This window comes from Taklimakanibacter deserti, assembly GCA_003574785.1.
In genome coordinates this window covers 1-114,268 of record QORU01000008.1, presented here as the reverse complement: position 1 = coordinate 114,268, position 114,268 = coordinate 1, and the positions used below count along the sequence as shown (strand labels likewise).

The window sequence follows — 114,268 nt, the reverse complement described above, 5'->3', positions numbered from 1 at the left end:
ATTACCGCCTCGATGCGCTCCATCTCGGTGAGCCCTCGCCGCAGCGCACGCCGGTGCTCTATCAGGCAGGCTCGTCACCGGCGGGACGCAGCTTCGCCGCGCGCCATGCCGAATGCGTGTTCATCTCAGGCCCTTCCAAGAAGGTCATCGGCCAGCGCGTCGCGGCAATCCGCAAGCTCGCGGCAGAGAGCAGGCGCGACCCCCGCAGCATCCTGATCTTCGCGCTGATGACCATCGTCACCGCGAAGAGCGATGCCGATGCCCGCGCCAAGCTCGCCGACTATCGCCGCTATGCGAGCCCGGAGGGCGCGCTCACCTTGATGTCGGGCTGGACCGGCGTCGACTTCTCGCGTCTCGATCCCGACCAGATCGTCGAGCATGTCGAGAGCGAGGCCGGCCGCACGGCGCTCGAGAATGTGACGCGCGCCGATCCCGATCGCCGCTGGACGGTGCGCGAGGTCGCCGATCACGTCGCGATCGGCGGTATCGGGCCGCTGATCGTGGGCTCGCCCGAGCGTGTCTCAGATGAGCTCGAGGCCTGGGTCGATGAGACCGACATAGACGGCTTCAATCTCGCTTTCGCTGTGCGGCCTGAAACCTTCGAGGACGTCGTCGATCTCATCGTTCCCGAATTGCAGCGCCGCCAGCGCTACAAGCGCGATTATGAACCAGGCACGTTGCGCGAAAAGCTGTTCGGCCGGGGTCGGCCGCGCCTCACCGACGGCCATCCGGCGGCCCAATACCGATGGACCTGAGATCGGGAGACGATCGGATACAGGGAAAATACAGGGTATTCGGCCTTTTTTGCGGCCCGCTCAACGAAATGAGCGCCAGATCAATCGGTTAGTATTTTCCGACGATATTAGGAGCAGGGAATTTCCTGTCCCAAACGCGTCAGATCCAGGAATGCAGCGGCGGGTTGACGCCGTTCAGATAATACTGCCCGATGGCGTTGTATTTCCAGCGCACCGGATCATGCAGCGTGTGGGTCCGCGCGTCGCGCCAGATGCGGTCGAGATTGTGCTTGCCCAAGGTCGAGCGCGTGCCCGCCAGCTCGAAGAGCTTGTTGGCGGCGAGGATGGCGATCTCGGTGGTGAGCACCTTGGCCTCGGCGACGGCGATCTTAGCCTTGGCGATCGTCTCGTCATTCGTGCCCGCCAAAGTCGCGTCGAGCTCGCGGCCGGCGCGCTCGAGCAAGGCCTCGGCCGCATGCAGGCGGATCTTGAGATCGCCGATCTCAGCGATGGTGTAGGGATCGTCGGAAGCCTTGTCCTGGCCGCTGTCGATCCAGGGCCTCGCCTGATGGCGGACGAAGTCGATCGTGGCGTCGATGGCGCCACGGGCAATGCCGGCATCGATCGCGGCATGGATGAGCTGGCTCTGGGGACCTACCGCGCTTTGCCGCTCATAGACGATATGAGCGGGAAGGAGCCGCGATACCGGGATCGTCACATGATCGAGGATCACGGTGCCGCTCGCCGTCGTCCTCTGGCCGAAGGCCGACCAGTCATTGAAGATCGCAAGGCCTTTGGCCTCGCGGTCGGCCACCGCGACGACGACATGGCCCGCCTCATCGATGGCGACGATCGGGACGAGATGCGCAAAGAGCGCGCCGGTCGAATAGAATTTACGGCCATTGACGACATAATCATCGCCCTGACGGACGATGCGCGTCTCGAAAGTCTCGACATTCTTGCCGTGGAATTCGGAGAAGGCGTTGCCGAGCCTCAGGCCCGACAGGATCAAGGCGAAAAGCTCGCGCTTCTGGGCCTCGCTCCCGGTCGAGCGGATGACATCGACGATCTCGAAATGGTTCTGCGGGATCTGGGCAATCGAAGGATCGGCCGCTGCCAGGATCGTGAAGACCCGGGCGACGGTCGCTTGCGAGACCTGGGCTCCGCCATAGGCCTTGGGGATAGTGATGCCCCAGAGGCCGCTTTGCGAGAAAAGGTCGAGCTCCTCGATGGGCAAGCGGCGCTCGCGATCGCGCTCCGCCGCCTCCGCGGCAAAGCGCGGCGCGAGCTGCCCGGCCACCGCGACGGCCTCCGCATCGCTCGCAATGACATGCGCCGGCGTTTCGGGACGCGGTGCCGCGGGCGCCGGTTCCCCGGCAAAGATCTGCACGGGCTTGGGAGGCTCAGGTGTGATGAGGGTCACGGGCATCATCGTTTTGCGGGCAGGGAATAGCCCCTGCCCGTCCATGGTTGATCAGAAGGCCGGATAAATCTGGCCCTGATAGCGGGTCTTGATGAAGTCGCGCGTCGCATCGCTGTTGAGCGCCTTGGCAAGGATGGCGATCTCCGGACGGTCCTTGTCCTCGGGGCGCGTCACCAGATATTCGCCCCAGATGTTCTTGCCGTCCTGGCCGCGCTCGATAAAGAGCGACTTGCTCACGTCGAGCTTGGCTTCGAGGACATAGTTGCCGTTGAGGGCCGCGAGATCGACTTGCGACAGAGCGCGCGGCAGCATGGCCGATTCGAGCTCGACGATCTTGAGCTGCTTCGGGTTGTCCACGATGTCCTTGGGCGTCGGCAGCGGGTCCTCCGGCGTCTCGAGCTCGGGCTTGCCGTTCAATTTGAGGAGGCCGACCTTCTGCAGCAGCAACAGGCCGCGCCCGCCATTCACCGGATCATTGGGGATCGCCACGGTGGCGCCTTCGGCGATCTGGTCGATGGCGGTGATCTTGGTCGAATAGGCGACGAAAGGCTCGACATGGACCGGCACAATCGGCACGAGATTGGTGCCCCGCGCCCGGTTATAGTCGTTGAGGAACGGGCGGTACTGGAAATAATTGGCGTCGAGCTCCTTGGAGACGAGCTGGACATTGGGCTGGATATAGTCGGAGAACACCTTGATATCGAGATCAAGCCCTTCCTTGGCGACGATCGGCTTCACGAATTCCAGGATCTCGGCATGGGGAATGGCGGTGGCGCCGACAATGAGCTTCTGCGCCGCCTGCAGCGACCCCACGCTCAGCACCAGCGCCGTCAGCAGTGCGGTCAGGGTTTTTACGAATTTCATGATGTCCTCATGGGTTGCGTTTGACTTCATTCATTTGTGGGAGAAATAGGCGACGAGCCGGTTGCCCGAAGCCTGCAGCACCTGCACCAGGAGGATGAGGATGACGACCGTCACCGCCATCACCTCCGTCTCGAAGCGCTGATAGCCATAGCGGATGGCGAGATCGCCAATGCCGCCGCCGCCAATGGCGCCCGCCATGGCGGTGTAATCGACGAGAACGATCGACGTGACGGTCACCGCCGCGATGAGGCCCGGCAGCGCCTCCGGCAGGAGCGCGCGGAACACGATCTGGACAGTCGAGCCGCCCATGGCCTGCGAGGCCTCGATGACACCGCGGTCGACCTCGCGCAATGCCGTCTCGACCAGGCGCGCGAAAAAGGGCGCCGTGCCGAAGACGAGCGGCGGGATCACGCCCCTGACGCCCAGCGACGTGCCGGTCAGCAGCACGGTCACCGGCATCAGCACGATCAGGAGAATGATGAAGGGCACCGAGCGCAGGATATTGAGGACGAAGGAAAGGACGGCGTAGACCGCCTTCTGCTCCAGCATCTGGTTGCGCCCGGTGAGGAACAGTAGAATGCCGAGCGGCAGGCCGAAGAGCACCGTGAAGCTCAAAGCGCCGCCCAGCATGGAAAGTGTCGCCACCCCCGCTGCGGCAATGTCGCCCCAATCGATGCTGTCGAGGAAACTCATCGTCTTTCACCCGTTGGCCGCGCGCGCGGCGATGCCGACCGGGCCGTCGCTCAGCTTCTCGGCCACGACGCCCGCCGCCTCGAGGCGGCTGATGGCGCCGAAGACGCTGCCGCCGACCAGGGAGACGGTCAGCTGCGCGAAAGGCGTCAGCCGGATATGGCCGATGCGCCCGGCCAGGATGCTGTAATCGATGCCGAATTCGCGCGCCGCGGCGCCGAGGATCGGCCGGTGCGCCGCTTCGCCCAGAAAGGTGAGGCGATAGACGGGACCAGGCGCATGAGCTAAATCGCGCGCGTTTTCTCCCGCTTCGCCATGCTCGGCCTCGCGCACCAGCCGCAAGGTCGCCTTATGGCGCGGATGCAGGAAGACATCGGCGACCTTGCCCCATTCGACCACGCGGCCCTGGTCGAGCACGGCAACACGGTCGCAGACCTCACGCACCACATCCATTTCATGCGTGATGAGGACGATGGTGATGCCGAGCTCGCGATTGATCTCGGCGAGAAGCTTCAAGACCGATTGCGTCGTCTCGGGATCGAGCGCGCTCGTCGCCTCGTCGCAGAGCAGTATCTGCGGCTTGCTCGCCAGCGCCCGGGCAATGCCGACGCGCTGCTTCTGGCCGCCGGAGAGCTGGCGCGGGTATTTTTGCGCATGGGCGCCGAGACCAACCCGCGCGATGAGCTCCCCGACCCTGGCCTCGATCTCGGCGCGGCTCAGAACGCCCGCAAGCTGCAACGGGAAAGCGATATTCTGGGCGACGGTCTTGGCGTTGAGCAGATTGAAGTGCTGGAACACCATGCCGATATCGCGACGCGGCGCCCTGAGCGGCGCTCCCGTGACGCCCCTAGTCGAGCGGCCATCGACACGGATCTCGCCCGCCGTCGGCTGCTCCAGAAGATTGATAAGCCGCACCAGCGTCGATTTGCCGGCACCCGATGAGCCGATGATCCCGAAGATCTCGCCCTTGACGATGTCGAGATCGATGCGATCGAGCGCCAGCACGTCGCGGCCGCCGACAGGGTAGCTCTTCGAGATGTTCTTGAGATTGATCATCACCCTACCCGACAGACCCGGCTCGTCCGCGCAACGCGAATGTCGCCGGCGGCCGGCCCAGTCATAGCGAGGGCGGTGGCGAAACAGGATTGAGCAATTTTGCCGGGGACGATTAGTTTTTGTGCAGCGTCCACTCGGGTCCGCAACTTTTGATTTACTCTTGTAAATCTCAATTTACATTTGTAAACTGGATAGTAAGAGCGGACAAAACGTCCGCAAAATCGAGACGAAATGGGAGGATGGATATGAAGAAGCTGTTTCTGGCCGCCGCCTGCTCGCTGGCACTTCTCGCCGCGGCAGCGGCTTTACCCACGCAAGCCAAGGCGGACTGGCTCGAGACCGCCGCCGCCCCCCTCAAGGGCACCGAGATCAGCGGTATCTTCCTCGACCGCCCCGGCTATCGCGCGATCATCAAGCTGCTGCCCGAATTCGAGAAGAAGACGGGCATCAAGGTCAAATATGAGACCGTGCCTTACGAGAACACGCGCGAGAAGGAAGTCCTCAATTTCACCTCGAGCGGCGATCTCACCATGGCGCTGGTCGATCTCGTGTGGATCGGCGAGTTCGCCGAGAACGGCTGGATCCTCCCGATCGAGGACTTCACCAAGGACGCCGCGATCACCGATCCCAATCTGAACCTCAAAGGCTTCTTCCCGCTGCTGCTCGATGCTTTCGGCTCGTGGGGCGGAAAAGTCTATGGATTGCCGTTCGACAATTATTCGGGCCTCCTGTTCTACAATTCCTGCAAGCTCAAGGAAGCGGGCTTCGACAAGCCGCCCGAGACCTGGGACGAGCTTCTCAAGACCTATGCGCCGAAACTCACCAATGCCGACAAGAAGGAATATGCCTTCGCGCTCCAGTCGCTGCGCGGCGAAACACAGTCGGCCGACAGCTTCATGCGCGTGCTCTGGCCCTTCGGCGGCTCGTTGCTCACCAAGGAGTTCAAGTCGAATCTGGGCAGCCCGGAGAGCCAGGCCGGCCTCAAATTCCGCCAGGAGCTGATGAAGTACATGCCGCCCGGCATCGTCAGCTTCGATCACGCCGAGGCCGTCAACGCGCTGGCGCAGAACCAGGTCGCGATGATCACCGAATGGTCGGCCTTCTACGGCACGCTCACCGATCCTGCCTCCTCCAAGCTCGGCGACTGCCTTGCCGTGGCGCCCGAGCCTGCGGGGCCGGCCGGCCGGCTGCCGGCGCTCGGCGGCTTCTCGCTTGCGGTCGCGGCCCAGGCCACGCCTGAGCAGCAGAAGGCGTCCTGGCTTTTCATCCAATGGGCGACGTCGGAAGAGATCTCGCGCGCCTATGTCGAGGCGGGCGGCGTGTCGGGCCGCATGGCCATCTATGAGCAGCCGGACATCAAGGCGAAATACAAATTCGTCGAGCCCATGGTCGCCTCCTGGCAGAAGGGCGTGCCGGAATTCCGCCCGCGCTTCCCGGCCTGGCCGGCAATATCCGAGATCATCGCCGAATTCGGCAGCAAGATGATGCTGGGCGAAGTCTCGACCGAGGACGGGGTCAAGGAAATCAGCACCCGCATGGAGCCCATCCTTGAAAAGGAAGGCTACTACGACGGCAAGAAGCCGCTGCTGCAATAATCGAGACGTGACGGCGCGCCCGCGACCGGGGGCGCGCTTCCATCCGGAGCGTTGAACGTGGCTGATCTGTATCAGGCAGCATTGGCGGAGATCGGCGACGTCTTCCAGCGCGTCGATGACGCCAATGTCGAGGCGGCGATCGCCATGATCGCCGAGGCCCGCCGCATCGCGATCCACGGCGTCGGCCGCGAGGGCCTCCAGATGAAGGGCCTTGCCATGCGGCTATTTCATCTGGGCCTCGATGTCGCGGTGGTCGGCGACATGACGACGCCCTATCTCGGCAAAGGCGGCCTGCTCATCGTCTCGGCCGGCCCCGGCTATTTCGCGACCATCGCCGGGCTCATGGGCGTCGCCCGCGAAGCGGGCGCCCGCGTCCTGCTCGTCACCGCCCAGCCCAAGGCCAGATGCGCCGAATTCGCCGATCTCGTGCTGCATCTGCCGGCCCAGACGATGGCGGACGACCGCTCCGGGCGCATCTCGGTATTGCCGATGGGATCGCTCTTCGAAGGCGCGCAATATATCCTGTTCGAGGCCATGATCCTCAGATTGCGCGACAGGTTGGGGGTAAGCCCAGAGAAGATGCGGGCCAACCACACCAATCTCGAATAATATGGCCGGGATGACGACAGCACGGCAGAAGCTCGATCCCGGCTACAGCCCATGGACGCCGTTGCGATTTCTTGCCCCGGCGGTCCTGGCGCTCCTCGCCATCGGCATCTATCCGACCCTCTTCGCCATCGTCACCTCCTTCCGTGAATATCAGCTGACCCGTCCGCGCAGCGGCTTTCCCTTCGTCGGCCTGGAAAACTACAAGACCATCCTGTTCGACAGCACGTTCCGCGATTCGCTCTTCCTGACCTTCAAGTTCTTCCTGTTCTCGATGCCCTGCCAGCTTGCCCTCGGCGTCGCCATCGCACTGCTGCTGCATCAGCCGGGCGCCGGCTTCCTCAGGTCGGTGGCGCGCGTGGCCCTGGTGGTGCCGCTCGCCACGACCTATGCCGTTGTCGGCCTCATCGGGCGGCTCATGTTCAATCGGGACTTCGGCGTCGCCAATGAGTTCCTATCATGGTTCGGCATTGCCGGCATCGACTGGCTGGGCTCGCCCATCGGCGCCTTCGCCGCCATCGTGATCATGGATGTGTGGCAGTGGACGCCGTTCTGCGCGCTGATCTTCCTTGCCGGTCTCTCGATGATACCGGTCGAGATCGAGGAGGCGGCACGGCTCGAGACCTCGAGCAAATGGCAGCTCCTCAAACGGGTGCAGGCGCCCTATCTCCTCCCGGGACTGACGGCGCTCCTGATCCTGCGCTCGGCCGATGTGCTCAAGCTGTTCGACATGGTCTTCGTCATGACCCGCGGCGGCCCGGGTGCGGCGACCGATCTCATCTCCGTCTATGTCCAGCGCGTCGGCTTCAAGGTCTTCGACATGGGCCTCGCCTCGGCACAGGCGGTCGTGCTCATGATCCTCGCCGTCATCCTGAGCCGGCTCTATATCCGCCTCATCTACAGGGAAATCGACGGATGACCGTGAAGCCGAGCCGCATCCTCCATGTCATGGGCCTCGTCGCGGTCATCCTGGTGACGCTCTTTCCCTTCTATTGGATGCTGTCGAGCAGCTTCAAGACGCAGACCGACCTCCTCGCCAGCCCGCCCTTGTGGTGGTTCACGCCGACCTTTACCAATTACCTCGAAGTCTACAATGACGGCATGCTGCTGGGTGCCGTCGGCAACTCGCTCATCGTCGCCATCTTCGCCACTCTCGTATCGGTGGCCCTCGGCACGCCCGCCGCCTTTGCCTTGGCGCGCTACGATTTCCGCGGCAAGTCGGACCTGTGGTTCTGGTTCATCTCCAACCGCATGATCACGCCGGTGGCGCTGGCGCTGCCCATCTATATCATTGCGCGGTCGCTCGGCCTGCTCGACAGCTATCTGGTGCTGGTGCTGGTCTACATCACCTTCAACCTGCCGATCGTCGTGTGGATCTGCACCGATCAATTCAGATCGATCCCGCCCGACATCGAGCAGGCGGCGCGCCTCGACGGTGCCAGCCAGTGGACGATCTTCCGGCGTATCTATCTGCCGCTCGGCATGCCGGGAGTCGCCGTGTCGGCGATCTTCAGCTTCATCTTTTCCTGGAACGAGCTGCTCTATGCGCTGGTGCTCATCAACAAGACCGAGCGCAAGACGGCCGCGGTCGTGGCGACGAACTACATGTCGGGCTATGAGCTGCCCTGGGGCAAGATCATGGCGACCGGCTCGATCATCGTGCTCCCGGTGATCATCTTCGCCATCATCGTTTCACGCCACATGGTGCGGGGCCTCACCATGGGCGCCACGAAATAGGACAGCACGCGGCAACCATGGCAAGCGACACACGCATCCAGGATCTCGATGATTATCTCGCCAATGCCGAGCCCGAGCACATAAGGGCGCGCGTCGCCTATCTCTATTTCGTCGCCGGCCAGACCCAGCAGGATATCGCCAACAGCCTGGGCATCACCCGGCTGCGCGTCAACAACATCGTCGGGCAGTGCCGCATCGACGGGACGGTGAATGTCGATGTACGCATCCCCATCGCCGAATGCGTGGCGATCGAGGAGCGCCTCAAGAAACGCTTCGGTCTCGCCTCGGCGACGGTGGTTCCCACCATCCAGGATGTCGACGTGCTGCAGCGCATGATCGGCGAGGCCGCCGGAGCCCTGCTCGACCGGTCGATCGCCAACGGCATGGGCCTCGGCGTCGGCTGGGGCCGCACTCTGAGCTGGGCCGTCAACCGGCTGACGCGCCGGCGCTATGCGGAAAGCTGGGTGGCGACGCTGATGGGCGGGCTCACGCGTGGCTCGGGCACCAATACCTTCGAGGTCGCCACGCATTTCGCCCAGGCGCTCGGTGCCGAGTGCTACTACCTCGCTGCACCGCTCTATTGCCCGAGCGTCGAAAGCCGCGACATGCTTCTTACCCATCATGGACTTGCCGACGTGATGCGCCGGGCCCGCAGCGTCGATATCGCGCTCGTCTCGAGCGGTGATTTCTCCAAACGCTCGCAGCTCGCCGTCACCCCGACCGTCAAGGAGAACCTCGCCGGATTGCGGAGGGCGGGCGCCATCGGCGACCTCCTCGGCTCGTTCATCACCGCCGAGGGAAAGCTCGCCGACCATCCCTTGAACGAGCGCGCCATGGCGCTCAACATCGCCGACCTTGCCCGGATCAAGACCTCCATCCTGGTGTCCGGCGGCGTCTACAAGTTCGACATCGTGCGCGCCGCCCTGATATCCGCGCGCGTGAACGGCATCGTCACCGACGAGGCCCTGGCGCGGGCCATCCTGGACAAATCATGAGGAAGAAGCGCGCCCGCATACCTTTAATCCGCACCGAAATTTTCAGAGTGAAGAGCATAAGATGGCGTTCCTGAGCCTGCAAAACGTGGTCAAGAATTTCGGCGTCCATGCGGCGGTGCGCGGGGTGAGCTTGACCGCCGAGGCATCGGAGTTCATTGTCTTCGTCGGGCCATCGGGTTGCGGCAAGTCTACGCTGCTCAGGATCATCGCCGGGCTCGAGGAGCTGAGCGCGGGGAACGTCTTCATCGAAGGCCGCGACGTGACCCATGTGGCGCCGGCCGAGCGTCAGGTCTCGATGGTGTTCCAGTCCTATGCGCTCTATCCGCATATGACGGTCTTCGACAACATGGCCTTTGGACTGGAGATGATCCGGACGCCGAAGCCCGAGATCGAGCGGCGGGTCAGGGAAACCGCGCAGATCCTGCAGATCGAGCCCCTCCTCGCGCGCAAGCCGCGACAACTCTCCGGCGGCCAGCGCCAGCGGGTCGCCATCGGGCGGGCGATCGTGCGCAAGCCCAAGCTCTTTCTGTTCGACGAGCCTTTGTCCAATCTCGATGCCGAGCTCAGGACGCAGATGCGCGTCGAAATCGCCAAGCTGCACCGCGAACTCGGCGTGACCATGGTCTATGTCACGCATGATCAGATCGAAGCCATGACGCTTGCCGACCGGATCGTCGTGCTGCGCGACGGACTCATCGAGCAGGTGGGCTCGCCCTCGGAGCTCTATGACACGCCCGCCAATGTCTTCGTCGCGGGCTTCATCGGTTCGCCGAAGATGAACTTCCTCAAGGCCGAGGTCGTCGCACTCGGTGCAAGCGAGATGACGCTTGCCGGCGCCGGCCTGATCGATGGCAAGATCAGCATGGCGCGGCCCGGGACAACCTCGCTCAAGCCCGGAGACAAGATCACCTTGGGCATAAGGCCGTCATCCTTCGTGTCCCATGACCCGACGGCGATCATCGAGATGAAAGTCGACGTCATGGAGAATCTGGGCGGCGACACCCAAATCTACGGCAAAACCAGCGCCGGCGATCCGATCGTCTGGCTGGCGCAGGGACGGCCGCGCTTGCAGGAGGGCAGCACCCTGCGCCTCGGCGCAAGCAAGATCTATCTCTTCGATCAGGCCGGCACGGCGCTTTGACGGTCGAGACCGGTGCTGCTTCTCGGCCCGCTGAGGCTCGCCAGGAACCGGCGCACCAGCGGGTTTTCGGCAGCACTCCTCTGGCTCACCGCGTAGAAGGTCGAATCATAGCTCAGGCTCGCGTCGCACAGGCGGCGCAGCTCGCCGCGCGCCACCCAGGAAGCCGCATAATGCGCCGGCAAATAGCCGATGAAACCGCCCGACAGAATGAGGATGAGCTGCGCCTCCATCATCTCGACCGTCGCATCGGCCTGGCGATGGCCGAGGCGCTTCAGATCCTGGCTGTGCAGATAGCCCCTGGCGACGATGGCATGGCGCGACAACTGGCGCTCGGCCACGGCATCGTCCTGGTCGAACAGCGGATGGCTTTTGGCGCAGTAGAGAGACTGCCGTTCGGGGCTGAGCGCCACATAAGAGAGATCGGAGCGCTTGGCGAGGCTCGGCACGATGATGACGTCGCGAGCGCCCGAAACGAGCTGCGCCTCGAGCTCCTCCGGCCCCGCGATCATGAAATCGATCAATATGGACGGCGCGCTGTGGCGGAAATCGCCGAGGATCTTGGCCAGACCGATCGCGCTATTGGTCGACAGCGCATCGACCACGCCGAGCTTCACCACGCGCTTGAGATTGAGCGATACGCCGCCGGCATTGTTGCAGAACCGGTCGACCGCCTCGAACAGGTCATGCGAGGCGTCATAGACGCTGCGCCCGGCTTCGGTGAGCGCGAAGCCGGCGCGGCCACGCCGGCACAGGCGCACGCCGAGACGGGCTTCGAGCTCGGCAAGGCTGGTCGATATGCGCGACTGGCTGAGATTGAGGACGAGCTGGGCGCCGGCGAGACCTCGCGCTTCCACGATGACGCGGAAGATGCGGATGAGCCTGAGGTCGACATCCATGAGCTGGCGCATCGATACTTCCGTTTTCCGAATGTAACCATCTTATCTTGCCTCTTTTCCGATGGTTTCGGAAGCCCATAAGATGACGGGAAAGAGAGGGCGGCCATTGATCCGGACGATCGCCCCGGCTTTCCACCAGATGGGAAAACGATCCAGGCGCGACACAGAGCGCGCCGGACAGGGAGGAAGACAATGACGAAGATTTTCAAGACGTTATTCATGTGCCTGGCCACCGCCGGGGCGCTTGCCGTATGGACCGGCGGCCCGGCCCAAGCCGCCGTCGGCAATCCGACCAAGGTCACCTGCATGTATCCGGTCTGGGTCGGCTTCGGGCCCGTCCACCTCGCCAATGAGCTTGGCTACTTCAAGGAAGAGGGCATCGAGGTCGAGGAGATCCTCGACGACGACATGCCGAATGCGATGGCCGCCATGGAGCGCGGCGATATCGACTGCTATTTGCGCACCGTGGGCGAATATCAGGGCCTCGGCCGGCGCAAGGAAACACAAGGCATCATCATCGGCACGATCGACCTGTCGACCGGCGGCGACGGCTGGGCGGCCGACCAGTCGATCAAGTCGGTCTGCGACCTCAAGGGCAAGTCCATCGCCGTCGAGCCGAACCTGCCGGCGCGCCTCATCATGCAGATGGCGCTGAAGAAGGAATGCAACCTTTCGATCAAGGACACGACGCTCGCCGATATCGCGGCCGCCGATGCGATCGGCATTTTCAGCGATCCCAAAGTGGCGGCGGTCGGCACCTATGAGCCGGTGCTGAGCCAGGTGGTCGCGGCGCACAAGGAGCGCGGCGCCCATGTCCTCGTCTCCTCCAAGGACCAGAAGGACCTGATCCTCGACATCATCATGGCGCATACCGGCGAGCTCAAGGCCAACCCGGACAAATATGTGAAATTCCTGCGCGCTGTCTATCGCGCCATCGATTACTTCAATGCCAATCAGGAGGCGGCGATCCCGATCATCGCCAAGCAGTTCTCGATCACCGCCGACGATTTCAAGGCGACGATGCCGAACTTCCGCTACACGCCGCTCGCCGAGGCCAAGGAGTTCATCGGCACTGTCGACAAGGAAGGCCGCGTCTATCCGATCTTCGAGGAGACGATGGACCTCAATCTCGAATTCGGCTCGTCCGATGTGAAGCTGATACCGCAGGATCACATCGACCGGTCGATCATCAACAAGCTGCAATAGTTTTAGGAATGGCCATTGGACCTGAACAGCATGGCCATGACGCGACCTGACGCCAAGGCGCGGGTGGACGAACACTCCGCCCCGCCGGCGCAGGCCGCCGATCATCGCAGCACGGCATGGCGGGACCTCTTCACCTTCCGTGCCGCGCCCCAGCCGCGGATCGAAACATGGCTCGGCATCGGGGCCTTTCTCCTGGTGCTCGTCATCTGGTCGGCGGTGGCGGAGCTCGGCCTCGTCCATCCGCAGATCCTGCCCTCGCCGCGCGCGGTGCTTTCGGCCTGGGCGCGGCTCTTCACCGAGGCCGGCTATATCGGCGATATCGGCATCAGCATCGGGCGCGTCTGGGCCGCCTTCCTTGCTTCCGCCGTCATCGCCATCCCGCTCGGCATATTGATGAGCGGCTATCGCGTCATCACCGCGCTCACCGAGCCGCTCATCGATTTCATCCGCTATCTGCCGGTGCCGGCGCTGGTGCCGCTGACCCTCATCTGGCTCGGCATCGGCGAGGGCTCGAAGATCACGCTTCTGTGGATCGGCACCTTCTTCCAGCTCATCCTGCTCATTGCCGATGATGCCAGGCGGGTGCCCAAGGAATTCATCGAGACCGGCCGCACGCTCGGCGCCTCCGACTCCGCTTTGATGAAGGATGTGCTGCTGCGCGCCATGCTGCCCAACATGGTCGACAGCTTGCGCATAACGCTCGGCTGGTGCTGGACCTATCTCCTCGTCGCCGAGATCGTCGCCTCGAGCTCCGGCATCGGCTATGAATTATGGACGGCGCGGCGCTATGGCAAGACGCCCGAGGTCTTCGCCGGCATCCTCACCATCGGCATCATCGGCCTCGCCTCCGACCAGGCGATCCGCATGCTGCACCGGCGCTGGTTCCGGTATCTGCAATGAGCGCGCCGATGTCCGAGCGAAGCTTCATCCGCATCGAGAACGTCGCCAAGCAGTTCGCGACGCCTGATGGCGGCATCATCCCGGTGGTCGAGCCCTTGTCGATCGACATCAAGGAAGGCGAGTTCGTCGTCTTTGTCGGCCCCTCGGGCTGCGGCAAGACCACGGTCATGCGCATGGTCGGCGGCCTTGAGACGCCGAGCGCCGGTGAAATCCATCTCAAGGGCAAGCGCGTCGAAGGGCCGAGCCGCGACAAGGGCATGGTGTTCCAGTCCTATTCGTCCTTCCCCTGGCTCACCGTGCTCGGCAATATCCGCTTCGGGCTCAGATATCGAGACGACGTCTCGGCCGCGGAGAAGGAGCGCATCGCCCGGCATTATCTCGATCTCGTCGGCCTCACCCCCTTCGCCGACTACACGATCAACCGCATATCGGGCGGCATGCGCCAGCGCGTGGCGATCGCCCGCACGCTCGCCGCCAATCCGCTGGTGCTGTTGATGGACGAGCCCTTCGGCGCGCTCGATGCTTTGAGCCGCGAGCGCCTGCAGATCCAGCTCATGGATCTGAGACGCGCGGAGCGCAAGACCGTCATCTTCGTCACCCATGATGTCGATGAGGCGGTGCTGCTCGCCGACCGCATCATCGTCTTCTCGGCGCGGCCGGCGCGCGTCCTCGCCGATATACCGGTCGCCGCCACGCTGCCGGAAAAGCGCGGCCTCGACATTCTCGACATACCGGAATTCCGCAAGATCCGCCGCGAGGTGCTGGCGCTGATCCGCGATCAGGAAAAAGGATTGGAGGCTGCAGAATAATGGGGGCATTCGACTTCACGAAAAAGCGCGTCCTGGTCACGGGGGCGAGCCACGGTATCGGTTATGCGGTGGCGGAGGGTTTCGTCCGCGCGGGCGCTGAGGTTGCTATCCTGTCGAGCACGGCCGACATCAAGGAAGCGGCGGCGAAGCTCTCGGCCGAGAGCGGCCGAAAGATCAAAGGCCTCATTTGCGACATCACCGACCGGGCCCAGGTGCGCGAGCAGGTCGGCTCGCTCGGCGCCCTCGACGTGCTCGTCAACAATGCCGGGCTCGAGAGACTGACCCCCATGCATGAGGAAGGCGATGAGGTCGAGCGCCTCTTCGCCAGGATCATCGAGATCAATCTCATCGGCACTTATTATGTGACGCGCCAGGCCCTCACACGGATGCCCGAGGGCTCGAACATCATCATCACCGCTTCGATCTGGGCGAAGAGTGCGGCAGCCGATTTCGCCGCCTATGTCACGTCCAAGCACGGCAATCTGGGCTTCATGCGCGTCCTCGCCAAGGAATTGGGCCCGCGCCGGATCAGGGTCAATGCGGTGTGTCCCGGCTGGGTCAAGACGCGGGCGGCTTTGCGCTCGCTGACCGAGGTCTCGGCCCGTGCCCAGATCAGCGAGGACGAGATGCTCGATCAGATTCTCGCCGGGCAGGCTTTGCCCGGCCTCATGGAGCCCGAAGACGTGGCCAATCTCTATCTCTTCCTCGCTTCCGACCTCGCCTCCAACATCACCGGCCAAGCCGTCAATGTCGATCGCGGCGAGGTGATGGCATGACGGGAACTCTGGAAGGCAAACGTGCCGTCGTCACCGGCGGCGCCAGCGGCATCGGGCTCGCCATCGCTCAGGCTTTCGCCGCCGAAGGCGCCCATGTCACCATTGCCGATCGCGCCGCGGCCATGCCCGTGGATGTCGCCAATGAGGCCGAGGTGAGAAACTTCTTCGCAGACGTCGCACAGCAAGGCGGTGTCGACATCCTGGTCAATTGCGCCGGCATATTGATCGAGAAGCCTTTGCTCGAGACGAGCGTCGATGATTTCGACCGGCTGATGGGCGTCAATCTGAAAGGCGTGTTCCTTGTGGGCCGCGAGGCCTTGCGGCTCATGGTCGCGCAAAAGCGCGGTGGCCGCGTCATCAACATCGCCTCTGAGCTTGCCTATCTCGGCCGCGAGAACTGCTCGCTCTATTGCGCCTCGAAAGGCGGCGTCCTGTCGCTGACCCGCGCCTGGGCGCGCGAATTCGCGCCGCATATCCTGGTCAATTCGATCGCCCCGGGGCCGATCGACACGCCGATGCTGGGCATCGAGATGACCTCGCCCGAGACCCTGGCCAAGGAATCGCAGAACCCCCTGGGCCGCATCGGCCGGCCGGAAGAGATCGCCGCGGCGGCGCTCTTCCTCGCCGGGCCCGGCGGCACATTTATGACCGGCCAATGCGTCAGCCCCAATGGCGGCGCGGTAATGTTTTGAGGTAACAATGATGAACAAGAAAACCAGCAACGCCGAATTCCAGCCGCTCGATTCAGGCGTCGTGCCGCGTTTCGCGGGCTTTCCGACCTTCATGCGCCTGCCGATCGCGCAAGCCGACCAGGTCGATGTCGCCATCGTCGGCGTGCCCTTCGACGGCGGCACCACCAACCGCACCGGCGCCCGCCACGGGCCGCGCGAGATCCGCAACCAGTCGAGCCTGGTGCGCCGCGTCCATCATGTCACCGGCTTCTCGCCCTTCGACCGGTTCAAATGCGGCGATTGCGGCGATGCGCCGGTCAATCCTCTCGACCTCATGGCGAGCCTCGCCAGCATCGAGGAGTTCTTCGCGAAAATCCACAAAGCGCGTGCCCGGCCTTTGACGGCGGGCGGCGATCACCTCATCTCGCTGCCGATCCTGCGCGCGCTCGCCAAGAAGGGGCCGGTCGGACTCGTCCATTTCGATGCTCATTCCGACACCTATGACAGCTTCTTCGGCAACCGCTTCAATCACGGCACGCCCTTCCGCCGCGCCATCGAGGAGGGCCTGCTCGATCCCAAGCGCGTGATCCAGATCGGCATCAGGGGCGCCATTTCCGATTCCTCGAATTACGATTTCGCGCGCGATCAGGGCGTGCGTATCGTCTTCATCGAAGAGTTCGCCGAGCGCGGCCCGAAAGCGGTGATGGCGGAGGCGCGCCAGCTTGTCGGCGATCATCCGACCTATGTCTCCTTCGACATAGACGCGCTCGATCCCTCGATCGCGCCCGGGACCGGCACGCCGGAGATCGGCGGCATCACCACACGCGAGGCGCAGGCCATGGTGCGCATGCTGGACGGCATCGACATCATCGGCGCCGATCTCGTCGAGGTCTCGCCGCCGCTCGATCCGACGGGCGCCACGGCGCTGGCCGGCGCCACCATGATGTTCGAATTGCTCTGCGTGATGGCGAGCAGCCGCCGTTAGGTCTTCAAAGCATCGGCCCAGCTCGCGGCTTGCGCATGGGCCGGCAGCAGCAGCGACAGGTTCCGGTTCAGCGACAAGCTTGGCGCGAACGGCCTGACAAGCTTTCCGCATTCCAGCAAAGAGCGGACGAGCGGCAGATGACCCATCAGCACACCCTCACCCGCGAGCGCCGCATCGACACCCATGCTGTAGAGCGAATAGACGGGTCCCGATTCGGCAAGCGACAGAGAGCCATGAACGACTTCGAGCCAGCGGCTCCAATCGGCCCGCCACATTGAATCATGCAGCAAGGTTTGCCGGGAGAGGTCGTCGGGTGCTGCAAGCTCGGCCGCGATCGCCGGCGTGCAGACAGGCGCGATGACATCTTCCTCGATCGGCGTGACGGTTGCGCCATGCGGCGCCTCGCTTTGGCCGAGGAAGAAGACCGCGGCGTCGAACATTTCGCGCTCGAGATCGGGCGGGGATTCGATCGCGGTAACCGAGATCTGCGCTCCGCCCAAAGCCGCCTTGAGCCCCGCGAGGCGTGGCCTCAGCCATAGCTGCGCTACGGCCGGCGAGGCCGCCAGATGCAACGGCCGCGGGCCGGAAAGCTGGCGCAACGCCCGGGCGCACGCTGCCAGGTCATCGAGCGCGTCGGAAATCTGGAGAGCGATGCGCCGGCCATGCTCGGGCAAATGCACGCCTTGCGCGGTGCGCCGGAAAAGCTCGACACCCAGCCATTCCTCGAGCTTGCGGATCTGCTGGGCGACGGCGCCCGGCGTCACATTGAGCTCCTCGGCCGCGGCCGCAAAGCCGCCGAGGCGCGCCGCCGCCTCGAAGACGCGCAACGCCTTCAAGGGCGGCAGGGGCGGACGCGGCGGATTGACGGCCATGGCTTGAGACCTAGTTTTTCTATGCCTGGGTGGTGACGATAGCTGGTTTGCAGGCTTTGGCAATCGGCGCTCTATTTGCCTGGAAGGATCGATCGGGAGCACACGGATGACGAGCTTGGCGAGACGCGATTGGGTCGGGAACGCGGTGGAGGATTATGTCGGCGATCTCGCCCAATGGACCGAGGTCCAGGACGCGCAAGCCATCGAGGAACGCATCGCGGCGCTCACGGCGGAGAACAAGCGCATCCATGAGCGCCAATGCGTCAATCTCAATCCTGCCACCAACACGATGAATCCCAAGGCCGAGGCGCTCCTCGCCCAGGGCCTCGGCTCGCGCCCGTCGCTCGGCTATCCTTCGCAGAAATATGAGATGGGTCTCGAGGCCATCGAGAAGATCGAGATCATCGCGGCATCGCTTACGGCCGAGATCTTCAAGGCGCGCTTCGCCGAGATCAGGGTCGGCTCAGGCGCGCTTGCCAATCTCTATGCCTTCATGGCGACGACGAAGCCCGGCGATGCCGTCATCGTGCCACCGGCATCGATCGGCGGCCATGTGACCCATCATGGCGCGGGTGCTGCCGGCCTCTATGGTCTTTCCATCCATGAAGCACCCGTCGAGCCTGAGACCTACGCGATCGATATCGGCAAGCTCGCCGAGCTTGCGCGCCGGATCCGGCCGAAGCTCATCACGCTCGGCGGCAGCCTCAATCTCTTCCCCTGGGATGTGAAGAGCGTGCGGCGCATCGCGGATGAGGTCGGCGCTCGCATCCTGTTCGATGCCGCGCATCTTTGCGGCATGATCGCCGGCGGCGCCTGGTCCAATCCGCTCGAGGACGGGGCCGATCTCATGACCATGAGCACCTATAAGAGCCTGGGCGGTCCGGCCGGCGGGCTGGTGGTGACCAATGACGCCAAGCTCGCAGAAAGGCTCGACCATATCGCCTTTCCGGGCCTCACCGCGAATTTCGACGTGGCGAAGTCGGCGGCGCTCGCGGTGACGCTGCTCGACTGGCGCGAATTCGGCTCTGCCTATGCCGAGGCCATGGTGGATACCGCGCAAGCGTTGGCCGCGGCGCTCGCAGCGCTTGGCGTGCCGGTGTTCAAGACGCTGAACGGCTTCACCCGCTCGCATCAATTCGCCATCAGGGCGCGAGGCCTTGGCGGCGGCCAGGCGGTGTCGGCGAGATTGCGCGCGGCCAACATCCTCGCCTGCGGCATCGGCCTGCCGGAGGCTCAAGTCGATGGCGACATGAACGGCCTGCGTTTTGGGACACCGGAGATCGTGCGCTGGGGCATGGGGCCTCAGCACATGCCGGAGCTCGCCGGGCTGATCGCCGGGGCCCTCGCCGCCAATGATCCCTCTTCCCTTGCTTCGCGCGTGAGCCAATTCCGCCAGCGCTTCGACAAGCTGGCTTTTGTGCGGAGCTAGGGACGAAAGCGCTTCAGGATCAGCTCTTCCAGGAAGAGCTGCACTTTTCCGGGCGCGCTCTTGCCGCGCAGGAGATAGAAGCCGTGCTCGGGCAATGACGGGAAGCCGTCGCTCTCGCCCAGCATCTGCATGGCCTTGGTCACGCGCATGCGCTCGACGACGCCGACAGCGAGGCCGAATTCGATCGCCGCCTCGACGGCGGCCGAGCCCGAGCTCATCATCACGCAGCGCCAGGCACGGCCCTGCTTCGCCAAAACCTCGATCGCCGCCGCGCGATAGGGACAGCCATCGGCATGGAGCGCCAGGGGCACCGGCTCGCTCGACGCCGGCTTGAACCCGACGGCCCCGACCCAGACAAGCCGGCTCGGCAGGACCGGCACGAAGTCCTTCGCCTCGGCATCATCGCTTGGGGCCAGGATCAGGCCGAGATCGAGACTGCCTTTGCGGATCTCGTGGCGCAATTCGCCGCAAGAGGCGGTGATCACCTCGAGTTCGACGCGCGGATATTCGCCGCAAAAGAGATCGAGCACATCGCGCAGCAAGGCCCGCGCAAAATCCTCCGGCACGCCGAGCCGCAAGCGCTCGCTCTCGGCTGAGCCGTCGAAGCTCCTGACGATGCGGTCATGCGCTTCGAGGAGCTCCGCCGCCTTGATCAGGAGGCCGCGGCCCAAGGGCGTCAGGCTGACACCCTGGTTGTCGCGTTCGAAAACGCGTCCGCCCGCCATCTCCTCGAAGCGCCGCACATGGGCGCTGATCGCCGACGGACTCTTGTTCAAATGGAGCGACGCGGCGCGAAATTGGCCAAAGCGCGCAATGGCTTGGAAGGTGCGCAGGACCTCGATGTCGAGAACGCTCATAATACATTATTTTCGCATGACTAGTGCATATAATATCGTTTGCCCGCACTACCCTGCGCGGCAATAGTCCCGCCTGTCAAGTCAAGGCGAGGATAATTCATGACGATCAAGCCATTCGAGGTCCGCTGGCGTGAGGCGGCGGTCGACAAAATTCTCAAGAAGGTGCGCGACTATGAATTCCCCGACCATCTCGACGGCACGGGGTGGAAATTCGGCTGCGATGCCGACTATCTCCGGGAATTCCGCGACTACTGGCTCAACGACTATGATGCCGAGGCGGCCCAGGCCGAACTCAACCGCTTTCCGCAATTCTCGACCGAGATCGACGGCTTCACGCTCCATTTCAATCACATCGTCGGCGAGTCTTCAGGCAAGCGCCCGCTGCTCTTGAGCCATGGCTGGCCGATCTCGACTTACGAATTCTGGCAGGTCATCGAGAAGCTCAGCCATCCGAGCCGCTTCGGCGGCAAAGCCAGCGATGCCTTCGACCTCGTCATCCCGTCGATCCCGGGCTTCGGCTATTCGCAGAAGCCCAAGAGCCTGTTCAACCAGCGCCAGACGGGTGCCCTGTTCAACAAGCTCATGGCCGACGTGCTGGGCTATGACTCATATTTCGCGCAAGGCGGCGACTGGGGCGAGATCATCAATACCTTCATCGCCATCGACCATCCGCAACGTTTGCGGGCGTTGCATTTCACCACCTTCCTGGTGACGGCGCCCGGCCGGCTCGACAGCACCGAGGAGAAAAATTGGGCGGCCGAGCGCGACCGGCTCGAATATCCGCTCCATGCCTATAACCACCTGCAGGCGACGAAGCCGCAGAGCCTCGCCTGGGCGGTCGCAAAGGATCCGATGGCGCAGGCCTCATGGTTCATCGAGCGCTTCCACGACTGGGCCGATCTCAGGCACAGAAGCTTCGAAGAGGTTTACCCAAAGCATTTCCTCGTCACCAACATCATGACCTATCTGATGACGGAAACCTTCGCGAGCAGCGTGTGGTATGACGCGGCCTCAGCGGAAGCCGGTGTGCGCATGATGCAAAAGGGCCGGCGGGTGGAGACGCCGACGAGTTTCGCGCTCTTCCCGCAGCATTACCATACCTGGCCGCCGCGCTCCTTCGCCGAGAAGCTGTTCAATGTCGTGGGCTGGACGCCCATGGACCATGGCGGCCATTTCGCCGCGGTCGAGGCGCCGGACCTCTTCGTCAACCAACTGAGACGCTGGGCCAATGGCGTGCGCGCGGAGATGAGCGCAGCGCTGCCGCCCTTCTGAAGGGTTCGCCTATGCTGCGGGCGGGGTTTCGCAAGCTGCGCTGGCGCAAGAAGCAGCGCTGGCGCAGCAAGGCGAAGACGGCGGTGCCGGCCGGCAATGACCACAAGCCCGCGGCGACGCCAGGCGCTTCACCACATCGAGAAGGACATTGGCGCCCGCCACCAGATCCGTCTCGGGCGTGAATTCCTTGGGATTGTGGCTGATGCCGCCGATGCTCGGCACGAAAATCATGGCGGCGGGGGCGATGCGCGCGATCATCTGGGCATCGTGCCCGGCGCCCGAGGTCATGGCGCGCGCGCTCAAGCCCCGGGCATCGGCCGCGGATTCGATCTCGGCGACGAGCTTCGCATCGAAGGTGACCGGCGCGAAACGCGCCAGACGCTCGGCCGAGATCGCGACACCCTGCTCTTGCGCGATCTGCTTCAGATATTCCGCCAAGGCTTGTTCCTCCGCCGCGAGGCATTCCTCATTCGGATCGCGCAGATCGACGGTAAAGGTCGCCCGCGCCGGAATGACGTTGATGGCATTGGGCTCGAAGGCGATGGTGCCGACGGTCGCCACCGTTCCCGATGGCGAGGCCGAGGCGCGCTCGTGCAGGAAGGCGATGATGCGTGCCGCGGCATGGCCCGCATCATGGCGCAGCGCCATGGGTGTCGTGCCGGCATGGTTGGCGACACCTTCTATGGTGATGCGCTGCCAGGAAATGCCCTGCAGATTCTCGACCGCGCCAATAGCGAGACCTTCGCGCTCGAGCACCGGCCCCTGCTCGATATGGAGCTCGATATAGGCGTCAGGCTTGAGGAAGCCTGGTTCTTCAGCGCCGGCATAGCCAATGCGGGCAAGCTCCTCGCCGAGCACGCTGCCATCCGCACCCTTGACGGCCAGAGCCGCATCGGCCGCGAGCCCGCCCGAATAGACGAGCGAGCCCATCATGTCGGGCGCATAGCGTACGCCCTCCTCATTGGTGAAGGCCGCGATCACGATGGGCCGGCACGGCGTGAAACCCGCTTCCCGCAAGGTCTCGACGACTTCGAGACCGGCGAGCACGCCATAGCATCCATCATAGATGCCGGCATCGATCACCGTGTCGATATGGGAGCCGAGCATCAGCGGCGCAGCTTTGGGATCTGTCGCCTCGGTCCAAAGCGCGAAAATATTGCCGATGCGGTCGACCCTGACATCGAGACCTAAGGCCTTCGCCCACTGCACGAACTGGTCGCGGCCGAGCTTGTCGGCAGCGGAGGCCGCGAGCCTGGTGAGCTTGCCGTCGGCGCCGCGGCCGAGTTCGCCCAAAGCGCGCAAACGTGCCAGGAGGCGCTCGCCGTCGATCGACAGATTGCTCAACGGATCACCGGCAATTGCCGCGGCGCCCGCTTGGTGAGGAGCCGCGCCCCGTCCTTCGTCACCGCGATATTCTCCTCATGCACGATCATCTTGCCCGGCGCATATTCCATGCCGGGCTCGATGGTGAGCACCATGTTCTCGACAATGACCGTGCCGTCGCCCAGGCGGTGCGAGGGCGGCTCGGTGAGCTGCATGCCCAGACCATGGCCGAGCCTTCCGACATTGTTGCCGATGGCGCCCGCCTCTTCGATGATCTTCGCCATGGCGCGCCAGACATCGTCGGTCTTGGCACCCGGCACCGCCGCGGCGATGCCGGCCTCGGTCGCCTGCCACAGAGCCTCATGCACGCGATGGGCATCGTCGGATACTTTGCCCACGGCATAATTGCGGTCGAAATCGCAGAAATAGCCGTCGAAGGTCGAGCCCGTATCGATGAACAGGATGTCGCCTTCCGCGATCTTGCGGTCATGCGGGCCGCAGACGATCTGCGCCACGCCGCCCGGCCCCGCTATGGCCGGCATGAAGGGCGTCGCATCGGCGCCGCGCCGGGCGATGTCGATGCGCAATTTGCGCACCACCTCGCGCTCGCTTTCGCCGATCGCGATCTGGGACGGCAGCGCCTCGTAGGCGTCGCTGGCGAGCTGGCATATGTAATGGATGTGGTCGATCTCGGCCAAAGTCTTGACCATGCGGATTTCCCAGATCGCGGGCGATCCGTCCTCGATGGTGGATCCAAGGCCATCGCGCAGCTTGAGGAAGTCGACGACCGGCATGCGTAAGGCCATCTCGCGTCCGAGCTCGGCGCCGATGCGGCCGTGCTTGCGCTTGAGCCCGCCGATCGTCGAAGCGAGGAGCGACAGGCCGTCATCCTCAGGCCTGGGTGCGGGCCAGGTGCGGATGTCCTTGATCCAGGTCAGCGCCATTTCCGGCGCGCCGATCTCCGGAATCACCGCGATGGGGGCGCCCTCGCGCGGCACGACGATGAACCAGGGCCGTGTCGGGCTTTCCCAGAATTGCGAATCGAAGCCCGAGAAATAGCGGACATTGGGCGGCGCGGTGAGAAGGAGCGCATCGAAGCCTCGGGCGTCCATGATCGCTTGCGCCCGTTGCGTGCGGCGCTCGAATTCGGCAGGCGTGAAGCCGCGTTTCGGGATCTTCAGTTCAGTCGGCACCAGGATCGTCCTTTCGCGTGTCTATTGGGGAGCAATCCGATCTTGCCCGGCGAATCGCAGGGAAATTCAGCAAAATCCGGCGGAAAGCGCCAAAGATCGGCTCACACCGTCTCGAGGAACAGGATGAGGAGCGATGTGAGCCCGGCGGAGCGGTCGGCGAGCGCGCAGCGCGCCTTGTGGTAGCTGGTGCGGCCGCCCGCCTGGAAGCCGACCTGGAGCACCGGGATGCGCCGCGCATCATCGATCAGGCGCTGCTGGAGCTTGCGCATGGGCTCGCTCAGCGTGATGGCAAGGGCGCGCGATTTGTCGCCGGCGCCGCCGGTGCGCGGGGTGAGGATCGCGGTCGAGAAGGCCGGGTTGAAGGCCGCGATCTTGCGCTCATGCGTGATGATCACGACCGGGGTCGGGCAGGCGGCGATGAGAGCCAGCATGTCGAAGCGGGCCGGATGCATCTGCAGGAGGCTGGCATTCTTGCGCCAGCGGTCGAGGCAATAGCAGCGTAAAAGCGCGGTGCGGTTCCTGGCCGGCTCCTTGTCCCAGATGCGGTAGATGAGCTCCGACAGGCTGACCTTGTCTTCCCGGGCGAAATCCTTGAGCTGCGACCAGAAAACCGCTTCGAGCTTGACGGCCGAGCGGGCGCCGTCGCGCTGAATGATCTTCAGCGACGTTTCCGTCATGCCGAGATAGGGTTTGTCCAGGGGCGCCGTCCGTCTCAAGGAAACTACATATTATTGCATATAGCTGCTGCGAGCGGCGCCGGCAAGATTTTGACGTAGCGTAGCTAACCTTACCCGTTTTTCATGCAACCATATACTATTCTATGTCGAATTGTTTATTCCGGGTGAATGCCTCAACCACGGATTGCGGTACGCAGAGTAATTTTTCCGAGATAATAGCGTAAAGAAAGTCTTAACGGCTCGCGCCAAGCTTGGACGGCATTTACGGGAGTTTACGGATGGTTGACCGCGGCGATTTCGATCGTTCGAGCTACGAGTCGGATTCGGGTTCTGAAACGACCTATGTGGCGGAAAATACCGGGGCGGAAACCGCAACGGAATCACAAGCTCCCGCTGCTAACGTAAACGGTAATTCCCAGCAGAATTCGGCGACGACACCCCCGGCCAAGGGCAATGTCGAGGTCCAGGGCACCGGCAAGCCCGCGTCCAATTTCACCGTCGAGAAGGTGGACAGCTACGACACGACCCGCATCACGATCCAGCTCGAGGCCGGCAAGGGCAAGAAGATCGTGCTGCCGACCGATACCCAGATCGAGGCCATCCTGGTCAGCGGCGACGACCTCATCCTGCGCGAGGTGGACGGCTCGCTCATCGTCATCAAGGACGGGCTGAAGCATATCCAGACGCTGGTCATCGGCGATATCGAGATCCCGGCGGAAGCGCTGATCGCGAGCTTGGAGGCGGGAGGCGTCACGGTCCCGGCGGCGGGCGATGACAGCGGCGAGACGGCCAACACCGAATCCTCGGGCGGCAATTTCGGCTTCGGGCCGGGCGCGATCGGCGATCCCTTCGCCATCCGCGACCTCCTCGGCTTCACCGAATTCGACCGCCAGTTCCCCGAGCAGCGGGAGTTCTTGCCGTTCCACCGCGAGGATGAGGCGGCGGAGGAGCCTCCCCCGATCGACAACCTGCCCACGGGTGGATCGGCTGCGGCCGCGGTCGACGATGACGGCCTTCCGGACGGCAACGCAGCGGCCGATGCCGCCACCGACCTCGATGCCGATATCGGCGACAGCGGTGCGGGCCTCGGAGACGAGCGCGTGTTCGTGGGCACGCTGGGCGGCAGCGTCGGCGGCGACGGCGCGGGCGCGAACGGCTTCTCCTTTGCGGGTCTCGACGGCACGACCGGGACGGTCGGCCAGGAGACGGTGCTCTACAGCGTCGCCGGCAACATCCTGACGGCGACGGTGGCCCCTGGTACCGCGCGTGCCGGCACGGTGCTGTTCACGGTCGAGATCACCGACCCGGCGACGGGCGCCTATACGGTGACGCTGCGCGACAACATCCTGCATGAGCAAGGTCCGAACGCCGAGAACGACGCGACGGTCGTTCTCCCCTACACGATCACCGACGCGAACGGGTCACAGGCGGATGGCACGCTGACGATCACTCTTGATGACGATGTGCCCAGTGTCGAGATCGCGGAATCCGACGGCGGCTCGGACGGCGCCGACAGCGTTGCGGAGAATGGGCCGGACCTGACGGGTGCGATCACCATCACCGAGGGCGCCGACCAGGATGCGACGTTGACGGTGACGCTGCAGAGCGGAACGCTGAGCGTGCCGCTGACTTTCACCCTCGACGGCACGCCGGCGACCACCGCGGCGACGGTGACCCTGGGCGGCGATACGCTCGGCGTCCTGACGATAGCGACCGACGCCAATGGCGATGCGACATGGACCTTCAACCCGGCGCTCGATGTCGCCGGTCAACCGAGCTTCACCTTCACGGCGACGGTGACCGATACCGACGGCGACGTCGCCACCGACAACCACACCATCACCATCACCGACGGCGCCAACCCGCAGAATGCGACGGCGCAGAATGTGAGCCTCGACGAAGCTCATCTGAGCGACGGTTCCGACCCGACGCCGTTGGCCCTGACGCAGGTCGCGACGCTGAACTTCACCGCCGGTTCGGACACGCTGACGAACTTTGCCTTCACCGGCTTCGCCGGGCTGACCACCGACAGCGATACCAACACGGCAGGAGTGGAGATCTCCTGGTCGATGAACCCGGCCGGCACCGTCATCACCGGAACGGTCGACGGTCAGACGGCGATCACCCTGACGCTCGGCGGGGCGAGCTCGATCGCGCCGAACGGCAACGGCAATGTGACGGTCACCGTCGTGCTGGCGGATGAGTTCCACAACCTGTTCGGCGACGACGTCGCCACCAGCCTCAATCTCGGCTCGGTCACGGTGCAGGGCTCGGACGGCGACGACACCGTCACCGGGGTGGTCAATGTGACCGTCATCGACGATGTGCCCAGTGTCGAGATCGCGGAATCCGACGGCGGCTCGGACGGCGCCGACAGCGTTGCGGAGAATGGGCCGGACCTGACGGGTGCGATCACCATCACCGAGGGCGCCGACCAGGATGCGACGTTGACGGTGACGCTGCAGAGCGGAACGCTGAGCGTGCCGCTGACTTTCACCCTCGACGGCACGCCGGCGACCACCGCGGCGACGGTGACCCTGGGCGGCGATACGCTCGGCGTCCTGACGATAGCGACCGACGCCAATGGCGATGCGACATGGACCTTCAACCCGGCGCTCGATGTCGCCGGTCAACCGAGCTTCACCTTCACGGCGACGGTGACCGATACCGACGGCGACGTCGCCACCGACAACCACACCATCACCATCACCGACGGCGCCAACCCGCAGAATGCGACGGCGCAGAATGTGAGCCTCGACGAAGCTCATCTGAGCGACGGTTCCGACCCGACGCCGTTGGCCCTGACGCAGGTCGCGACGCTGAACTTCACCGCCGGTTCGGACACGCTGACGAACTTTGCCTTCACCGGCTTCGCCGGGCTGACCACCGACAGCGATACCAACACGGCAGGAGTGGAGATCTCCTGGTCGATGAACCCGGCCGGCACCGTCATCACCGGAACGGTCGACGGTCAGACGGCGATCACCCTGACGCTCGGCGGGGCGAGCTCGATCGCGCCGAACGGCAACGGCAATGTGACGGTCACCGTCGTGCTGGCGGATGAGTTCCACAACCTGTTCGGCGACGACGTCGCCACCAGCCTCAATCTCGGCTCGGTCACGGTGCAGGGCTCGGACGGCGACGACACCGTCACCGGGGTGGTCAATGTGACCGTCATCGACGATGTGCCGCAGGCCGTCGTCAATTTGGGAACGGGCTCAGTCATTCATGACGAGACGGCCGGCGTCGATGGCGACGCGAATGACCAGAGCGGAGCGGTGCCGGCGATGATCGCGGGCCTCGGCATCCTGATCGGCTGGGCCCAGAGCGCCGCGGCGGTCGTTACGACGACAGGAACGCAGTACGGCGCTGATGGGGCAGGGACGACAGTTTTGTCCCTCGGCACCACAGCCAATGCCGATTCAAACCTCGACTCGCTCGATGGGCACGATATCCTCCTGCTCAAGCAGGGCGATATCATTCTCGGCCTCGTCGACACCAATGACGACGATACGGTGACCTTGGGTGACCCGGTAGCCTTCGCCATCGCCATCGACGCGAACGGTAAGTTGAGCGTCGCGCAATATCTGGCGATCAAGCATCCAATCACCAGCAACCCGGATGATGCATTGTCCATAGCGGCCAGCGCCATTCAGGCGACCGTGACCGTGACCGACGGCGACGGAGATGTTTCCGCACAATCCGTCGATATCGGCAATTTCATCACTTTCCAGGATTCAGGTCCCTCGATCATCGCGCCGGAGAACGCCGCCCTGATCAACGCCGCCAGCTCGACCGGCGTGTTCGATCTCGACGTCGATGTCAATATCGATAACAATGTCGGCACCGACCAGCCTGGGACGATCGCCTTCGCCAATATCACAAACGGCCAGCAGGCTACCGGCACCATCAACGGCAACACGGTCAACCTGACTTCCGGCGGCCAGAATATCCAACTGTTCCTCAACAATCACGACGGCGATGCGGCGACACCCGGTCGACTGGAAGGATGGATCGGTGGCTTCGGTACCGGAACCAAGGTGTTCCAGGTGACGCTGCAACCGGACAACAGCCTCGCCTCGAGCACCGACACCTATCAGGTCGACGTGTTCGCGCAGATCGGCGCCACACAGACGACGACCGTGTCGAACTTTTCCGCACTTGGACAAAATACGCAACAGTTCAAGGCGCTCGACGTGGCGAACACAACGCAGGATCTACTGTTCTCCGGTTACCAACGGGCAGCCGATGGCAGCAGCAACGCGACGACCGGCTCATCAGTATCGGCGAGCACCGCCGGTATCGGCGTTGCAAACAATCAAATGGACGACGGAGACGCTCTCAGAATTGACTTCGTCAACACTGCGACTGTGGACTCAGGCAACAACAATTTCTACGATTATACAACACATTACAATGTCAATGACTTCCAGTTCGCCATCGTGAAGGTCACCGGCAGTCCGCCACCCGACTCTCAAGAGGTGTGGGTGCGCATTTACAGCGCTGACGACGACAATCCCGCAGGTACCAACACGGGCACACATGCGGCGCAGCTTGCCGACGACGGACAGCTCGCCACCATAACCGACATCAAGGTGAATGGTGTCAGCGTCAATCTCGCTTCACTCACCACCGACAACAATGGCGGATATCTGATTACTGGTCTCGATCTCAACGACACCGTTCAGGTGACCGCTTCAGGGACCGGCTACAACCGCATAGAGATGGAGAATGCGCGATCAATCACCGGCGATCCCGATCCATCGCTTGATGGAGATTCCTTCGACATCGGCGCCTTCGCTTTCGTATCGACCGTCACCAATGTCCCTTCGGTCGAAATGAGGTACGACCTCGCCCTGACCGATGCGGATGGCGACACAATACTCAGCCCGCTCTTCATCGATCTGTTGTCGTCGGGCGCGACCACGGTCGACAATTCCGCCTCGGGTTCTGGCGTAAACCAGACGGCGGGGCCGACCGTCCAGAACATCATCGGTTCGAACCATGTCGATCAACTTACAGGCAATGCCTCTGCCAATGTCCTTGCCGGCCTGGACGGAAACGACACACTCAACGGCGACGCCGGCAATGACCTGCTGATCGGCGGGCTGGGTGACGACATTCTCAACGGCGGCAACAATGACGACATCCTGCGCGGCGGCGCCGGCGCCAATACCCTCGATGGCGGCTCGGGAAGCGATAAGTTCTACTTCGACGCGAGCGCTTTCGATGCTGCGGACACGATCAACAACTATGTGATCGGCACGGACACGATCGACCTGACCGACCTGTTCACGGTCGATACGGCCGGTGGGCAGTCTCTGTCGAACTACGCTCAGATGACCGGCAACAACCTCGAGATCGATGTCGATGGCAACTCCAACGGACAGACCTGGACGACCGTCGCAGTTGTAACCGGCAACACATCGGCGACTGTGCTCTACGACAACAACTCTGATACAAGCGATCACACCGGAACGGCGAGCTGACCGCTCGCTACATCACGGCAATTCCCGCGCCCCGTCCTTCACCGGCGGGGCGCTTTTCTTGACCGGCGCAGGAAGACCGCCCGCTTGCGGCGCGTCCGCTGCGCCGGCTGCATCGGATACGCCGACCATGGCCGCCACCCGCTTCGCCTTCCTCCGCGGCTTCTCCGCGAGTTTCGCCCTGGCTGCGGCGGCCGCATCGTTGCCGCGCTCCTCCACCGCAATCGCATATTCGGCGCGGATCTTGCGGGTCGCGATGTTGATCCAGCGGCCCTCGCGGTTGATCGAAAAGACCGGCGCGTAATAGGCGACAGTGTCGTGCAGGAAAGGCCGCGCCTTCTGGTTGTCGAGTATGTAAAGGTTTTGGCCGAGCCGCACCGACAGCACCGCGTGGCCCAGCTTGCGGTGCAGGTCCTTGAGCACGACGATCCGCAAATCGCGCTCGGCGAAGCCCAAAGCCCGCAGGCTCTCATATTTGGCGATGGCATAGTCCTCGCAGTCGCCGCGCCCGCCCAGCGCCCGCGACGGGCTCGCCCAGACATCGGCACGGCCATAGATCATACTGTCATCGGCATAGCGGATATGGCCGTTCACATAGGCATTGACGGCGATGAGCCTGGCGAGCGGAGCAAGGGCCGACCATTGTTTTATGGCGCCGCGCCAGGCCTCGAGGTTCGAGGGGCAGCCCTTCCCGCCCAAATCGCAAGCTTCGTAGAGCGCCCGCTCGGCATCGACCTTGGCGGTGACCCGCTTCCATTCACCCAAGCCCTTCGCCGCATTGGTCGCGAATTCGAGCGACCCGAAGACGCCGAAGGGCAGCGTGTCCCTGGCCGGACGCGGCTGAACCTTGCGCTCGACAGCCGCCGGTGTCGCCGCATGGCCCAGGCTCAGAGTTGCGAGCATGAAACAGAGGCCGAAGCCGAAAGCGGCGACGAACTCCAGGAAACAGGGTAAACGGGAGAGCCGTGAGGGTGGTTGAGGAAGTGCGACCGCGCTTCGGAGAATTTTATCTTTCGGTGAGTGCTTCGGACCTGGCTTTGTTGATGGGCTTGAGCAGGTAGTCCAATACACTCTTTTTCCCCGTCAGAATGTCGACTGATGCGACCATTCCGGGGATAATAGGAAGGTCTCCTTCCTTTCCTTTTAATTGGCTCTGTAAAGTTTTAACGGTAACTATGTAATAGCTCTCGCGCGCCTGCTCATCGTAAATGCTGTCGGGCGATATGAGCTCGACCTCGCCCTCGAGCCCGCCATAGACGGAAAAGTCGTAGGCCGTGATCTTGACCACCGCCGGCTGGCGCGGATGCACGAAAGCGATGTCGCTCGGGCGGATCTTCGCCTCGACGAAGAGCGAATCCTCCAACGGCACGATCTCCATCAGCGTCTGCCCGGCCTGGACGACACCCCCCACCGTGTTGGTGTTGAGCTTGTTGACGATGCCCTCGACCGGCGATCTGATGTCGGCCCTGACCACGCGGTCCTTGGCGGCGCGCAAGGTCTCTTCGATGACGGTGAGCTCGGCCATGCCTTGCGAAAGCTCGGCTCTCGCATCCTGGCGGAATTTCTGCTCCTGCTCGTCGAACATGGCCTTGGCCTCGCGGATCGCGGCCTCGGTGCGCGACTTGGTCTCCTGCGCGGTCGCGATCTGTCCCGAGGTGTCGGCGATATCGCGGCGGATCTTGAGCACGTCGGTCTTGGCGACGATGCCGCGATCGGCAAGCGGCTTCTTGATCTTCATATCCTCCTCGGCGAGCTTCAGATTGTCGTTGAAGCGCTTGAGCGAGGCATTGACCTCGGACAATTCCAGCGTGCGCTGCTCGATCCTTTCCTGCAGGACGCGCAACTGCGTGTCGAGGCTCAAGCGGCGAGCGCGGAAGAGCTCGAGCTCATTGGCGATGATGTCGGGTGCCGCCTTGTGCAATTCGTCGGTGAACGGCGGCTCGACATCGAGGGCGCCTTCCGCCTCGTGGCGCAGCCGTGCCACCTGGCTCTGCAAAGCGAGCTGCTTCGCCCGCGATTCGCCGAGATTTGACGAGAAGCCGGTGTCGTCGATGCGCACCAGCACGGCGCCCTTGGCGACCCGGTCGCCGGCCCGGACCAGGATCTCCTTGACGATGCCGCCCTCGAGACTCTGGATGAGCTGCGTCTTGCTCGAGGGGATGACCTGGCCGAGACCCCGCGTCACCTCGTCGAGCTTGGCCCAGGATGCCCAGACCAGGGCGACCAGGAACATACCGGCAAAGACCAGAAGACTGACAACTGTCCCGCGCGGCGCGCCGCGCCTTGCGGCTGCGTCATATTCGGACAGGAAATCGAGATCGCCACGCCTGAGAGCATACATATGAAACGCCGTCGAAAAATTGGATCACTTTTTAATGAATTTACTCTGGTATTGTGCAGGAATTGTGCCGCTCCGTAAACTGGACTATACGTTGAGTAAGTACGGACAGTTTCGCTTAAGCCAGATGCCTAAAAATCCAGCGATGCGAAGGGGCGGCAGCCACGCATTATTCCAAGGAGGTCATCTCCTCAGCTACGGCTTGATCGCCTTGGTGCTCACCGCCTGCGCCATGCCCTCGCTCGAGACCGGCTCCAATCTGCTGACGGTACCGCCGCACAGCACCGAGCGCGCCGGCCAGACGGCGACGCCCGAATCCGCCATGGCGCTGCAGTCTTCCAGCGACCCAGCGGAAAGCAGCAATCCCGTTCTTCTCGGCGCCGTCTCACAAGATTCCCCTCAGATCGAGGGCAGCACAGTTCCGAGCGAGAAGATCCTCCAACCCATGCCGGCCGACGGCATCATGCGCGGCGAGTTCTGGGGAAGCAGCGTCGCCTTCGCCGATCGCGATGGCCTGGTCTGCGCCGGGCGGCTTGTCGGGCGTGCGGCGGAACTCGCCTCCGGCCTTTCCGTTCCCGTCAACTGCAGCGACGGCAGCGCTGGACGCGTCAAGGTCGTGTCATGGGCCTCACCTGATGAGGCCGAAGGCGTGTTCTTCTTCGGCGCTTCGGGCACATCACCCGTTCGTCTTATCAGATCCGCCAGCCTGCAATAATGAGATTAAGGAACAAAAGCACATTTCAGCCTTGTATTCAAGCAAGAGCGATGCTGTGGCCGGATTAACACTGTTTTTAATTAATTTTGGGTGAGATCAACTGGCTCTTGTCCGCAATCTCTACTGTGTTTAGAAATTATTAACCTACCGTAAATCTACGGCGGAGGGACGGGGACGGCGACTATGTTTCGATCGATGATGCTCGCGACTGCCAGCCTGGCGGCTTTTGTTGCCGGCGCGCAGTGCCTTTCTGCGATGTCCATGAAGGATGCCGTCGTCACGGCAGTTCATTCCAATCCTGAAATCGGGGAAGCTGTCGCCAACCGCGAAGGCATCGAATTCGAGCTCGAGCAGGGCCGCGGCCTCTACCGCCCGCGCATCGATCTCCAGGCCAGCGCCGGCGGCGAGATCGCCGACAACAGCAACACGCGCGAAAGTGGCGATACGGACCACCTCTTCTTCCGGCGCGAAGCCAGCGTCGTCGTGCGCCAGCTCCTGTTCGACGGCTTCGGCGTCGATGGCGAAGTCGAGTTCCAGGCCGCCCGCGTCGACAGCGCCTCGTTCAGGGTCAGGGAGCGCTCGGAATTCATCGCCCTCGCCGTCATCCGCGAATATCTCGAGATCCTGCGCGTCCACCGCATCCTCGGCTATGCGCGCGACAACCTCAAATATCACCAGTATGTCGCCGGCAACATCGCGAAGGGCACCTCGGGCGGCTCGCTCAGCGTCGCCGACCACCAGCAGGCGCAAGAGCGCGTGCTGGCCGCCAGGGCCCGCATCGTCGAGCTCGAGGAAGAGCTGAAGGCATCGGAAGCGACCTTCATCAAGCTCGTCGGCAGGCCGATCGGCAAGGCCGGCAATGTGATCAAGATCAGCGGCCGGCAGCACTCTTCGCTCACCGCCGCGCTCAGCACCGCGCGCAGCAATCACCCCTCCATCCGCTTCGCCAAGGCCGACATCGATGCGGCGCAAGCCCAGGTCAAGGTCGCCGAATCGAAGTTCTATCCGAAGCTGAGCCTCGAGGGCCGGGGGTCAGTGGGCGAGGATATCGGCGGCGAGCGCGGCGCCGACAACGACCTGCAAGGCAATGTTGTCATGGAGTGGAACATCTACAATGGCGGCATCGACACCGCCAACAAGCAGGAGCAGATCCGCCACGTCGATGAGGCCTTTCAGAAGCTCAGCCGCATCACGCGCGAAGTCGAGGAAGGGGTCAGGCTGTCCTGGGACCGCCGCCAGCAGCAGGCCAAGCGGCTCAAGGTGCTGCTGCAGGAACTCTCGGCGACCGATCAGCTCAGGTCATCCTATACCGAGCAGTTCAAGATCGGCGAGCGCTCGCTCCTCGACCTGCTCGACACGCAGAATACCCGCTTCAACCTGCAGACGGCGATCGCGACATCGGATGCCGCGGTGAAATTCGCCGAATACCGGCTCTTGGCTTCGACCGGCTCGCTCTTGCGTACGATCGGCGTGGCGCCGGTCGCGCAAGCGCGGCCCTATGCCCGCAGGGATGCCAACAGCCCCGAAACATTGCCGCCCGACGCCTATGAGCGGACCGAGCCGCGCCCGCCCAAGGAGTGAGAGCGGCGCGACCAGGCCATGCCGGGAGGCGAAAACGGCGAGGCTGGTTTGATGAGTGGATTTTGGCGCGATTCTTGAATGTTCGGCCGGAACAGGACGGTAGCCGGCAATGAAGCATGAATTTCCCCCCGATCAGTCGCTGACGGCGATCAACAGCGGCATTGGTACGGCGCATTCGCCCTTGACCATGGCATCGCTCGACCGGCTGGCATTCGACAACGACCCCCTGACCAAGGCGGTGCAAGCCCTCGTGTCGCTGCGCGGCCGCGCCGTGTCGGCCGACGTGCTCACCGCCGGCCTGCCTTTGGTCAATGGCCGGCTCACGCCGGAGCTGGCGCTCAGGGCGCTCGGCCGCATCGGCTTCTCGTCCAAGCTGATGCGGCGCAAGCTCGACGACCTGCCGCCGCTGCTCTTGCCCGTCATCCTGCTGATGGAGGATGACGACACCTGCATCCTCATCCGCCAGGACGAGCGGGCATGCCACATCTACGATCCCTTGACCGGCACCACCGCCCAGATCCCGCCCGACGAACTGGCCGAGAGCTATACCGGCTACGCCATCCTCGCCCGTGAATTCACCACGGTCGATGAAAACCTCGACACGCTGGCAAGCGAGGCCAATGAGCACTGGTTCTGGGGCGCGATCCGGAAACTGTGGAAGACCTATGTGCTGGTCGCTTTCGCCGCGGCTCTCATCAGCATCATCGCGCTCGCCTCGCCGCTCTTCGTGATGAATGTCTATGACCGGGTGCTGCCGAACAAGGCGATTCCCACCATGTGGGTGCTGGTGATCGGCATGGGGCTCGCCCTCCTCTTCGACCTGATCCTCAGGACATTGCGGGCCTGGCTCATCGATTCGACCGGCAGGCGGGCCGATGTGCTTCTCGCCAGCCGTATCTTCTCGCATGTCCTCTCCATCCAGATGAGCAGCAAGCCGCCGACCACCGGCAGCTTCGCCAGCCATCTGAGAGACTTCGAATCGGTGCGCGAATTCTTCACCTCGAACACGATCGCCACCTTGACCGACATGCTGTTCTTCGTCGTGTTCCTCCTGGTGATCCACCAGATCGGCGGTCCGATCGCCTATGTGCCGGCGGCGGCGGCCGTCATCATCATCGGCCTCGGCCTCGCCTTCCAGATCCCGCTGCGCCGGGCGGCGGAACGCAACGCGAATGAGGCGGCGCAGCGCCATTCCCTGCTGGTCGAAACCATCTCCGCCCTCGAGACGATCAAGGTCGTGCGCGCCGAAAGCCATCTGCAGGGCCTGTGGGAGAAACTCGTCGGCTCGACATCGCGGACAGTCGAGCGCGTGCGCCAGCTCACCTCGACGCTGACCCACATGACCTCGGCCATCCAGCAGATCGTCAGCATCGCGGTGATCATCGTCGGCGTCTATCTCTTCCAGGAAGGAGAGATATCGATGGGCGCCATCGTCGCTTCGGTGATGCTGGCCAGCCGTTGCGTGGCCCCGCTCGGCCAGTTCGCCATCGTGCTGGCGCGCTCGCAGCAGTCCTTCTCCTCGCTGAAGGCGCTCGACAAGATCATGCAGATGCCGAGCGAGCGGCCGGCGGGCAAGAACTTCCTCGCCCAGCCGATCACCAACTGCGTCATCCAGTTCCAGAACGTCGTCTTCGCCTATCCCAACTCGAACATACCGGCGATCAATGATTTCTCGCTGACCATCCGGCCCGGCGAGAAGGTCGGCATCATCGGCAAGATCGGCTCGGGCAAGACGACGATCGGCCGCCTCCTGGTCAAGCTCTATGAGCCGCAGAAAGGCAGCATCCTTATCGACGGAATCGACATGGGCCAGTATCACCCGCACCAGATCCGCCGCACCATCGGCCTTCTCGGCCAGGACGCCGAGCTCTTCCATGGCACTATCCGCAGCAACATCACCATGGGCAAGCCCGGCGCCGCGGACAGCGAGCTCGTCGCCGCGGCCCGGCTCGCCGGTATCGAGGAATTCGTCCGCCGTTACCCGGCAGGCTACGATACGATGGTCGGCGAGCGCGGCTCCGCTTTGTCGGGCGGCCAGCGCCAGGCCGTGGCCCTGGCGCGCGTCCTGATCGGCGATCCGCAAGTGATCTTCCTCGACGAGCCCTCGAGCGCCATGGATCTCGCCAGCGAACGGCAGCTGATCGAGCAGTTGCGCAAGGCGCTGCGTCCCGAGCAGACGGTGATCGTCTCGACGCACCGCTATTCGATGCTCGATCTCATCGACCGGCTGGTCGTCATCGCCAATGGCAAGGTCGCCGCCGACGGCCCCAAGGAGGACGTGCTGGAAGCGCTCCGCCAGCAGACGGGACAGGGCCGCGCCGCCATCACCCAGGTGCGCGGCAACAGCGCGCCGCCGCGCGTCGCCCTGGACAGAAGGAACCAGGACCAGCGCGGCTGAGAGCCCCTTACACGATGTCGAAATGCCAGACCTTGGCAATGATCCGCCAGGCGCCGTCGATATGGATGAGCGTCAGATCGTCGGTGAAGCGCTTGGGCAGATAGGCGTTCTTGAGCCTGGCATGGGCCGTGGTCGCACTCGCCTGGACGATGGAGACGATCTCGTCCCGGCGCTCATCCTTTCGCGCGGCCGGCGATGGCCGGCCCTTCACGATCTCCATATATTGCTCGAGGTCGAGCGCCACCAGAGCCCCGCCCGTCGCCGAGAACAATCGCGCCTCGGGGTGGAACACCTTCCGGAACAGCGCCACGTCGCCATGAAAGAGAGCGTCCAGATAGGACTGGACCACTGTGGTGAGATCGGTCTTCATCCTTGCCTCCGTCATCCCGCGGCCCGCGCATGCTCTTCATCGGCCAAGTCGAGGCCGTGATCGAGTGCCCGCAGCAATTCCTCGATCTCCCGGTCGGACGTCACCATGGGCGGACAAAGGAAGAGCGAGGTCTCTTCGCCGCTGGTGCCGATCATGACGCCCGCCTCCAAAGCGCGCGCCGCCACGCGCGATGCGATCGGCGGCTCGATGGTGTCGGCATACCAGTCGCGCCAGTCGGGGCCATGGAGCTCGATCGTCCAATGCAGCCCGAAGCCGTCGACCCGCGCCACGCTTGGATGCCTCTGGGCAATGGCGATGAGACCCTTCTCCAGCTTCTCTGCCATGACGCGCGAGCGGGCGAGGAGATCGTCGCGCTTGACGACGCGCAAATAGGCGCGGATGCAGGCCACCGCCACCGGATGGGCGCGGAAGGTGCTGTAGGTCTGCCAGCTCTTGTCCTTCAATTCATCGACCAGGTCCTGGGACAGGACAACCGCGCCCGCGGGCGATGCACCGCCCGCCAGGCATTTGCCGAGGGTCACCATGTCGGGCCGCTCCTTGCCGCCCTGAAAGGCGAACCAGCGGCCGCTGCGGCCGAGCCCCGTCACCACTTCATCGGCGATCCACAGAGAGCCCGCCTGGCGCGCCGCCTTGGCGACGAAGTCCTGATAGGCCGCGTCGTAGTAGATGCCGCCTTGCGTGTAGTCGATGAGCGTCGCCGCGGTGTCGGAGAGCGTCGCCTCGACGCGCTTCAGCCTTTCGGCCAGGGGCCGCTTGTCATCGATCACGCCATATTTGGCATTGAGCGGCGCCGGGATGACTCGCACCGGCACCGGATTGGGCACCGGGCGCGTGCCGCCGCCCTGGATGGCGAGGCCGCCATGCCAATGCGGCTGCACTGTCATCTGGCGCGCGAGACCCGCCATGCCGTGATAGGCGCGTTCGCGCGTGGCGAGCGCCGTCCGGCCGGTCATCGCCTGCGATAAGGTCAGAGCGAGGTCATTGGCCTCGCTGCCGGATAAGAAGAAGCGCACCGCGCCCACCCACTTGCCTTCGCCCGCGAAGGCAATGTCGATCAGATCGTCCGCCGCCTGCTCGCGCTCGGCCCAGAACCAGCCCTCATTGATGACCGGCGTCTCGGCCGCCTTGTGCAGGGCTTCGACCATGTCTGGATGGCGATGTCCCAACGGCCCGCCCGTGGTGCTGCCGTCGATCACCTTGCGCCCGTCATCGAGGATGAAGCGCACGCCCTCGCCGCCCACCACCTTGACCAAGGGCTCCTTGCCGGCATTGAGGCCCGTCTGAAGAAGTCTGCTCATTCCTTGTATCCTTTCACTCTTTCACGACGCCGCAGATGCGCATGATGAGGCGCATCCAGATGCTGCAGGTCTCGGTCAGATCGTCTATCCCGATGTGCTCGTCGGGCGTATGCGCCCATTTCTCATTGCCGGGGCCGAGGCCGACGGTCGGGATGCCGGCCTGGCACATGAAAGTGCCGTTGACGCCGAAGCGCCACGCGCCCGGCGCGTCTTCCGCGCCGATGGCTTCCTTGCGCGCCGCCAATGCCGCTTCGACCACGGGATTGCCGGGGGGCACATGCATCAACGGATAATGGGTGATGAGGCGGAAGTCGCAGGTGAAATCGGGCACGCTTTCCGCGACGCCCGCGATCAGGGCCCGCAGCTCGGCTTCGCAAGATTCCGCCGTCTCGCCCCTGACATAGCGGCGATCGACCCGCACGACGCAGCGGTCGGGCACGACGGCCGTGCCATTATCGGGACTGCTGCGCACCGAAATGACGGTGACCGTGGCCGGCCCGAGCAAGGGATCATCGCCAAGCCCCTCGGCATAGCGGCGCAAGGCATCGAGCAACGGCACCGCCTGATAGGCGGCATTGAGGCCGTTGGCCGGCTCCGAGGCATGCGAGGTGCGGCCATGCACTTCGAGCTCGCAATCGATCTTGCCGCGATGGCCGATATGGACGTGGCCGCGGGTCGATTCGGTGTTGAGACCGTAATCGGCGCGGATGCCGCGCTCGATGACCGAAACGACGCCGGTCGGTGAATCGACCTCCTCCGCCACATCGGCGACGAAGACGATATCGCCATTGAGCCGCAAGCCGGCGCGCTTGATGGCTGAGACCGCATAGGCGCTCGCCATGACATTGCATTTCATGTCGCAGGTGCCGCGGCCACGGATGGCGGGGCCCGTCTCGCCCCAGCGCGCCGCATCGACGATCTCGCCCGAATAGGGATCGACCATCTCGCCCGGCGGGACATGGTCGATATGGCCGTTGATCATCAGCGAGGGCCCATTGCCCGCCCCGCGCAAGCGTCCGATGACATTGCCGTTCCGGTCGATTTCGACCTCGTCGAAGCCGAGCTTGCGCAAATGCTCGGCACAGAGGTGCGCGACGGCCGCCTCCTCATAGGACAGGCTCGGCACACGGATGACCGCCTGGCAGGCGGCGATCATGCCCTCGACATCGAGCGCTCTGTCGACGCGCGCTCCGTAATCGCCATCGGTGGAGATATCCATCTTCATTCCTTCGGATTCGAAATGCGCGCCGCTTCGTTGCGCCGCCGGATCATCTCGGCGAAGAGCAGCAGGAGTAAGGACGCGAAGATGAGCAGGCTCGCCGCCGCCAGGATGGTCGGGCTCAATTGCTCGCGGATGCCGCTCCACATCTGGCGCGGCACGGTGCGCTGGTCGACGCTCGCCAGGAACATGACGACCACCACCTCATCGAGCGAGGTGATGAAGGCGAAAAGCCCGCCCGATATGACGCCGGGCGCGATGGCCGGCAGCGTCACCCGCCTGAAGGTCCGGACGGGCCCCGCCCCCAGGCTCGCCGCGGCGCGCACCAGGTTCCAGTCGAAGCCCGAGAGCGTGGCGAGCACGGTCGTCACGACGAAGGGCGCGCCCAGCATCGCATGCGCCAGAATGAGGCCGGTCAAGGTCTGGGCGAGGCCAATGGCGGTGAAGAAGAAATAGAGGGCCGCGGCGACGATGACGATCGGGATGATCATCGGCGACAAGAGGACGATCATCACGGAAGCCCTGAGGGCCGGCCTGAGCTTGGCCAGTCCCAAAGCCGCGAGCGTGCCGAGCGTCGTCGCGATGACGGTAGCGCCCAAAGCCACGAGAAGGCTGTTGCGGAAGGCCGTCGCCCATTGCGGATTGGTGAAGAGCTCGCGGTACCAGCGCCAGGAGAAAGCCTCGGGCGAAAGCGACAGCATCTCGCGCGTGAAGGTGAAATAGGCCTCCGCATTGAAAGAGAGCGGCACCACGATGACGAGCGGCAGGACGAGGAAGGCGAAGATCGCGAGGCAGAGGCCGGAAAAGATCACATGCCAGAGTTTTTCGAGCGGGCCCGCGGTAGGCGAGAGCGTCAGGAACATGGTCTCACCGCCCATCGCGCACGAAGCGCGTATAGATGACATAGACGATGCCGATGAGCAGCAGGAGGAGCGTGCTCAAGGCGGCGGCGAGACCCCAATTGAGCGACTGCTGCATGTGATAGGCGATGATGTTGCTGATGAGCTGGCCGTTCTGGCCGCCGACCAGCGCCGGGGTGATGAAATAGCCGGTGCACAATATGAAGACGAGGCTCGAGCCCGCGAAGATCCCCGGCACCGTCAACGGGAAATAGACGCGCCGGAAGGCGGTGAACGGGCTGGCGCCGAGCGAGGTCGCGGCGCGCACCAGATTGGGATTGACCGTCTTCATCACGCTGTAGAGCGGCAGGACGAAAAAAGGCAGGAGGATATGGGTGCCGACGACGATGGTCCCCGTCATATTGTACATGAGGGCGAGCCGGCCCGCCTCGTCGATCACGCCCAGAGCGGCGAGCGTGTCATTGACGACGCCCTGCTTCTGCAACAGCGCGATCCAGCTCGTGATGCGTACCAGGATCGAGGTCCAGAAGGGCAAAAGCACGATGATCATCAAGAGATTGGCGCGCCGCTCCGGCAGATGCGCCAGCAGATAGGCAATCGGATAAGCCAGCAGGAAGCAGATGAAGGCGGTGAGCGCGCTCACCCATAAGGTGCGGATGAAGAGATGGATATGCAGCCTCTGCCCTTCCGGCTTGGCGATGATCCCGCCATCGACGCCGCGAGTGAGATCGAGCGCGTTCAAATAGTAGTTGGCGGTATAAGGGCTGCCGGCATTGCGGATGGCGCCGAAGATCCGGGGCTCGCCCCAGCGTCTGTCGATGACGGCGAAGGTTTCCTTGGCGGTCGCGCCTGACGCAGCCTCGAGCTTGCGCGCCGTCGTCTGCAGCAAGCTGCGGGCGCCGGGAAAATCCTGGTTGAGCCTGGCGCCGATCGTGCCCAGGCTGGCTTTCTCCCGTGCGGTCTCGATATCCGCTTTCAGCGCCGCATAGGCCGCTTCGGGCGGCGCGCCATCGGCCGGTGTCCAAGCCTCGAGCTCGGAAAGCGTCCGCGGCAGACCCTCGGCGATCACCGGATTGTCGATGCTCTTGAAGAGGAGAAGCCCGACCGGGATCAGGAAGGCGAAGGCGATGAGGATGACGAGCGGCAGGATCAGCAAAGAGGCCTCAAGACCCTGGCGGCGTTCGACCTTGCGCGCGGCGGCCTCGAGATCGGCGGGGAGCGGGATTTCGCTCACGGCTTGATCGGCCATGGCGGGCCAGGGCGCCGTCATGTCAGGCGTCCATCCGGTCGAGCGCCAGGCAATCGGACGATGCCCAGCCGATCGCCACATGAGCGCCGACCGTAAGCTTGCCCGCCACGCCATTGGCGTTGGGCAGCTTGATGACGAAGGTCGAGGGACCGATGCCCTTCAAATGGGCGCGAATATGATCGCCATGATAGAGGACGGTCTCGACCTCGCCGTCGATCACGGTATCGACCTCGCCCTGTTTCGGCGACAGTTTCACCCGCTCGGGACGGATGGAGAGCGTCGTTGCCTCCTTCGGCGCCCTGATCCCGACCTTGCGCGCTCTGACCATGAGGCCGGCGGCGATCTCCACCAGGCATTCGTCATCGACGATCTTGTGCACCACGCCCGGCAGCCGGTTGTTCTCGCCGATGAAGCCCGCCACGAAGGAGTTGGCCGGGCTCTCATAGAGCTCCCTGGGCGCACAAATCTGCTGGATGATGCCGTCATTGAAGACCGCGACCCGGTCCGACATGGTCAGCGCTTCCGACTGGTCATGAGTGACATAGACGACGGTCACACCCAGCCTCTCATGGATCTGCTTGATCTCATATTGCATCTGCTCGCGCAGATTCTTGTCGAGCGCGCCCAGAGGCTCATCCATCAGGACGAGACGCGGCTCGAAGATGAGAGCGCGGGCGAGCGCCACGCGCTGCTGCTGGCCACCCGACAATTGCGCCGGCTTGCGCTCGGCAAAAGCTGCGAGGCGCACCATGGCGAGGGATTTCTCGACCCGGTCGCCGATCTCGTCGGTGCCGAGCTTCCTCACCTCGAGCGGAAAGCTCAGATTCTCCCTGACCGTCATATTGGGGAAGAGCGCGTAGTTCTGGAACACCATGCCGATGCCGCGCCGCTGCGGTGGCAGGCGGGTGACCGCCTCGCCCGCCAGCACGATCTCGCCCGCGGTCGGCGTCTCGAAGCCCGCCAGCATCATGAGCACGGTGGTCTTGCCGGAGCCTGAAGGCCCCAGCAAAGTAAGGAACTCGCCTTCCTTGACCTCGAGATCGAGCGACTTCACGACCAGTTGTTTGCCGTCATAGGTCTTCTGGATATTGCGGAGCGAGACGAGCGGATTCATGAGCGGGCAAAACTTGCTGAGCGGCGGTGAAGCCGCGGCAGGGCGCCCCGCCGCGGCATTTTCTCTTGTGTTGCGCATGATCTCTTCGGAAAACCGGCGCCCACTTTTCCGGATCATGCGCTATTGGGCGAGCCAGGCGTTGAAGCGCTCCTTGAGGTCATCGAGATTGTCGGACCAGAATTGCGCGTCGATGGCGGCGGCATTGCCCTGATTATCGGGGTTGGTCAGCATGAACTGCTTCATGTCGACGCCCGCGGTCGGATGCTTGCCGACGAGCCCGATCGCCGAGATGCGGACCGGCGCATAGCCGGCGCGGGTCGCAAGCTCGGCCTGGCGGCCAGGGTCGCTCGCGAATTTGATGAATTCCTCGGCTTCCTTCTTGTGCGGCGAGCCTTTGGGGATCATCCAGGTGTCGAGATCATAGAGCATGCCGTCATAGAGGATGCCGAAGGGCTTCTTGTCGTCGAGGATGGGGCCCACGAGGCGGGCCGCGAAGGAGACCGCCATGGTGACCTCGCCGTCGTTCAGGAGTTGCGGCGGCTGCGCGCCCGCTTCCCACCACACGACCTCGCTCTTGATGGTGTCGAGCTTCTTGAAGGCGCGATCGACACCTTCCGGCGTGGCGAGGACGCTGTAGACGTCCTTGGCGGGAACACCATCCGCCATCAGCGCGAATTCGAGAGTCGATTCCGGCCGCTTCGGCAAAGCGCGCTTGCCCGGATATTTTTGAAGGTCGAAGAAATCGGCGACGGAGCCCGGCCTGTCCTTCACCTTGCGCTCGTCATAGCCGATGACATAGCCCCAGACGACGCTGGCGACGCCGCAGTCGGTGATGCTGCCGGGGAGGAAATCGGCGGCGTTCTCCTGGGTGACGGCCGGATCGATCTTCTCGAGGAAGCCTTCCTCGCAGCCTTTCTTGGCAAAGGCCGAATCGCCGATCACCACGTCCCAGGTCACGTTCTTGGCGTCGACCTGGGCGCGGATCTGGCCGAGATTGCCGTTCCAGTCTTCCGATTTGACGGCGATGCCGGTCGTCTTGCTGAAGGGTTGGTAGAAAGAGTGGTTCTGCACCTCGGTATAGAGACCACCCCAGGACACCACCGTGACGCTGCCCTCGGCATGGGCCAAGCCTCCCAGCGCCATCAATCCCAGCGAGCCCAACAGCGCGCGCTTAAGCATTCTCATATCGCTCCTCCTGTTCGTCTGTGCCGTTTTCTGTTATTCCGATTTTCGGAATTATCTTTCGTTTTTTGATATTTTGGTCTAGAGACCGGCATATGTCAACCGCCTTCCACGGAAGGACGGTCCGGATCGGTCACTGAAGGGAGAGCTCAAGGAAGCTGTGGCGAGCCACACTTTTGGCGCGAAGAATGTTATGGCAGATGCTCAAGACTCAGGGATTCTCATCACGATGCCAGGCCAGGCCTCCACACCGCTCCAGCGCGCGGCGCGCATTCTCGAGATCATCGCCGCGGCGCCGGAAGGCCTGTCGCTGAGCGACGTCGCCGAACGTGTCGGCCTGCCCATGCCGTCGGCGCTCCGGCTGTTGCGCAACCTGGTCGATATCGGTTTCGTCGCCACCGAAGGACGGCGCGCGCGCTATCGCCTCGGCGGGCGCCTGCAGCGCATGTTCCAGATGAGCATCAGCACCGAGAGATTGCGCAGCATCTGCGAGCCCGAGATCCAGGCGCTCGCCGACCGTCTTGATCTCACCGCCTATCTCGCGCGCTATGCCGATGAGCGCGTCGATCTGTGCTGCGCATTCATGCCGCGCGAGCCGGCACGCACCTCGGTCCATCCCGGGCAGAATTTCCCGATCAACGCCACAGCGGTCGGGCGTATCCTCTTCGCGCATCAGCCGGACGATGTCATCGCCCGCGCCATCGCGCAGCCGATGCGGAAATTCCGGCCGCGCACGCCAACCAAGCCCGCCGATGTGCGCCGCGCCCTCACCGAAGCGCGCGCTCAAGGCTATGCGCTATGCGACGACGAGCTCGATGAGGCGACGCTTGCCGTCGCGGTGCCGATCGAAACAGGCGATGCCGGCGTCGTCTTCAGCCTGGGCCTCCTCGGCTTGCGCGATGCGTTTGTCGAAACACTGTCGATCGCCAATGCGGTGGCGCTGCTCAAGGAGATCGCGGGCCGGCTCGGGCCGCAGCTCGCGAGCCTCGGCAACGGTCGGGCCTGATTTTTCCATGTGAGCCTTTCGCGGATTGACAGAGCGCCTTCGCTCGTACATTTTATATTCCGGAATATAATTTCGATAATCGGAATAATGAAAGATCCCCAGTGAAGAACGATCCGCGTTTCCAGCCCTTCGACTCCGCCAAGACCCCACGCTTCGCCGATGTCGCCACCTTCCTGCGCACGCCGCGCCTGCCGATCAGCAACGAGATCGACATCGCCATTGCCGGCGTCCCTTTCGACATGGGGGTCAATTTCCGCTCCGGCGCCCGCCATGGCCCGGCCGCGGTGCGCGAGGCCTCGCGCATCATCCGCCAGATCCATCCGACCAGCGGCATCGCGCCCTTCCGCCTGTGCAATGTCGCCGATGTCGGCGATGCCACGGTGAATGCGCTCGATCCCACGGCAAGCATCGGCCTCATCGAGGCGTTTTTCCACGACATCCACAAGACCGGCGCGATCCCCATCGCCATTGGCGGTGACCACACCGTGCCCTTGCCGATCCTGCGCGTCATCGCGCGCGATAAACCGGTCGGCGTCGTCCATTTCGATTCGCATGCCGACACGCTCGACGAACTGCTCGGCACCAGGATCAACCACGCGACGACCTTCCGGCGCGCCGTCGAGGAAGGCCTCATCGATCCGAAGCGCGTGATCCAGATCGGCTTGCGCGGCAGCCGCTTCAGCGAGAACGATGTGCAATGGGGCGCCGATGCCGGCTTCCGCCTCATCACCATGGATGAATATGAGAAGATCGGACGCGATAACGTGGTCCGCGAGATCGACCGCGTCACCGGCAAGGGACCTACCTACATCACCTTCGACATAGACGGCCTCGATGCCGCCTATGCCATGGGCACCGGCGTGCCGGAAGTCGGCGGCTTCTCGGTGCGCGATGCGCAAGTCATGATCAGGAGCCTCGAAGGCAAGCATCTCGTCGGCGCCGACATCTGCGAGGTGGCGCCGGTCTTCGATCCGACCGGACAGACGGCGCTCAATGCCGCCAATCTCCTGTTCGAGATGCTGTGCGTCATCGCCGACAGCCGAGCCAAACGCAGTTGAGGAGGCAGACCCATGAGCGCCTTGGCATTGCTGCGTCCTCTGTTCGGCTATCAGGCCTGGGCCAATGAGGATCTGTTGGAGAAATTGAAGAGCCTCGACCCCAAATTGCACAAGCAGGAGTTGCATTCCGCCACCAGGCTGATCAATCATGCCTATGTGGTGGGCCGCATCTTCGCCGCGCATCTCACGGGCGCGCGGCACGCTTAGGCATCGAGCAACACGACGGAAACACCAGCTCTGCCGGAGCTCAGTGCCGCGGTTGCCGCATCGGATCGATGGTATGTCGATTATCTCGCACGTGTGTCCGCGGACGAGCTTTCCCAGTCCATTTCCTTCGGCTTCATCGACGGAGACCAAGGCGCCATGTCGCGGCAGGAAATGCTGATGCATGTCGCGACCCATGGCGGCTATCACCGCGGCGAGGTCGGCCGTATCCTGGCGCAGCTTTCGCTCGCACCGCCATGGGATACATTCGCCGTCTATCTGCATCAGAGCGAGCCATCGCGCCGGCTCCAGGCTTAGAGGCCCTAGAAAATCTTCCCCGGATTGAGGATGAGGTCGGGATCGAAGACCTGCTTGATGGCGCGCATCACATCGACGCCTCCTCCCATCTCGCGCCGCAAATGCGTCATCTTGCCGAGACCTATGCCATGCTCGCCGGTCGAGGTGCCCCCCATGGCCAAAGCGCGATCGATGAGCCGGTCATGCGCCGCCTCGGCGAGCGCGATTTCCCGGCTGTCGCCTGAATCGATCAGCATGCTCACATGAAAATTGCCGTCGCCAATATGGCCGACGATCGAGGCGATGAGGTCGATCGTGGCAAGGTCGGCACGCGTCTCGGCAATGCATCGGGCGATGCGGGAAATGGGCACGCAGACATCGGTGACGAGACTGCGGCTGCCGGGGCGCAGAAGCGTTTCCGCATGGGCGACCTCGTGACGCGCTTTCCACAGGCGGCTGCGGTCCTCGGGCGAGGCGGCCCAGACCGGTTTCGGCAAGTCGAAGTCCTCTGCCAGCGCCAGAGCGAAATCGACCTCATGATCGATCGTGGCGGCGCTGCCGGCGAATTCGACAAGCAAGGTTGGCTCTTCTTCGAGGCCAAGACCGGCGTAAAGATTGACGGCCCTGACCGCGACCTCGTCCATCACCTCGAGCTTGGCCATGCCTATGCCCGCCTGCATGAGGGCAATGGCATAATCGAGAAGGCTCTGCAGGTCGGAAGCATGAACACGCGCGGTACGCAAGGCTTCCGGCAACGCATGGAGCCTGAGGCACAGTTTGGTGATAATGGCGAGCGTCCCTTCCGAGCCGATGAGGAGGCGCGTCAGATCATAGCCGGCAGACGACTTCCGCGCGCGCGTGCCGGTCGTGATGATCTCGCCCGTGCCGAGCACCGCTTCGAGCGCCAGCACATTGTCGCGCATCGTGCCGTAGCGCATCGCATTGGGACCCGAGGCGCGCGTCGCCGCCATGCCGCCCAGGCTCGCATCGGCACCGGGATCGACCGGAAAGAAGAGGCCGGTATCGCGCAAATGCGTGTTGAGCGTCATCCGCCGCACGCCGGCCTCGACCCGGCAATCCATGTCGCCGGCATTGACTTCCAGGATCTGGTCGAGGCCGGAGAGATCGACCGATATGCCGCCTTGAACGGCATTGATCTGCCCTTCCATGCCGGAGCCGGTGCCGAAAGCGATGACCGGTACGGCATGACGGCGGCAGAGTGTCACGATGCTTGCCACTTCCGGCGCCGTTTTCGGAAAGCACACCGCATCGGGCAGGCCCGGCAAATGCCAGCCTTCGTCACGTGCATGCAATTCGCGCAGGCTCTGCCCGGTCGAGCAGCGCGTGTCCAACAGCTCGCGCAAACCGGCGAGACAGGCGGCAAGACGGCGATCCGGTCCTCTCATGGTCTTGACAGTGTAGCGATCAAATGAAATTCTATAAATCGGAAATTAATTTCGATTAACGGAATAATCATGTCCCAGAGCGTTGGAGAAAACCTGCCTTTCCTCTTGAGGCAGCTCGGCGTCGATGTCGTCTTCGGTCTTCCCGGCGTCCACACGCTGGAGTTCTTCCGCGCCATGAACGAAGCGGGGCTGCGCCATGTCGGCGTCCGCCATGAGCAAGGGGCGGGTTTCATGGCCGACGGCTATGCGCGCTCCTCCGGCCGGCCCGGCGTCTGCCTCGTCATCAGCGGACCGGGCGTCACCAATATCGCGACACCGCTCGGCCAGGCCTATAGCGACTCCATTCCCGTCCTGGCGCTATCGAGCGTGAATGCCATTGGCGATCTCGGCATGGGCCGCGGCATGCTGCATGACGTGACCGACCAGCGCCAGGCCACGGCGCCCGTCACCACGCTCAGCGCCACGGTGCTTTCGCCCGATCAGGTGCCGGTGCTGCTCGAGCGCGCCTTTGCCTACTTCTCTTCACAGCGGCCAAGACCCCATCACCTCTCCTTCCCGCTCGATCTCCTCACCCGGCCGGCCTCGGCGCGGGCGTTGAACCCGCCCAAATTGTCGGCACCGGCAGCGGCGCCCGAGCTTATCGATGCGCTCGCGCATCTCCTCGGTGAAGCCCAGCGGCCCGTGTTGGTCGCGGGCGGTGGTACCATCCATGCCGGTCAAGAGATCGTCGCTCTCGCCGAGAAGCTCTCGCTTCCCGTCGCCACGACGATCGCCGCCAAGGGCGTCATTCCCGACGATCATCCGCTGTCGCTGAGCTCGACCCTGCAGCGGCCCGAGGCGCGCAAGCTCATCGCGGGGGCCGATCTCGTCATCGTGGTGGGTAGCGAATTGTCGGAAGCCGATCTCTATGTCACGGCCGATTCCGAGAAGACCGGCGGCGGCGACGCACTCACGCACGGCAAGCTCGATGTCACCGGCAAGCTCGTGCGCATTGATCTCGATCCCGTGGTGCTTGCGGGCGACTATCCGGCCGCACTCAGCATCCTTGCCGACAGCGCCCTCACCTTGCGAGCCCTGCTCGCCAAGCTCGAGAGCAAGATCCGTCCTCGCGATGACCTCAAGCATCTGCGCCGGGCCATGCGCAGCGCCGTGACGCCGCTCGAGGCCAAGCACATCAAGGTCCTTGATACTGTTCGAAAGGCCTTGCCCGAGAACGGGTTCATCTTCGGCGACATGACACAGATCGCCTATACGGGCTGCGTGCATTTCGAGACGCGCAAGGCCAGAAGCTGGTTTTTCCCCATGGGCTACGGCACCATGGGCTATGCGCTGCCGGCCGCGATCGGCGCCAAGCTCGCAAATCCCGATCGTCCAGGCGTGGTGTTGGCCGGCGACGGCGGGCTGCTCTTTACCATCCAGGAGCTCGCCACCGCCGTCGAGCTCGAATTGCCGCTCGCCATCGTGCTGTGGAACAATGACGGGCTGGGCGAGATCAAGGATTTCATGCAGGCGCGTGGACTGCCGCTCATCAGCGTCAAGCCGAGAAATCCGGATTTCATCGCGCTCGCCAAATCCTTCGGCTGCGATGCGCTGAGGGCCCAGAGCCTGGTCGAGCTTCAAGACAGCATCGAGGCTGCTTTCACGAAGCGGTGCCCGACGCTCATCGAAGTGCGCGAGGATGCCGCCTATCTGGCGTGAACTCACAGGTAATCGGCAATCACCACCAGGACCAAAGCCGCGGCAAGGATGAGATTCACCGCGCGCGAAGCCTGGGGATGGCGCAAGACCGAGGTGAGTGCCGATCCGGCCAGCGCCCAGACCGTGTGGATGACGATGATCGCGATGCTCAATATCACGCATTTGAGCACGGCATCGGCGAGCGCGCTCGACGGCATGAGCACGGCCTTGGAATAAACGGCACCGATGGCGAGATAGGCCTTGGGGTTGGCGACGGCGAGAAGCAATCCCGGCGCCAGGCCGGGCGCCAATTCACTCGTCCTGTCGGTGAGAGGCGGCGCCGTCGCGATCCGGAAAGCCAGATAGAGAATATAGAGGGACGCGGCGATCGACAGCGGCAGAGCGAGCGCCGGGAGCGCATAAAGCAAGGTCGAGGCGCCGAGCGCCATGGCGAGGAGCACGAGAATGGTGCCGAGATTGATGCCGAGCGCATAGGGCAGCGACCGCCAGAAGCCATAGGCGGCCGCCGTCGCCGCGACGCTCAAGGTCGCCGGGCCCGGTGACGCCATGAGGGCCGCGGCCGAAGCGAGAAGCGAGACAAGCCCCGGAAGAGAGGTCTCGGGCAGCACGTGATCCTCCGCGCTAATGAAGAGATTTTGATAGAGCGAAGACTCTCCAATCGTCTTGAACGATCGTGCGAAGGCCACGGAGATTGCATGAGAGGGCCAGGTTCGCTAGAGCTTCCGCATGCCCGACCAGGTGCCAACCAAGCCGCCCAAGCCCGAGCCCGGCGTCGTCGCGTCAAGCGTCTATGCCAAGGGCAAGCGCATCGCCGACATCCCGGTGGACGAGGCCGGTCAGTGGCAGAAGAAGTCAGGCCATGTTGTGTGGATCGGCCTGTTCGAGCCCGGCCGTGAGCTTCTGAACCGGGTAAAGCGGCAGCTCAATCTGCATCCGCTCGCCATCGAGGATGCCGAAAAGGCGCATCAGCATCCCAAGATCGAGGAATATGGCGACGCGCTCTTCATCGTCGCCCGCACCGCGCAAATGGTTTCAGGCAAGATCGCTTTCGGCGAGACGCATCTCTTCGTCGGGAAAGGCTATGTCGTCTCGGTGCGGCATGGCGCATCGGCCTCCTATTCAACCGTGCGCGAGCATTGCGAATCCTGCCAGAAGATGCTTTCCCATGGCGAGGATTACATCCTCTACAAGATCCTCGATTTCATCGTCGACAACTACACGCCGGTGGTCGAAGCGGTGCGCAAGGAAGTCGAGGTCCTGGAGGACCGGGTCCTGCATGAAAAGATCAGCACAAGGCAAGTGCAGCGACTCTATGCGCTCAGGCGCGAGCTCCTCAAATTGCGCAATGCGGTGCTGCCGCTGGTCGATATCTGCCGCCGCCTCGAACATGCCGAGCTCCTGCCGATCGATGCCGAGATGCGCTCGCATTTCCGCGACGTGACCGACCATATCCAGCGCGTCCAGGACGGCATCGATTCACTGAGAGAAGTTCTGGCCTTCGCTTTCGAGGCGAGCCTGATGATGGGCCAGGCGCAGCAGAGCGCCGTCACCCGCAAGCTCGCGGCGTGGGCCGCCATTCTCGCCGTGCCCACGGCGGTCGCCGGCATCTATGGCATGAATTTCGAGCACATGCCCGAGCTCAAATGGCAATATGGCTATTTCGCCATCCTCGCTCTCATCGTGGCGCTGTGCGGCTTCCTCTATTACCGTTTCAAGCGGAACGACTGGCTGTAATCGTCACAGCGCCACGACCTGCCCTTCATGGATCGAGCGGTCGGCGGCGACGACGATCTTCAGGCTCTTGACGCCGTCATTCATGTGGTCGGTGAGATCGATGTCCTCCTCGATCGCCTTCAAGAGATAGCGCTGCTCTCTTTCGCACAAAGCGTCGTGATCCGGCTCGTCCGTCATGTCGATGCGCTCGTCGGGCTTCGACATGTCGGCATGATGCCAGAGGATCTGGTTGGTCTTGGTATGGGCGTTGATGTCGTCCGACTTCACTTGGCCGGCAGTCTCGGCCATCACGATCGATACCGAGCCCTTGGGGCCGATGACGTCCTTCACGAAGAAGGCGGTCTCGCTCATCATCGGGCCCCAGCCCGCCTCATACCAGCCGACCGAGCCGTCGTCGAAAGAGACCTGCAGCATACCGTAATTCTGCTTGGCGACCTCGTTGCTGAGCCTGGCCCCGATCGCATGTACCTTGACCGGCTTCGCCTTGGGCGCCATCTGGCACATGATATCGACATAATGCACGCCGCAATCGACGATCGGAGGGAAGGAGTCCATCAGCCTTTTGTGCCAGGCCCAGGTCTCGCCATTGGACTGCTGATTGAGGTTCATGCGAAAGACGAGCGGCGTGCCGAGCTGGCGGGCGATCTCGATGAACTTCACCCAGGACGGATGGTGCCGCAAGATGTAACCAATCACGAGCTTGCGCTTGGTGCGCTTCGCGGTCTCGACCACCTTCTCGGCATTGGCGACGCTGTCGGCAAGAGGCTTCTCGACGAAGACATGGGCGCCCGCCTCCATCGCCTTGATGGCGAAGTCGGCATGGGTGTCGGGCAGCGTGTTAATCGACACGACATCGGGCTTGAGTTCGGCCAGCGCCTTCTCATAGTTGGAGAATTTCCTGGTGCCCTTCAGCGCCTCGGGCAATTCGCGCTTGTCGATGCGCCTTTCGCATACGCCCACGACCTCGAAGCCCGGAATGCGCGTATAGGCCAGCGCATGGCTCATGCCCATATTGCCGAGGCCCACTACCAAGACACGTTTCTTTGCCATGCTACTATCCTCCCTAATTCATCGCTTCGCCGATCCAGGCGAGATTGGCCTTGCGGATATGGCCCCAATTGTAGAAAGCGAATTCACTGACGCCGCCCTCTCGTAGCGCAGCGACGGCGGCCAGGAACTCGGCCTGGCTGGTGAAGTCAGGATAGGCCGGGCGCAAAATGGCCCTGATCTTTCCTGATCCCCGCAAGCGCCGCTTGATGTCGAAGAGATCGGCCTTCACGCGGCCCGCCCCCGGCTCATAGAAACAGGCCTCGATGATGCCTGCGGTCTCGGCCTGGCTCTTGAGGTCGCTGCCCTCATACCAGGCGCCGCCGGTCGGGCGTGCCACCGAAGGAATGACGGCGACGGTGGCGTCCTTGCGCACCGCAGCCCGAATCTCGGCAATGAGCGAAGTCACGACCGAGCAGCGCCAGTCGAGGAAGCGCCTGAGATCGCCGTCGGCGCGGGTATCGGCGAGCCAGAAGGCCTCGGCCATGTCGTCGGGAAAATCGATGTCGCTCGCAAGATAGGCGCTCACATCCTGCGCCACGTCGGCTTTGAGCTTCTTCGCCGCTATGCCGGCTTTCTCCGCAGCCCCCACGCAATGATCGCAGAAGCACAGGCCCAGCATGTTGTCGAGCCAGCGATTGGGCCGGTTCAACGCGAATTCGTGATGATAGCCGTGAACATAGGGCAGAAAGCCCGGCGTCTCGAGCGACACGCCCCTGACGGCGTAGTTTTCAGTAACATCGCGGGCAAGGCCAATGGCGTAGGCGCGGGCTTCGGGCGCCGAAGGACAAAGACTATAGATGTAGCGGTCGCCAAAGGCATTGGCGACCGTTGACTGGGGGTGGGCGTTGCCGAGCAGCGTATTGTGCAGCAGCACCAGCCAGACATTCACTTGCATGCCGCCTTGCGCCAAAAGCTCGGCCAGGACATCGCGCTCCTTCAGCATATGGTTGGCGACCGGCTTGATGGCGCCATAGCGGCCGGCATCGTGCTTGAAATAGACCGTGCCGTCTTCCGGGAAATAGACCTTGCCCGAGCGGCCATGCGGCCTCAGGAACTTGCCGGCATGATAACTGCCCGCCAGAGTGACGGTGTCGAGGCCGAGGCCGCGGAACTCGGCAACGGCTTGCGCAATTCCAGCGTCGGCCAGGTCCCAGGCATAGCTATAGATGGCTTTGTAGCTCACGCGATGAATAGGCGGCGATCGTCACGACCGCCGCCTTCCTTGTTTTGAGTTTCAGAGCGCCGCCTTGATCGCCTCGACATCGACCTTCTTATAGTCGTCCGACAAGGCATAGCCGTCGGCGTCGGCCTTGATCTTGGCGGCATCGAAGCCGTTGGCGGCATCGACGAAGTCGTTCTTGACCACGTCCTCGACCTTGATGTCGCCCTGGATCTGGCCGATCTCCTTGGCGGTGTCGAAGAAGAGCTGCCAGCTTTCCGGGATGTGATAGCCCCATTTCTTGCGCTCGTCCCAGCGGCCGGCGAAGACATTGGCGAGCTGCATCATCGATTCCGTCGCGACCGACGGGTTCATCTGCGAGGAGAGGCCGGGGAACTGCTCCATCACGATCTGGGTGGCGGCGCGCGGATTGATCCGGCCGAATTCGAGGCCCGCGGCCCAGCCCTTCAGATAATTGGCATAGAGGTCCTTCTTCGACGCATCATCGAAATCCGCCTTGCGGATGACGAAGCTGTTGGCGGGGAGCTTGGAAAAGTCACGGCCGAGGAAATAGTCGAAATCGAGGCCCTGGCCCTTCCATTGGGCGCGCCAGCCTTCCCAGGATAGCGCCGCATCGCCATTGCCCTGCTTCAAGACCGTGCCCCAGGCCGGCCAGCCGCCATCGACATATTTCACCTTGGTGATGTCGACGCCCGCCGCCTTCAGCATCGGATCGCAGATCGACTGCCAGCCGGCCGAGCCCAGAACGATCGTCTTGCCTTCGATGCCCTTGATGTCGGCCGGCTTCTCACCCTTGCGGAAGGCGAAGTCGAACACATCGGCGCCGCCCATATGGAAGACCGAGACCAGCGGAATGCCCTGGGCCAAGCCCAGCGAGAAGACGCCGGGCGAGGGATAGCCCATATCGGCCTGGTTCTGGTCGACGAGCTTGACGCAGGCCGTGGCATCGGAGGGCCCAGGCTCGAGCGTCGTCTCGATATCGCCGAAATAGCCGAACTTCTTGCCGACCCAATAGGGATAGTCGTCCAGGACCTCGATCGTGCCGCGCGGCGACACCCAGCGCACCGTGCCGCTCGCGGCCTCAGCCTTGCGCATGCTGCCGAGGCCTCCCAAGGCCGCAACCGAAACGCCCGCGGCGGTCAGGCTCAAGAGACGACGCCGTCCAATCATCATCTGGTTCATGTCTCGTTTCCTCCTGTTTGTGCTTCTGTCGTCATGCACTCTTATGAATCATGCCTCCCAGCTCGCCCATTTCTTGCCGATCCAATAGAACAGGACATAGATCGATATGCCGATGATCGCGAGAATGAGGATGATGGCGAAGAATTGCGGCATGCGGATGAGGGATGAATAATAGGTCAGGCGGTTGCCGAGGCCTTCCGCACCGCCGACCATCTCCGCGCCGACCGTGGTGAGCAGGCCGAAGATCGAGCCGACCATCAGCCCGACGATGATCATCGGCATGGCCATCGGGATGCGGATCTTGGTGAAGATCTGGAAGGTCGAAGCGCCGAAGGAGCGGGCGAGCGCGATCTTGGCGAGATCGACGCGCCGGAAGCCGGTCGCCGAATTGATCATCACCATCGGACCCGAAGCGAGCGCCACCGCGATGATGCGCGGCTCGCTGCCGAAGCCGAGCTTCAGGATGAGAAGCGGCACCAAGGCCAGCATGGGCGTGGTGACGAGCAGCAGGATATAGGGCGTCACCACCTTTTCGACCAAGGGGAACTGGGTGATGACGGCGGCGAGAACGAAGCCGATCGAGGCACCGATGGCAAAACCCACCAGCAATTCATAGAGCGTGGTCAGAAGATGCGGCCAGATGAATTTCCATTCGGTGAAGAGCGCGGTGACGATCTGGCTGGGGGTCGGGAGCACATATTGCGGCACGCCGAACCATTTGAGCAGGAATTCGCTGCCGCCGATGATGACCACCGCGACGAGGATGATGATCAGGATTTCGAATTTGGTGCGATGATCGCCGAGGCCGAGCGAGGTCCCCGAGAGGCCGACGCCGCCTTCGCCAGCCCCTTTCTTGCGGTTGAATTCCGGGATCTTGTCGCCCAGCGCCTTGTCCACTCTTCTTCCTCCCTCGCGCTTTGTGGTGCTTTTTGTTTCAGGTGATCGCCAACCCCTCATGGGCGCCGCGGCCGTGATCGATGCTCGCCTTGATCTTGAGCACGCGCTCGATGAAGTCCGGCTTGGTCTGGATGTCCACCGGGCGCGGGCGCGGTATGTCGATGTCGAAAATGGCGGCGATCCGGCCGGGCCGCGCCGACATCACGGCGACGCGGTCGGCGAGGAAGATCGCCTCCGAGATCGAATGGGTGACGAAGACGATGGTCTTGCCGGTCTCCATCCAGATTTCCTGGATCAGGAGGTTCATCTCATCGCGGGTGAAAGCGTCGAGCGCGCCGAAAGGCTCGTCCATCAGGAGCAGCGAGGGGTTTACCGAAAGGCTGCGCACGATCGAGGCGCGCTGCTGCATGCCGCCTGACAGCTCGCGCGGAAATTTCGACTCGAAGCCCTTGAGATTGACGCGCTTCAGCAGCATGTCGATGCGCTTCTGATCGACCGGCTTGCGCTTGAGCTCGAAAGGCAGCGCGATATTGGCGGCGAGGTTGCGCCAGGGCAGGAGATTGGCGTCCTGGAAGATCATGGCGATCTCGGGATGCGGTTTGACGATCCTCTCAGCTCCGAGCCGGATCTCGCCTTTGGTCAGCTCGTGCAACCCGCCCATCGACCAGAGCAAAGTCGACTTTCCGCAGCCCGACGGGCCCAGGATGCAGAGGAACTCGCCGTCGCGCACTTCGAGCGACACATTGTCGAGGGCATGCACCGAGCCGCTGCGGGTCTGGTAGTATTTGCTGGCGTCGGCCACGACCATCTTGGCTGGTCTGCTCTTTTCCGAAACGCCTGCCGCTGTGCGCATCTCAGTCGCATCCATCATGGTGTTTCCGGCCCTACGATCGGTTCTCGTTATTTTGTCAAATCATGTGACAAAATTTCAGACGGCGCAATAGCCAATATGCGAGTTCCGTTCCGGCGAAACGCACAAAAACGCACATAATTAGCGTGTTTAGCGGAAATGGCAGAGGCGCCCTACTGTTTCGTGCCTTTCGCAGTTTCAGCATACGCCTTGCCGAAAGGGCAAAAGCATGTAATTTAATTACGGACTGCAAAGGCAAAATCGACATGGCGCGCGGGCGCGGCGAGAAGCAATTACAGCAGCCATCGGCGATCGACATCGTCTCGCGCATCCAGCGCATCGAGAGCGAATTGTCGCCATCGGAACGGCGCGTCGCCCAGATCGTGTGCCGCGACTATGAGGCGGCGACGCGCATGACGATCGCCGACCTTGCCCGCAAGGCGAAAGTGAGCCAGCCGACGGTCACGCGCTTCTGCCGCTCGGTGGGTTGCGCCTCCTTCGCCGAATTCAAGATCAATCTCGCCACCACGCTCACCGTGGCGGCGGCCTATCTCAAATCCGACCGCATCTTCAACGACGATGTCGGCCAGCTGGCGCAAACGATCATGATGCGCGCGGCGAGTGCGGTGCGCGAATGTCTCGACCAGCTCGACACTCAGGTAGTGGGTCAGGCGATCGACGCTCTGGCGGGAAGCCGGCGGATCGATCTCTATGGCCAGGGCGGCGGCTCCGCCGCCATGATCGAGGACGCCAAATTGCGCCTGTTCCGCTTGGGACTCCCGGTCTCGGCCTATGTCGACGGCCATCAGCAGCGCATGTCGGCGGCAACGCTGAAGCCCGGCGATGCGGTCTTCGCCATCTCCAATAGCGGGCGTTCCAAGCCCGTGGTCGAAGCGGTCGAGATCGCCCGCTCCTTTGGCGCCCGCACCATCGCCATGACGCGGCCCGGCACGCCGCTCGCCAAGGCGGCCGATATCGTCATCACCATCACCATTGCCGAGGGCAACAATGTGCTGGTGCCGACGCCGTCGCGCTATGCGCATCTCGCCGTAATCGACACGATCGCCGCCGGCGTCGCCGCCAAGCTCGGCACCAAGGGACGCGAGGCGCTGCGCCGGGTGCGCTATACCCTCGCCCGGATCGGGGTCGCCATACCGACGCCCGTCACCGATCCCACCCCGGTGATGCCGGTGCATGAGCACCAGGAATAAAAGGCGATTGATTCCAAGACGTTAGAGGAAGGACTCGGGAGACAGTCCTTTGTATTGTCTACGTTCTTTTTATGTTCTATAAATATTCTCATGTTTCTTGCCCCAACGACCGGTCTTCCCTTTGCCAGGACGCGGCGCGCCAAGCCTGCCGCGAGCCTCGAGGATTTGCGCCAGCTGGTGGCATCCCCTCATGCCCCTTCCGCTCCGGGCCGGTTCTTTTCCTTCGGGCTTCCCACCCTCGACAAGCACCTTCCCCGCCAGGGCCTGGCGCTCGACAGCGTCCATGAGATCCATGCCGCCTCCAGCCTCGATATACCGGCGGCCTTGGGCTTCCTCTCAGCCCTCATGGTTTCCCTTCCCGAGAAGGGACCCGTCTTCATCGTCACCTCGGCATCGAGTCTCGCTTCCGTCGGCCGGCTTCATGGCCATGGCCTGCAGACGCTCGGCCTCGATCCGGGGCGTCTCACTTTCATCGAAGCACAGAAGGAGACGGACGCCTTCTGGGCAATCGAGGAGACCTTGCGCTCGGGTGCGGCAGGGATCGTCGCCGGCCTCATCGCGCAAGCGCTCGACCTCAAGAAAAGCCAGCGCCTGAGCCTCGCCGCGCGTGAGGCGCGCCGGCCGCTTCTATTGCTCAGGCCGCCCAGAGCCGCGGTCGCGAGCGCGGCCGAGACACGCTGGCGCATCAAGGCAGCCCCGGCTCATCGCGAACCCTCCGGAGCCCTCACCGGATGGCGATGGCAAGTGATGCTCGAACGCTGCCGCAACGGTTCGGTTGGTGAGTTTGTGTTGGAGTGGTCCCATGCGTCGCATCGTTTCGGTCTGGCTGCCGCGCTGGCCGATCCTGCGCTTCCTGACAGCGCAAGGCTCGTCCGCGTCAATCGCGCCTGATCAGCCTTTCGTTCTCACCGTCGATGGGTCGGGTGGTCCGCGCATCGCCGCCACGTCACCGGCTGCCGAACACGATGGTCTCTTCATCGGCCAGACCTTGAGCGATGCGCGCGCCAAGGCCGGCGGGCTGCTGCAGGTTCATGCGCTCGAGCCCGAGCGTGACGCGCAGGCGCTCCGCCGTCTGACCTTGTGGGCGACGCGCTATACGCCCGCCGCCTCGCCCTGGGGCCTCGAAAATGGCGGCGACGGCTTCTTCCTCGACATCACCGGCTCTTCCCATCTCTTCGGCGGCGAAGACGCGTTGCTACGCGACCTCATCAAGCGTCTGAAGACATTCAACCTCACGGCGCGCTGCGCCATTGCCGGCACGCCAGGTGCCGCCTGGGCGCTTTCCCATGCCTCATCCCGCTTGCCGCTCTGCCTCGCGGACGGACAGGAGAAGGAAGCCTTGCGCCCCTTGTCGATCAAGGCGCTGCGGCTCGGACCCGACAGCTATGCGGCCTTGCGGCGCCTCGGCTTCAAGACCATCGGCATGCTGATCGATGCACCGCGGGCGCCCTTCGCCGCCCGTTTCGAAAATGAATTGCTCCTGCGTCTCGACCAGGCCCTTGGGCTGAGGCGCGAAGCCTTGCATTTCATATCGCCGCCGCCCGTCTACCATGTGCAGCACTCTTTTCTCGATCCGATCTTTGCACAAGAGACGGTCGTCGCCACCGCGGCGAAACTGATGCAGCGGCTCATCCCTTCCCTGACGCAGGACGGCGTCGGCATCCGCGGCTTCAGGCTCGATCTCTATCGCGTCGATGGCGATGTGCAGCAGATCGAGATCGGCATGGCCGCGCCGACGCGCGATCCTTCCCATATCGCGCGGCTTCTCACCCTCAAGCTCGATCGCCTCGACCGCGGGCTAGAAACGGGCTTCGGCTTCGATTGTGTCAGGCTCTCCGTCACGCTGGCGGAAAAGACGCCTGAGTGGCAAGGCGATCTCGAAACGCCCGCCAATACCGAGACGTCAGCTGAACAGCAGGCCCGGCTCATCGATGCGCTGAAGCAGCGCCTCGGTCCCGAAGCCGTGCGGCAGCTCCAGCCGGTCGAAAGCCATATTCCCGAACGTGCTGAAATCTCGCAAAAGGCGGATGGTCCGGCTCCCTCCTGGCCCACCCCCGATGCGGACCGCTCGCGGCCGCCATTGCTCCTGCCGCAGCCGGAAGAGACCCGGGTCACCGCCCTCATTCCCGATGGCCCGCCCCGGCAATTTCAGTGGCGCGGCGAAACCCATATCGTCACTTCAGCGCAAGGCCCAGAGCGCATCGCCGATGAATGGTGGCGGAGCGACGCGAAAGGCTTCACCCGCGATTATTTCTGTCTCGAGAATACTGTGGGACAGCGCTTCTGGCTCTATCGCGAAGGCCTCTATGGCCGCGAGACCTCGGATCCCCGCTGGTTCGTCCACGGCTTCTTCGCGTGAGGATGAGCCATGGCCTATGCGGAGCTCGCCGTCACCACCAATTTCTCCTTCCTGCGCGGCGCGTCGCACCCCCATGAAATGGTCGCAGCTGCCGATGAGCTCGGCCTCACCGCCATCGGCATTGCCGACCGCAACAGCTTTGCCGGCGTGGTGCGCGGCTTCGACGAGGCCAGGAAGCGCAAGATCAAGTATCTGCCCGGCGTCAGGCTTGTTGCTCTCGACGGTTTCGAGGTGCTCGCTTATCCGACCGACCGTGATGCCTATGGTCGCCTCTGCCGGCTGCTGACCAAGGGCAACCGGGCCGCCAAGAAGGCCGAATGCCATATCACTTTTGAGGAAATCTGTGCCGCCAGCTCAGGCCAGATGCTGATCGCGCTGCCGCCGAAGAAGATAACGCCCGATTTCACCCATCATCTCACCGAACTAGCCGATGCTGCACCAAAGCGCGTTTTCCTCGGCGCCGTTCATTCCTATCAAGGAAACGAGAAGCAGCGCTTCGCGCTTCTTGCCGATCTTGCCCGCCGGCACCACACGCCGCTTGTCGCCTTGAATGACGTGCATTATCACGCGCCCGAGCGCCGGGCGCTCGCCGATGTCGTGACTTGCATCCGCGAGAAATGCACTATCGCCGAAGCGGGCTTCCGGCTCCAGGCCAATGCCGAGCGCCATCTCAAGCCGGAAGCGGAAATGCGTCGCCTCTTCGCCGGTTATGAAGAAGCAGTCGAGCGCACCGCCGAGATCGCCGCAAGCTGTCATTTTTCCCTCGGCGATCTCAAATATGAATATCCCGATGAGCCCATACCGCCCGGCAAGACGGCACAAGAGCATCTCGCCGATCTCGCCTGGGCCGGCGCCAAGAGACGCTATCCCTATGGCGTGCCCGAGGATGTCACGAAGAACATCGAGGAAGAATTGCGCATCATCGACGGCCTCGATTATGCGCGCTACTTCCTTACCGTGCATGATGTCGTCGCCTTCGCCCGCGGCAAGGAGATCCTCTGCCAGGGTCGCGGCTCGGCGGCGAACAGCACCGTGTGCTTCTGCCTCGGCATCACCGAGGTCAATCCCAAATCGACCAAGCTTTTGTTCTCGCGTTTCATCTCGCAGGCGCGCAACGAGCCGCCCGATATCGATGTCGATTTTGAGCATGAGCGGCGGGAAGAGGTCATCCAATATATCTATGAGCGCTATACGCGCGAGCGCGCCGCCATCTGCGCCACGGTCGTGCATTACCGCTCGCGTCGCGCCATCCGCGAAGTAGGCCAGGCGCTGGGTCTGACGCCCGATGTCACCTCGGCGCTCGCCAAGACCATCTGGGGCTATGGCAGCGACATGCCCGATCAATATGTGCGGGAGGCCGGCTTCGATCCTGACAATGAGAAGATCCGCCAGGCGGTCGATCTCACCAACGAGCTCATCGGCTTTCCGCGCCATCTCTCCCAGCATGTCGGCGGCTTCGTTCTCACCCGCAAGCGGCTCGATGAGACGGTGCCCATCGGCAATGCCGCGATGGAGGACCGCACCTTCATCGAATGGGACAAGGACGATATCGACACGCTCGGCCTCATGAAGGTCGATGTGCTGGCGCTCGGCATGCTCACTTGCCTGAGGCGTGGCCTCGAATTCCTGAACGATCATTATGCCCATAAATACAGGAAGCCGTTCGGGTCGCTGTTCGACCTGCCTCACGAGGACCCCGAAACCTACGAGATGCTGAGCAAGGCCGATTCCGTCGGCGTGTTCCAGGTCGAGAGCCGGGCGCAGATGTCGATGCTGCCGCGGCTCAAACCGAAGGAATATTATGATCTCGTCATCGAAGTGGCGATCGTCAGGCCCGGTCCCATCCAGGGCAATATGGTGCACCCCTATCTCAAACGGCGCGATGGGATCGAGAAGATCGTCTATCCCTCGCCTGGTCCCGCTTATCCGGCGAATGAATTGGAAGAGGTTCTCAAACGGACGCTGGGCGTGCCGCTGTTCCAGGAGCAGGCAATGCAGATCGCCATCACCGCGGCCGGCTTCGCGCCCGACGATGCCGACCGGCTGAGAAGGTCGATGGCAACTTTTCGCAACAATGGTACCGTCAGTACCTTCAAGAACAAGTTCGTGAACGGGATGGCGGCGCGCGGATACGATCGCGATTTCGCCGAGCGCTGCTTCAGCCAGATCGAAGGTTTCGGCGAATATGGCTTTCCGGAGAGCCATGCCGCGAGCTTCGCGCTCCTCGTCTATGCCTCGGCCTGGATCAAATGCCATCATCCGGATGTGTTCCTTGCCGCCATCCTCAACAGCCAGCCCATGGGCTTCTACCAGCCGGCGCAATTGGTGCGCGATGCGCGCGAGCATGGCGTCGAGATCCGCCCCGTCGATGTCAATAACAGCGAATGGGACTGCACGCTCGAACCTCTGTCGACCGAGCGCTGCGCCGTGCGGCTCGGCTTACGCCAGGTCGACGGCCTCAAGGAAGAGGAGATCAAGGAGAAGCTGATCGCCCATCGCGGCAATGGCTATTCGAGCCTCGAGCAATTGGCGCGCCGCGGCGGCGTTACGCGCTTCACGCTGGAACGGCTCGCCGAAGCCGACGGCTTCACTTCCATGGGGCTCGACCGCCGCTCGGCCCTGTGGGCGATGCGTCGCCTCGGCCGGCTCGATATCGAGCCCGTCAAGCGCGACGGCGTGGCGCTCGACAGCAACCTGCCGCTCTTTGCGCCCCATATCGAGGACGGGCTGTTCGACGAACCCTCCGTCGCGCTGCCCCAAATGCAGCTCAGCGAAGAGGTGATGGACGACTATCAGACCACCGGCCTGTCACTCAAGGCGCATCCCTGCAGCTTCTTCCGCCCCGAGCTCAAGAAGCTCGGCGTGATCACCAGTAAGGAGCACAGAAGCGACAGCCTGAAGCAAGACGCGCATGTGACCGTCGCGGGCCTCGTCCTCATGCGCCAGATGCCAGGCACGGCGAAAGGCGTCGTCTTCATCACGCTCGAGGACGAGACCGGCATCGTCAATATCATCGTGTGGCCGAAGATCCTGGCGGCGAACCGGCGCGTGGTGATGACGGGCGAGTTCCTCGCCATCAGGGGCAAGCTGCAGCGGGCCGGGCTGGTGATCCATGTGGTCGCCGAAAGCTTCATGGATCTGAGCCAAGAATTGCGGAGGCTGCGCCAGGACGGGCTGGTCGAAGCCGATCTGCCAGCCCTCATCAAGAGCCGGGATTTCCACTAATCCTAGCGCAGGAGGCGCGCATGCAGCTTTCGCTTTTCGCCAATCCCATGATGCTCATCATTCGCGACCGTCTCATTTCACATCATGGCGGTATCGATGATGCCAGGCACGCGCCGGCGATCGACCAGTTCATCCTCTCGCTCATCAGCTCGGACACCAGCGACAAAACATCGGGAATTGCTTTCGAGAAGCTTCGCCTTCATTTTCCGCGGTGGGAGAATATCCTCTCTGCCGAGGTAACAATCGTCGCGACCGTCATCGCCGGTGTCGCACACGCCCCTGTCAAAGCGAAACAACTGATAACGGCCTTGCACAAGATCAAAGCGGAGCGCGATACGCTCGATCTCGGCTTTCTCACGGACTGGCCGGTTGCTGACGCCTGGTCCTGGCTGCAAACCCTGCCGGGGGTGGGACCCAAGGTCTCCGCCGCCACGCTCAATTTCAGCAGCTTACGTAAGCCGATCCTCGTCGTCGACCGGCATCTGCTGCGCATGGGCAAGCGCCTGGGAGTCCTGCCGCCCAAAGCGGATTTCCGACGTGGCCACCGCCTCTTCAACGCATGTGTGCCTAATGATTGGGGAGACCGCGACTACTACCAGCAGCACTGGCTGATGAAATTCCATAGCCAAACAATATGCCGTGCCGGCACGCCTCGTTGCGGCGAATGCCCCCTGACCGACATATGCCAGTTCTTCAAGACGTATCCCATAGTTGACAAAATGTAATATATAGGATACAAATGATCGAGATCGTCGTCACAAAGGCCTTCGATGAGTGGATCAATGATCTTCGGGATCGCGAAGGGCAACGCCGGATACTGGCACGGATCAGACATTATGCAGAAACCGGAGACGCAGGAGATGCTTGCTCGATTGGTGACGGGATCCGAGAAATGCGATTTCACTTCGGCCCCGGTTACCGCGTCTATTATCTCATCCTTAGAAAGACGATCATCCTGCTAGGTGGAGATAAATCAACCCAGGTGGCCGACATTCGCAAGGCGAAGCAATATGCCGATTACTGGAAAGGGCAGAAGTTGTGACCGAAAAACTCATTCCTTTTGATCCAGCAAGATATCTACGGACACCCGAAGAGATTACTGCTTATCTCGAAGCCGTATTTGAAGATTATGGTCACGACTATCGCACGGTAATCAAAGCCCTTGGCGATGCAGCGCGAGCACAGGGCATGCAGAAGATAGCAAAGGCCACCGGATTAAGCCGGGAAGGTCTCTACAAGTCCCTCTCGGAAGAGGGCAATCCCAGCTTTGAGACGGTATTGAAAGTCATGGGGGCTCTCGGCGTGAAGCTCAAACCTGAAGTGATCGCAGAAGACAAAAGGCCTACACCACAAGCACATTGAGTTGTGCCGTCATCCGCCACGCGATCGAGCTGTGCAAAATGCCGCAGCGCAGCCTATGGCGCAATCACCTTGTGGATGAGCGCGAAGAGCTCACCCGTCTTGATCGGCTTGCGCAAATAGGCGATCCCGTAGCGCCTGACCTCGGCCTGCACCTTGGTGGTGTAGTCGGCGGTGACGGCAATGGCCGGGATGGCATGGCCGACAGCGCTGCGCAGCGCCGCGATGGCCTCGGTGCCGGTTCCCTGATCGAGATGATAGTCGGCGATGATCAGATCGGGCGTCTTCTCCAGGCTCTGCAAGGTCTCGAGCGCCTCGCCAACCGACACCGCCGGGATGGCGCGCATGCCGCGCTCCTGCAGAAGCTCCATCATGCCTTCGAGAATGACGAGATCGTTCTCGATGACGATGGCGGTGAAGCTCGCGAGATCGACCGGCAGGCGCTCGACCTCGGCCTGCCGCTTCACCTCACGCTCGGGGCTCGCACAGAGCGGCACCTCGATGGCGAAGCGCGATCCCTTGCCGAGGCGCGATCTGATCTCGATCCGGTGGTCGAGAAGCCGCGCAATGCGCCTGACGATGGCAAGGCCGAGCCCCGCCCCCTTGGGCGCGTCGGGCTGGTCCTGGCCCAGCCGGCGGAACTCCTCGAAGATGAAATCCCGCTTGTCCTCGGGAATGCCGGGCCCGGTGTCCCACACTTCGATGGAGATCGTCTGGCCGCGCCGGCGCGCGCCGACGAGCACGCCGCCCCGCGCGGTATAGCGGATGGCGTTGGAGATCAGGTTCTGCACGATCTGGCGCAGAAGTCTCGCATCGCTCAAGGCGAAGAGGTCCGAGGGCCGGCAGCGCAAGCTGAGCTGCTTCTGATCGGCGAGCGGCTGAAACTCGGCCGCGAGCGTCGACAATATCTCGGCGACCGACGCGGGCACGATATTGGCTTCGACGCTGCCGCTGTCATAGCGCGAGATGTCGAGCAGCGTGCCCAGCACCTCCTCGACCGACCCGAAAGCCTTGTCCACCTTGCCGGCGAAATGCTGCTGGCGCAGATCGAGCCCGGTGCCGTCGAGCAGGGACAGGAAGATCCGCGCCGCATTGAGCGGCTGCAGCACGTCATGGCTGGCGGCGGCGAGAAACCGGGTCTTGCTCTTGGTGAGCTCCTCGGCCTTGTCGCGCGCCTTGATCAGCTCGACCTCGATGGCGCGGCGCTCGATCACTTCGCGGGTGAGCTCGACGGTGCGCTCCTCGACCCTTTGCTCGAGCGTCTCCTTGGCGTCGCGCAAGGCATCGCTGGCGCGGCGCTCCTCGGTGACGTCGGCGAAGCTCACCACGATGCCGCCATCCGGCATGACCTTGCCGCTGACGCTGAGGATCGAGCCGTCGGTGCGGGTGAGCTCGACGGGATCGAGATCGGCCGCGGGACTGCGTATCCAGGCCGCGATCCGCTCCCTGCCCTTGCGGTCTTGGGCAAAGACGGACTTGCCGGCCCACTCCCACAGGCGCTCGAAACCCGCAAGCGGCGCCACCAGCCGCAAAGGCAGGCTCAAAAGATCGATAAAGCGATGATTCCAGGCCTTGAGCCGCATATCCTTCGAGAACATCGCGATGCCCTGCGGCAAATGGTCGAGGGTCGCCTGCAGGATCTGCGATTGCTCGTCGAGCTCGCGCTCGCGCCGCACCCTCTCGGCCCGGACGATGTCGGTGATGTCGGTCTGGAAGACGACGGTGGCGCCGGTATCGGTCTTCTTGTTGGAAACCTGGATCCAGCGGTCGCCGGACAGCTTCTGGATGAAGGCGGCGTTGGGCTTGCGGAACAGCTCGATGCGCGCCTTGCGCCAGGCATCGGTGCTACGGTGCTGATCGAGCACGAGATGGCGGCTCTGCGCGAATAGCTCGGCGATGCGCGGAAAGGACGTGCCCGGCAGAAGCTTCGCCTCGATATCGGGGAGAAGGGCGCGGAACGGCGTGTTACACATCACCAGTTCCTCGGCATCGTTGAACAGGGCGAAACCTTCGCTCACCGCCTCGATGGCCGAGGTCAGGTTCTGCTTCGCGGTCTCGGCATCATCGCGGGCGTCCTCGAGGCGCGCATAGGCGTCGGACAGATCTTCGAGCGTGCGCTTCAAGTCGCTGGTGCGGGCCGAGACCTGGCCCTCGAGCAGGATCGCCGTCTGGAACAGCGAGAAGCCGTTGACGGAGAAATCGGTCGAGCGCTCGACGCGGCCCATCAAGGCGCGGTTGATCTTCTCGAGCTTGCGCAGGCGCTCTTCGACGGGCTCGCCGGCATCACGCGGAAGGGTCATGACGCCCGCCTCTCTTCCGGCTTGCGTGTCGTGCGGCCGATGGCAACGCCGGTGAAGGTCTGGTTGACGTGCATCGAGCGGTATTGCTCGCCATAGGTGTTGAAGCCGACGACCCCATGGCGCTTCAGGACCTGCGAGACGATGAGGGTCTTCTGCTTCTGCTCGGCCTCGAGCCGGCGCAAGATGCAGTCGAAGCCGAGGATGAGCTCGACCGAGCCAAGCTCGGCGGCAACCCGGGTCAGGGCCTGATCGAGATTTTTCGCGATGTCGTCGCCGTCGGCGACGGTAAGGACGAGGCCTTCGTCGATGCCGCAATAGAAGCGCAGCGATCCGTCCTCCTCCACCTTCTGGATCGAGCGCACGTGATATTCGCCACCGACCCTGACCACAACCGGATAGGCGGCGAAGGTCATCGGATTGAGATCACGCTCGTCGAGGCCGACCATCTTGGCATAAGCGGGCGCTGCCTTCTCGGCATTGATCTCCATGACGAGGCGGCGCGCCGGGTCGGCTTCGGTGACCACCATCTTCTTGCCGGTGGGGCGGAAATGGTCGAGCTTGAACACGCTGAACGGATGGTTCGTCTCGATCAGGGCCAGCACCGCGGCATTGGTATGGAAAGCACCATGGGCGAAGACCCAGGTCACGCCGAAATCGAGGCCGTCGCCGGCCGAGCCGCCGAACAGCGGCACCGGATCGAGAAAGCGGCTGATCGAGGATACGACCACCTCTTCCTGCCGGCTCATGCCGTCAATGAGCAGCATGCCGAACACCTGGCCCGGGACGGAGCGCGCCGTCAGCGGTCCCAAGCCCAGATCGCCGAGGAGCTCCTGCACCACCGTGCTTCCCGCCTCCATGCGGAAACGGTCGAGATCGGAGACCAGCCGGATGCTCGCCCGGTAGTCGGCGCGGCCGAAGCTGACGCCCGTGAGGGTGTTCTCGCGATAGCCTTCGGAGGTGATCTCGCCGGCGGTGGTGCAGCCGATGACCTCGATGCCGGGCATAGAATCGCGAATGGCCTTGGCCAGGGCCTCGCGGTCATAGATCGGCGAGGCGAAGAAGACGACCAGCGCCATGGCGGGCTGGTCGATCTGCGCCAGGAGCTGGCGCACCGCGTCCACCGGATCGATGGCGGCGGAGAACCCGCGCTTAGCCGGCATGGCGTCGCTCCTCCCCGGGGAAGCCGTCCTGATCATCGACGATCAGGCCCTGGAGCTTGAGCTTCTGCATGATGAGCACCGCCTGGGTGCGGTTATGGATGGAGAGCTTCTTGAAGATCGAGGTGATGTGGGCCTTCACCGTGGTCTCGACGATGTCGAGCTCGTAAGCGATCTGCTTGTTGAGCTTGCCTTCGCAGATGAGACCCAAAACCTTGTATTGCTGCGGCGTCAGTTCCCGCAGATGGGCGAGGATCTCGAGCTCCCGGCCCTGGGGCGCGATCGTGCCGGCGGGCTCGGCCGGGCGTGCGATTTCGGGGAAATGGGCTTCGCCCGCGAGCAGGCGGCGCACCGCGGCGATGATGTTCTCGCGCTTCTCGCTCTTGTTGATGAAACCCGAAGCGCCCAGGTCACGGATCTGGCGGACGATCTCCTCGCCCGACATCGATGATATGACGCAGAGCGGAATACGCGGATGGGCGGCGCGCAGGCTGACGACGCCCTCGAAACCGGCGCTGTCGGGCATCTTGAGGTCGAGGAGGATGAGGTCCGGCCGCGTACCTTCGGCAAGACTGCGCCTTGCGCCCTCGATCGATCCCGCCGTTTCGACCAGGGCTCCCGGAAAGGCCACATGCAGAGCTGTTTCCAAGGCCTCCAGGAAGAGCGGGTGGTCGTCGACAATCAGGAACCGCTGGGGTTGCATGACGCCAGTTTGCACGCCACGAGGCGGTGCACAAGCCGACAAACGGCGAGGATGATTTTCGGAACTATCGTAAATAATCCGATACCGGCTAGTCCCCGAGACATCGGCGTGCTTTCACCTGTGCGGAAACGGCTCCGCAATATTCACGCTTTACTCAACCTTATCGGGAAGTTCCAAGTATTCGGGAGGAAAACCCCTGCCCAATACAATCTTTGGCTGCCGGTCAACTACAATCCTCCCGGATTATTTCAAGTTTTCACGGTATTTAAGAAAGGTTATCCAAGTTTCACTTCGCGTTCGTTAGCGGATGGCAATTACCTTGCGTGACCATCAGTGGTGTGGATGGGACCTCCGTTTAAATGGCCTGGCTTGGTAAGATAAGAAAAGACACGCGCGGCGTCGCGGCAATCGAATTCGCGCTGGTCGCGCCGGTCTTCTTCCTCCTCCTGCTCGGCATCGCCGCCTATGGCATCTATTTCAGCGCGATCAGCAGCCTGCAGGAGCTGACCGCCGATGCGGCGAGAGCCTCGGTCGCCGGCGTTTCGGACACCGAGCGGCAGACGATCGTCTCGAGCTATGTCGCCCAATCCAGCCCGAACTACCAGCTGCTCAGCCGTCATCCGATCACCGTGACCGCCACTCCCTATCCCGGTGATCCTACGCGCTACACCGTCACGCTGCGGACAGACATTTCCAACCTGCCGCTCCAGGGCACGACCGGCCTCTTCCCCATGCCGTCGGCCATCATCCAGAGGACGGCCGTCGTCCGCATCGGAGGCTATTGAATGATCTTACCGCGTAAACTCAGATCGCTCTCGCGGTCAGAGCACGGCTCAGTCGCGGTCATTTCCGCCCTGGTGATGGTCGTGATGATCGGCTTCGCAGCCATCGCCGTCGATGTCGGCTCCATCCACTTTGACGGCCGCCGCCTGCAAGGAGCGACCGATCTCGCCGCACTCGCCGCGGCCAGCAACACGGCCAATGCCACCCAGGCGGCGCGCTCCACCTTCACCGACAATGGCGGCTGGACGCTCAACGCCATGACGGTCGAGATGGGCCATTACGACCCCGATCCGGCGAAGACCCTGGCTCAGCGTTTCGTCGTCAATGGCCAGCCCATCAATGCCGCGCGCGTGCAGGCAAAAGCACCCTCGCCCATTTATTTCGCGCGCATCTTCCGCAGCCAGAACGTCGAAGTCGCTGCTTCCGCCATCGCCAGCCGGCCGGCGGAAGCCGCTTTCTCGATCGGATCGCGGCTGCTGTCGCTCGAGGGCGGCGTCATCAATGCGATACTGGGCCAGATGCTGGGCAGCGAGGTCGAATTGCAAGTCATGGACTATCGTTCGCTCGCCGAGGCCGACATCGATCTCCTCAAATTCCTCGACGAACTGGCCGTCGAGGCCGATATCGAGGCCGGCACCTACCAGCAGGTCCTCGATGCGGACGTCACCGCCGGCAATATCCTGACCGCCATGGCGAGCACGGCGCGCTCGGAAAGCGAGTTCGACGCCGCCACGGCGTTGCAGGACCTCGCGGAAGCCATCTCCAGCTCGACGCCTGTCGACTTGAGCCGCATGCTCGACATCGGCAAGGCGGCCAACGCCCAGATCGGCACGTCGACGCAATATGGCCTCGCTGCCGCGGTGAACGCTTTGCAAATGGTCAATGCGCTGGCGCTCGTTTCCGACGGCGATCATCAGGTCGATGTCAATCTCGGCGCCACCATACCGGGGCTCACCAAGACCGAGCTCAGCCTGGTGATCGGCGAGCCGCCGCAAGGCACGTCCTGGATCACGGTCGGCGAACAGGGCGCCTTCGTGCGCACCGCCCAGACCCGGCTCAAGATCCTGGCCGAGGTCGGCGGCACGGGCCTTCTCGCCGGCGTCTCGATCAAGCTGCCGATCTTCATCGACGTGGCCTATGCCGAAGGAAGGCTTTCCCAGATCACTTGCGGCCTCACCCCCGCCAATAACTCGGTCACCGTCGCGACGCGTCCCGGCATCCTCAATGCCTGGATCGGCGAGGTCACGAATTTCACCGCCGTCCATGACACGCCGCAGGTCAACCCCGCCAACATGGTCAACGCCCTCAACCTCGTTCGCATCAGCGGCAGCGCCCATGTCGAGGTCGGCAATATGACCGAGGAAAACCTCGTGTTCAGCGCTTCCGATATCTCCAATCACACCTATAAGACGGCGGTGACGCAGACCTATACCCAGTCGCTCGTGACATCGCTGGTCGACAATCTCGATCTCAGCGCCGAAGTGCTCACGCTCGACCTGCTCGGCTTGCTCAGCGGCCAATTCAAGGCGCTGGTGCGCACATTGATCGCGCCGGTGACCCCGGTGCTCGACAAGATCGTCTACACCGCCTTGACGACGCTTGGCATCAGGCTCGGCGAGGCCGACGTCACCGTGCATGGCGTGCGCTGCAAGACCGCCGTCGTGGTCCAGTGAGCCTCGCGCTGCCCGCTTCAGCGGGTGGCAGCCGACATGTTCTTGCAGAAGGTCCTGAGGTGGGCGGCTGCGGCGAGACGCTGCTGGGGATCGCGGGCGGTGCGCGCGACGATCGTCACGGCAGCACAGATCTCGTCGTCCCAATTGATCACCGGCGCTGCGAGACCGACATAATGCGGCACGAAAGTGCCGACCGCCATGGCATAGCCCTGCTCACGCACCTTGCGGGTGATCTCCGCGACGTCGACATCGATCGGATTCTCGAGCTCGCTTTCCTTCTGGATCTCGGCCGCGACCAGGGAATGCGTCATGCGCTCCGGCAGATGGCTCAGAAAGACATTGCCGGTCGCCGAGCGCAAGAGCGGAAACACCGAGCCCAGCACATCGGGCGAGATCAGGGAGCTCGGCGTGCGCTGCCAGCGCACCGCGATCGGTCCCTCATGAGTCCATATCGCGATATGGGCCGGCATCTGCAACTGGTCCACGAGATCTTCGAGATGATCGCTGACGCGGTTGACGACATCGATGCGGCGAATGGCGGAGGCGCCAAGACGCAAGGCGAACATGCCGAGATCGTATTTGCCCGATCGCCGCTGCTGCGCCACCAGGCCGCCCGCCACCAGGCTGTGCAGATAGCGATGCGCCTTGCTGGGCGCCATGGCGCAAGCGGCGCCGATTTCCTTGAGCGACATGGGGCCCTTGGCCTGCGCCAGGGCCCGCAGCACCGTCATGCCGATATCGACTGATTGGATGCCGCCGTGATTCCGGCCGGGCGCCGATGCGACATCGTTGAGATCACCCACTGCCGCGGCAGCGGAAATTTCAGGGTCATGCTGGTTCATGGTCCGTCCCAACCACTTCCAAACCTCACCCCCGTGAAGTCCCGTGCACTATACAGGATTCTACGGAAGGCGGCTTAACAAGATATGTAGTTATTTCACCCCTCCGGTATTTCGGGGAGAAAGTCGCCGCAATTTCCAACCATCATCTCTTTGAATACTAATGAAAAAAGACCCCCATAAAAGTCAAATTGTATGTTTCAGCGCCGATACGTGCGCGCGGGCTGTTCCCTATTTGGAACTCGTCCTGGTGCGCAGCAGGAACTGCGCCAGTATCAGGAGCGCCAGCGACGTCAGGAGCACCGCCGTGCCGATGGCGTTGATCTCGGGCGTGACGCCTCGCCTGATCGAGGAATACATATAGATCGGCAAGGTGGTGTTGGGCCCGGCGACGAAGAAGGTGATGATGAAGTCCTCGAAGGAGAAGGTGAAGGACAACAGAAGACCGGCCAGGATGGAGGGCATCAGCGCCGGCAGCACCACTTGCCGGAATGTGGCCAAGGGCGTCGCATAAAGATCCTCGGAGGCCTCGACCAGGCTCCGGTCCATGCCGGCAAGGCGCGCCCTGATGATGAGCACGACCACCGCCAGGTTGAACAGCACATGCGCCGCGATCACCGTCCACAGGCCCATCTGCAGCCGGGCGATGCCTATAGCCTCGAGCGCCGGATTGACGGTGTCGAACAAGGTGACGAAGGCGATCAGCGTCGCTATGCCGATCACCACGCCCGGCACCATGATGGCGATATAGATGAGAGCGTCGAAGAGCTGCCGAAGCCAGCCCGTCATGCGCTCGAGTCCCAAGGCGCAGAGCGTGCCGACCACGGTCGCGATGACGGATGTCGAGCCGGCGACGATCAAGCTCGAAACCAGGGACTTGATCAGGATCGGATTGCTGAAGGCCTTGCCGTACCATTCGATGGAAAAGCCCTGCCAGTCCATCGCATAGTGCCCGGCATTGAAGGAAAAGACGACGATGAGCGCGATCGGCGCGTAGAGGAAGACATAGATGAGGGCCGCATAGAGGCGCATGGGTTACACCAAGGCGGCGCGGCGCACGTCGCCGCGGTTCAGGACGAAGCGCATGTAAAGCGCGATGGTCACGAACATGATGGCGACCATGGCCGTCGAGACGGCAGCACCGAAGGGCCAGTTGCGCGATTGCAGGAAGAGATCGACCAGCGCATTGCCGATGAAGAACACTTTGCCGCCGCCTAAGAACTGCGGAAGGATGTATTCACCCATCAGCAGGATGAAGACCAGCATGGAGCCGGTGGCGACGCCGGGCAGCGACAGCGGCAATGTCACCTGCCAGAAGGTGCGGCGCGCATCGGCGCCGAGATCGGCGGACGCCTCGAGCAGCCGCTTGTCGAGCTTCTCGAGGCTGACATAGATCGGCAGGATCATCAGCGGCAGGAAGCCATAGACGGCGCCGATGAGCACGGCGGTCGGCGTGTTGAGGATGCGGACATCGGCGATCCCGATGAAGCTCAGCCAGCTCGGTATTCCCTTGGCCCCCAGGATCATGATCCAGGCATAGTAACGCAGCAGCTGGCTGGTCCAGAACGGCACGATCACCAGGACGAGCAGCAAGGTGCGCAGCCTCTCATTCGCCTTCACCGCCAGGAAGTAAGCCAGCGGATAGGCGAAGAGCGCGGTGAGCAAGGTGCCGAGAGGGGCGAGCGTCAGGGTGTTGAAGAAGACGCGGCCGCGCGCCGGGAGATTGGCATAGTTCTCGAGGGTGAAGGCCGGCGCATAGCCGCCGGCCTCGGCGCGGGCGCCGAAGGAATAGATGATGACGACGACGAGCGGCAGGATCAGCAGGAAGAAAAAGAACAGGCCGGCCGGCGCCACCAGCAATGCGGTGACGGCCTTCGATCGGGATGCGGGCGAGAGAGACGGCATAATCACTTGTGATGCGAAGCAGCCCTCTTACCCTCGCCCCGCGAAGGGGGAGGGTAAGAAGCATGCACTCCTCATCGACAGGTCATGCCGCCTTGAAGCGGGCCATGATCTCGGCGCGCAGCGGATTGGTCAGCGTCGCCGCGGCGCCGAATTCGAGATTGGTCAGGAGATCCTGGGCCGGATAGAGGATCGGGTTGTCCAGCATCTCCTTGGGCACCAGCTTGTTGGTGCGCGCATCGGTCGATGGATAGCCATGCGCCTGGACTTCCTTGGCGTTGATCTCGGGCGTCACCAGCCAGTCGATCAGCGCATAGGCCGCTTCCTTGTTCGGCGCGCCCTTGGGAATGGCGAAATAATCCGTCCAGATCTCGCCGCCTTCCTTGCCGATCACATATTCCATCTCTGGCAGGTCGCGGTGCAGCTGCGTCGCATCACCGGTCCAGCATACCGACATCCAGGCATCGCCATTGCGCATCGAGGGCTGGTAGTCTGAATTGATGGCGAAGAGATGCGGCTTCGCCTCGAGCATCAGCTTCTCGGCCTGGGCGAGCTCCTTCTCGTCATTCGAATTGAATGAATAGCCGAAATATTTGAGCGCGTTGCCGATGGTGGTGAGCTGATAATCATGCACCATCACGCGGCCGGTGAGCGGCCCCTTCGTCAGCTCCCAGAACTCCTTCCAGCTCGTGGGCTTCTGCGTCACGTTCTTGGTGTTGATGACGAAGCCCGTAGTGCCCCAATCCTTCGGCACCGCATAGACCGTGCCGTCGATCGTGCCTTCCGAGGTGAAGCGCTGATCCTGAGAGGCCGCGTCGTAATTGGGCAGAAGCTTGAGATCGAGCGGCTCGATGAGGTCTAGGCTCTTATAGGTGCTGATCGTATAGTTGGTCGGCACGAAGACGTCCCAGCCGGTCGAGCCCGCCTGCAGCTTGGCCAGCATCTCCTCATTCGAGCCGAACACGTTCATATTGACGGTGACGCCGGTCTTTTTGGCGAATTCGTCGAGATTTGCCTGATTGTGATAGTTGGGCCAGGTGGTAAGGTTGACGGTGCCCGAGAGCGCGGCATAGGCCTTGCGCGGCCTCAAGCCCGGAACTGCCTGGCTCAATACGGCCGTGGCGACGCCGAGGCCGGTCACGCCCAGAAAATGCCGGCGGGTGACCGAGCCCTTCTGGTAGCGCCGCAATTCCTCCAGGAATTTCTGCGGCGTGATGCTGTCATTGTCCTTCATTGTTTCCTCCTGTTGTTTCCCTGGGCCGTTAATTCATTCTTTGCTCAGTATAAGGGCGGCATCGGGTGGCCAGCCGACCGCCACCTTGTCGCCGATCTCGAAAGCGGTCGGCGCATTGCCCTGGCGCGGGCTCCTGACCATGAACTCGCCCAGCCGGTCATGCACCACGAGATATTCGGTCTGCTCGCCGAGAAAGATGCGGTTGAGCACCTGCACCTCGGCGCGGAAGGCGACGCCGTTCGGAAGATCACCCGTCTTCGCAGCGAGCCGGATCTGCTCGGGGCGCACGCTCACCAGCACGCTCGCGCCCTCATCAGGCCGCGCGGTCGATTTCGAGGCGCGGCCCGAGGCCTTCAGGCCATCGACCAAAGTGACGTCGATCAGGCCCTCGCGCGCCCGGCCCGCAGTGCCGGAAAAGAAATTCGACTTGCCGACGAAATCCGCCACATAGCTGTTGACCGGCTCGTCATAGAGCTCGCGCGGCGTCCCGACCTGGACGAGGCGTCCATCCCTCATGATGCAGACGCGATCCGACATCGACAGCGCCTCCTCCTGGTCATGGGTCACCAGGAGAAACGTAATGCCGACATTGCGCTGCAGATTCTGCAATTCGATCTGCATGTCGTGCCTGAGCTTGCGGTCGAGCGCCGCCAGGGGCTCATCGAGGAGCAGCACTGCCGGCCGGTTGATCAGCGCGCGCGCCAGAGCGACGCGCTGCTGCTGGCCGCCCGACAATTCCCATGTACGGCGCGCGCCATAGCCCGAAAGCCTGACCATCGCCAAAGCCTCGTCCACCGCCTTGGCGATCTCGTCTCGCGGCGGCTTCGGCGACCGCTGGCGCAGGCCGTAAGAAACATTGTCGGCAACATCGAGATGCGGGAACAGCGCATAATGCTGGAACACCATGTTGACCGGGCGCCTGTAGGCGGGAACGCCGGTGACATTGTCGCCGCGAATGAAGACCTGGCCCTCGCTCGGCTGCTCGAAGCCCGCCATCATGCGCAGGCATGTCGTCTTGCCGCATCCGGAAGGACCGAGCAGCGAGACGAAAGACCCTTTGGGCAGATCGAGATCGACCTTGTCGACGGCCAGGACCGCGCCGTAGCGCTTCGTCACGCCGCGAAAGGAAATATCGGGAATGGCGGTCTCAGCCCGCATTCTCACACTCGATGCGCCCGTGCCGGATGGGCGGACTCTAGAGCATCGGCCCGAAAAGTGCGTGCGGTTTTCGGACAAGCCGATGCGCAAAACCAAAAAGACAGAGCGCTTCGGCTGACCACGATAAGGGCGTCGTGCGTTAACTTTCGCGGTGGGGACAAGCGGATTGGCATCGAGCCCTGGTGTTATATCCCACAAACGGTAAAATGATCGCAGTAGAGAGCCTAACTGTATATATCCTAAATGGGATAGAGAGCCGGATGAAGCATCCCGCCGCGATCGGCGACAAAGCCTGGAACGACGCATTCGCCCTTGCGATCGAAGCCATCGGCACGGCGGATTTCGCCGCAGCACTCGTCGCGGCTCTGGGGCATGTGGCGCCTTTCGATTATTCGGTGATCTTCGCCTATTGCGGCGGCGCCCGGCCCATCGATCTCTTCGACAACTTCCCGGCCGGCAAGCGGCGGGTCTTCGTCGATGATTATCAGGACGGCCCCTATCTGCTCGATCCCCTCTTCATCGCCGATCCTCAGGCCTGGGGAGCGGGACCCCACCGCGTCGCCGACCTGGCGCCGGATCGGTTCCCGCAGAGCCAGTATTTCCAGTCCTATTATGTGCAGACCGGGCTCTCGGAAGAGATCGCCTTCTTCGTCCCCATCGGGGTCGAGACGCGCGTCGTCGTCTCGCTGATGCGCGATGCCGCCAAGCTGCCGCCCTTCGCGCTCAGGGAGCGCAAAAGGCTTGGCTTGGTGGCGCCGCTCGTTACCGCTTTGTCGGTGCAGCATTGGAGGGACATCGAAAGCCGGTTTTCCGGCCAGGGCCAGCCCCGTCCGGTCGAGGCGAGCGAGCAGATCCTGGCTTCGGCCTTCCATCGCTTCGGCGCAGGCAAGCTCACGGCCCGGGAAGCCGAGATCGTCGAATTGGTGCTCAAGGGCAATTCCTCGGACGCCATCGGCAAGCAGCTCGGCATTGCCACCGGCACGGTGCGCATCCACCGCAAGAACATCTATATGAAACTCGGCATCTCATCGCAGGGCGAGCTCTTCTCCCGTTTCGTCGCCTCGATCTCCAGCAATCTGGGGGCGGAGGGCGGGAACTGAACCAGTCCCGTCGCTTGAGCGCTTTTCCATCGCGCCAACGGGCATTAGGCTTGAGCCCATGGAAAACACCCGCCCCGCCATCGACACGCATGAATTGTCCAAGCAGGTCTCGGCCCATGGCCGCCGCGCCGGCGGCCGCGAGGGCCGGCGCACCTTGCGCGCCAAGGCGGTTCCGTCCTTCCCGGCCCTGACCCGCAACATCCCCGTCTATGAGATCGTGCCGGACGAGGCGGTCGAGCTCATCCACGAGGAGTCGCTCAAGATCCTGGAGGAGGTCGGCTGCGAGTTCCGCGACGCCCAGGCCATCGACCTGTGGAAGAAGGCCGGCGCCAAGGTCGACAACACCCGCGTCCATATCGACCGCGCGCTTCTGATGCAGCTCGTCGGCCAGATCCCGTCCGAATTCGTCCAGCATGCGCGCAATCCGGAGCGCTCGGTGACCATCGGCGGCAAGAATTCGGTGTTCGTGCCGATGTATGGCGCGCCCTATGTGCGCGATCTCGACAATCAGCGCCGCTACGGCTCGCTCGCCGATCTCAACAACTTCCACAAGCTCGCCTATATGTCGCCCACCCTCCATTCCTCGAGCTCGATCATCTGCGAGCCGATGGAGATTGCGGTGCCGAAGCGGCATCTGCACATCATCCATTCGGCGCTCAAATATTCCGACAAGCCGTTCATGGGCATCGTCACGGCGAAGGAACGGGCCGAGGACGTGATGAAGATGGCGGGCATCGTGTTCGGTGACGATTTCGTGCGCGACAACACCGTCGTCGTCTCGATCACCAACTGCAATTCGCCGCTTGTCTGGGATGCGACCATGCTCGATGCGCTGAAGGTCTATGCGGCGCATAACCAGCCCTGCATCCTCGCCCCCTTCGCGCTGTGCGGCGCCTCGACCTCGGCGTCGGCCGTGGGTGCCGTCGCGCAAGTCAACGCCGAGGCGCTGGCGGGCCTTGCCTTCACGCAACTGGTGCGGCCGGGAAGCCCGCAGATCTATGGTCAGTTCATGGTGACCGTCGACATGAAATCCGGAGCCCCCATGGGGGGCACGCCGGAGGCGGCGCAAATGATGTATCTGATGGGGGCGCTGGCGCGGAAATACAAACTGCCCTGGCGAACCTCGGGCTTCCATGTCGGCTCCAAGATCAATGATGCGCAAGCGGGCTATGAGGCGAACATGCTGATGCATGCGGCGATCCTGTCGGGCGCCAATTACATCTGGCACGTGGCGGGCTGGCTCGAGGCCGGCCTGTGCGCCGGCTATTCGAAATTCGTCACCGACACCGAGCAGCTCGCGGGCTGGTACAAATACGGCCAGGGCCTCGACTTCAGCGATTTCAAGGACGCCATGCAGGCGGTGCGCGAAGTGGGTCCGGCCGGCCATTTCCTCGGCACCCAGCATACGCTCGAGCATTTCGAGAGCGCCTTCTTCATGCCGAGCCTCATGGATTTCAACTCGTTCGAGCAATGGTCGGCGGAAGGGGCCAAGGATCACGATGAGCGGGGCCGCGACAAGGCCCGCGCCATGCTCGGCCAATATGAAGAGCCGAAGCTCGACGAGGCGGTGGACGAGGCGTTGCGCGATTTCATCGCCCGGCGCGAGCGCGAGCTACCCAACAGCGTGAACTAGCCATATATTTACGTGAGGGCATGCAGGTCCTCGCGGCCTATACCTTTACCCTTTCAATATCCTTTCGATACCCTTTCAAACCCTTTCGGCACCCTTTCAATATCCTTTGCCTCGAGCTTCGCTGACCCGCGCACCCCCTCGAATTCGGGCCAGCGCTTGCGCGCAAGGATATAGAGCGCGCTTGCCGCAGGCGCCAGGAAGCCCGCTTTGCGGCGCAGCAGCGAAACCTCCCGGCAACAGACGCCGAGCTCATGCAAGATCGTCAGGATGGTTTCGACGATGATGGCGAGGAACGCGGCGATGCGGTCGAGCGCTGCGCAAGGCGTGCTGGTCATATGATGGTTCCATTTTGGGGAGCGAATTACGAAAGCGATGCGCCATGAACTGCGGGCACACTTTCCAATTCTGATATTTTCCAAATCACCGTTTGGCCCACGATGTCAAGAGACAAAAAATCCTGGAAATCACAACATTACCTGTCGAAACGGCGGATCGTCGCCCGGAAGAAGGCTTCGACTTGCTGAAGCGATTGCGGCGATATCGGCCGTCGCATGTCGGCAAAGGCGTCGCGGGCGCGATCAAACTCGCCATCGATGAAAGCGAGGACGGGGGCAGGCAGCGGTTCCGATCCGAGCTCCCGCGTGAGCGCCTTGCGCGCCATCAGACCGGTGACGATCTCGACCACGTCCCCGGGCGCATCGCAACCTGCGAGCAACGTCGGAAAATGCATCGGCGCTACGGCTTCATCCGGATGAAGGCGCAGCCAGCGCAGCGCCGCCGCCGGCCGCAAGGCATAAAATATCTTCTTCTGCGGCACATTGCGGTCGTCGCCGAAATAGACCCGCCTTTGCCGTTGCCCCATATGCAGATAATGGCGCGCGATCATCTGCCGGTCGGTGACGGCCTGCGCGAGAGCAAGGAACTCATCACGGAAGCGAGGCTCGAGGCTGTAAGCGAGAGGCGACATCAACCACTCGATGATCACCGCATTGCCCTTGAGCAGCAGCTTCAAAGCCTTGGCGAGATCCCAGCCATTGACATCGAGCTCGCCATCCATCGGCGTCTCGATGACATCGCGGCGCTGCCACAGCGACAGGTAATGCTCGGCGCGGCGCACGAAGACGAAGCGGCAATCATAGTCGCTGTCGGGCGAGGGAAATCCCCAGGCGCGGCTGCCGCTTTCCACCGCCAGCGGGATCATCACCTGGTGGTCGCGGCGGATATCGGCGAGCCGCGCGTCGATCCGCGCGACGACGGCCGCGTCCATTCCCACATCGATCGTCCGTATCATCGCCATTTGCGCATCACCTCGCCCAATGGCAAGCTCCTATCATGACAAAGGCGGACAAGACAGACGGGCGCGGATATGGCTTCGCCGACCCTCTCGATGCGCCGATCCCCTATCTGCAAAGGATCCGCGATTACTATTCGGGGCTGGGCTATGGCGCGCCTTATGAGTGGGCGCATTACGCCGACGTGCCTTTCGCGCCGCCGCGAAAACCGTTGCGCGACTGCCGCATCGCCCTCATCACCACCGCCGCTCTTTATCAACCCGACAAAGGCGACCAGGGTCCTGGAGCGCCTTACAACGCAGCGGCGAAATTCTATTCGGTCTATTCCGGCGACATGGCGGGCGACCATGATCTGCGCATCTCGCATATCGCGATCGACCGCGCCCACACCACCGCCGAAGACCAGAACAGCTATTTCCCGCTGGCGGCGCTCAGGCGGGCGCAAGCGCGAGGACTGTTCGGCGCGCTCACCCGCCGCTTCCATGGCGCGCCCACCAATCGCAGCCATCGCGTGACGCTCGAGACCGATTGTCCGGAGCTGGTGCGGCGCTGCGTCGAAGATCAAACCGATGCCGCGATCCTGGTGCCCAATTGCCCGGTCTGCCATCAGTCGGTGAGCCTCGCGGCGCGCGCCCTCGAGATGCAAGGCATCGCCACGGTCGTCATGGGCTCGGCCAAGGACATCGTCGAATATGTCGGCGTGCCGCGCTTCGTCTTCTCCGACTTCCCGCTCGGCAATTCCGCCGGCCGGCCAAGGGATGAGGCATCGCAGGATTTCACGCTGGACCTGGCGCTCAAGCTTCTCGAGGCGGCGCCCGCGGCGCGCAGCACGGTGCAGTCGCCCTTGCGCTGGAGCGTCTCACCGGAATGGAAGCTCGACTACTCCAACATCGCACGGCTCTCGCCGGAAGAGATCGCGCGGCGGCGCGCCGCCTTCGATGCGCAAAAGACCATCGCCAAGCAGGTTCAGAAAACGGAGGTTTTGTAAAAAAATGGGCGGGGGCAGACGGGCGCAACCATTCACCTGTCCGCCCCCTGGTGCAAAGAGGGGGGAACCCACGAGCACCTGAAGTTTGCGCAATTGTCTTTTGAGGAGATGGGAGGAACCCCAATCGAGCACATTGCGATGCAATATGCTTAGCAACGCCCGTGCCAAGTCACGCCGGGATACGGAATTTTTTATAAGCTACTGATATAATTGTGATAATTTTCTTGAACAGAAAAACGGCATAACCCGGACTTTTTATCTCTGCCCGCCGATTGTGCAGTGCAACGCATATTCGGGCAGCACCGCGATATCATTGCAGAAATTTTGATCAGCTCGGCTTCGACGTCTCGAGCCACGTGCCGAAGCGGTCGAGCGCTTCTTTGAGCTTTGCCGGATCACGCAAATAGCACATGCGCAAGAAGCCTTCCCCGCCCGGCCCGAAAGTGCCGCCGGGCGCGAAGCCGACCTTCGCCTCATCGATGATGCTCAAGGTGGTGGCGAGCGAATCCTTCATGCCCTCGATGGCGAAGAACATATAGAAGGCGCCCTTGGGCAGCTCGAAGCGAACCTGCGGATGTCGGCGCAAAGATTGGGCGACGAGATCGCGATTGGCGCGCGCCTGCTTCACCTGCTCGGCGATGAAATCCTCGCCGTCGTCGAGCGCCGCGGCGCAGCCCCGTTGCAGGAAGGCAGCAGTGCCTGAGGTATTGTACTGGATGATGCGCTCGATGGCCGGGCCCAAAGCTTTCGGCGCCTGCAGCCAGCCGACGCGCCAGCCGGTCATCGCCCAGTTCTTGGAGAAGGTGTTGGCGAGCAGCAGCTGCTCCTCGCTGTCGCAGATGTCGAGGAAGGACGGCGCCCGGGTCTCGTGCGCGCCGCCATAATAGAAACGCGCATAGACCTCGTCGCCGACTATCCACAGGCCGCGCTTGCGGCATTCATCGCGCACCGCCTTGAGATCATCGAGGCTCGCGGTCCAGCCCAAGGGATTGGAGGGCGAGTTGAGGACGATCGCCTTGGTGCGCTCCGTGATGGCGCCGAAGAGCTTGTCGAGATCGAGATGCCAGCTGCCATTCTCGAAATCGAGCGGTACCTCGACGGGCCTCGCACCCGAAAGCCGCATGGGGCCTGCATAATTTGGCCAGGCGGGCGTCGGCAGCACGATCTCATCGCCCGCTCCCGCGATCATCTGGATGATGGTCTGGATCGCCTGCATGCCGCCGCCGGTGACGAAGAAATTCTCAGGATCGAAGGGGCGGCCATAATGCCTCTCGTGATAGCGCGCCAGCGCCTCGCGCAAAGGCGGGATGCCGCGCTGCCAGGTATAGAAGGTCTCGCCCTGGAGCAGGCTTTCGATCGCCGGCCGGCAGAAGGCTTCCGGTGTCGGCACATTGCCCTCGCCGGACCAGACCGGGATGATGTCGGTGCGGCCGTTTCCGTGATTGACGGCGGACATGATGCCGGAATCGGGCTCGTTGCGGCTGGCGGCGGTGATGGCCCCGAGAAGGGCCGAAGCGGAGGGCGGGTTCATGGGGCAGGTTTTTAGCAAAAAGAATCCGGGTGTCGAACACCCGGGTTCGTCGGTGCAGATATGACGAAAAGCTATTACTTCTTGACCAGGGCGTCGCGGATCTCGCCCAGCAGCTTCTCGGTTGGCGTCGGCGCGGGCGGCGGCGCCGGGGGCGCCTGCTTGCGCATGCGGTTCGAGATCTTCACCAGTTGGAACAGGATGAAGGCAATGATCAGGAAATTGATCAGCACGGTGATGAAGCTGCCATAGGCGAACACGGCGCCTTGCTCTCTGGCCGCGGTCAGCGTGGGCGCGGTAACGGCCGACGAAAGGCCGAAAAAGTAATTGTTGAAATCAAGGCCTCCGAAAATGGCCCCGATGATCGGCATGATCAGGTCATCGACGATCGATGAGACGATCTTGCCGAAGGCGGCGCCGATGATGACGCCGATGGCCAGATCGAAAGCGTTGCCCTTGAAGGCGAATTCCTTGAATTCCTGCCACATGCTGCATCCCCTCCTCGTCTGCGAAGCGATGCCCGGTAAACCCAGGCCTCGACAGGGAATTTGTAGCCCAGGGAGGGCGTGGTTGAAAGGCATAGCTGCGGACCGCTAGATTGTACTCAAGTATGATATGAGGTCCGATGTTCTATAGCTGGACCGTCTTGTTCGCCGGCCTTGCCTATGTCGGCGCCTTGTTCGCGGTGGCGAGCTTCGGCGACCGCAAGGCCCGCGGCCGGCTGCCTGGCACGCCCCGGCCGCTCATCTATGCGCTGTCGCTCGGCGTCTACTGCACCTCCTGGACCTATTTCGGCAGTGTCGGCGTCGCCTCGCGCTCGGGGCTGGATTTCCTGCCCATCTATATCGGCCCGATCCTGGTCTTCGCCGTCGGCTGGAGGCTGCTGCAGACGATCGTCGACATCGCCAAGCGCCAGAACATCACCTCGATCGCCGATTTCATCGCGGCGCGCTACGGCAAGAACGAGATGCTGGGCGCGCTCGTGGCCCTCATCGCCGCGGTCGGCATCATCCCCTATATCTCGATCCAGCTCAAAGCCGTGTCCTTCGCGCTCGAGACCATGATGACGACACCCGGCTGGTCGACGGCGGGAGCCGAGCCCCTGCCGATCAGCGAGGACATCGCCTTCTTCGTCACCGTCGCCATGGCCGCCTTCGCCATGCTGTTCGGCACCCGTCATATCGACACGACCGAGCATCAGCACGGCCTGATGACGGCGATCGCGGTGGAATCGATCGTCAAGCTCCTCGCTTTCGTGGCCGTCGGCCTGTTCATCACTTTCGCGATGATGGGCGGTCCGCAGGCCCTCATCGACCAGGCGCACCAGGCGCCCGAGATCGCGGGCCTGTTCAGCAAGGGCTTCGCCGGCGGCTCGTGGCTCACCCAGACGCTGCTCGCCATGATCGCCATTATGCTGCTGCCGCGGCAATTCCATGTGACGGTGGTCGAGAACGCCAATGCCGGCGACATCAAGCGCGCCCGCTGGCTGTTTCCCCTTTATCTCGTCGCCATCAATATCTTCGTCGTGCCGATCGCCATTGCCGGTCTCGTGATGTTCAAGCCGGGCTTCACCGACGGCGACACTTTCGTGCTGGCGCTGCCGGTCACCGCCGGCAGCCAGGTCTTCGCCCTCATCGCCTTCCTGGGCGGGCTTTCCGCCGCCACCGCCATGGTCATCGTCGAGGCCGTGGCGCTGTCGATCATGGTCTGCAACAACCTGGTGATGCCCATCATCCTCAGACGGCGGATGGAGCGGGCGCAGATCCACCACGACATGGGCCGCGTCCTCATTACCATAAGGCGCATCGCCATCGTGGTGATCCTGCTCCTCGCCTACAGCTATTACCGGATGATCGGCTCGAGCGCCGCCCTCGCCCAGATCGGCCTCATCTCCTTCGCGGCGGTCGCCCAGTTCGCGCCGGTGTTCTTCGGCGGGCTCCTGTGGAAGCGCGGTACCGCGCAGGGCGCCATGGCCGGGATCACCGTGGGCTTTGCGCTCTGGGCCTACACGCTGTTCCTGCCGTCCTTCGCCGATGCCGGCTGGATCGACTCGCGCCTCATCACCGAGGGTCCCTTCGGTATCGGCCTGTTCCGCCCGCGCATGCTGTTCAATCTCGGCTTCGATCCCCTGACCCATGGTGTCATCTGGAGCCTCCTCGCCAATTCCGTCGTCTATTTCGCCGTCTCGCTGATCCGCCCGCCCTCGCCGATCGAGCGGATGCAGGCCGCGACCTTCATCACCCGCGACATTCCCTTAGGCACCGCCCCAGGCTTCCGCCTGTGGCGCACGACGGTGACGGCAGGCGAAGTCGAGGCGACGGTGGCGCGCTATCTCGGCGCCGAGCGCACCAGCCGCGCTTTCGCCGAGGCCGCCCAAGAGCGCAAGGTCGCGCATGATCCCAAGGCCGAGGCCGATATCCGCATGCTGCGCTTCGCCGAGCATCTGCTCGCCAGCGCCGTCGGCACCGCCTCATCCAGGCTGGTGATGGGCCTGCTGCTCGAGCGCCATTCGAAGAATCCGCGCGGCGCCATGAAGCTCCTCGACGACGCCTCGGCCGCCATCCAGTACAATCGCGACCTCCTGCAATCGGCCATCGACAATGTCGGCCAGGGCATCGCGGTGTTCGACAGCGAGGGCAAGCTCATCTGCTGGAACGAGCGCTTCTGCGGCCTCCTGGCGCTTCCCGCCGATATGAGCCGGGTCGGCACGCCGCTCGAGGAGGTGCTCGACACGATGCTGCGCTCCGGCGATATCGAGGCGCGGCGCCTCTCCGAGACGCGGCGCGACCGCTTGCGCAAGATCACCTCGACGCATGAGCCCATCATCGAGGATCTGAGCAAGCGCGACATCGTCCTCGAGCTGCATTCGAGCAAGATGCCCGAGGACGGCGGCTATGTGGTGACCTTCACCGACATCACCCAGTCGGTCAAGGCGGCCCAGGAGCTCAAGCGCGCCAACGAGACCTTGGAGAAGCGCGTCGAGGAACGCACCGCCGAGCTCACCCGCCTCAACAGCGAGCTGCAGCGCGCCAAGGCGGAAGCCGATGCCGCCAATCTCGGCAAGACCAAGTTCATCGCCGCGGCGAGCCACGACATCCTGCAGCCGCTCAATGCCGCGCGCCTCTTCACCGCGAGCCTCGTCGAGCGCAAGGCGCGTGGAACCGACGGCGAACTCGTGCGCAATGTCGATGCCTCGCTCGGCGCCGTCGAGGACATTCTTTCCGCACTTCTCGACATATCGCGCCTCGATGCCGGCGCGCTCAGACCTGAGATATCGGTGTTCCGGATCGATGAGCTCCTCAACGCGCTCAAGCGCGAATTCGCGCCGGCCGCCGCCGAGCGCGGCCTCTCCTTCACCGTGGTCACCTCCTCGCTCGCGGTCAGGTCCGACCCCAAGCTCTTGCGCCGGGTGCTGCAGAACCTCGTCTCCAACGCGATCAAATATACGCGCAACGGCCATGTGCTCATGGGCTGCCGGCGCCGCGGCGACAGCTTGCGTATCGAGGTGCATGATTCCGGCCCCGGCATCGCCGAGCACAATCAAGCCGTCATCTTCCAGGAGTTCGAGCGGCTCTCCCAGGACAAGGGGGTGGAACCGGGACTCGGCCTCGGACTGTCGATCGTCGAGCGCATCGCGCGGATGATGAAGCATCCCTTGCGTCTCACCTCGCGGCCCGGACGCGGCTCGTGCTTCGCGCTGACGATCCCTACCGCGCCGGCAAGCGAGCTCGCGGCGAGCCGGCCGAAGGCGGCTTCACGCCGCGCCAACCGTATCGGCGGCCTCACCATCTTCGTCATCGACAATGAGCCGCAGATCCTCGAGGCGATGCAGGCGCTCCTCGGCGGCTGGGACGCGCGGGTGGTGACGGCGCGCAGCGGTGCCGAAGCACTTGCCTTGTTCGCGACCGAAGCGGCCGACATCGACGTCATCCTCGCCGACTATCATCTCCATCGCGACGACGGGCTCGACCTCATCGAGCGCCTGCGCGCCATGGCCGGACGGCCGGTGCCGGCGATCCTCATCACCGCCGACCGCTCGCGGCTGGTGCAGGATCGCGCCGCCGAGCGCTCCGTCCAGTATCTGCGCAAGCCGGTGCGGCCGGCGGCCTTGCGCGCCGCTCTGGCGCAATTCGCCGCCCAGGTGCAGGCGGCCGAATAAACAGAAGCATAGAGGATCGACATGATGGATCGGCCACCGGCTACAATCCTGCCGCTCGAGGCACAAAGCCCGGAGCTCGCGATCGCCGCTTCATGGCGCCATGAGGCCTTCCTCAAGGATGATGGGCTGACCGTCGCCGACAGCGCAGCGCAGCTTACCCGGCTGGTGACGAAGCCGGAGGGCCCGGAGACCGCCCTCATCGCCTTGCTCGGCGAGCGGCTCGCCGGCATCTGCCTCCTCGTGCTGCACGAGCTCGAGCCGGCGCATGATCTCTCGCCCTGGCTCGCCAGCCTCTATGTCGATCCTGAATTCCGCCGGCAAGGTGTGGCCCGCCGCCTCGTCAGGGCGATCGAGGATCACGCGCGCCGCAACGCCGTGCGGCGGCTTCATCTCTATACGGTCGACGCGGAGGATTTTTACCTGAAATGCGGGTGGACCGTCGTCGAACGCTTTGAGGCCGGGGGCGTTTCGCTGGTGCTGATGGCGCGCGATTTATAGACGGCACCAGCTCTCCCTCCGCCGCCGAAGGCGGAGGGAGAGTGGCGCGCGCAGAGCGCGCGACGGGTGGGGTGTCGACGCAAGGAAGATTTCGCCAGCAGTTCAGGTAAATCATTGGCATCTCCCGGCGGAGAAACCCCACCCGGCGCTCTCGCCTTCGCGAAGCCGGAGCTTGATTTCGGCCGAGCAAGGTTGCTTCGCTTCGGCGGAGCAAGGTCGCGCCACCCTCCCGCGCTTCGCGCGGCGGAGGGAGATGACCCTGAGATTTACTCCGTCAGCACGTGGCTTTCGCCGTCGATGCGGCTCGCCGCGATGACCGCCTGGGTGCGGCTCGAGACATCGAGCTTCTGCAGGATGGCGGAGACATGCGCCTTGACGGTGGCTTCCGAGACGCCGAGCTGGAAGGCGATCTGCTTGTTGAGCAGGCCTTCCTTCAGCATCATGAGGACACGCATCTGCTGCGGCGTCAGCGTCGCGATGCGTTGCGCCAGGGCATCGCCTTCGCTGTCGGGAGCCGTGCCGGGGCCGAGGCCCTCCGGCGCCCAGACGCCGCCTTCGAGGATCGCGGCGATGGCCTTGCGCATGTCCTCGACGGCGAGCGATTTCGGGATGAAGCCCGAAGCGCCCAGATCGAGGGCACGGCGAATGACATGGGGCTCATCGCTCGCCGAGACGATGGCGATCGGGACCGCAGGATACTGGGCGCGCAGAAACATGAGGCCGGACAGTCCCTGCACACCCGGCATCTTGAGATCGAGAAGGACGAGATCGACATCGCTGTCGCGGTCGAGGCGCTCGGTCACGGCATCGAGCGTGCCGGCCTCGTCAAGCTTGATGCCCTTGAAGGCGCCGCTCAGCGCCTGCTTCAAGGCGGCGCGAAACAAAGGATGATCATCGACGATGATGACCCGATAAGCCGGCATGGTCTCCCTTTCATTCACCAGTCCAAGCTGGCATCTTCTTCTCGTTCCCCGCAATCTATCGCCTCATCCCGAAAAGGCCAAGACTTGCCCCATGAATGCTCCAAGCCCGCTCAGACAGCTCTATCCTGAAATCGAGCCCTATCGCACCGGACGCCTCAAGGTCTCGAGCCTGCATGAGATCTATTTCGAGGAATGCGGGGCACCCGGCGGCAAACCGGCCGTCGTGCTGCATGGCGGCCCTGGCGGCGGCATCGCCCCTTTCCTGCGCCGCTTCCATAACCCCAAAGCCTATCGCATCATCCTGTTCGACCAGCGCGGCTGCGGAAGATCGACCCCCTTCGGTGAATTGCGCGAGAATACGACCTGGGATCTGGTGGCCGATATGGAGCGCTTGCGTGAAACGCTCGGCATCGAGCGCTGGCAGGTGCTGGGCGGATCCTGGGGAACGACGCTGGCGCTCGCTTATGCCGAGACCCACCCTGAGCGGGTGAGCGAGCTCATCCTGCGCAGCGTCTTCCTGCTGCGCCAGTCGGAGCTCAGATGGTTCTATCAGGAAGGCGCCAGCTGGATCTTTCCCGATGCCTGGGAGGCCTATCTGGCGCCCATTCCCGAGATCGAGCGACATGACATGATCACCGCCTATCACAAGCGGCTCACCGGCAGCGACGAGAATGCATTGCGGCTCTGCGCCCGAGCCTGGAGTGTCTGGGAAAGCACATGCCTCTCGCTCCTGCCCAATGCCGAGCGTGTCGCGCAGGCGGCCGATGACCGTTTCGCCTATGCATTCGCGCGCATCGAGAACCACTATTTCGTCAATCACGGCTTCTTTGGCAGCGATGGCGAACTGCTCAAGCGAATTGACCGTCTCGAGCGCATACCCGGCGTGATCGTCCAGGGCCGGTACGACGTGACGACACCGATGCGCAGCGCCTGGGATCTGCACAAGGCCTGGCCTAAGGCTCGTCTCGATATCGTTCCCGATGCGGGACATACGGGCACTGAGCCTGGGCTGGCCTCGGCGCTCATTAACGCTACGGACAGTTTTAGTTGAATAGTCAACCAAATGTCCTTGGTGCTGACGCGAATTTGCCCGATGTTTGCCACAGTCTCACCCCGATGTGACCACGAACGGAGATCAACCTGCCCCTCGATCCAGCGGGGGATCATTCAGGACTGATGTGCCTGGGGAAGCAGCAGCTTCCTTGTTGTGATCCTTCGTCGTGAACGAGTTGGCGCGCGCGGCTCCTGTCGCCGTCCCGAGCTTGCGTGTGCCAAGGACCCGTCCATCCCGTGCGGATGGACGGGTCTCATTGTTTAGAGCGATGTCCCGTCCTTGGTCTTGCTGTCCATCTCGCGCGCGAAGTCGAGGAAGCGGTCGAACATCTTGCCGAAGATATCCATCATCCGGTCAACCTCTTGATCGCTCGGCAGTTTTGTCGCGCCGGCGCCTTTCTCCAGCTCGGCAACACGGGCTTTCAGCTTTTCATTGTCGGCCTTGAGCCGGGCCAGCTCCGCGGTCAGATCGAGGCCCTGATCCTTGATGGCGTCGCACTCCCAGACCCCCGCTCTGGCAGTGCAGAGCGCCATGGCGCCGGTCTCGCTGTCGAGGCGCAGGAAGCCCTGCTCGACCTTTTCCAGCACATAGCGGCCGCTGATCTCCGCGGCCATGGCAACGGATCCGGTCAGCATGACTGTCACGATCAAAATCATCAAACGACGCATAACTTGTCTCCCTGCGTAAAATATGAGGGTTAAATCTGCCGTCTTTGTGACAAAGCTCGTTCTTGTTTTGTATTTGTGGGCCCGAATCGCATAAGATGAGGGGATGACCCTCGACCAGACCATTCTCCAGATCGGCGGCCAGGCTTTCAACCTCGGCCAGATCCTGCTCGCCGGCGCAGGCCTCGCTCTCCTTCTCCTCATCATGACCGCGGTGCTCGCCTGGCGCAGCCAGAGGCAAAGATACGATGAAAGCCTCGAGACGATGCGGCGCGCAAGCGAGCTCGAATTCCGCCTCGCCGAAATGGCGGGCCAGCTCAGGAGCTTCGCCGACCAGGCGCAGAGCGGTCAGCAGCATCTTGCCCGCACCCTCGATGAACGGCTCGACCAGGTGAGCCATAGGCTCGGCCGCGGCCTCAACGAGCAGGCCGAGCGCACCCACCTGTCGCTCAAGCATCTCTATGAGAGGCTCGCGGTGATCGACACGGCACAAGCCAATCTGACCCAGCTCTCCTCCGAGATGGTCTCGCTCAAGGACATCCTCGCCAACAAGCAGGCGCGGGGCGCTTACGGCCAGGCCCGCATGGAGGCGATCATCCGCGACGGGCTCCATGCCCAGGCTTACACGTTCCAGACGACGCTCTCCAACGGCTCGCGGCCCGACTGCCTGATCAGGCTGCCCGAGTCCGAGCTCGGCCTCGTCATCGACGCGAAATTCCCGCTCGAGGCCTTTAATGCGCTCAAGGCGGCGACGGGGGAGAACGACATCCGCGCCGCCGAGACGCGCCTGCGCCGGGACGTCATCCATCATGTGAAGGACATCGCCGGCAAATATCTGATCGCCGGCGAGACGCAAGAGCCGGCGATCATGTTCGTGCCGTCGGAATCCATCTATGCCGATCTCTATGAGCGCTTCGAGGACGTCCTCCAGAAGGCGCATCGCGAGCGCGTCATCATCGCCTCGCCCAACATCCTGATGCTCTTGATCCAGACCATGCAGGCGATCTTCAAGGATGCGCGCATGCGCGAGCAGGCCGGCGTCATCAAGATCGAGGTAACGCGCCTCCTCGAGGATGTCGGCCGGCTCAAGGAGCGTGTGCTCGACCTGCAGCGCCATTTCGGCCAGGCGAGCGGCGATCTCGAGAAGCTCGGCCTTTCCGCCGACAAGATCACCAAGCGCGGGCTTCGCATCGAGCAGCTCGATGTCGAGGAGCCGGCCAAGGTCACGGCCGAGGAAGCGCAGCTCCGGCTGGTGCAGGGCCGCTAACGGCCAGATCTAAAACGTCTCTTCGCATCTTCGCTGCGTGAGCGCGGCCTCACAAGTCTCGATGCGGCGATCGCCTTATCGAAGGCCGTCATCTCGATGAATTTCTCGCGACGAAGCCGACGTTGCCGGAGCACACGCCTGACCCAGAAATTTCATAAGATTTGCTTAATATTTTCTCGGCGCCTTTACGATGATATCCTTAATTTCTTGCTTACAAACTGATCCGAGAGCATTTTAATTTTGCTACATCCCTTAGGCTTCTAGGACATCTCACTGCTGGTCGTGACGGAGGATCTCACACCAGCGAGGGGACGCCTAAATAAACGGGGATACTGGAATGACGGCGATCCATGCGCTGCTTCTCGCAGCGCTGCTGGCCGGGACCGTTCTTTCTGGTCCGGCCGAAGCGAGAGGAACGGCAGATCCCAGCGCACATGCCTGGCGCGCGATCTCGAAGCAAGACTATTTCACCGTCATGAACGCCAAAAAGCTTGGCAAGATCAAAAAGGTGGGAATCCTCAAAGCGCATAAGAAAGCGGCTGCCGCAGGCAAGGCAACGAAGAAGATCCTCAAAAAGGTTGGCCTCACGCCGCGCAAGAAGCTGGCCAAACTAGCCGTGGCAGACAAGAAGCCCGAGACTGCTTCTGTTGTGGTCTCGAAGCGAGGCGAGATCAAACCGCACAAGATTGCGCGTTTAGAACTCGCCTCTGTTGTAGTCTCGAAGCAGGACGAGATCGAGCCGCACGAGATTGCGCTTTTGGAGCCCACCTCCGTCGTGGTCTCGAAGCAGGACGAGACCGAGCCGCACGAGCCGCACGAGCCGCACGATATTGCGCTTTTAGAACCCGCCTCTGCTGTAGTCTCGAAGCGGGACGAGACCGAGCCGCACGAGATTGCGCGCTTAGAACCCGCGTCGATGAGCAAGGTGCTGCGTAGCGGCCCGCGCGAAGTGAAGGACGACATTCTAGGCGAGGCCTTGCCGATCCGTGAGGCCGACGAAGTGCGGATCGCCGAGATCATCCGCGAGATTGCGCCGTCCTATGGCGTGCCAATCTGGTTCGCGCTGCGCATCGCTGAAGTCGAGTCCGGCTATAATCCTTACGCGCTCGGACGCGCCGGCGAGATCGGCGTCTATCAGCTGAAATGCCAGACGGCGCGCGGCATGGGTTTCGAGGGCGACTGCTCCAATCTTACCGATGCGCGAACCAATGTGAGCTGGGGGCTCAAGCATCTTTCACTCGCCATCGCGTTGTCGGGCGGAAACTTGCGACTCGCTGCGTCGAAGCACAATGCCGGCCTCGGTCGCAAGTCGTTGGTGCATAGCTACATCGCAAAGGTGTTCTGATTTCTGTAGGGAGGGTCGCAGTCGGCGCGTCCAGCTAGAGGCTTGCCGACGAGGAAAAGCGCGACCGATAATCATGTGGTGCCACGGCGATCTGCCGGATGAAGCTGCGCCGCATGGTCTCTTCCGATCCAAAGCCGCAGCGCCGTGCGACCCGCTTCACCGGATCGCGCGTGGTGGCGAGCAATTGACAGGCCGCCTCGACCCGCATTTTCTCGACGGCGCGCGCCGGAGTCACGCCCATGCTGGCGCGATAATGGCGCAGCAGGCTGCGCTCGCTCATGCCCATGCGCCCGGCGAGTGCCGAAACCGACAGGTCTTCGGCGAGATGACCCGCCATCCAGCCATGCAAGCGGTCGAATTCGCGATCGCGCTCCTGGAAGGTCAGCACCGCGCTGAACTGCGCCTGGCCGCCGGGACGCTTGAGGAAGACCACCAGCTCGCGCGCGACCGCGGCGGCGATGGCGTGGCCGACATCGTCCTCGACCATCGCCAGCGCGAGATCGATGCCGGCGGTGACGCCGGCCGAGGTCCACAAGCGCCCATCGCGAACGAATATGGCATTCATGTCGACGCGCGTATCGGGAAAGCTCCGCGCCAGGCGATCGCAATCGGCCCAATGCGTCACCGCGCGCTTGCCGGCGAGCAGGCCCGCTGCTCCGAGCAGGAAGGCGCCGGTGCAGACCGAGGCGACGCGCCGCGCCGCCGCGGCCCGGGCCGTCAGCCAGTGCACCAGCTCCTTGTCATCGCACGCGGCATGGACGCTCTCGCCACCGGCGATGATCAGCGTGTCGACGGGCGCATCGGCGGACGGCAGCGGCTCAGCCAGGAGGTCGAGGCCGGCGGAGGTGGTGATGCGCGCCGCCGCCGCCACCACCCTGACCGTGTAAGGCGCCGGCCGGCCGGACTTGCCCGCCGCTTCATTGGCGGAGGCAAAGACCTGCAAGGGACCGGCAACGTCGAGCAGCTGCAGATCCGGGAACGCGACGATCTCGACCACGCGTTTTGGCGGAATTAGAGGGTTATTGGTCATTTGCGACAGACCTTAATCCGCTAGGCCTGGCCTGTCCAGGAAAAGGGATTGGCATGATCACCCTTCACCATTGTCAAAACCGCCATCTGCCCTATGGTGAGGAACTGAGTCATCTTGCGCTCCTCAACCAACCCACGGAGTGAACGATGAAACGCTATGTGATCGAACGCGAGATACCCGGCGTCGGCAGCCTGAACCGCGATCAGCTGAAGCATGTCGCGGAGACCTCCAACGCCGCTTTGGCCAAGCTCGCCGGCAAGGCGCAGTGGCTGCAGTCCTATGTCGTCGACAACAAGACCTTCTGCATCTACCTCGCGGAGAATGAAAACGCGGTCCATGAGCACGCCCGGCTGAGCGGCTTTCCCGCGACCAAGGTCACCGAAGTGAAGAGCCTGGTCGAGCCGATGACGGCGAATTCATGAGCAAAGCGGGCGCCGCCACGACTGGAGCGGCGCCCGATCTCTTTTAAAGGAGCAAGCAGGTGCACGACGTCCCGGCGATCGCAGCTTCCAGAACAGGATCGGCCGGGCATTTTTGCTGGATCGACCTCGCCGCGACCGATGCCGCGAGCGCCAAGGCCTTTTATGGCGCGCTGTTCGGCTGGACCGCGCAGCATCAGCGGGTGAATGGCGGCAGCTTCACCCGCCTGAGACTCGCCGATCGCGATGTCGGCTCGCTCTATCAACTGAGCTCGCTGCATCGCGACCAGGGCGTGCCGTCGCATTGGACGCCCTATATCCAGGTGGACGACATGGACGACGTCCTTCAACGCATCCAGGCCATCGGCGGCAAGGTGCTCGTCCCTCCCCTCATTTTTCCCGGCATCGCGCGGATCGCGCTCATCCTCGATGCGGTCGGTGCGCAGCTCGGCCTGTGGCAGCCGATCGACAGGGGCGGTTCGGAGAACGACCATGGCTAAACGAGCCAAAGCCGTAAAGCCGGCGGCCTCGGCAAAAACCGGCAACAAGGTGATCGATGTGACGATCGTCCTGGTCGAGGGCGGCTATGCCTCGACGGCGATCGGCCCCTTGGAAGTCTTCCACTCCGCCGGCGTGCTGTGGAACTGGCTGCATGGCGAGACGCCGCAGCCGCAATTCAAGGTGACGGTCGCCTCGGTCGACGGCGGCAGCGTGACCAGCCTCTGCTCTTTGGGCCTCGTCCCCGAGATGGCGATCGACGACATCAAGCATACGGACGTCGTCATCGTGCCGGCGTCCGGCTGGGACCTGCGCGATCGGGTCGCGCAGGAGACGCGGCTCCTGCCCTGGCTGCGCAAATGGCATTCGCGCGGCGCCTATATCGCCGGCATCTGCACCGGCGTCTATTTCCTCGCCGAAGCCGGGCTTCTCGACGGCCGGCAGGCGACCACTCATTGGGGTGTCGCCGACATCTTGCGCCAGCGCTACCCCAAGGTTCATTGGCGGACGGAGCAGTTCGTGACCGAGGACGGGCGGCTCCTGTGCAGCGGCGGCGTCTATGCTTCGATCGATCTCAGCCTCTATCTGGTGGAGAAATTCTGCGGCCACGAGGTGGCGCTGCACTGCGCCAAGTCGCTGCTCGTCAGCATGCCGCGCGGCCGGCAGTCGGGCTATGCGGTGCTGCCACTGTCGCGCCCGCATTCCGACGACAAGATCCGCGCGGCCGAGGAATATCTCAGAGGACATTTCGACGACGACGTGTCGATCGACGCCCTCGCCCAGCGCATCGGCATGAGCGCCCGCAACTTCATCCGCCGCTTCAAGGCCGCGACCGGCTCGCTGCCCGGCGCCTATGTGCAGATGCTGCGCATGTCGGCGGCCAGGGAGCTGCTGGAGCGCGGCGCAGGCTCCATCCAGACGGTATGCGCCAAGACCGGCTATGCCGACATCGCCTTCTTTCGCAGCCTGTTCAAACGCCATACCGGCATGACGCCTGCGGAATATCGGCGGCGCTTTGCGCAAATGAACGTCGATCGCGGCGAATTGGCCGGCGGCGGACCTGCCTAGATAGTTTTAACAAAGTGAGAAGGAGAGCGACGTGAACGCGGAAGGATTGCGCGTGCTGCAAGCACCGTTCAAGGACAAATATGCCAAAGACGCCGAAGCGGCGATGCTGACGCTCAAGGTCGAAGGCGCGCTCGATGAGCCGGCGATCGCCTGCAAGATCGACACCGGCCGGGCCCTGGTCGAGGCGGGGCTGCATCGCGCCACCGGCGGCAGCGGAATGCAGGCGTGCTCGGGCGATATGCTGCTCGAGGCGCTCGTCGCCTGCGCCGGCGTCACCGTCTGCGCCATGGCGACGACGCTCGGCATCGATATCCGCAGCGGGACGGTCAAGGCCGAGGGCGATGTCGATCTGCGCGGCGTGCTCGCCGTCAATGACAAGGTGCCCGTCGCGTTCCAGACTATCCGCCTCAGCTTCGATCTCGACAGCGATGCCGATGAGAAGCAGCTCGCCAGCCTGATCGAGCTGACCGAGCGCTATTGCGTCATCTACCAGACGCTGCGCCGGCCGCCCGCCTTCGATATGCGCTTCACCGCCTCGGCTGCGCTCGCTCTATGACGGTTGGCGGTATTCGAGGGTTCGTTGTCATGCACCGCCCGGCGCCCTTCGCTAGCTTGCCCTCCCACATGAGGTGAATGCCATGGCCCTCGAACTGCGTCCGAACTGCGAATGTTGCGACCGGGACCTGCCGCCGCAATCGACGCTGGCCCGGATCTGCACCTATGAATGCACATTCTGCGCCGACTGCGTCGACAACGTGCTCACCAATGTCTGCCCGAATTGCGGCGGCGGCTTCGCGCCGCGGCCGATCCGGCCCACGACCGAGTGGCGGCCCGGCCTGTCGCTCGCCAAACGGCCGGCCTCCACGAAGCGCATGTCCCTGTCCTACGACCGCGATAATATTGCCGCCCTAAGCCAGCGGCTCAGGGACATTCCACCGGAAGAGCGGTAGCGTTCCAGGCATCAATCCGCCACGGCGCCAGCGGGCGCGCCCGCTGGCACCTTGCCGGGCTTCGACAGCAACAGGGCGAGCGGCAGCGATGCCAGCGCCACATACATCATCAGGAGATAGTCGTTGCCATAGGCGATGACGCTCGCCTGCTTGGTGACCTCGCCATTGAGCGCCGCCTTGCCGGCAAGCGTCGTCATGTCCCAGATCCAGTCCATGCCCGGCATATGAAGGCCGAGATTGAACGGCGTCACGTGGCTCGCGAGATCGGCATGCATGACGGCGGTATTGCGGGTCAGGAGGAAGATCACGATCGAGATGCCGATGCTCGAGCCGATATTGCGCATGAGGCTGAAGAGCGAGGTTCCCTGGGTGCGGTAGCGCGGCTCGAGGGTCGCGAAAGTGACGGTCGAGAGCGGCACGAAGACGAAGCCCAGCCCCAGGCCCTGGACGATGCCGGTGCGGATGATCGTCGCCTGCGATACATCGGTGGTGAAATAGGTCATCTCCCACAAAGTGAAGGCGATCAAGGAGAGGCCGAAGGCGAAGATGAGACGCGGATCGATGCGCGAGATCACCCGGCCGACGATCATCATGGCGATCATGGTGCCGACGCCGCGCGGCGCCATGACGAGCCCCGCGGTCAGCACCGGATAATCGAGGATCTGCTGCAGGAAGGGCGTCAGCAGCGCCATGGTGGCGAGCAGGATGATGCCGACGATGAAGATGGCGATGAGGCCGACGGAGAAATTGCGGTCGGCGAAGATCTTGGGCTCGATGAACGGATTGTCCGACGTCATCATATGGACGATGAACATGTAGAAGGCTGTGACGGCGAGGCCGGCCTCGATCATGATCTCGGTCGAGGAGAACCAGTCGAGATTCTCGCCGCGGTCGAGCATCATCTGAAGGCTGCCGATGGCGAGCGCCAGCAACAGGAAGCCGGTCCAGTCGAAGCTCGCTTTGGCGCTGCGCGGCGTGTCGGAGAGATAGGTCATGAGACCGGCGATGGTGAGGACGCCGATCGGCACATTGATGAAGAACACCCAGCGCCAGTTGTAATATTCGGTGAGCCAGCCGCCGAGCGTCGGCCCGAGGATAGGGCCTACCATCACGCCGACGCCCCAGATCGCCATGGCCGAGCCGTGGCGCTCGCGCGGATAGGAATCGAGCAGCACCGATTGCGACAAGGGGACGAGGGGCGCGCCGAACACGCCCTGCAACAGGCGGTAGAGCACCATCTGGTCGAGCGAGGTCGCGAGCCCGCACAGCACCGAGGCGACGGTGAAGCCCGCCACCGCGATCATGAAAACGGGCTTGCGCCCGAAGCGCGTCACCATGAAGCCGGTGACCGGGATCATGATGGCGGCGGCGACGATATAGGAGGTCAGCACCCAGTTGATCTGGTCGAGTGTCGCCGAGAGCGAGCCCATCATGTAGGGCAGCGCGACATTGGCGATGGTCGTGTCGAGCGCCTGCATGATCGTGGCGAGCATCACGCAAACCGTGATGATGCCGCGATGGGAGGGAGCCTCCATTGCCCTCGGACCTTAATCGGCCGCCTTCGCGGTCGAGCCGAACATCGACCACAGGCTGCGGCGATGGCCGGTGTCGATCGAGACGTCGACGCTCATGCCGGAAGTGAGCTGCGGCGCATCCGGCGCCGCTTCAAGAGCGAGCTTCACCGGCACACGCTGCACCACCTTCACCCAGTTGCCGGAGGCATTCTGCGGCGGCAGCACCGAGAATTCGGCACCGGTCGCGGGGCTCAGACTCGTGACCTTCGCCTTCCAGCTATAGGCCGGATAGGCATCGACGCTGACCGTGGCTTCATCGCCGACCTTGAGATGGGTGAGATCGGTCTCCTTGGGATTGGCCTCGACCCACAGATCGTCGCTGGCGACCAGGCTCAAGGCCGGCTGGCCGGCGGTCACATAGGCGCCGGAGCGCAGATTCTCGACATTGGCCACGGTGCCGGACCAGGGTGCGAGGATGGTCGCATGACTGAGATCGCGTTCGGCCTTGTCGATGGCGGATTGCGCCTCATGGATGCGCGGATGGTCGTCGACCGGACCTGTAGCGTTGCCGCCGAGTTGCGAGAGCGTTGCGTCGGCGGCGCGCTGGGCGCCGCGCAATTGCTCCTGCGCGGTCATGAGATCGCGGCGCGCCTCATCGAGCGAGGCCTGGGCGGCGACACCACGCTTCTGCAGGCTGAGCTGGCGGTCATAGGTCGCTTGCGCATAATCGAGCGACGATTTTGCCTGATCGATGGCGGACAGGTTCTGGCGATAGGTGGCCTGGAGTGCTGTAAGGTCGTTGCGGACCATGCCGAGCTGTGCCTTGGCGCCGGCCAGCGCGATGCGGAAGGGCACGGGATCGAGGGTGAACAAGAGTGCACCCTTCTCGACATGCTGGTTCTCGCGCACCGCGACGTCAGCGACGGTGCCCGGCACGTCGGTCGCGACATTCATGATGGGGGCGCGGATATAGGCATTGTCGGTCTCGACATAGCGCCCACCCGTGAGATACATCTCGCCCGCGACACCCAAAGCGACGAGCGGGCCGAGCACGAGGAGGCCGAGACGGATGAGCTTGCGGCGGTCGCGCCTCTTCGGCTGAACCGGCAGCTCGACCACATTGCCGGTTTCCTGTTTTGCTTCAGCGACGGACATTGCCAACTCTCCTCTCATCGCCCTCGTCATTCATGATGGCGGTGAGGTTGTCTTTCATCTTGGTGAGGAGGCGCATGGCCTCGTCGATCTCGGCATCGCTCATGCCCTGGAGGAGCTCGGCGCGCGTCTCGCCGGCGATGACTTTCAGGGTATCGAGCAGCGGATGGGCGGCCGGCAGCAGATAGAGCGACCAGGCGCGCCGGTCGGCGGGATTGGGGCGGCGCTCGATGAGGCCGGCATTCTCCAGCCGGTCGATCAGGCGGCCGACGGTGATCGGCTCGACCTCGAGGAGCTCGGCAAGCGCTCCCTGGTTGATGCCTTCCTTGACATAGATCTCCTTGAGGACTTGCCACTGCGCGCGGGTCAGGCCGGTGCCGCGCACATTCTGCTCGAAGCGCTTGCGCAGCACGCGCCCCGCATCGATCAGAAGGAGACCAATGGATGCATGTTCGGGTTTCATGATGAGGGGAATTTAGGGTGGCTCAATATAATAAGCAAGCTTACTATAACGCTCGCTACTGTAAGCTCAGCTATGATTTGGGCGCATGTCTTCCGCTAGGTCCCTGCGGGCAGATGGCGCGGGCGGCCATTTTCCCTTCCCCCGGCTCCCAGGTCGTCTATAAGCGAAACCCACAGTTTCGGAGCTTGGAATAGGAGAGAGACATGGCAGTACGCGTCGCGATCAACGGATTTGGCCGCATCGGCCGCAACATCGTGCGGGCCATCTTCGAATCGGGACGCAAGGATATCGACGTGGTGGCGGTCAACGACCTGGGCCCCGTCGAGACCAACGCCCATCTGCTGCGCTATGACAGCATCCATGGCCGCTTCCCGCATGAGGTCGCGGTCGCCGGCGACACGATCTCGGTCGGCAAGGAAAAGTTCAAGGTCACCGCCATCAAGGATCCGGCGCAATTGCCGTGGAAGGAGCTCGGCGTCGATATCGCGCTCGAATGCACCGGCATCTTCACCTCCAAGGAGAAGGCCTCCGCCCATATCACCGCCGGCGCCAAGCGCGTGCTCGTCTCGGCCCCCGCCGACAATGCCGATCTCACCGTCGTTTATGGCGTCAACCACGACAAGCTCAACAAGAGCCATATCGTCGTGTCGAACGCCTCCTGCACCACCAACTGCCTGGCGCCGGTCGCCAAGGTTCTGCACGACGCGATCGGCATCGACAAGGGCTTCATGACCACGATCCACGCCTATACCGGCGACCAGCCGACGCTCGACACGATGCACAAGGATCTTTACCGCGCCCGCGCCGCCGCTCTGTCGATGATCCCGACCTCGACCGGCGCCGCCAAGGCCGTGGGCCTGGTACTGCCCGAGCTCAAGGGCCGCCTCGACGGCGTCTCGATCCGCGTGCCCACTCCCAATGTGTCGGTGGTCGATTTCAAGTTCGTCGCCAAGAAGGCGACCAGCGTCGAAGAGGTCAACGGCGCCATCCAGCGCGCCTCGGAGCAGCAGCTCAAGGGCATCCTGGGCTTCACCAACGACCCCAATGTCTCGATCGACTTCAACCACAACGCCAATTCGGCCACCTTCCATATGGACCAGACCAAGGTGATGGACGGCACGCTGGTGCGCGTCCTCGCCTGGTACGACAATGAATGGGGCTTCTCCAACCGCATGGCCGACACCGCCGTCGCCTTTGCCAAGCATATCTGAGATGGTCCGCCCCTTACGCATCGCACCCTCGATCCTCTCCGCCGATTTCGCCAAGCTCGGCGATGAGGTGCGCGCCATCGATGAAGCGGGCGCCGACTGGATCCATATCGATGTGATGGACGGGCATTTCGTGCCCAATATCAGCTTCGGACCGGTGGTGATGAATTCGATCCGAAAGGTGACGAAGAAGCCTTTCGACGTCCATCTGATGATCGCACCCGTCGACCGCTATCTCGAAGCCTTCGCCAAGGCCGGCGCCGACAGCATCACCGTCCACGCCGAGGCCGGTCCCCATCTCGACCGCTCGCTGCAGACGGTGAAGGCGCTCGGCAAGCGGGCCGGCGTCGCGCTCAACCCGGCAACGCCCGTCGCCCATATCAAGCATGTGCTCGAGCGGCTGGACCTCATCCTCCTAATGACGGTCAATCCGGGCTTCGGCGGCCAGAGCTTTATCCCGGCCATGATCGAGAAGATCCGCGAGACCCGCGACCTGGTGCAGGGCCGCGACATCGACATCGAGGTCGATGGCGGCATCACGGCGGAGACCGCCCCCCTGGTGGTGAGGGCCGGCGCCAATGCACTCGTCGCGGGCTCGGCCGTGTTCACCGGCGATGCCAGGGCCTATGCCCGGAACATCGCGGCGATCCGCACCGGCGCCACCACGCTCGCGGCTTAAATTCGCCCGTTTCTTGGCGTCAATGATCAAGCCGAGCGCTCGCGTCTCTTTGCGCTCGATTCAGGAGAGAAAAATGACCCGCTTGGTCAAATTGACCATTTTTGCTTCCGCCCTGGCGCTGGCCAGCCTCGGCGCCTCCCATTTTGCGACCGCCCAGGAAAAGACGTGGCGCAAATGCATCGACTGCGTCCCCGGCGGCAATGGCGGCGGTCCCGATGTCGGCCAGGACGAGGGCTATTCAGGCAAGCGTAAACAGTACGAGCTGCCGGATGGCCAGAACGGACCGGACCAGGGCACGTCGATGAAGCGCAAATGGAAGCCGCAACCGGATAACCAGGCGGAGATCGGCGACGATGGGCCGGATCAGGGCACGTCCATGAAGCGCAAGTGGAAGCCCCCGCAAGGCGACCAGTACCAGAAAGGCGGCGACGATGACGTCGTCATCGACAAGAAGCGGGTGCGCCAGGCGGACCGCAGCAAATGGAAGTACAACCCCGATCGGCATGAGCGCCGGCGCCACAAGGACAAGAAGTACCGCTTCTACTTCGGCGGCTTCTGGTATCCGCAGCCCTATTGGGACGAGCCTTACTACTATATCGATCCCTATCGAGTGAGTTGCCGCGAAGGGGCGGAAATCGTCAGCGAGCGCTTCGCCCGGGTGCGGATCGTCGAATGCGACGGGCGCGTCTTTACCTATCTTGGCCGGCGATATGGCGACACGTTCGAAATCAAGCTGAGCTCGCGCACCGGCCGCATCCTGGACGCGCGCGAGATCTAGCTCACCGGACAAAACAAAGCGTGATGGCCTTCAATTTGAAGCCGTCACGCTTTTCAGCATGACACTCAAGGGCGTCTCGGCATGAACCGCAGATGAAACGCCCGTTCAGCCTCCTCACAGCGGCGCCATCTTAAAGTTCCCGTCATTCGCGGTTGAAAGCCGTGTCGATCCGGAGCTTGCAACGGCTCCCTATGCTGGAGTTACGCCTATGTCGATCCATAGCCGGGCGGCTGCCTATGCCGCCGCTGCCATCCTTGCGGTCACGTTCGCGACGAGCGGGGCGCAAGCCTATCAATGCAAGACGAGCTACGTCCAGGCGGAAGCCGTGGGCAATCTCAGGGCCAAGGCCGCGAAGTCGGCCAAGACTTTCTGGACGACCCAGGCCAAGAACCAATACGGTCTTGCCTGGTCGGTCTGGCCCATCGCCGCGTCCAAGTCGCAGGACTGTAATTGGACCGGCAACCAATTCTATTGCATCGTCAAGGCGAAGCCCTGTCTCTATGTGGTGCCTTGAAGCCGAGCTCCCGGCCTAGCCGCGCTTCACCCAGTCCTTGAAGGCGGCGAGCCAGGTCACGATAATCTTCTTCGTCGTCTCGTCGGTGAGCTTGCCATGGGCGAATTTCTTATCCGCCAGGGCGACGAAGATCTCGGGCTTCGGCATGGTGATGGCTTCGAGCCCGACCAGGTTCTGCCGTAAATGATATTGCGAGCGCCCGGTGCCGATGGGGCCTTCGGAGGCGCCCATCACGCCGACGCGCTTCCATTTGAACGGATTGCCCGAACGCGACATCCAGTCGAGGCCGTTCTTGAGAACGCCCGGGACCGAGAAGTTGTATTCGGGCGTCGAGATGATCACCCCGTCGGCCTCCCGCACTTTTTCCTGGAGCGCCTTCACACTCGTCGGCACGCCGTGCTTGTCTTCCTCATCGCCGTCATAGAGCGGCACGCCGTGCAAGGTCACGATCTCGATCGCCATCTCCGGAGGCGCCAGCTCCTTCACCGCCCGCAAGAGCTGCGTATTCCAAGAGTCCTTGCGGAGCGCTCCGGTGATGGCGAGAATTTTCATCATGTTCTCCTATTTGAGATCGAATAGCAGGATTTCTGACGGGACCTGGGCGGCAAGCGTCAGGCTTCCTTCCTTGGTGATGGCAAGCCCGTCGCCCTCCATGGCGGCATGGCCGTTAACATCGAGTGTACCCCTCGCCACATGCAGCCAGTAACGCCGATCGGGCTCGAGCGCTTGCGTGAGGCGCGCCCCCTTCTCGAGCACACTGGCATGAATGGCGGCATCTTGATGGATTTTGAGCGAGCCGTCACGCCCGTCGGGCGAGACGATGAGCCTTAACCGGTTGCGCCGCTCTGCTTGCGGGAAGTGCTTCTCGGCGTAGGCGGGTGCCAGCCCCTGCTTCTCCGGGATGATCCAGATCTGGAGGAAATGTACCGGATCGGACTCAGAGGCGTTGAATTCGGAATGGCGGATGCCGGTGCCGGCCGACATGAGCTGCACGTCGCCCGGCCGGATCACCGATCCGGATCCCAGCGAATCGCGATGCGCCAAGGCCCCCTCCAGGACATAAGAGAAGATCTCCATGTCCTTGTGGCCGTGCGTGTCGAAGCCGGCGCCGGCCGCCACCCGGTCGTCATTGATGACCCGAAGCGCGCCAAAGCCCATGTGATCGGGATCGTAATACTGGCCGAAAGAGAAGCTGTGACGGCTGTCGAGCCAGCCGAAATCGGCCTGGCCGCGGTCTTGAGCTTTGCGAGGAATGATCATGGGTTTCTCCTGCTGATCGAACTGCGGGAAAGATATTCACCGAGATGAGCAAGACAATCTCTTCAGTTTGGGAATTATTGTTGCTATAAACGCAACAATATGGACAAGCTGGCCGCTATCAGGGCTTTCGTTTCGGTTGCCGAGGAAGGGGGCTTCTCCGCAGCGGCGCAGGAGCTTGGCCTGTCCAAATCGGCGGCAAGCCGGCAGATCGCAGCCCTCGAGGAGGCGCTGGGCGCGCAACTCCTCAAGCGCTCGACCCGCAGCGTCAGGCTGACCGACAGCGGCTATGCCTATCTGGAGCGTTGCCGCGCCTTATTGGCCGATCTCGAAGAGGCGGACCGGGCCGTCGCTGCGCTCCACAACGAGCCCACGGGGCTCCTCAAGATCAACGCGCCCATGTCCTTCGGGGTGAGCCATGCCGCGCCGGCGGTGGCCCAGTTCATGGCGCGCTATCCCGAGCTTCAGGTGGCGCTCATCCTGAACGACCGCTTCGTCGATCCTTATGACGAGGGCTTCGATGTGACCTTGCGCATCGGCACCCTCGAGGATTCGAGCCTCGCCGCCCGCAAGCTGGCGCAGATCGAGATGGGCCTCTATGCGTCGCCCGCCTACATCGAAAAACATGGCCGGCCGCGCGGACCGGACGATCTCAAGTCCCATGCCGCCCTGCACTATGGCAAGCCGTCCGCCCAGAGCGAATGGGCGCTGCGCGGTGTCCGCTCGTCGGTTTCGATCCGCTATCGCCTGTGCTCCAACAATGGCGATGCCTTGCGGGTCGCGGCGCTGGCGGGTCTCGGCATCGCGCTCATTCCGGCTTTCCTGGTGCGCGACGAGCTGCAGAAGGGCACGCTCGTGGCGCTGCTCGATGGATTCGAGCCGAAACCGATCGATCTCTATGCCATCTATCCGCCGACGCGCTTCCTCGCCGCCAAGGTCCGCCTGTTCATCGACTTTCTCGCCGAGCGCTTCGCGGGATCGCGCCCTTGACCGATTGTCTTGACCGCCCGCAAAGTCTGATCACCTTCGCTCACAACAGCGTGACCTTGCGCCGGGCGCCGGATTTTTTGATGAGCGCCCGGCGTAGACTGACTATCCATCATCATAAGGGAGGTTTCGACATGCATCGCCGCGCCATGCTCGCAGGGGTCAGCGCCCTCGCCGTTTCACCCATCGTCATCCCGACAATCGCCAAGGCCGCAGCGCCGCTCAGCGGATCGACCGGCTCGCCCTATACGCGCTACAAGGTCGGCGAGTTCGAGATCACCGCTTTCAACGACGGCACGCGTGCGGTCGACAATCCGGAAAAGGTCTATGGCGTCAACCAGAAGCCCGAGGACGTCGCCGCGGCGGCGGAAGCGAACTTCCTGCCCAAGGACAAGATGCTCAACGGCTTCACGCCGGTCCTCGTCAATACCGGCAAGGAGCTCGTCCTGTTCGACAGTGGCAATGGCGTCAGGGGCCAGCCCGCCACCGGACGTCTCGCCGCCGAGATGAAGGCGGCCGGCATCGAGCCCGAGCAGATCGATGTCGTCGTCATCACCCATTGCCATCCCGACCATATTGGCGGGCTGATGAACGACGGCGCGCCGCTCGCTCCCAAGGCGCGCTATGTGATCGGCGAGGCGGAATATCAATTCTGGTCGTCACCCGACCGCACCAACGGCCCGACCGCCAATGCCGCCAAGATCGTGCAGGCGAATGTCGTTCCCCTCAAGGACAAGATGACTTTCGTCAAGAACGAGGCCGAAGTGGCTTCGGGCATCCGCGCGGTGGAAGCCTTCGGCCACACGCCGGGCCACATGGCCTGGCATGTCGAAAGCCAAGGCAAGCGCCTCCTGATCGGCGCCGATTTCTGCAACCATTATGTGCTGTCGCTGCGCTATCCCAAATGGCATGTGAGCTTCGATGCCGACAAGGACCAGGCGGTCGCGACGCGCCTCAAGCTGCTCGACATGCTGAGCGTCGATCGCGTCCCCTTCACCAGCTATCACATGCCGTTCCCGGCCGTGGGCTTCGTCGAGAAGGGTCCCGATGGCGGCTATCGCTTCGTGCCGGCGAGCTATCAGCTGATGCTGTAGCGCACCCGAGCATTCTGAAGGATCAACTTGCGGTCGGTGTCTCTCGCAGCTTGACATAACGTCATATTGTTCCCATTATGTTCCATAAAGGGAAATGGGGGCAATCGATGTCAGGTCCTGAGACTGAGAAAGCGACGCCGCCTCCTGAAATGGTCAAGGCGGCGGAGACCGGCGACGCCGAGGCACAAGCCAATCTTGGCCGTTGGTATGCGGAGAATCTACCGGAAGCTCCTTATGCGCAAATGTGGTTCCGGCGTGCCGCCGACCAGGGCTTGGCGCGAGCGATGCACAATTTGGGCGTGACGGCCTTCAGATCGGGGGACAATGAGCTTGCGATCGAATGGTTCAGGAAGTCGGTTGCGGGAGGCTGGCGCAACTCGATGGTTGCTCTGGGAAGGCTGCTCGAAGAAAGCGGCGACGTCCACGGCGCGCTCGAGACCTACAATCAGGGAATCGTATTGGGCTGCGCCGATTGCATGGAAGCGATGAGCCGCGTCGTCATCGATAACGAGATCGAAGACCTATATGCGAAAGCCCGCATCTGGTGCGAGAAGGCCGTCGCGCAAGGCCATTTGGGGGCGCACATGCAGCTCGCCCAGATTTTCCATGAAGGTCTCGGCATCAAGCGCAATTCGAAGGAGGCCGTTTCCTTGTGGCTGATGGCCGCGCGGAAGGGACATCACGGTGCGCAGCTCATGATCGGCATGACCTGCGAGACGGGACTTTATTTGAAGAAGGATCGGGTCGCAGCGATGCGCTTTTTCTCCGCGAGCGCAGCCCAAGGAAATGACGGCGCCGAATCCTGTCGGTGGAGCCTGGAACGCAAGCTCACCCCCGCGGAAAGAGCAGAGTTCGAAAGGGACCCGACTTTATTTGCCAATGCCGGCCCTGGGCACCCAGGCAAGGCTCCTCCGTCCGATCTTCTGTGGGCCGCTGAAGCCGGCGATGCGGAATCCCAGAATGAACTTGGCGCATGGTATTCGAGCAATCTGCCGCAAGCTCCCTATGCCCAAAAGTGGTTCAAGCGTGCGGCCGACCAGGGCAGCGCAAACGCCTATCACAATCTGGGTGTCGAGGCCCTCGGCGCAGGCGACCTGTCTTTGGCAACCGAATGGTTCAAGAAAGCCATCGACGCGGATGTGCTGGAATCCTATGTGAGTTTGGCCGAGATTCTCGAAAGAAACGGTGACATGGTCGGTGCCATCGAAATCTTCGGCCAGGCGCGAACCGGAAATGCCCTCGTTGCCAAAGTGCCCTTGGCCGGATCACTTTCGACAAAAAAATCTATGATCGAGCGCTCCGCTGGTCCGAGAAAGCGGCGCGACAAGGCGATGCGGCATCACAAACGCGGCTGGGCATGATGTATCACGAAGGTCTCGGCGTCCAACCCGATCCGGAAAAGGCGGTCCATTGGTGGCAGCAAGGGGCGCGGCAAGGAAACAAGGTCGCGCAGTATATGCTGGGCGTCGCCCATCATAAGGGAGCCGGCACAAGCAAAGATCGTCTTGCTGCGGTGCGCTTTCTCAGGGCAAGCGCAGCTCAAGGCGGCACCTATGCCGCAGACTATCTGCCAAAAGTGGAGACCGAGCTCACGCCCGAGGAAATAGCTCAGCTCGCAAGCGAGGCGGCCGCGACCAGGCATTGATAGCGGTGGAATCTAAGCGCTGACCTTGCCCTTGGCGGCGGCGCGCTTCTCGAGGAGGCGCGTCAGCCAGTCGGGATCCATCTCCGGCACCGAGGAGAGCAGGAGCTCGGTATAGGGCGGGTGCGGGGGCGAGAGAACCTCGGTCTTGAGACCCTGCTGCACCACACGGCCCTGATACATCACCACGATCTCGTCGGCGATGGCGCGCACCGTCGCGATGTCATGGGTGATGAAGAGATAGGAGACATTCGTCTCCTTTTGCAATTTGAGCAGCAGCTTGAGGATGCCTTCCTGGACGATCTGGTCGAGGGCCGAGGTGACCTCGTCGCAGATGATGAGCTCGGGATCCGCGGCAAGCGCTCTGGCGATGCAGATGCGCTGCTTCTGGCCGCCCGACAGTTCGCCCGGCAAGCGGTCGATCAGATCCTCGCTGAGCTCGATCTGCTCCAGGAGCTCGACCACCTTGCGGTCGCGCTCCTGGCCCTTGAGGCCGAGATAGAATTCGAGCGGCCGGCCGATGACGTCGCGCACCCGCTGGCGCGGATTGAGCGCGGTGTCGGCGGACTGGTAGATCATCTGGATGCGCCGGAGCGTCTCCTTGTCGCGGTCCTTGAGCGCCTTGGGCAGCGCCTTGTCGTTGAAGAACACCTCGCCCTTGCGCGGCGGCAGGAGACCGGTGATGGCGCGCGCCAGCGTCGATTTGCCGGAGCCCGATTCACCCACCACCGCGACGGTGCGGCCGCGCGGGACCTGGACCGTCACATTCTGCAGGACCTTGATGACGCCGCCGTAGGTGGCATCGACGTCATGGACGCGCAGCACGACGTCCTTCGCCGTGCGTTCCGGCATGGCGAGGCTCCTGACCGCCCAGAGCGTTTTGGTATAGGCTTCCTTCGGATGCTTCAGCATCTCGCGCGTCGGCGCTTCCTCGATGAGCTTGCCATGGCGCAGCACCATGATGCGATGCGCCATCTGGGCGACGACCGCCAGGTCATGGGTGATGTAGATCGCCGCAGTGTTGAACTGCTCGACGATATCGCGCATCGCCGCCAGCACGTCGACCTGGGTGGTGACGTCGAGCGCCGTCGTCGGCTCGTCGAAGATGATCAGATCGGGCCGGCAGGACATCGCCATGGCGGTCATGGCGCGCTGCAGCTGGCCGCCCGACACCTGATGCGGATAGCGGCTGCCGATCGTCGCCGGATTGGGCAGCTTGAGACGCGTATAGAGGTCCTTGGCGTCGGCCTCGGCCTTGCTGCGGTCGAGGATGTCATGGCCGATCGCCGTCTCGACCGTCTGGTCGATGATGCGATGCGCCGGGTTGAAGGAGGCGGCGGCACTTTGCGCCACATAAGCGATGCGCGAGCCGCGAAGGCTGCGCCGCTCCTCCTCGCTCGCCTTGCGCAAGTCCTTGCCGTCGAAGACGATGCTGCCGTGGGTGATGCGGCAGCCGGGGCGCGCAAAGCCCATGGCGGCAAGGCCGATGGTCGATTTGCCGGCGCCCGATTCACCGATGAGCCCCAGAACCTCGCCGCGCCTCAGCGTCAGGTCGACACCCTTGACGATCTCATGCCAGACATCGTCGCTCTGGCCCGAAATCTGCAAACCCTTGATCTCGAGCAGGACGTCGCCCTTGGTTCTCTTGGTCTCACTTTTCATCGCGCAGTCCGCTCGTCTTGTGCAGGAACCAGTCGACCACGAAATTGACCGCGACCGTCAGCAGCGCGATGGCGCCCGCCGGCAGCAACGGCGTGATGTCGCCATAGGTGATGAGCGTCGCATTCTCGCGCACCATCGAGCCCCAATCCGCGGTCGGCGGCTGGATGCCGAGCCCCAGGAAGGATAGGGCGGCAATCTCGAGGAACACGAAGCAGAAACGCAGGCCGAACTCGGCCACCATGGTCGGCATGATGTTCGGCAGGACTTCCCTGAACAGGATCCAGCCCAGTTTCTCGCCGCGCAATTTCGCCGCCTCGACATAATCCATGACCACGATATTCATGGCCACCGAGCGGGCGAGGCGATAGACGCGGGTCGAATCGAGCACCGCGATGATGATGATCAGGTTCTGGATCGACGAGCCGAAGATCGAGAGCAGGATGAGCGCGAAAATCAGCTGCGGGATGGCCATCAGCGTGTCGACGGCGCGCGACAGAAGCTGATCGGTCCAGCCGCGGAAGATCGAGGCGATGATGCCAAGGCCGCCGCCAATGGCGAAAGCGAGCAAGGTCGTGGCGAGCGCGATGCCGAGCGTGTTGCGCGCGCCATAGAGCAGGCGCGTGAGCATGTCGCGGCCGAGCTGATCAGTGCCGAACCAATGAGTCCAGCTCCATAATTCGAAAGGCGTCTGGCTCACCACTTCGGCCTCGCCGTAAGGGGCGATCCAGGGTGCGAACAAGGCGATGAAAATATAGATTGCGATCACGATCATGCCGAACCAGGCGCTGTAGGGCGCCTTTTTCAGCGTGCGCCACACATTCTGCGCCACCGTGCGGCGGGCTTTGACGCTGCGCGGGGCGACGGGTCCGGCTGTCTGGTCCATGCTCATCTGGGATGCAGAAGCCTCGGATTGGTGGCGATCGAGATCACGTCCGCCAACAGGTTGAGCAAGATATAGGTGACGGCGAAGATCAAGGCGCAGGCCTGCACCACTGGGATATCGCGCGAGCGCACCGCATCGACCATGGCCTGGCCGATGCCCGGATAGACGAAGACCACTTCCACCACCACGGCGCCGACGACCAGGTAAGCCAGATTGAAGGCGATGACATTGGCGATCGGCGCCCAGGCATTGGGCAAAGCGTGGCGCAAGATGACCTGCGCCGGCGACACACCCTTGAGCCGCGCCATCTCGATATAGGGGCTGGCGAGCAGGCTGATGATGGCGGCACGCGTCATGCGCATCATATGGGCGAGGATAACCAGCACCAGAGTGAGCACCGGCAGGGCCGAACGCTGCAGCCGGTCGAGGAACGGCATGTCGGGCGAGACGTTGGACAGTGAATGGAAGATCGGGAATTTCACCGCCAGGAACAGCATCAGGATATAGGCGACGAAGAACTCCGGGAAGGAAATGGTGGTGAGGGTGACCGCATTCACCGCCCGGTCGAAGAAGCTGTTGCGATAGAGTGCCGCCAGGAGGCCGAGGCCGAGGGCCAGGGGTATCGCGATCAGCGCCGTGATGCCGGCCAGAAACAAGGTGTTCCACAGACGCGGCGCTATGATATCGAGGACCGTACGGCGGAAGCCGACGCGGGACGAGAAGGACGAGCCGAAATCGCCCTGCAGGATGCCGCCCATCCAGCTGAGATAGCGCTCGACTGGGGGCTTATCGAGACCGATCTCCTTCTGGAAGGCCTCGACGGTCTCGGGCGTTGCCGCCTGGCCCAGGATCGCCCTGGCGAAATCGCCGGGCAGGAATTCGATCGCCGAAAAGATGATCAGAGACACGACGAAGAGCGAGATGAGGCCCAGACCCAGACGCTGCAATACCGTTCTCAGAAGTGGATGCATCACCTAATTCCAATGGCCGGACCGCCCTTGGGGAGCGGCCCGGGATTTCAGTTTCACGCCAGCCACCAGCGCTCGGCAATCTTCAAGCCGTCATTCTCCCAGTTCGGAGCGACATCGCCATGGGCGAGCTTCTTGGAGTTGGCGGTCACGAAGTTGTTGAAGACGAGGACGATGACGCCGCCATCATCATGGATGATCTGCTGCATCTCGCCATAGATCGCGGCGCGCTTGGCTTCGTCGAGCTCGGCGCGGCCCTGGATGAGCAGCTCCTGGAACCGCTTGTTGTTCCAATAGGTCTCGTTCCAGGCGGCACCGGCCGCATAGGTGATGGTGAAGGTCCAGTCCGCCGTGGGACGGCCGCTCCAATAGGAGGCGCACCAGGGCTTCTTCAGCCACACATTGTCCCAATAGGCGTCCTCGGCCTCGCGGATGACGTTGATGTCGATGCCGCACTTGGCCGCCGTCTCCTTGATCAGGACGCCGGCGTCGATGGCGCCGGCGAAGGCCGCATCGGCGACCGAGAGGTCGACCTTCAGCGTCTCGTAGCCCGCCTTCTTGAGGTGGAACTTGGCCTTGTCCGGATCATATTTGTATTTGGGCTCCGGATCGATCGAATATTTGACCGCCTTGGCGATCGGATTGTCGTTGCCGACCGTCGCATGGTTGAGGAAGATCTTCTTCTGGATCTCGTCGCGGTCGATCGCATATTTGATCGCGGTGCGCACGTCGTTGTTGTCGAAGGGCGCCATGGTCGTGTTCATCGGCAACACATAATGGCCATAGCCCGAAAGCTCGAGAATCTCGATATTCGGGTTGCGCTTCAGGAGATCGAGCGTCTTCATGTCGGCGCGGCCGATCCAGTCGACATCGCCCGTGGTCAGCGCATTGGTGCGCGCCGCGACATCGGTGATGGCGATGAATTCGACTTCGTCGAGGTAAGGCTGGTTCGACTTGTGATAGTTCGGATTGCGCTTCAGCTTGGCCGACACGCCGGGCTCGAATTTCTCCAGCGTGAAGGGACCGGTGCGCACGCCCGACTGCCAGTCGGACTTGCCGTCCTTGGTCGGCATGATCGGGATATGATAGTCGCTGACGAGATAGGGGAAGTCGGCGCTGCCGTCTTTCAGCGTGAAGACCACGTTTTCCGGACCGTCCGACTTGAGATCGGTGATCGGATCGAGCAGCGATTTCGCGGCCGACTTGGAATCGGGCCCCATGTGATGCCGGAAGGAGGTGACGACATCGTCCGACGTCACCGTCTTGCCGTCGTGGAAGGTCAGGCCCTTGCGCAGCTTGAACACCCATTTCTTGGCGCCGTCTGAGGGTTCATAGGATTCGGCGAGATCGGCGACGACATTGCCCTTGGCGTCGATCTCGGTGAGGCTGTTCGACAAGGCGCCCCAGAAGGCGCATTGGGTGAAGGTGTCGGGGTAACCCACCGGATCGAGAGTGTCGGTGGTGGCGCCATGGGCCAGGCCGAGGCGGGCGCTGCCGCCTTTCTTCGGTTCGGCGCGCACGGCCTTCACGAACATGGCGTTGCCGGCAGCGGCGGTGAAGCCCGCCGCCATGGCGAGCTGGATGAAGTCGCGACGCGAGACCTTGCCCTTGCCGGCAAGGCTCGTCGCCAGTTTGAGTTTATGCTCTAATTCGCTCATTGCGGATGTCTCCTTCGCTGTCCCTGTTCACGATCGGGAAGGAGCGGCGGCAAGCCTGCGCCTCAGATGACGGTCCCCGCGCAAATGCCTCAAAGCGGCACGCAGTTGCCGTCCTCCTCCCCGTACAATCCTCAAATGCCCATGTCGTTTTTATTATTTTCGTCATTCAAAACTGTCATGCCGACAGCACCTCGTCAATGGTCATCGCAGCGCCAAGGCCGCGGAAAGACGATCAATTTCGCAGGGCCCAGGACCTCCGGTCCAATAGCGACAATATTACCACAAAAACCGTCCTAGGGCCTGTTTACAATCAGCGGATAGCGAAGAAAGCGGCGACGAGGCTGATGAACCCGGCAAAGCAAGCATCGGTCTTTTCGTAGCGGGTTGCG

General features: G+C 63.1%; 104 protein-coding genes and 2 pseudogenes (1 of these 106 cut by a window edge). 56 read left to right on the top strand and 50 right to left on the bottom strand.

What is annotated here, in order from left to right:
- On the top strand, positions 1–755 hold the 3' portion of the coding sequence (locus DS839_RS17845) for an LLM class flavin-dependent oxidoreductase (RefSeq protein WP_119271807.1). 613 nt of this gene lie to the left of the window's left edge; only the last 755 of its 1,368 coding nucleotides appear in the window; its start codon lies beyond the left edge, outside the window; the stop codon is at positions 753–755.
- 139 nt (positions 756–894) lie between these two features.
- On the opposite strand, the gene DS839_RS17840 is transcribed toward DS839_RS17845, so the two are convergent.
- From DS839_RS17840 to DS839_RS17825, 4 genes are read right to left on the bottom strand one after another with little or no spacing between them, the layout of a single operon-like run.
- The gene (locus DS839_RS17840) at positions 895–2,163 is read right to left on the bottom strand and encodes an SfnB family sulfur acquisition oxidoreductase (RefSeq protein ID WP_162918665.1); all 1,269 of its coding nucleotides are present in this window, start codon (positions 2,161–2,163) and stop codon (positions 895–897) included.
- Between the two features lie 45 nt (positions 2,164–2,208).
- Positions 2,209–3,021 carry a MetQ/NlpA family ABC transporter substrate-binding protein gene (locus DS839_RS17835; protein ID WP_119272069.1) on the bottom strand — a complete coding sequence of 271 codons (813 nt, stop codon included), beginning with the start codon at positions 3,019–3,021 and terminating at the stop codon, positions 2,209–2,211.
- Between the two features lie 30 nt (positions 3,022–3,051).
- Positions 3,052–3,714: a methionine ABC transporter permease gene (locus DS839_RS17830; protein WP_119271805.1), complete on the bottom strand. Its 663-nt coding sequence runs from the start codon at positions 3,712–3,714 to the stop codon at positions 3,052–3,054.
- A gap of 6 nt (positions 3,715–3,720) precedes the next feature.
- On the bottom strand, positions 3,721–4,767 hold the full coding sequence (locus DS839_RS17825; protein ID WP_119271804.1) for a methionine ABC transporter ATP-binding protein: 1,047 nt from the start codon (positions 4,765–4,767) through the stop codon (positions 3,721–3,723).
- A gap of 245 nt (positions 4,768–5,012) precedes the next feature.
- Between DS839_RS17825 and DS839_RS17820 the strand changes: the two genes are divergently transcribed.
- The 6 genes from DS839_RS17820 (at position 5,013) to DS839_RS17795 (ending at position 10,841) form a co-directional block, all read left to right on the top strand.
- A complete protein-coding gene (locus tag DS839_RS17820) occupies positions 5,013–6,362 on the top strand; it encodes an ABC transporter substrate-binding protein (RefSeq protein WP_119271803.1) in 1,350 nt (449 codons plus the stop codon).
- 57 nt (positions 6,363–6,419) lie between these two features.
- Complete coding sequence (locus DS839_RS17815; protein WP_119271802.1) at positions 6,420–6,971, top strand: SIS domain-containing protein; 552 nt, start codon at positions 6,420–6,422, stop codon at positions 6,969–6,971.
- A gap of 10 nt (positions 6,972–6,981) precedes the next feature.
- Positions 6,982–7,887, top strand: coding sequence for a carbohydrate ABC transporter permease (locus tag DS839_RS17810; protein ID WP_368911710.1), 906 nt, complete (start codon positions 6,982–6,984; stop codon positions 7,885–7,887).
- Positions 7,884–8,705, top strand: a complete 822-nt coding sequence (locus DS839_RS17805) for a carbohydrate ABC transporter permease (protein ID WP_119271800.1) — start codon at positions 7,884–7,886, stop codon at positions 8,703–8,705. Before DS839_RS17810 ends, DS839_RS17805 begins: the two co-directional genes overlap by 4 nt.
- Before the next feature lie 17 nt (positions 8,706–8,722).
- The gene (locus DS839_RS17800) at positions 8,723–9,700 is read left to right on the top strand and encodes a sugar-binding transcriptional regulator (protein WP_119271799.1); all 978 of its coding nucleotides are present in this window, start codon (positions 8,723–8,725) and stop codon (positions 9,698–9,700) included.
- Positions 9,701–9,761: 61 nt separating this feature from the next.
- A complete protein-coding gene (locus DS839_RS17795) occupies positions 9,762–10,841 on the top strand; it encodes an ABC transporter ATP-binding protein (RefSeq protein ID WP_119271798.1) in 1,080 nt (359 codons plus the stop codon).
- On the opposite strand, the gene DS839_RS17790 is transcribed toward DS839_RS17795, so the two are convergent.
- Complete coding sequence (locus tag DS839_RS17790) at positions 10,820–11,749, bottom strand: LysR family transcriptional regulator (RefSeq protein WP_119271797.1); 930 nt, start codon at positions 11,747–11,749, stop codon at positions 10,820–10,822. The two genes, DS839_RS17795 and DS839_RS17790, sit on opposite strands and share 22 nt — an antisense overlap.
- A 180-nt stretch (positions 11,750–11,929) precedes the next feature.
- Here DS839_RS17790 and DS839_RS17785 point away from each other — a divergent pair, with 180 nt between their 5' ends.
- From DS839_RS17785 to speB (DS839_RS17760), 6 genes are read left to right on the top strand one after another with little or no spacing between them, the layout of a single operon-like run.
- Positions 11,930–12,943 (top strand): ABC transporter substrate-binding protein, encoded by a 1,014-nt coding sequence (locus DS839_RS17785; protein WP_119271796.1) that lies wholly within the window; start codon positions 11,930–11,932, stop codon positions 12,941–12,943.
- A 36-nt stretch (positions 12,944–12,979) separates the two neighbouring features.
- Complete coding sequence (locus DS839_RS17780; protein WP_368911709.1) at positions 12,980–13,843, top strand: ABC transporter permease; 864 nt, start codon at positions 12,980–12,982, stop codon at positions 13,841–13,843.
- Positions 13,844–13,851: 8 nt separating this feature from the next.
- Positions 13,852–14,652, top strand: coding sequence for an ABC transporter ATP-binding protein (locus DS839_RS17775; RefSeq protein WP_119271795.1), 801 nt, complete (start codon positions 13,852–13,854; stop codon positions 14,650–14,652).
- Entirely contained in the window at positions 14,652–15,428 is a 777-nt protein-coding gene (locus DS839_RS17770) for an SDR family NAD(P)-dependent oxidoreductase (protein ID WP_119271794.1), read from the top strand. Before DS839_RS17775 ends, DS839_RS17770 begins: the two co-directional genes overlap by 1 nt.
- The gene (locus DS839_RS17765) at positions 15,425–16,120 is read left to right on the top strand and encodes an SDR family NAD(P)-dependent oxidoreductase (protein WP_119271793.1); all 696 of its coding nucleotides are present in this window, start codon (positions 15,425–15,427) and stop codon (positions 16,118–16,120) included. The genes DS839_RS17770 and DS839_RS17765 overlap by 4 nt, the downstream gene beginning before the upstream one ends.
- A gap of 10 nt (positions 16,121–16,130) precedes the next feature.
- Entirely contained in the window at positions 16,131–17,084 is a 954-nt protein-coding gene (gene speB, locus DS839_RS17760; protein WP_119272067.1) for an agmatinase, read from the top strand.
- Here the strand turns inward: speB (DS839_RS17760) and DS839_RS17755 are convergent.
- Entirely contained in the window at positions 17,081–17,956 is an 876-nt protein-coding gene (locus DS839_RS17755) for a LysR family transcriptional regulator (RefSeq protein WP_119271792.1), read from the bottom strand. The two genes, speB (DS839_RS17760) and DS839_RS17755, sit on opposite strands and share 4 nt — an antisense overlap.
- A 106-nt stretch (positions 17,957–18,062) precedes the next feature.
- Between DS839_RS17755 and glyA the strand changes: the two genes are divergently transcribed.
- The gene (gene glyA, locus DS839_RS17750; RefSeq protein ID WP_119271791.1) at positions 18,063–19,385 is read left to right on the top strand and encodes a serine hydroxymethyltransferase; all 1,323 of its coding nucleotides are present in this window, start codon (positions 18,063–18,065) and stop codon (positions 19,383–19,385) included.
- Here glyA and DS839_RS17745 read toward each other — a convergent pair.
- Positions 19,382–20,242, bottom strand: coding sequence for a LysR family transcriptional regulator (locus DS839_RS17745; RefSeq protein WP_119271790.1), 861 nt, complete (start codon positions 20,240–20,242; stop codon positions 19,382–19,384). The two genes, glyA and DS839_RS17745, sit on opposite strands and share 4 nt — an antisense overlap.
- A 99-nt stretch (positions 20,243–20,341) precedes the next feature.
- On the opposite strand from DS839_RS17745, the gene DS839_RS17740 reads away from it, so the two are divergent.
- Positions 20,342–21,514 carry an epoxide hydrolase family protein gene (locus DS839_RS17740; RefSeq protein WP_119271789.1) on the top strand — a complete coding sequence of 391 codons (1,173 nt, stop codon included), beginning with the start codon at positions 20,342–20,344 and terminating at the stop codon, positions 21,512–21,514.
- Positions 21,515–21,523: 9 nt separating this feature from the next.
- Here the strand turns inward: DS839_RS17740 and DS839_RS17735 are convergent, their stop codons facing one another.
- The 3 genes from DS839_RS17735 to DS839_RS17725 form a co-directional block, all read right to left on the bottom strand.
- Positions 21,524–22,858, bottom strand: a complete 1,335-nt coding sequence (locus DS839_RS17735) for a Zn-dependent hydrolase (protein ID WP_119271788.1) — start codon at positions 22,856–22,858, stop codon at positions 21,524–21,526.
- The gene (locus DS839_RS17730; RefSeq protein WP_119271787.1) at positions 22,855–24,030 is read right to left on the bottom strand and encodes a M24 family metallopeptidase; all 1,176 of its coding nucleotides are present in this window, start codon (positions 24,028–24,030) and stop codon (positions 22,855–22,857) included. Before DS839_RS17730 ends, DS839_RS17735 begins: the two co-directional genes overlap by 4 nt.
- A 101-nt stretch (positions 24,031–24,131) precedes the next feature.
- Positions 24,132–24,746, bottom strand: a complete 615-nt coding sequence (locus DS839_RS17725; protein ID WP_162918626.1) for a ribbon-helix-helix domain-containing protein — start codon at positions 24,744–24,746, stop codon at positions 24,132–24,134.
- A gap of 239 nt (positions 24,747–24,985) precedes the next feature.
- On the opposite strand from DS839_RS17725, the gene DS839_RS17720 reads away from it, so the two are divergent.
- Positions 24,986–30,196, top strand: coding sequence for a beta strand repeat-containing protein (locus DS839_RS17720; protein WP_119271785.1), 5,211 nt, complete (start codon positions 24,986–24,988; stop codon positions 30,194–30,196).
- Between the two features lie 12 nt (positions 30,197–30,208).
- On the opposite strand, the gene DS839_RS17715 is transcribed toward DS839_RS17720, so the two are convergent.
- Together DS839_RS17715 and DS839_RS17710 are read right to left on the bottom strand one after the other, a co-directional pair.
- Positions 30,209–31,096: a transglutaminase-like cysteine peptidase gene (locus DS839_RS17715; RefSeq protein ID WP_119271784.1), complete on the bottom strand. Its 888-nt coding sequence runs from the start codon at positions 31,094–31,096 to the stop codon at positions 30,209–30,211.
- 103 nt (positions 31,097–31,199) lie between these two features.
- Entirely contained in the window at positions 31,200–32,534 is a 1,335-nt protein-coding gene (locus DS839_RS17710) for an HlyD family type I secretion periplasmic adaptor subunit (RefSeq protein WP_119271783.1), read from the bottom strand.
- 199 nt (positions 32,535–32,733) lie between these two features.
- Here DS839_RS17710 and DS839_RS17705 point away from each other — a divergent pair, with 199 nt between their 5' ends.
- The 3 genes from DS839_RS17705 to DS839_RS17695 all read left to right on the top strand — a co-directional run bounded on the left by DS839_RS17705 (position 32,734) and on the right by DS839_RS17695 (position 37,225).
- Positions 32,734–33,246: a hypothetical protein gene (locus tag DS839_RS17705; protein WP_119271782.1), complete on the top strand. Its 513-nt coding sequence runs from the start codon at positions 32,734–32,736 to the stop codon at positions 33,244–33,246.
- Positions 33,247–33,507: 261 nt separating this feature from the next.
- Positions 33,508–34,827, top strand: a complete 1,320-nt coding sequence (locus DS839_RS17700) for a TolC family protein (protein WP_162918625.1) — start codon at positions 33,508–33,510, stop codon at positions 34,825–34,827.
- 109 nt (positions 34,828–34,936) lie between these two features.
- Complete coding sequence (locus DS839_RS17695) at positions 34,937–37,225, top strand: type I secretion system permease/ATPase (protein ID WP_119271780.1); 2,289 nt, start codon at positions 34,937–34,939, stop codon at positions 37,223–37,225.
- Between the two features lie 7 nt (positions 37,226–37,232).
- On the opposite strand, the gene DS839_RS17690 is transcribed toward DS839_RS17695, so the two are convergent.
- The 7 genes from DS839_RS17690 to DS839_RS17660 form a co-directional block, all read right to left on the bottom strand.
- A complete protein-coding gene (locus DS839_RS17690) occupies positions 37,233–37,595 on the bottom strand; it encodes a nuclear transport factor 2 family protein (RefSeq protein ID WP_162918624.1) in 363 nt (120 codons plus the stop codon).
- Positions 37,596–37,606: 11 nt separating this feature from the next.
- A complete protein-coding gene (locus DS839_RS17685) occupies positions 37,607–38,914 on the bottom strand; it encodes an aminotransferase class III-fold pyridoxal phosphate-dependent enzyme (protein WP_119271778.1) in 1,308 nt (435 codons plus the stop codon).
- A 13-nt stretch (positions 38,915–38,927) separates the two neighbouring features.
- Positions 38,928–40,133: a M20 family metallopeptidase gene (locus DS839_RS17680; RefSeq protein ID WP_162918623.1), complete on the bottom strand. Its 1,206-nt coding sequence runs from the start codon at positions 40,131–40,133 to the stop codon at positions 38,928–38,930.
- Positions 40,134–40,135: 2 nt separating this feature from the next.
- Positions 40,136–40,996 (bottom strand): ABC transporter permease, encoded by an 861-nt coding sequence (locus DS839_RS17675; protein ID WP_119272066.1) that lies wholly within the window; start codon positions 40,994–40,996, stop codon positions 40,136–40,138.
- Positions 40,997–41,000: 4 nt separating this feature from the next.
- Positions 41,001–42,263, bottom strand: a complete 1,263-nt coding sequence (locus DS839_RS17670; protein WP_368911707.1) for an ABC transporter permease — start codon at positions 42,261–42,263, stop codon at positions 41,001–41,003.
- A gap of 1 nt (position 42,264) precedes the next feature.
- Positions 42,265–43,356 (bottom strand): ABC transporter ATP-binding protein, encoded by a 1,092-nt coding sequence (locus tag DS839_RS17665; RefSeq protein ID WP_368911734.1) that lies wholly within the window; start codon positions 43,354–43,356, stop codon positions 42,265–42,267.
- Positions 43,357–43,476: 120 nt separating this feature from the next.
- Positions 43,477–44,541 (bottom strand): ABC transporter substrate-binding protein, encoded by a 1,065-nt coding sequence (locus DS839_RS17660; RefSeq protein WP_119271775.1) that lies wholly within the window; start codon positions 44,539–44,541, stop codon positions 43,477–43,479.
- Positions 44,542–44,731: 190 nt separating this feature from the next.
- Between DS839_RS17660 and DS839_RS17655 the strand changes: the two genes are divergently transcribed.
- The 4 genes and pseudogenes from DS839_RS17655 to DS839_RS36955 form a co-directional block, all read left to right on the top strand.
- Positions 44,732–45,544 carry an IclR family transcriptional regulator gene (locus DS839_RS17655; protein ID WP_119271774.1) on the top strand — a complete coding sequence of 271 codons (813 nt, stop codon included), beginning with the start codon at positions 44,732–44,734 and terminating at the stop codon, positions 45,542–45,544.
- 101 nt (positions 45,545–45,645) lie between these two features.
- Positions 45,646–46,602: an agmatinase gene (speB, locus tag DS839_RS17650; RefSeq protein WP_119271773.1), complete on the top strand. Its 957-nt coding sequence runs from the start codon at positions 45,646–45,648 to the stop codon at positions 46,600–46,602.
- Between the two features lie 12 nt (positions 46,603–46,614).
- The gene (locus DS839_RS36960; protein WP_368911706.1) at positions 46,615–46,809 is read left to right on the top strand and encodes a DinB family protein; all 195 of its coding nucleotides are present in this window, start codon (positions 46,615–46,617) and stop codon (positions 46,807–46,809) included.
- A 24-nt stretch (positions 46,810–46,833) separates the two neighbouring features.
- Positions 46,834–47,124, top strand: a pseudogene (locus DS839_RS36955) (DinB family protein); the annotation flags it as partial.
- A gap of 5 nt (positions 47,125–47,129) precedes the next feature.
- Here the strand turns inward: DS839_RS36955 and DS839_RS17640 are convergent.
- Complete coding sequence (locus DS839_RS17640; protein WP_119271772.1) at positions 47,130–48,509, bottom strand: FAD-binding oxidoreductase; 1,380 nt, start codon at positions 48,507–48,509, stop codon at positions 47,130–47,132.
- A 69-nt stretch (positions 48,510–48,578) separates the two neighbouring features.
- On the opposite strand from DS839_RS17640, the gene DS839_RS17635 reads away from it, so the two are divergent.
- On the top strand, positions 48,579–50,207 hold the full coding sequence (locus DS839_RS17635; protein ID WP_368911705.1) for a 5-guanidino-2-oxopentanoate decarboxylase: 1,629 nt from the start codon (positions 48,579–48,581) through the stop codon (positions 50,205–50,207).
- Between the two features lie 2 nt (positions 50,208–50,209).
- Here the strand turns inward: DS839_RS17635 and DS839_RS17630 are convergent, their stop codons facing one another.
- Positions 50,210–50,815: a LysE family translocator gene (locus tag DS839_RS17630; RefSeq protein ID WP_368911704.1), complete on the bottom strand. Its 606-nt coding sequence runs from the start codon at positions 50,813–50,815 to the stop codon at positions 50,210–50,212.
- A gap of 118 nt (positions 50,816–50,933) precedes the next feature.
- Between DS839_RS17630 and corA the strand changes: the two genes are divergently transcribed.
- Complete coding sequence (gene corA, locus DS839_RS17625; protein ID WP_119271770.1) at positions 50,934–51,941, top strand: magnesium/cobalt transporter CorA; 1,008 nt, start codon at positions 50,934–50,936, stop codon at positions 51,939–51,941.
- 3 nt (positions 51,942–51,944) lie between these two features.
- Here corA and DS839_RS17620 read toward each other — a convergent pair whose 3' ends face one another.
- Genes DS839_RS17620 through DS839_RS17600 form a run of 5 tightly spaced genes read right to left on the bottom strand, consistent with a single transcriptional unit; the run spans position 51,945 to position 57,121 of the window.
- Positions 51,945–52,991 (bottom strand): Gfo/Idh/MocA family protein, encoded by a 1,047-nt coding sequence (locus DS839_RS17620; RefSeq protein WP_119271769.1) that lies wholly within the window; start codon positions 52,989–52,991, stop codon positions 51,945–51,947.
- Positions 52,992–53,004: 13 nt separating this feature from the next.
- Positions 53,005–54,174 carry a hypothetical protein gene (locus DS839_RS17615; RefSeq protein WP_119271768.1) on the bottom strand — a complete coding sequence of 390 codons (1,170 nt, stop codon included), beginning with the start codon at positions 54,172–54,174 and terminating at the stop codon, positions 53,005–53,007.
- A 51-nt stretch (positions 54,175–54,225) separates the two neighbouring features.
- A complete protein-coding gene (locus DS839_RS17610) occupies positions 54,226–55,353 on the bottom strand; it encodes an ABC transporter substrate-binding protein (RefSeq protein WP_119271767.1) in 1,128 nt (375 codons plus the stop codon).
- A gap of 48 nt (positions 55,354–55,401) precedes the next feature.
- Positions 55,402–56,250 (bottom strand): ABC transporter permease, encoded by an 849-nt coding sequence (locus DS839_RS17605; protein ID WP_368911703.1) that lies wholly within the window; start codon positions 56,248–56,250, stop codon positions 55,402–55,404.
- 37 nt (positions 56,251–56,287) lie between these two features.
- On the bottom strand, positions 56,288–57,121 hold the full coding sequence (locus tag DS839_RS17600; RefSeq protein WP_438816528.1) for an ABC transporter ATP-binding protein: 834 nt from the start codon (positions 57,119–57,121) through the stop codon (positions 56,288–56,290).
- A 245-nt stretch (positions 57,122–57,366) separates the two neighbouring features.
- Here DS839_RS17600 and DS839_RS17595 point away from each other — a divergent pair, with 245 nt between their 5' ends.
- The 7 genes from DS839_RS17595 to DS839_RS17565 all read left to right on the top strand — a co-directional run bounded on the left by DS839_RS17595 (position 57,367) and on the right by DS839_RS17565 (position 65,257).
- A complete protein-coding gene (locus tag DS839_RS17595; protein ID WP_119271765.1) occupies positions 57,367–58,311 on the top strand; it encodes a MurR/RpiR family transcriptional regulator in 945 nt (314 codons plus the stop codon).
- A 90-nt stretch (positions 58,312–58,401) separates the two neighbouring features.
- On the top strand, positions 58,402–59,202 hold the full coding sequence (locus DS839_RS17590) for an ImuA family protein (protein ID WP_119271764.1): 801 nt from the start codon (positions 58,402–58,404) through the stop codon (positions 59,200–59,202).
- Positions 59,114–60,670, top strand: a complete 1,557-nt coding sequence (locus tag DS839_RS17585; RefSeq protein ID WP_119271763.1) for a Y-family DNA polymerase — start codon at positions 59,114–59,116, stop codon at positions 60,668–60,670. The genes DS839_RS17590 and DS839_RS17585 overlap by 89 nt, the downstream gene beginning before the upstream one ends.
- A gap of 9 nt (positions 60,671–60,679) precedes the next feature.
- Positions 60,680–63,895: an error-prone DNA polymerase gene (locus DS839_RS17580; protein ID WP_119271762.1), complete on the top strand. Its 3,216-nt coding sequence runs from the start codon at positions 60,680–60,682 to the stop codon at positions 63,893–63,895.
- A 20-nt stretch (positions 63,896–63,915) separates the two neighbouring features.
- Positions 63,916–64,620 carry an endonuclease III domain-containing protein gene (locus DS839_RS17575; RefSeq protein ID WP_119271761.1) on the top strand — a complete coding sequence of 235 codons (705 nt, stop codon included), beginning with the start codon at positions 63,916–63,918 and terminating at the stop codon, positions 64,618–64,620.
- 14 nt (positions 64,621–64,634) lie between these two features.
- Positions 64,635–64,937 carry a type II toxin-antitoxin system RelE/ParE family toxin gene (locus tag DS839_RS17570; RefSeq protein WP_119271760.1) on the top strand — a complete coding sequence of 101 codons (303 nt, stop codon included), beginning with the start codon at positions 64,635–64,637 and terminating at the stop codon, positions 64,935–64,937.
- Entirely contained in the window at positions 64,934–65,257 is a 324-nt protein-coding gene (locus DS839_RS17565; protein ID WP_119271759.1) for an addiction module antidote protein, read from the top strand. Before DS839_RS17570 ends, DS839_RS17565 begins: the two co-directional genes overlap by 4 nt.
- Before the next feature lie 53 nt (positions 65,258–65,310).
- Here DS839_RS17565 and DS839_RS17560 read toward each other — a convergent pair whose 3' ends face one another.
- From DS839_RS17560 to DS839_RS17550, 3 genes are read right to left on the bottom strand one after another with little or no spacing between them, the layout of a single operon-like run.
- Positions 65,311–67,554 carry a hybrid sensor histidine kinase/response regulator gene (locus DS839_RS17560; RefSeq protein WP_119271758.1) on the bottom strand — a complete coding sequence of 748 codons (2,244 nt, stop codon included), beginning with the start codon at positions 67,552–67,554 and terminating at the stop codon, positions 65,311–65,313.
- Positions 67,551–68,714, bottom strand: coding sequence for a nitric oxide-sensing protein NosP (gene nosP, locus DS839_RS17555; RefSeq protein ID WP_119271757.1), 1,164 nt, complete (start codon positions 68,712–68,714; stop codon positions 67,551–67,553). Before nosP ends, DS839_RS17560 begins: the two co-directional genes overlap by 4 nt.
- Positions 68,704–69,414, bottom strand: a complete 711-nt coding sequence (locus tag DS839_RS17550; protein ID WP_119271756.1) for a response regulator — start codon at positions 69,412–69,414, stop codon at positions 68,704–68,706. Before DS839_RS17550 ends, nosP begins: the two co-directional genes overlap by 11 nt.
- Positions 69,415–69,773: 359 nt before the next feature.
- Between DS839_RS17550 and DS839_RS17545 the strand changes: the two genes are divergently transcribed.
- Positions 69,774–70,199, top strand: coding sequence for a TadE/TadG family type IV pilus assembly protein (locus DS839_RS17545; RefSeq protein ID WP_119271755.1), 426 nt, complete (start codon positions 69,774–69,776; stop codon positions 70,197–70,199).
- Positions 70,200–71,870: a TadG family pilus assembly protein gene (locus DS839_RS17540; RefSeq protein ID WP_119271754.1), complete on the top strand. Its 1,671-nt coding sequence runs from the start codon at positions 70,200–70,202 to the stop codon at positions 71,868–71,870. It abuts the gene before it with no gap.
- A 17-nt stretch (positions 71,871–71,887) separates the two neighbouring features.
- Here DS839_RS17540 and DS839_RS17535 read toward each other — a convergent pair whose 3' ends face one another.
- The 5 genes from DS839_RS17535 to DS839_RS17515 form a co-directional block, all read right to left on the bottom strand.
- A complete protein-coding gene (locus DS839_RS17535) occupies positions 71,888–72,712 on the bottom strand; it encodes an IclR family transcriptional regulator (RefSeq protein ID WP_119271753.1) in 825 nt (274 codons plus the stop codon).
- Positions 72,713–72,940: 228 nt separating this feature from the next.
- Entirely contained in the window at positions 72,941–73,741 is an 801-nt protein-coding gene (locus DS839_RS17530; RefSeq protein WP_119271752.1) for an ABC transporter permease, read from the bottom strand.
- 3 nt (positions 73,742–73,744) lie between these two features.
- Positions 73,745–74,614 carry an ABC transporter permease gene (locus DS839_RS17525; RefSeq protein WP_119271751.1) on the bottom strand — a complete coding sequence of 290 codons (870 nt, stop codon included), beginning with the start codon at positions 74,612–74,614 and terminating at the stop codon, positions 73,745–73,747.
- Positions 74,615–74,696: 82 nt separating this feature from the next.
- The gene (locus tag DS839_RS17520; RefSeq protein WP_119271750.1) at positions 74,697–75,845 is read right to left on the bottom strand and encodes an ABC transporter substrate-binding protein; all 1,149 of its coding nucleotides are present in this window, start codon (positions 75,843–75,845) and stop codon (positions 74,697–74,699) included.
- Between the two features lie 33 nt (positions 75,846–75,878).
- The gene (locus DS839_RS17515; RefSeq protein ID WP_119271749.1) at positions 75,879–77,003 is read right to left on the bottom strand and encodes an ABC transporter ATP-binding protein; all 1,125 of its coding nucleotides are present in this window, start codon (positions 77,001–77,003) and stop codon (positions 75,879–75,881) included.
- A 260-nt stretch (positions 77,004–77,263) separates the two neighbouring features.
- Between DS839_RS17515 and DS839_RS17510 the strand changes: the two genes are divergently transcribed.
- Together DS839_RS17510 and DS839_RS17505 are read left to right on the top strand one after the other, a co-directional pair.
- The gene (locus tag DS839_RS17510; protein ID WP_119271748.1) at positions 77,264–78,103 is read left to right on the top strand and encodes a helix-turn-helix transcriptional regulator; all 840 of its coding nucleotides are present in this window, start codon (positions 77,264–77,266) and stop codon (positions 78,101–78,103) included.
- Positions 78,104–78,161: 58 nt separating this feature from the next.
- Positions 78,162–79,736: a trimethylamine methyltransferase family protein gene (locus DS839_RS17505; protein WP_119271747.1), complete on the top strand. Its 1,575-nt coding sequence runs from the start codon at positions 78,162–78,164 to the stop codon at positions 79,734–79,736.
- A gap of 53 nt (positions 79,737–79,789) precedes the next feature.
- On the opposite strand, the gene DS839_RS17500 is transcribed toward DS839_RS17505, so the two are convergent.
- Together DS839_RS17500 and DS839_RS17495 are read right to left on the bottom strand one after the other, a co-directional pair.
- Positions 79,790–80,071: a hypothetical protein gene (locus tag DS839_RS17500; RefSeq protein WP_119271746.1), complete on the bottom strand. Its 282-nt coding sequence runs from the start codon at positions 80,069–80,071 to the stop codon at positions 79,790–79,792.
- Positions 80,072–80,208: 137 nt separating this feature from the next.
- The gene (locus DS839_RS17495; RefSeq protein ID WP_368911702.1) at positions 80,209–81,033 is read right to left on the bottom strand and encodes a nucleotidyltransferase domain-containing protein; all 825 of its coding nucleotides are present in this window, start codon (positions 81,031–81,033) and stop codon (positions 80,209–80,211) included.
- Between the two features lie 35 nt (positions 81,034–81,068).
- Here DS839_RS17495 and DS839_RS17490 point away from each other — a divergent pair, with 35 nt between their 5' ends.
- The gene (locus DS839_RS17490; RefSeq protein WP_119271745.1) at positions 81,069–82,016 is read left to right on the top strand and encodes a glycine/sarcosine/betaine reductase selenoprotein B family protein; all 948 of its coding nucleotides are present in this window, start codon (positions 81,069–81,071) and stop codon (positions 82,014–82,016) included.
- A 328-nt stretch (positions 82,017–82,344) separates the two neighbouring features.
- On the opposite strand, the gene DS839_RS17485 is transcribed toward DS839_RS17490, so the two are convergent.
- Positions 82,345–83,547, bottom strand: a complete 1,203-nt coding sequence (locus tag DS839_RS17485) for a pyridoxal phosphate-dependent aminotransferase (protein ID WP_119271744.1) — start codon at positions 83,545–83,547, stop codon at positions 82,345–82,347.
- A 74-nt stretch (positions 83,548–83,621) separates the two neighbouring features.
- A complete protein-coding gene (gene mscL / locus DS839_RS17480) occupies positions 83,622–84,032 on the bottom strand; it encodes a large conductance mechanosensitive channel protein MscL (protein WP_119271743.1) in 411 nt (136 codons plus the stop codon).
- 137 nt (positions 84,033–84,169) lie between these two features.
- Here mscL and DS839_RS17475 point away from each other — a divergent pair, with 137 nt between their 5' ends.
- The gene (locus DS839_RS17475) at positions 84,170–87,703 is read left to right on the top strand and encodes a hybrid sensor histidine kinase/response regulator (RefSeq protein ID WP_119271742.1); all 3,534 of its coding nucleotides are present in this window, start codon (positions 84,170–84,172) and stop codon (positions 87,701–87,703) included.
- A 21-nt stretch (positions 87,704–87,724) separates the two neighbouring features.
- Complete coding sequence (locus tag DS839_RS17470; protein WP_119271741.1) at positions 87,725–88,201, top strand: GNAT family N-acetyltransferase; 477 nt, start codon at positions 87,725–87,727, stop codon at positions 88,199–88,201.
- Positions 88,202–88,467: 266 nt separating this feature from the next.
- Here DS839_RS17470 and DS839_RS17465 read toward each other — a convergent pair whose 3' ends face one another.
- Complete coding sequence (locus DS839_RS17465) at positions 88,468–89,124, bottom strand: response regulator (protein WP_119271740.1); 657 nt, start codon at positions 89,122–89,124, stop codon at positions 88,468–88,470.
- 91 nt (positions 89,125–89,215) lie between these two features.
- Between DS839_RS17465 and pip the strand changes: the two genes are divergently transcribed.
- A complete protein-coding gene (gene pip, locus DS839_RS17460; protein ID WP_119272061.1) occupies positions 89,216–90,175 on the top strand; it encodes a prolyl aminopeptidase in 960 nt (319 codons plus the stop codon).
- Positions 90,176–90,438: 263 nt separating this feature from the next.
- Here pip and DS839_RS17455 read toward each other — a convergent pair whose 3' ends face one another.
- Positions 90,439–90,846, bottom strand: a complete 408-nt coding sequence (locus DS839_RS17455; RefSeq protein WP_119271739.1) for a hypothetical protein — start codon at positions 90,844–90,846, stop codon at positions 90,439–90,441.
- Positions 90,847–90,949: 103 nt separating this feature from the next.
- Here DS839_RS17455 and DS839_RS17450 point away from each other — a divergent pair, with 103 nt between their 5' ends.
- Both DS839_RS17450 and DS839_RS17445 read left to right on the top strand, forming a co-directional pair.
- Complete coding sequence (locus DS839_RS17450; protein WP_119271738.1) at positions 90,950–92,110, top strand: DNA recombination protein RmuC; 1,161 nt, start codon at positions 90,950–90,952, stop codon at positions 92,108–92,110.
- 337 nt (positions 92,111–92,447) lie between these two features.
- Entirely contained in the window at positions 92,448–93,455 is a 1,008-nt protein-coding gene (locus DS839_RS17445) for a lytic transglycosylase domain-containing protein (RefSeq protein WP_119271737.1), read from the top strand.
- 34 nt (positions 93,456–93,489) lie between these two features.
- Here DS839_RS17445 and DS839_RS17440 read toward each other — a convergent pair whose 3' ends face one another.
- Entirely contained in the window at positions 93,490–94,485 is a 996-nt protein-coding gene (locus DS839_RS17440) for a GlxA family transcriptional regulator (RefSeq protein ID WP_119271736.1), read from the bottom strand.
- A gap of 146 nt (positions 94,486–94,631) precedes the next feature.
- On the opposite strand from DS839_RS17440, the gene DS839_RS17435 reads away from it, so the two are divergent.
- From DS839_RS17435 to DS839_RS17415, 5 genes are all read left to right on the top strand, one after another.
- On the top strand, positions 94,632–94,907 hold the full coding sequence (locus tag DS839_RS17435; protein ID WP_119271735.1) for a DUF4242 domain-containing protein: 276 nt from the start codon (positions 94,632–94,634) through the stop codon (positions 94,905–94,907).
- Between the two features lie 59 nt (positions 94,908–94,966).
- Positions 94,967–95,404, top strand: a complete 438-nt coding sequence (locus tag DS839_RS17430; RefSeq protein WP_119271734.1) for a VOC family protein — start codon at positions 94,967–94,969, stop codon at positions 95,402–95,404.
- Positions 95,397–96,470: a GlxA family transcriptional regulator gene (locus DS839_RS17425; RefSeq protein ID WP_119271733.1), complete on the top strand. Its 1,074-nt coding sequence runs from the start codon at positions 95,397–95,399 to the stop codon at positions 96,468–96,470. The genes DS839_RS17430 and DS839_RS17425 overlap by 8 nt, the downstream gene beginning before the upstream one ends.
- Before the next feature lie 31 nt (positions 96,471–96,501).
- Positions 96,502–97,026, top strand: coding sequence for an OsmC family protein (locus DS839_RS17420; RefSeq protein ID WP_119271732.1), 525 nt, complete (start codon positions 96,502–96,504; stop codon positions 97,024–97,026).
- Between the two features lie 82 nt (positions 97,027–97,108).
- Positions 97,109–97,420: a DUF1272 domain-containing protein gene (locus tag DS839_RS17415; protein WP_119271731.1), complete on the top strand. Its 312-nt coding sequence runs from the start codon at positions 97,109–97,111 to the stop codon at positions 97,418–97,420.
- A gap of 11 nt (positions 97,421–97,431) precedes the next feature.
- Here DS839_RS17415 and DS839_RS17410 read toward each other — a convergent pair whose 3' ends face one another.
- The 3 genes from DS839_RS17410 to DS839_RS17400 are packed head-to-tail and all read right to left on the bottom strand — an operon-like array spanning position 97,432 to position 100,549.
- Positions 97,432–98,955, bottom strand: a complete 1,524-nt coding sequence (locus DS839_RS17410) for a DHA2 family efflux MFS transporter permease subunit (RefSeq protein WP_119271730.1) — start codon at positions 98,953–98,955, stop codon at positions 97,432–97,434.
- A 12-nt stretch (positions 98,956–98,967) separates the two neighbouring features.
- Entirely contained in the window at positions 98,968–100,089 is a 1,122-nt protein-coding gene (locus DS839_RS17405; RefSeq protein WP_162918622.1) for an HlyD family secretion protein, read from the bottom strand.
- Entirely contained in the window at positions 100,076–100,549 is a 474-nt protein-coding gene (locus DS839_RS17400) for a MarR family winged helix-turn-helix transcriptional regulator (protein ID WP_119271728.1), read from the bottom strand. Before DS839_RS17400 ends, DS839_RS17405 begins: the two co-directional genes overlap by 14 nt.
- Before the next feature lie 203 nt (positions 100,550–100,752).
- Between DS839_RS17400 and gap the strand changes: the two genes are divergently transcribed.
- From gap to DS839_RS17380, 4 genes are all read left to right on the top strand, one after another.
- Positions 100,753–101,760, top strand: a complete 1,008-nt coding sequence (gap, locus tag DS839_RS17395; protein WP_119271727.1) for a type I glyceraldehyde-3-phosphate dehydrogenase — start codon at positions 100,753–100,755, stop codon at positions 101,758–101,760.
- A 1-nt stretch (position 101,761) separates the two neighbouring features.
- The gene (gene rpe, locus DS839_RS17390; protein ID WP_119271726.1) at positions 101,762–102,436 is read left to right on the top strand and encodes a ribulose-phosphate 3-epimerase; all 675 of its coding nucleotides are present in this window, start codon (positions 101,762–101,764) and stop codon (positions 102,434–102,436) included.
- A 73-nt stretch (positions 102,437–102,509) separates the two neighbouring features.
- On the top strand, positions 102,510–103,214 hold the full coding sequence (locus tag DS839_RS17385) for a hypothetical protein (protein WP_119271725.1): 705 nt from the start codon (positions 102,510–102,512) through the stop codon (positions 103,212–103,214).
- A gap of 208 nt (positions 103,215–103,422) precedes the next feature.
- A complete protein-coding gene (locus DS839_RS17380) occupies positions 103,423–103,728 on the top strand; it encodes a hypothetical protein (RefSeq protein ID WP_119271724.1) in 306 nt (101 codons plus the stop codon).
- 15 nt (positions 103,729–103,743) lie between these two features.
- On the opposite strand, the gene DS839_RS17375 is transcribed toward DS839_RS17380, so the two are convergent.
- A complete protein-coding gene (locus DS839_RS17375; protein ID WP_119271723.1) occupies positions 103,744–104,283 on the bottom strand; it encodes an NADPH-dependent FMN reductase in 540 nt (179 codons plus the stop codon).
- A gap of 6 nt (positions 104,284–104,289) precedes the next feature.
- Positions 104,290–104,988 carry a pirin family protein gene (locus DS839_RS17370; protein WP_119271722.1) on the bottom strand — a complete coding sequence of 233 codons (699 nt, stop codon included), beginning with the start codon at positions 104,986–104,988 and terminating at the stop codon, positions 104,290–104,292.
- Positions 104,989–105,087: 99 nt separating this feature from the next.
- Here DS839_RS17370 and DS839_RS17365 point away from each other — a divergent pair, with 99 nt between their 5' ends.
- The 5 genes and pseudogenes from DS839_RS17365 to DS839_RS17350 all read left to right on the top strand — a co-directional run bounded on the left by DS839_RS17365 (position 105,088) and on the right by DS839_RS17350 (position 108,711).
- Positions 105,088–105,975, top strand: coding sequence for a LysR family transcriptional regulator (locus DS839_RS17365; protein ID WP_119271721.1), 888 nt, complete (start codon positions 105,088–105,090; stop codon positions 105,973–105,975).
- 131 nt (positions 105,976–106,106) lie between these two features.
- Positions 106,107–107,066 carry an MBL fold metallo-hydrolase gene (locus tag DS839_RS17360; protein WP_119271720.1) on the top strand — a complete coding sequence of 320 codons (960 nt, stop codon included), beginning with the start codon at positions 106,107–106,109 and terminating at the stop codon, positions 107,064–107,066.
- Positions 107,067–107,143: 77 nt separating this feature from the next.
- Positions 107,144–107,416, top strand: a pseudogene (locus DS839_RS36950) (hypothetical protein); the annotation flags it as partial.
- A 135-nt stretch (positions 107,417–107,551) separates the two neighbouring features.
- Positions 107,552–108,427, top strand: a complete 876-nt coding sequence (locus DS839_RS17355; RefSeq protein WP_368911732.1) for a tetratricopeptide repeat protein — start codon at positions 107,552–107,554, stop codon at positions 108,425–108,427.
- Entirely contained in the window at positions 108,424–108,711 is a 288-nt protein-coding gene (locus tag DS839_RS17350) for a tetratricopeptide repeat protein (protein ID WP_119271718.1), read from the top strand. Before DS839_RS17355 ends, DS839_RS17350 begins: the two co-directional genes overlap by 4 nt.
- A 12-nt stretch (positions 108,712–108,723) precedes the next feature.
- Here DS839_RS17350 and DS839_RS17345 read toward each other — a convergent pair whose 3' ends face one another.
- The 4 genes from DS839_RS17345 to DS839_RS17330 are packed head-to-tail and all read right to left on the bottom strand — an operon-like array spanning position 108,724 to position 113,879.
- A complete protein-coding gene (locus DS839_RS17345) occupies positions 108,724–110,370 on the bottom strand; it encodes an ABC transporter ATP-binding protein (RefSeq protein WP_119271717.1) in 1,647 nt (548 codons plus the stop codon).
- Positions 110,360–111,253, bottom strand: a complete 894-nt coding sequence (locus tag DS839_RS17340) for an ABC transporter permease (protein WP_119271716.1) — start codon at positions 111,251–111,253, stop codon at positions 110,360–110,362. The genes DS839_RS17345 and DS839_RS17340 overlap by 11 nt, the downstream gene beginning before the upstream one ends.
- 2 nt (positions 111,254–111,255) lie before the next feature.
- A complete protein-coding gene (locus DS839_RS17335; protein ID WP_119271715.1) occupies positions 111,256–112,224 on the bottom strand; it encodes an ABC transporter permease in 969 nt (322 codons plus the stop codon).
- A gap of 53 nt (positions 112,225–112,277) precedes the next feature.
- Positions 112,278–113,879 (bottom strand): ABC transporter substrate-binding protein, encoded by a 1,602-nt coding sequence (locus tag DS839_RS17330; protein ID WP_119271714.1) that lies wholly within the window; start codon positions 113,877–113,879, stop codon positions 112,278–112,280.
- Between the last annotated feature and the right edge of the window lie 389 nt (positions 113,880–114,268).

Excerpts from the sequence above, each read along its gene's own strand:
- DS839_RS17840 (WP_162918665.1), bottom strand. The coding sequence starts at position 2,163 with ATGCCCGTGACCCTCATCACACCTGAGCCTCCCAAGCCCGTGCAGATC.
- DS839_RS17495 (WP_368911702.1), bottom strand. The coding sequence starts at position 81,033 with ATGGCGATGATACGGACGATCGATGTGGGAATGGACGCGGCCGTCGTC.
- mscL (WP_119271743.1), bottom strand. The coding sequence starts at position 84,032 with ATGTGGCAGGAATTCAAGGAATTCGCCTTCAAGGGCAACGCTTTCGAT.
- DS839_RS17580 (WP_119271762.1), top strand. The coding sequence starts at position 60,680 with ATGGCCTATGCGGAGCTCGCCGTCACCACCAATTTCTCCTTCCTGCGC.
- DS839_RS17560 (WP_119271758.1), bottom strand. The coding sequence starts at position 67,554 with ATGACCCTTCCGCGTGATGCCGGCGAGCCCGTCGAAGAGCGCCTGCGC.
- DS839_RS17500 (WP_119271746.1), bottom strand. The coding sequence starts at position 80,071 with ATGACCAGCACGCCTTGCGCAGCGCTCGACCGCATCGCCGCGTTCCTC.
- DS839_RS17505 (WP_119271747.1), top strand. The coding sequence starts at position 78,162 with ATGGAAAACACCCGCCCCGCCATCGACACGCATGAATTGTCCAAGCAG.
- DS839_RS17380 (WP_119271724.1), top strand. The coding sequence starts at position 103,423 with ATGTCGATCCATAGCCGGGCGGCTGCCTATGCCGCCGCTGCCATCCTT.
- DS839_RS17595 (WP_119271765.1), top strand. The coding sequence starts at position 57,367 with ATGGCGCGCGGGCGCGGCGAGAAGCAATTACAGCAGCCATCGGCGATC.
- DS839_RS17490 (WP_119271745.1), top strand. The coding sequence starts at position 81,069 with ATGACAAAGGCGGACAAGACAGACGGGCGCGGATATGGCTTCGCCGAC.
- DS839_RS17340 (WP_119271716.1), bottom strand. The coding sequence starts at position 111,253 with ATGGACCAGACAGCCGGACCCGTCGCCCCGCGCAGCGTCAAAGCCCGC.
- DS839_RS17800 (WP_119271799.1), top strand. The coding sequence starts at position 8,723 with ATGGCAAGCGACACACGCATCCAGGATCTCGATGATTATCTCGCCAAT.
- DS839_RS17690 (WP_162918624.1), bottom strand. The coding sequence starts at position 37,595 with ATGAAGACCGATCTCACCACAGTGGTCCAGTCCTATCTGGACGCTCTC.
- DS839_RS17440 (WP_119271736.1), bottom strand. The coding sequence starts at position 94,485 with ATGACCAATAACCCTCTAATTCCGCCAAAACGCGTGGTCGAGATCGTC.
- DS839_RS17545 (WP_119271755.1), top strand. The coding sequence starts at position 69,774 with ATGGCCTGGCTTGGTAAGATAAGAAAAGACACGCGCGGCGTCGCGGCA.
- DS839_RS17820 (WP_119271803.1), top strand. The coding sequence starts at position 5,013 with ATGAAGAAGCTGTTTCTGGCCGCCGCCTGCTCGCTGGCACTTCTCGCC.
- DS839_RS17600 (WP_438816528.1), bottom strand. The coding sequence starts at position 57,121 with ATGATGGATGCGACTGAGATGCGCACAGCGGCAGGCGTTTCGGAAAAG.
- DS839_RS17470 (WP_119271741.1), top strand. The coding sequence starts at position 87,725 with ATGATGGATCGGCCACCGGCTACAATCCTGCCGCTCGAGGCACAAAGC.
- DS839_RS17485 (WP_119271744.1), bottom strand. The coding sequence starts at position 83,547 with ATGAACCCGCCCTCCGCTTCGGCCCTTCTCGGGGCCATCACCGCCGCC.
- DS839_RS17465 (WP_119271740.1), bottom strand. The coding sequence starts at position 89,124 with ATGCCGGCTTATCGGGTCATCATCGTCGATGATCATCCTTTGTTTCGC.
- DS839_RS17775 (WP_119271795.1), top strand. The coding sequence starts at position 13,852 with ATGTCCGAGCGAAGCTTCATCCGCATCGAGAACGTCGCCAAGCAGTTC.
- DS839_RS17720 (WP_119271785.1), top strand. The coding sequence starts at position 24,986 with ATGGTTGACCGCGGCGATTTCGATCGTTCGAGCTACGAGTCGGATTCG.
- DS839_RS17640 (WP_119271772.1), bottom strand. The coding sequence starts at position 48,509 with ATGAGAGGACCGGATCGCCGTCTTGCCGCCTGTCTCGCCGGTTTGCGC.
- DS839_RS17455 (WP_119271739.1), bottom strand. The coding sequence starts at position 90,846 with ATGCGTCGTTTGATGATTTTGATCGTGACAGTCATGCTGACCGGATCC.
- DS839_RS17670 (WP_368911707.1), bottom strand. The coding sequence starts at position 42,263 with ATGACGGCGCCCTGGCCCGCCATGGCCGATCAAGCCGTGAGCGAAATC.
- DS839_RS17450 (WP_119271738.1), top strand. The coding sequence starts at position 90,950 with ATGACCCTCGACCAGACCATTCTCCAGATCGGCGGCCAGGCTTTCAAC.
- DS839_RS17355 (WP_368911732.1), top strand. The coding sequence starts at position 107,552 with ATGAGCCGCGTCGTCATCGATAACGAGATCGAAGACCTATATGCGAAA.
- DS839_RS17530 (WP_119271752.1), bottom strand. The coding sequence starts at position 73,741 with ATGCGCCTCTATGCGGCCCTCATCTATGTCTTCCTCTACGCGCCGATC.
- DS839_RS17570 (WP_119271760.1), top strand. The coding sequence starts at position 64,635 with ATGATCGAGATCGTCGTCACAAAGGCCTTCGATGAGTGGATCAATGAT.
- speB (WP_119272067.1), top strand. The coding sequence starts at position 16,131 with ATGAACAAGAAAACCAGCAACGCCGAATTCCAGCCGCTCGATTCAGGC.
- DS839_RS17330 (WP_119271714.1), bottom strand. The coding sequence starts at position 113,879 with ATGAGCGAATTAGAGCATAAACTCAAACTGGCGACGAGCCTTGCCGGC.
- DS839_RS17585 (WP_119271763.1), top strand. The coding sequence starts at position 59,114 with ATGCGTCGCATCGTTTCGGTCTGGCTGCCGCGCTGGCCGATCCTGCGC.
- DS839_RS17780 (WP_368911709.1), top strand. The coding sequence starts at position 12,980 with ATGACGCGACCTGACGCCAAGGCGCGGGTGGACGAACACTCCGCCCCG.
- DS839_RS17520 (WP_119271750.1), bottom strand. The coding sequence starts at position 75,845 with ATGAAGGACAATGACAGCATCACGCCGCAGAAATTCCTGGAGGAATTG.
- DS839_RS17335 (WP_119271715.1), bottom strand. The coding sequence starts at position 112,224 with ATGCATCCACTTCTGAGAACGGTATTGCAGCGTCTGGGTCTGGGCCTC.
- pip (WP_119272061.1), top strand. The coding sequence starts at position 89,216 with ATGAATGCTCCAAGCCCGCTCAGACAGCTCTATCCTGAAATCGAGCCC.
- DS839_RS17700 (WP_162918625.1), top strand. The coding sequence starts at position 33,508 with ATGAAGGATGCCGTCGTCACGGCAGTTCATTCCAATCCTGAAATCGGG.
- DS839_RS17365 (WP_119271721.1), top strand. The coding sequence starts at position 105,088 with ATGGACAAGCTGGCCGCTATCAGGGCTTTCGTTTCGGTTGCCGAGGAA.
- DS839_RS17400 (WP_119271728.1), bottom strand. The coding sequence starts at position 100,549 with ATGAAACCCGAACATGCATCCATTGGTCTCCTTCTGATCGATGCGGGG.
- glyA (WP_119271791.1), top strand. The coding sequence starts at position 18,063 with ATGACGAGCTTGGCGAGACGCGATTGGGTCGGGAACGCGGTGGAGGAT.
- DS839_RS17510 (WP_119271748.1), top strand. The coding sequence starts at position 77,264 with ATGAAGCATCCCGCCGCGATCGGCGACAAAGCCTGGAACGACGCATTC.
- DS839_RS17405 (WP_162918622.1), bottom strand. The coding sequence starts at position 100,089 with ATGTCCGTCGCTGAAGCAAAACAGGAAACCGGCAATGTGGTCGAGCTG.
- DS839_RS17765 (WP_119271793.1), top strand. The coding sequence starts at position 15,425 with ATGACGGGAACTCTGGAAGGCAAACGTGCCGTCGTCACCGGCGGCGCC.
- DS839_RS17620 (WP_119271769.1), bottom strand. The coding sequence starts at position 52,991 with ATGGCAAAGAAACGTGTCTTGGTAGTGGGCCTCGGCAATATGGGCATG.
- DS839_RS17385 (WP_119271725.1), top strand. The coding sequence starts at position 102,510 with ATGACCCGCTTGGTCAAATTGACCATTTTTGCTTCCGCCCTGGCGCTG.
- DS839_RS17540 (WP_119271754.1), top strand. The coding sequence starts at position 70,200 with ATGATCTTACCGCGTAAACTCAGATCGCTCTCGCGGTCAGAGCACGGC.
- DS839_RS17740 (WP_119271789.1), top strand. The coding sequence starts at position 20,342 with ATGACGATCAAGCCATTCGAGGTCCGCTGGCGTGAGGCGGCGGTCGAC.
- DS839_RS17655 (WP_119271774.1), top strand. The coding sequence starts at position 44,732 with ATGGCAGATGCTCAAGACTCAGGGATTCTCATCACGATGCCAGGCCAG.
- DS839_RS17685 (WP_119271778.1), bottom strand. The coding sequence starts at position 38,914 with ATGAGCAGACTTCTTCAGACGGGCCTCAATGCCGGCAAGGAGCCCTTG.
- DS839_RS17345 (WP_119271717.1), bottom strand. The coding sequence starts at position 110,370 with ATGAAAAGTGAGACCAAGAGAACCAAGGGCGACGTCCTGCTCGAGATC.
- DS839_RS17515 (WP_119271749.1), bottom strand. The coding sequence starts at position 77,003 with ATGCGGGCTGAGACCGCCATTCCCGATATTTCCTTTCGCGGCGTGACG.
- DS839_RS17830 (WP_119271805.1), bottom strand. The coding sequence starts at position 3,714 with ATGAGTTTCCTCGACAGCATCGATTGGGGCGACATTGCCGCAGCGGGG.
- DS839_RS17590 (WP_119271764.1), top strand. The coding sequence starts at position 58,402 with ATGTTTCTTGCCCCAACGACCGGTCTTCCCTTTGCCAGGACGCGGCGC.
- DS839_RS17475 (WP_119271742.1), top strand. The coding sequence starts at position 84,170 with ATGTTCTATAGCTGGACCGTCTTGTTCGCCGGCCTTGCCTATGTCGGC.
- DS839_RS17835 (WP_119272069.1), bottom strand. The coding sequence starts at position 3,021 with ATGAAATTCGTAAAAACCCTGACCGCACTGCTGACGGCGCTGGTGCTG.
- DS839_RS17785 (WP_119271796.1), top strand. The coding sequence starts at position 11,930 with ATGACGAAGATTTTCAAGACGTTATTCATGTGCCTGGCCACCGCCGGG.
- DS839_RS17805 (WP_119271800.1), top strand. The coding sequence starts at position 7,884 with ATGACCGTGAAGCCGAGCCGCATCCTCCATGTCATGGGCCTCGTCGCG.
- DS839_RS17810 (WP_368911710.1), top strand. The coding sequence starts at position 6,982 with ATGACGACAGCACGGCAGAAGCTCGATCCCGGCTACAGCCCATGGACG.
- DS839_RS17635 (WP_368911705.1), top strand. The coding sequence starts at position 48,579 with ATGTCCCAGAGCGTTGGAGAAAACCTGCCTTTCCTCTTGAGGCAGCTC.
- gap (WP_119271727.1), top strand. The coding sequence starts at position 100,753 with ATGGCAGTACGCGTCGCGATCAACGGATTTGGCCGCATCGGCCGCAAC.
- DS839_RS36960 (WP_368911706.1), top strand. The coding sequence starts at position 46,615 with ATGAGCGCCTTGGCATTGCTGCGTCCTCTGTTCGGCTATCAGGCCTGG.
- DS839_RS17825 (WP_119271804.1), bottom strand. The coding sequence starts at position 4,767 with ATGATCAATCTCAAGAACATCTCGAAGAGCTACCCTGTCGGCGGCCGC.
- DS839_RS17575 (WP_119271761.1), top strand. The coding sequence starts at position 63,916 with ATGCAGCTTTCGCTTTTCGCCAATCCCATGATGCTCATCATTCGCGAC.
- rpe (WP_119271726.1), top strand. The coding sequence starts at position 101,762 with ATGGTCCGCCCCTTACGCATCGCACCCTCGATCCTCTCCGCCGATTTC.
- DS839_RS17350 (WP_119271718.1), top strand. The coding sequence starts at position 108,424 with ATGATGTATCACGAAGGTCTCGGCGTCCAACCCGATCCGGAAAAGGCG.
- DS839_RS17770 (WP_119271794.1), top strand. The coding sequence starts at position 14,652 with ATGGGGGCATTCGACTTCACGAAAAAGCGCGTCCTGGTCACGGGGGCG.
- DS839_RS17665 (WP_368911734.1), bottom strand. The coding sequence starts at position 43,356 with ATGAATCCGCTCGTCTCGCTCCGCAATATCCAGAAGACCTATGACGGC.
- DS839_RS17535 (WP_119271753.1), bottom strand. The coding sequence starts at position 72,712 with ATGAACCAGCATGACCCTGAAATTTCCGCTGCCGCGGCAGTGGGTGAT.
- DS839_RS17370 (WP_119271722.1), bottom strand. The coding sequence starts at position 104,988 with ATGATCATTCCTCGCAAAGCTCAAGACCGCGGCCAGGCCGATTTCGGC.
- DS839_RS17445 (WP_119271737.1), top strand. The coding sequence starts at position 92,448 with ATGACGGCGATCCATGCGCTGCTTCTCGCAGCGCTGCTGGCCGGGACC.
- DS839_RS17610 (WP_119271767.1), bottom strand. The coding sequence starts at position 55,353 with ATGAACCAGATGATGATTGGACGGCGTCGTCTCTTGAGCCTGACCGCC.
- DS839_RS17550 (WP_119271756.1), bottom strand. The coding sequence starts at position 69,414 with ATGCAACCCCAGCGGTTCCTGATTGTCGACGACCACCCGCTCTTCCTG.
- DS839_RS17360 (WP_119271720.1), top strand. The coding sequence starts at position 106,107 with ATGCATCGCCGCGCCATGCTCGCAGGGGTCAGCGCCCTCGCCGTTTCA.
- nosP (WP_119271757.1), bottom strand. The coding sequence starts at position 68,714 with ATGCCGGCTAAGCGCGGGTTCTCCGCCGCCATCGATCCGGTGGACGCG.
- DS839_RS17660 (WP_119271775.1), bottom strand. The coding sequence starts at position 44,541 with ATGAGAATGCTTAAGCGCGCGCTGTTGGGCTCGCTGGGATTGATGGCG.
- corA (WP_119271770.1), top strand. The coding sequence starts at position 50,934 with ATGCCCGACCAGGTGCCAACCAAGCCGCCCAAGCCCGAGCCCGGCGTC.
- DS839_RS17795 (WP_119271798.1), top strand. The coding sequence starts at position 9,762 with ATGGCGTTCCTGAGCCTGCAAAACGTGGTCAAGAATTTCGGCGTCCAT.
- DS839_RS17525 (WP_119271751.1), bottom strand. The coding sequence starts at position 74,614 with ATGCCGTCTCTCTCGCCCGCATCCCGATCGAAGGCCGTCACCGCATTG.
- DS839_RS17695 (WP_119271780.1), top strand. The coding sequence starts at position 34,937 with ATGAAGCATGAATTTCCCCCCGATCAGTCGCTGACGGCGATCAACAGC.
- DS839_RS17745 (WP_119271790.1), bottom strand. The coding sequence starts at position 20,242 with ATGAGCGTTCTCGACATCGAGGTCCTGCGCACCTTCCAAGCCATTGCG.
- DS839_RS17715 (WP_119271784.1), bottom strand. The coding sequence starts at position 31,096 with ATGCTCGCAACTCTGAGCCTGGGCCATGCGGCGACACCGGCGGCTGTC.
- DS839_RS17755 (WP_119271792.1), bottom strand. The coding sequence starts at position 17,956 with ATGGCCGTCAATCCGCCGCGTCCGCCCCTGCCGCCCTTGAAGGCGTTG.
- DS839_RS17415 (WP_119271731.1), top strand. The coding sequence starts at position 97,109 with ATGGCCCTCGAACTGCGTCCGAACTGCGAATGTTGCGACCGGGACCTG.
- DS839_RS17710 (WP_119271783.1), bottom strand. The coding sequence starts at position 32,534 with ATGTATGCTCTCAGGCGTGGCGATCTCGATTTCCTGTCCGAATATGAC.
- DS839_RS17675 (WP_119272066.1), bottom strand. The coding sequence starts at position 40,996 with ATGTTCCTGACGCTCTCGCCTACCGCGGGCCCGCTCGAAAAACTCTGG.
- DS839_RS17375 (WP_119271723.1), bottom strand. The coding sequence starts at position 104,283 with ATGATGAAAATTCTCGCCATCACCGGAGCGCTCCGCAAGGACTCTTGG.
- DS839_RS17680 (WP_162918623.1), bottom strand. The coding sequence starts at position 40,133 with ATGGATATCTCCACCGATGGCGATTACGGAGCGCGCGTCGACAGAGCG.
- DS839_RS17790 (WP_119271797.1), bottom strand. The coding sequence starts at position 11,749 with ATGCGCCAGCTCATGGATGTCGACCTCAGGCTCATCCGCATCTTCCGC.
- DS839_RS17425 (WP_119271733.1), top strand. The coding sequence starts at position 95,397 with ATGGCTAAACGAGCCAAAGCCGTAAAGCCGGCGGCCTCGGCAAAAACC.
- DS839_RS17410 (WP_119271730.1), bottom strand. The coding sequence starts at position 98,955 with ATGGAGGCTCCCTCCCATCGCGGCATCATCACGGTTTGCGTGATGCTC.
- DS839_RS17435 (WP_119271735.1), top strand. The coding sequence starts at position 94,632 with ATGAAACGCTATGTGATCGAACGCGAGATACCCGGCGTCGGCAGCCTG.